Genomic DNA, 115,343 nt, shown 5'->3' with positions numbered 1-115,343 from the left:
AGCTCCGGCGAGAAGCCCTCGACGTGCTGGGCCTCGCGCTTGAGGTAGCTCTCTGGGATGAAGAGCGGGAAGTACGCGTTCTCCGCGCCGGCCGCCTTGATCCGGGCGTCCATCTCGGCCTGCATCCGCTCCCAGATGGCGTAGCCGGCCGGTCGGATCACCATGGTCCCCCGGACCGGGCCGTTGTCGGCCAGCTTCGCCTTGGCGATCAGGTCCTGGTACCAGCGGGGAAAGTCCTCCGCACGGGGAGTGAGCACGCGTGCCATGACCGCACATCCTATGCGCCGTCCGCCGGGGCGCCGCGATCGGGCGCGCCCGTGCCGCCGGGACCGCGCGGGGGCGCCCCCGCGCGGTACCGCCGCGGCGCTACCGGGACGGGGCGCACGGGGCAGCGGGCGGCACCCGCGCTGACCTAACATCTGCGGCCATGTCCCCGCTGCGCTCCCTGTTCGGCCGCGCCGCCGAGCCCGCACCGCTGCCCTACCCGCCGGCCTCCCCCGAGGGGCTGGCCGCCCGCTGGGTGCGCTGGGTGGCGGCACACGGCCCGACCAAGAACCCGGTCCGCGACACCACCGGCGAGCACGCCGGGCACCACCAGGGCGCCGACGTCTGGTTCCTGGGCGGCACGTACGGCGGCGCGGTGACCCGCCGCTGCGCGGTGCCCGCCGGCCGAGGGCTGTTCTTCCCGGCGTTCAACATGTGGCAGTTCCCGGCCCACCCGGGCGAGATGCCGGTGGTGTCCCGGGCGACCGGGCACGCCCAGCTCGACGGCGTCCCGCTGCCGCTGGCCACGGTCGGTACGCCCACCCCGTTCGAGGTGCGCGGCGCGCTCGGCAACGGGGTCACCTCGACGAGCCGCCCGACGCCGGTGACCGTGTGGGGGCTCTGGGCCAGCCTCCCGCCGTTGGCTCCCGGGGCGCACGAGCTGACCTTCGGCGGCAGCGACGGCGGCGGGTTCTGGGTGGAGGCGCAGTACCGCCTCGTGGTGAGCTGAGCCGGCCCGGGCGGCCGTAGACTTCCGGGCACCATGGACGAACCCCGGGACTCGGCCCGCCGGCGCCCGCGGGACGGCATCGTCGACGCCGCCCGCGCGCAGACCGTCGCCAGCGGCTGGGACGGCGTACGGATGGGTGGCGTGGCGAGCGCGGCCGGGGTGAGCCGGCAGACCGTCTACAACGAGTTCGGCAGCAAGGCCGGGCTGGCCGAGGCGCTGGCCCGGCGGGAGGTCGACCGGTTCGTCTCGGCGGTCCGCGCGGCCCTGCACGAGCACGGCGCCGACGTGCGCGCGGGTGCGTACGCGGCCATCGCGCACACCCTCACCGAGGCGGCCGGAAACCCGCTGATCAAGGCGATCCTGACCAGCGCCCGGGGCGGCTCGGACGAGCTGCTGCCCTACCTGACCACCCGCTCGGAGCTGGTGCTGGCCGAGGCCACCGGGGCGCTGCTGGAGTGGGCGCGGATCCACCTGCCGGCGGCCGACCCGGCGCGCCTGACGTTCGCCGCCGACACGATCGTCCGCCTGGTGGTGAGCCACATCGTGCTCCCTCAGGCCCCACCCGAGCAGACCGCCCGCGCCCTGGCCGACCTGGCCCTGCACCTCTTCCTGGAGGCGGGGCGGGTCAGCGGATGACGCGGCCGCGGAGGACGATGCGGGACGGGGTGCGCACGACGCGGAGGTTGCGGCGCGGGTCCTCCGGGTAGACGACCAGGTCGGCCAGGCCGCCCTCGACCAGGCCGGGGAAGCCGAGCCAGGCGCGGGCGCCCCAGGAGGCGGCGGCGAGGACGTCCAGCGTGGACATGCCGGCCCGCTCGTGCAGCAGCAGCATCTCCTCGGCGGCCAGCCCGTGGTCGATCCCGCCGCCGGCGTCGGTGCCGACGTAGATCGGCACGCCCGCCTCGTACGCGGCCCGGACCACCTCGGGGAAGCGGTCGCGCAGGGCGATCATGTGGTTGGCGTACCCGGGGAACCTGGCGCGCGCCTGCTCGGCGATGCCGCCGAAGGTGGCGATGTTGATCATCGTGGGGACCAGCGCGGTGCCCTGCCGGGCCATCAGGTCGATCAGGTCCAGGCTGAGCCCGGTGCCGTGCTCCACCGAGTCCACCCCGGCGCGCACCATGATCTCCACCGCCGACTCGGAGAAGGTGTGCACCGCGGCGCGTACCCCGGCGGCGTGCGCGGCCGCGACGGCCGCGGTCATGGTGTCCGCGTCCCAGGCCGGCGCGAGGTCGCCGACGCCCCGGTCGATCCAGTCCCCGACCAGCTTGACCCAGCCGTTGCCGGCGGCGGCCTGCTCGGCCACCGTCGCGGCCACCTCCGCCGCGCCGACCTCCACGCCGATGTCCCGCAGGTAGCGCTTCGGCGGCGCGACGTGCCGGCCGGCCCGGGCCAGCCGCGGCAGCTCCGGCTCGTCGTCCAGCTCCGGGTACGGGTACGGCGAGCCGGCGTCGCGGATGGCCAGCACGCCGGCGTCCCGGTCGGTGCGGGCCAGCTCGCGGGCCTGGTCGAGCGAGGTGATTGGGGCACCGCCCCGGGCGATGCCGATGTGGCAGTGCGCGTCGGTCAACCCCGGCAGCACGAAGCCGCCGTCGGCGATCGTCTCCGCCCCGGGGACCGGGTCGAAGGTGACCCGGTCGCCGTCCAGCCAGATGTCCCGGACCTCGTCGTCCGGCAGGAGCACACCGCGCACATGCAGAGCCATGTGCACAGTCCTACCGGATCACTCTCCGCCGCCCGCGAGCAGCCCGGCCCACCGGCTCCGGAGACGACGGCGGCCCGGCCACCGGGTGGCGGGTGGCGGGGACGCACGACGTCGGCGTGGGGTCAGCGGGGACGGTTGTCGCCCTTGCCGAGCTTGTTGAAGTCGATCTTCGGGAGCTTGAAGCCCGGCGGCAGGCCCTGGCCGCCGGCCAGGTCGCCCGGGTCGAGGCCCGGCGGGAGCTGCGGCATGCCGCCCGGGAAGCCGCCCGGCATGCCGGCACCCGCCCCGGTACGCGGCCGGCCGCCGCCCTTGGTGCCCTTGCGCTTGTTCTTCGGCGACTTGGTCGCCTTGCGCCGGCCGGCCCCGGGCAGGCCCATCATGCCGCCCATCTGCTTCATCATCTTCTGGGCGTCGGTGAAGCGGTTGAGCAGCTGGTTGACGTCCATCACGGCCACGCCCGAGCCGCTGGCGATGCGGGCCCGGCGGGAGCCGTTGATGATCTTCGGGTTGGTCCGCTCGCCCGGGGTCATCGACCGGATGATCGCGGTGACCCGGTCGAAGTGCTTGTCGTCCAGCTCGGCGAGCTGGTCCTTCATCTGCCCCATGCCCGGCATCATGGCCAGCACGTTGGCGATCGGGCCCATCCGGCGGACCGCGATGAGCTGGTCGAGGAAGTCCTCCAGGGTGAACTGCTCGCCGCCCATCAGCTTGGCGGTCATCTTCTCCTTCTGATCGGTGTCGAAGGCCTGCTCGGCCTGCTCGATCAGAGTGAGGACGTCGCCCATGCCGAGGATCCGGCTGGCCATCCGGTCCGGGTAGAAGATGTCGAAGTCTTCGAGCTTCTCACCGGTGGAGGCGAACAGGATCGGCTGCCCGGTGACCTCCCGGACCGACAGCGCGGCGCCACCGCGGGCGTCGCCGTCGAGCTTGGAGAGGACCACACCGGTGATGCCGACGCCGTCGCGGAACGCCTCGGCGGTGCGGACGGCGTCCTGGCCGACCATCGCGTCGATGACGAAGATGACCTCGTCGGGGTCGACGGCGTCGCGAATGTCGGCCGCCTGCTGCATCATCTCGGCGTCGATACCGAGCCGACCGGCGGTGTCGACGATGACGATGTCGCGGGCCGCCCGCCTGGCGTGCTCGATCGAGGCGCGCGCGACCTGAACCGGGTCGCCGACGCCGTTGCCGGGCTCCGGGGCGTACACCTCGACGCCGGCGCGGCCACCGAGGACCTGGAGCTGCCCGACGGCGTTGGGACGCTGGAGGTCGGCGGCGACCAGCAGCGGCTGGTGGCCCTGGGCCTTGAGCCACCGGGCCAGCTTGCCGGCGAGGGTGGTCTTACCGGAACCCTGGAGGCCGGCGAGCATGATCACCGTCGGCGGGTGCTTGGCGAACTGGAGCCGCCGCCCCTCGCCACCGAGGACGGTGATCAGCTCCTCGTTGACGATCTTGACGATCTGCTGTGCCGGGTTGAGCGCCTGGGAGACCTCGACGCCCCGCGCCCGCTCCTTGAGGTTCGCGATGAAGCCCTTGACCACCGGCAGGGCGACATCGGCCTCCAGCAGCGCCATGCGGATCTCGCGCGCGGTGGCGTCGATGTCGGCGTCGGTGAGCCGACCCTTGCCGCGGAGCTTGGTGAAGATTCCGGACAGGCGGTCACTCAAGGTGTCAAACACACGAACATCCCGTTTGTCAGTGTTCCGGCGGGCACAGGCGGCCGGGCGAACAGATCCGGCCATCGCTAGGGTAGCCCGCCGCCCACACCCCCGCTCCGGGCCGGCTCACGCCCGACGTGCGCCGGATCACGACACCAGGCCCGACTGGTACGCGAAGACCACCAGCTGGGCCCGGTCGCGGGCGGCGAGCTTCACCATCGCGCGGCTGACGTGGGTACGCGCGGTGGCCGGGCTGACCACCAGCCGCTCGGCGATCTCCACGTTGCTCAGCCCCTCGCCGACCAGCCCCACCACCTCCCGCTCCCGCTCGGTGAGCGCGCCGAGCCGCGGGTGCGGCCGGGGCACCCGGGCCGGCCGGGTGGCGAACTCCCGGACCACCCGCCGGGTCACCGACGGCGACAGCAGCGCCTCCCCGCCGGCCACCAGCCGGATCGCCCGCAGCAGCTCGGCCGGGCGGGTGTCCTTGGTGAGGAAGCCGCTGGCCCCGTGGCGGAGCGCGTCGAAGACGTACTCGTCCAGCTCGAAGGTGGTCAACACGATCACCCGGGTGTCCGCCAGCCCGGGATCGGCGACGATCCGCCGGGTCGCCTCGATGCCGTCGATCCCCGGCATCCGGACGTCCATCAGCACCACGTCCGGGCGGGCCCGCCGGGCCAGCTCGACGACGCTCAGGCCGTCGGCCGCCTCGCCCACCACCGCGAGGTCGTCCTCGCTCTCCACCAGCGCCCGCAGCCCGATCCGGACCAGGTCCTGGTCGTCGGCGAGCAACACGCTGATCATGCGGCCTCCTCCAGGGGCAGGGTGGCGGACACCCGGAAGCCGCCGCCGGGACCGACCCCGGCGGTGAACGACCCGCCGAGCGCGCCGACCCGCTCCCGCATCCCGGCCAGACCGTACCCGGGACCCGGCCGGCCGGCCCGCGACGCCGGGCCGCGCCCGGTGTCGGTGACCTCCACGGTGAGCTCGTCGGCCGCGTACCGGAGCCGGACGGTGGCGGTGGCCGGGCCGGCGTGCCGCAGCACGTTGGTCAACGACTCCTGCACCACCCGGTACGCCGCCAGGTCGACGGCGACCGGCAGGACCCGGGGTTCCCCGGTGACCGCCACGGTGACCGGCACCCCGGCGCCGGCCAGCCGGTCGCGCAGCTGCGGCAGCTGGGCCAACCCGGGGGCCGGGGCCCGCTCGTCGGCCGCCTCGTCCCGGCGGACCACGGTGAGGGTGACCCGCAGCTCGTCCAGCGCCTCCTTGCTCGTGCGGCTGATCGCGGTGAGCGCCGCCTCGGCCTGCTCGGGCTTGCGCGCCAGCAGGTGCAGGGCGATCTCCGCCTGCAGGTGGATCGCGGCGAGGCCGTGCCCGACCACGTCGTGCACCTCCCGGGCCACCCGTAGCCGCTCGGCGTCGGCCAGCCGGCGGGCCTCGTCCACCCGGCTGCGCGCGGTGCTCTCCCGGCCCAGCCGGACCGTGGTGCCCACCGCGAACGGAACCACCACCCAGGCGGCCGCCGGCATCGCGCCGAGCAACCCGGGCGGACGCACCCCGACCACCACGTGCACCAGCAGCGTGGCGAGGGCCACCCCGCCGGCCACCGCCGCGGTCCGCAGCGGCAGGTACGCGGCGACCGTGTAGACGGCGACCAGGAACGACAGCAGGATCGGCCCGTACGGGTAGCCGAGCACCAGGTACGCGGTGGTGGCCGCGGTGACCACGGCGAGGGTCGCCAGCGGCCAGCGCCGGCGCGCCGCCAGTGCCAGCGCGGCCACCGCGACCAGCGGGTAGGTGGCCCGACCGGTGCCGATCCCCTCGTTGACGCCGGCCGGCCCGGTGCCGAGCAGCCCCATCGCGAGCAGCACCAGCGCGACCACGGCGTCGAAGACCTGGTCGCCCCACCCGGTCCGGTTGCGGTCCACCCGTTCTCCCCCTCGCCCGGCCTAGCCGATGTCCCGGCGCTGCAGCAGCAGTCCGCCCAGGGCCGCGAAGGCGACCAGGTAGGCCGCGACGACCAGGGCCGCCTGCCCGCCGCCGACGCTCGCCGCCACGCCGGGAGTGTCGCCGGGCGCGCCGAGCGCCGCCTCCAGCGAACCGGCGTTCGGGCCGGGCAGCCCCTTCTGTACCTGGGCCACCCAGTCGAGCAGCGGCGCGGCGATCGCGGCGAGCAGGTTCTGCACGGCGAGCATCCACACCAGGCCCAGCCCGACGGGCAGGGCCACCGCGCGCAGCGCGACGGCGAGCACGGCACCGAGCATGGCCCACATCGTCGCGATGAGCCACCCCGCGCCGATCCCGGTGAGCAGGTCACCGGCATCCGGCCAGGTCATCGGCTGCGACTCGGCGGCGGCGATCAGCGCGGCGGCCACCGCGCCGAGGACGAAGACGGAGAGCACCACGACCAGCGCGGCGGCCGCCAGGGCGAGCAGCTTGCCGGCGTACACCTCCAGTCGGGAGGGGCCCTGGGACAGCACGGTCTTCCAGGTGCCCCAGCCGTACTCGCCGCCGACGGTGAGGACGCCGAGGATCAGCACGATGGCGCCGAGGAACACCGGCAGGCCGCCGAGCGAGTTCCCGACCAGGTGCTCCGGGAGCAGCATCGGCAGGGTCCGGTCGGTGTTCGGGCCGTCGGTCCCGCCGGCGATGCTCGCGTACGGGAAGAGATAGGTGAAGACCAGGGAGAGCACCAGCGTGATGGCCAGCAGCAGCCAGGACGCCGGCCGTCGGACGAGTTTGGCCAGTTCGGCCCGGTAGCTACCGGACATCGGTCGTTCCCTTCTCGATGAGGTCGAAGAACACCTGCTCCAGGTCGCGCTCCCGGCGCCGCAGCTCGCGGACCGCCACGCCGGCGCCGACCAGTTCGGCGTTGAGCCAGGCCGCCCGTTCCGGCTCCACCGCCAGCTCCAGCCCGCCGTCGACCACCCGGACCCGCTCCGGCCCGACCAGTTCCCCGGCCCGGGCGGCGGCCGCGTCCAGCGGGTCGGCCAGCACCCGAAGGCCGGCCGCCCCGCGCAGCTCGGCGACGCTCCCCTCGGCGATCAGCCGGCCCCGGGAGATCACCCCGACCCGGTCGCAGACCTGCTCGACCTCGCCGAGCAGGTGGCTGGAGACCAGCACGGTGCAGCCGCCGGCCCCGAGCCGCCGGATCAGCGTGCGCATGTCAGCCATGCCGGCCGGGTCGAGGCCGTTGGTCGGCTCGTCCAGGATCAGCAGGCGGGGGTCCTTGAGCAGGGCGGCGGCCACACCGAGCCGCTGCTTCATGCCCAACGAGTAGCCGGCGTACCGGTCGCCGGCCCGGTCGGTGAGGTCGACCAGGTCCAGCACCAGCGCCACCCGGTCGGGGCCGACGCCGGCGTAGCGGGCGAGCACCCGCAGGTTCTCCCGGCCGGACAGGTAGGGGTAGAAGGCCGGCCCCTCGATCAGCGCGCCGACCCCGCCGAGCCGGCCGGCGGCGGGGGGTCGGCCGAGCAGCTGGACCGTGCCGGCGGTGGGACGGACCAGCCCGAGCAGCATCCGCAGGGTGGTGGTCTTGCCGGCCCCGTTCGGGCCGAGGAAGCCGTAAATCTCGCCGGCCCGCACGGCCAGGTCGAGGTCCCGCACGGCGGTCAGCCCGCCGTACCGTTTGGTGAGCCCTTGGGTCCGCACTGGCAGGTTCATGCCCTGAGCGTGCCGGCCGGCGGCCCGGGAAACGTCGCCCCGGGGGCGGCACCCGGCCTACGCAGCCGGACGTAGGCCGGTGCGGGCGGCCGGCTCAGACGGCGGCGAGGACGGCGGCCTCCAGCCGGGCCCGCGCGGCGTCGTCCGGCCAGCCGCCGACCAGGTAGAACGCGTCCACCACGTCGGCGCCGAGGGTGGAGATGCGGGCGGCGCGGACCTGGACGCCGGCCTCGTCGAGCGCGCAGGTCACCCGGTACAGCAGGCCCGCCGCGTCGGCGGCCCGCAGTTCGAGCAGCACCGCGTCGGTGGCCGCATCCCGGTGCCAGACCACCCGGGGCGCCGCACCCTCGCCCCGCGCCGCCAGGGCCCGGCCGCGCAGCCGCTGGGTGACCGAGATGTCGCCGGTGACGGCGCGCCGCAGATCGGCGCTGAGCGCGATCGGGTCGGGGGCGAGACCGTAGCGGGGCTGCACCCGGCACTCGACCAGGGCCCGGCCATCGACCGTCGAGGCGTCCGCGGACAGCACCTCCAGCCGGTGCAGGGCCAGGCAGCCGGCGACCGTCGCGAGGAGGCCGCGCCGGTCCGCCGCGGCCACCGCCACCCGGTCCCCGGTCAGGTGTACGACCGGCAGCGGCCCCGCCACCAGCGCCGGATCGGGGGCCGGGGGCGCGGGCAGCACGCCGGTGTCCAGCGCGGTCCGCACCCGGGCCACGAGCTCGGCGACGAGCCGCCCCTTCCAGTCCGACCAGGCGGCCGGGCCGGTGGCGGCCGCGTCGGCGCGGACCAGGGCGTGCAGCAGGTCCAGGGTGCTGGTGTCGCCGACCTTCCCGGCGACCGCGGCGATGGTCTTCGGGTCGGCGAGGTCGCGGCGGGTGGCCACGTCGGGCAGCAGCAGGTGCAGCCGGACCAGCGTGCCGATCAGCGCCGCCTCGTGCTCCGGCAGCCCGATCCGGGCGGCCACCGCCTCGGCGAGGGGACCGCCGACGGTGCTGTGGTCACCCGGGAGCCCCTTGCCGATGTCGTGCAGGAACGCGCCGAGCAGCAGCAGGTCGGGGCGGTCCACCTCGCGGGTGTGCCGGCTCGCCTCGTACGCGGTCTGCACCAGGTGCCGGTCCAGGGTGAACCGGTGCACCGGGTTGTGCTGGGGCAGGCTGCGCAGCCGGGTCCACTCGGGCAGCCAGCCGTCGATGAGGCCGTACCGGTCGCAGGTCTCCCAGGCGGGCACCAGGCCGGGACCGGCGCCGAGCAGGGTGACCAGCGCGGCCCGGGCGGCCGGTGGCCACGGCGCCGGCAGCGGCGGGCAGTACGCGGCCAGCCACTCGCAGGTGGCCCGGGCGATGGGCAGCCGGGTGGCGGCCGCGGCGGCGGCGACCCGCAGCGACAGGCTGGGGTCGGGGCGGGCGCCGATGGCGGTGCGGGCGAGGACCAGTTCGCCGTCGTGTTCGACGACGTCCCGGGCGACGGGCCGGCGGACGGGCCGCCCGTCCACGCCCCGGCGGCGGCCCGAGCGGAGCCGGTCCGCGGCCCGCCAGGCGTCGTCGAGGGCGTGGCTGACGGTGCGGGCGTCGCCGGCGACCCGACGCAGCAGGGCGTCGCCGTCATCGAGGTCCAGCAGGCGGGCGACACCCTCGCGTTCCTGGGCGACGAGCCGGTCGACCCGGCGGGCGACCTGCTGGTGCAGGGCGTCGCGGGTGTCCAGCAGGCGCAGGTGAGCGGCGCGGACGGCCGGGCGCAGCGCGTCGGTGATGCCGGCGGTGGCGATGGCCCGCAGGATGCCGACGTCGCGCAGCCCGCCGGCGGCCTCCTTCAGGTCGCCCTCCAGCAGGAAGGCGAGCTCGCCGTGGGTGGCCCAGCGGGCGGTGGTGATCTCCTTCAGGCCGGGGAGCTGCCGGACGGCGGTACGCCGCCAGTGGTCGGTCGCGGTACGGATCAGCTGGTCGGCGAGCACCCGGTCGCCGGCGACGAAGCGGGCGTCGAGCAGGCCGAGGGCGACCTTGACGTCGTCCTGGGCCACCGACAGCGCCTCGGCCACGGTCCGCACCGAGTGGTCCAGCCGCAGCCCGGCGTCCCAGATCGGATACCACAGCGACGCGGCCAGCTCATCGGTCCCGGCCACCCCCGCGTGCAGCAGCACCAGGTCGAGATCCCCGTACGGCGCACACTGCCGCCGTCCCAGCCCACCGACGGCGATCAAGGCGATCCCGTCCCGCGCCGGCAGCAACGACGCCAACCACCGGTCGAACGCCTCCGCCCGCGCGACCCGGGCACCCTCCCCGATCCCCCCGGGAACGCCGACGACCTCGTTGATCAAGAGGTTTGCGTCGCCGTCGCCGGGGTGTCCTGACGCATTCTTCTTGATCAACGAGGTCATCGGGTGGACTCCTTACAGGGCGTCCAGGCCGCGTTCGCCGGTGCGGACGCGGACGACCTCCTCGACGCCGGTCACCCAGACCTTGCCGTCGCCGATCTTGCCCGTCCGGGCGGCCGCCACGATCGCGTCGACGATCTTGTCGACGTCCATCTCGTCGGTGAGCACCTCCACCCGGATCTTGGGCAGGAACTCGACCGTGTACTCGGCACCCCGGTAGACCTCGGTGTGCCCCTTCTGCCGGCCGTACCCCTGGACCTCGCTGACGGTCAGGCCGGCCACGCCGAGGGCGTGCAGGGCCTCCTTCACCGCGTCCAGCTGGTACGGCTTGATGACCGCGGTCACCAGCTTCATGTCCAACCCCTCCATCCCAGAAACGTTAACCGGCGACCTTTTCGCTGACCGGCTCGGCGGGCTCCGGGGCCGGCTTGGTCGCGCCGATCCCGGCCATGGCGAACGCGCCGCCCGCGCTGCTGCCCGTGGTGGGCGAGAGGTCGTACGCGCTCTCCGCGTGCTCGGCCACGTCGATGCCGGCGACCTCGTCCTCGGTGCCGGTCCGCAGCCCGATCAGCGCCTTGACCGCAAGCGCGATCAGCACGGCCACCCCGAAGGAGTAGACCGAGACGATCCCGCTGGCCAGCGCCTGCCGGCCGAGCTGGGTGACCCCGCCACCGTAGAACAGGCCCTCGCTCGCGCCCAGGCCCTCGATGGCGGAGTTGACCTGGAGGGTGGCGAAGAGGCCGATGAACAGCGACCCGATCCAGCCGGCGACGAAGTGCACGCCGACCACGTCGAGCGAGTCGTCGAAGCCGAACCGGTACTTCAGGCTCACCGCGACGGCGCAGACCGCGCCGGCGATCAGACCGAGCAGGACCGACGGGAGCGGGGCGATGAAGCCACAGGCCGGGGTGATCGCCACCAGGCCGGCGATGGCGCCGGAGGAGGCACCGACCAGGGTCGGCTTCTTGCTGCGCACCCACTCCACCAGGACCCAGCCGAGCACACCGGCGGCCGTGGCGACCTGGGTGTTGACGAAGGCCACCGCGGTGGTGCCGTCGACGGTCAGCTCCGAGCCGGCGTTGAAGCCGAACCAGCCGAACCAGAGCAGGCCGGCGCCGAGCGCCACGAACGGGATGTTGTGCGGCTTGAAGCTCTCCCGGGGCCAGCCCACCCGCTTGCCGAGCACCAGGACCAGGCCGAGCGCGGCGGCGCCGGCGTTGATGTGGACCGCGGTGCCACCGGCGAAGTCCAGTGCCTTGATCTTGGAGCCGATGAAGCCGCCGCCCCAGACCCAGTGCGCCACCGGCACGTAGACCAGGGTGAACCAGGCGAAGGCGAAGAGCAGCCAGCCGGAGAACTTCAACCGGTCGGAGACCGCGCCGGAGATCAGCGCCACCGTGATCACCGCGAACATCATCTGGAATACCATGAAGACGTACGTGGGGATGCCGGTGCCGGCGCCCAGGAAGAGCCACTCCTCGCCGATGAAGTTCGTCTGCGTACCGAAGTACTGGGTGAAGCTGCCGATCACGTTGTTGGCGCCGGCGCTGTCGTTGGTGCCGAACGCCAGGGTGAAGCCGTAGATGACCCAAAGTACGGAGATGAGCCCGATCGCGGAGAAGCTCATCATCATCATGTTGAGTACGCCCTTGGACCGGTTGAGGCCGCCGTAGAACAGGGCCAGACCGGGCGTCATGAGCAGCACGAGCGCAGACGACAAGAGCAACCAGGCGGTGTTGCCGGTGTTGATCTCCACGCTGCCTCCTCTCGGTGTGGAAGTCCTCCCTCCGACTGAGCCCTGGCAGCGTCGCCCGTCAGCCGGTTGCGCGGAAGCTTCGTCGCCGGCTGTTTCACTCAACGACCCCGGCCGATTTCCGGTCCGTGACGGCTTGTTTCGTACGTGTGAAGAAACCCGCACAACCACCGGGATGGACGGCGGTGGATCGACCGTCCGGCGGGCATCGATGGACGGCTGACCACCGGCCCGCGCGGCACGGCCGATCAGCGCAGCGCGTACTCCAAGGCGTGTCGCTCGTAGTCGAGCAGGCGCAGGTCGCGCATCGGGCGACGAAGGTGCCCCTTGTGCACGATCCGGACGAACGCCGGCTCCCCGGCCGCGGCCATCCGGCGGATGCCCTCGACGTGGTCGACGATCCGCTTGCGGATGGTCCGGATCAGCCGGTGCCGGTCGCGCGGGATCAGCCCGTACGCGTCGGCGAAGAGGCGCAGCCGGCGCGGCCGGTCGGGGTGCCGCCAGCCGAGGGTGATCGAGTCCCGGTCGGCGAAGATCGGCACCCAGGTCCAGGCCGCGTACGCCACGTCGTAGATCCGGGCGCCGGGCGAGGCCAGGTCGAAGTCGATCAGGCCGAGGGTGCCGTCGGGCCGCCAGATCACGTTGTGCGGGGCGGCGTCGTGGTGGCAGATCACCTCGGTGTCCGGCGGGGGCGGGCCGAACGAGCGCCAGACCGCCCCCGGCGGCGGGGTGAAGCCGTACTGGGCGTCGTGGAACATCCGCAGCATGGTGGCCACCGTCACCAGCGCCTCGTCGGTGACCCAGTGCGGGGCGAGCGGGTACTCCCCGCACTCCCCCTCCAGGTACGACAGGACCTCCCGGTTGCGCTCGTCCATGCCCAGGGCGCGGGGTGCGCCGGTGAACCCGACGTACTCCAGGTGGCGCAGCAGGGCGTGCACGGAGGGCGTCCAGGGCCCGGCGTTGCGCCGGACGGTGTCGCCCACCCGGACCACGGTGCTCACGTTCCCGCCGTGCAGCGGGATCTCCTGCGAAGTCACGTACGGTCTCCCGAGGCGCGGCGACGGGTGGCTGGGGTCGCGCCACCCCGCCCAGGCGCGATCGTCAGTCGTCACTCGAGGCTACGCGTCCCGGGCGAGCGGCTCGGTACCGAGCAGCGCGTCGACGAACTGCGCCGGGTCGAACGGGGCCAGGTCGTCCGGGCCCTCGCCGAGGCCGACCAGCTTGACCGGGATGCCGAGCTTGCGCTGCACGGCGATCACGATGCCGCCCTTGGCAGTCCCGTCGAGCTTGGTCAGCACCACGCCGGTCACGTTGACCACCTCGGTAAAAACCCGGGCCTGCTCCAGGCCGTTCTGGCCGGTGGTGGCGTCGAGCACCAGCAGGGTCTCGTCGATCGGGCCGTGCTTCTCCACCACCCGCTTGACCTTGCCCAGCTCGTCCATCAGGCCGACCTTGTTCTGCAGGCGGCCGGCAGTGTCGACCAGCACGGTGTCGACGCGGGTGTCGATGCCGCGCTTGACCGCGTCGAACGCGACGCTGGCCGGGTCGGCGGCCTCGGGCCCGCGGACGGTCTCCGCGCCGACCCGGCTGCCCCAGGTCTCCAGCTGGTCGGCGGCGGCCGCCCGGAAGGTGTCGGCGGCGCCGAGCAGCACGGTCCGGCCGTCGGCGATCAGCACCCGGGCGATCTTGCCGCAGGTGGTGGTCTTGCCCGCGCCGTTGACGCCGACCACCAGCAGCACCGCCGGGACGGCCTCCTTCGGGGCGGTCTTCAGCGACCGGTCCAGCGTCGGGTCGAGGGCGTTGACCAGCTCGGCGGCGAGCAGGGCACGCAGTTCGCCGGCCGAGCGGATGCCGAGCACCCGGGTCCGCTCGCGGAGCCGGTCGACGATCTCGCGGGTGGAGTCGATGCCGACGTCCGCGGTGATCAGGCTGTCCTCGATCTCCTCCCAGGTGTCCTCGTCGAGGTGGTCGCGGCTGAGCAGGCCGAGCAGGCTCTTGCCGAAGACGTTCTGCGAGCGGGACAGCCGGGAGCGCAGCCGGACCAGCCGGCCGGCGGTGGGCTCGGGGACCTCGATGGTGGGCAGCGGCGGCGCCTCGACCACCGGTGGCGGTTCGACCAGGACGCCGGTGGCGAGGTCGGACTCCGGCGCTTGGACCGGCGGACCGGCGAGGTCCTCCTCGGCCCGGGTGTCGACCTCCGTCTCCGGCAGCGGCGGCTCCGGCCGCCGACGCAGCCGAGGCACCACCAGCCCGAGGGCACCAAGGATCAGCACCCCGAGCAGGGCGAGCGCGATGAGGAGGTATTCCGTCATGCCGAAATCCTGTCAGATGCCGGCGACGGCGTCTCATCGACCGCACCCGGCCGTGGGTGTCGGCCGGCGGTAGGCTCGACGCCAGCCAGCAGTGGTGCGACCGCCGGCCGGGTTGTAAACATGAAGTCTGCTCACTTCGGAGGTCGACCATGCCCAGCGCGCGCCTGCTCATCGGTCCGTTGCTGCGGCGGGTCGTCGGCACGCGCGCCACCGTCTGGGTCGAGACCAGCGGGCCCGCGGTGGTCACCGTCCGCACCGCCGACGGCGCCACCGGCACCGCGCCGACCTTCTCCGCGTACGACCACCACTACGCGCTCGTGACGGTGGACGGGCTCGCCCCGGACAGCACCACCACCTACGAGGTGCTGGTCGACGACGAGGTCGCCTGGCCGGTGCCGGAAAGCGGCTTCCCGGCCAGCGTCATCCGGACCCGGGCGCTCGACGACCGGGACCAGCCGGTCACCCTGCTCTTCGGCTCGTGCCGGGAGACCACCCAGCACGCCACCGCCCGCCGGCTGCCCCCGGACGCGCTCGACGCGTACGCCCGGCGGCTGATGGCGGACCCGGACCCGGCGGCGTGGCCGGACCTGCTGGTGCTGCTCGGCGACCAGGTGTACGCCGACGAGACCTCGCCGACGGTGCGCCGGCTGCTCAAGCGGCGCCGGCGGCGGCCGAAGAAGGCCCCGGCGACCCAGGTGGTCAGCTTCGACGAGTACACCAAGCTCTACCTCGAGTCGTGGCGCGACCCGGAGATCCGCTGGCTGCTCTCCACGGTGCCGAGCGTGATGATCTTCGACGACCACGAGGTCATCGACGACTGGAACACCTCGGCCGCCTGGCGAGCGGACATGCGCCGGCAGCCCTGGTGGGCCGAGCGGATCCGCAGCGGGCTCGCCTCGTACTGGGTCTACCAGCACCTGGGCAACCTGGCGCCGGACGAGATCGCCGCCGACCCGCTCTACGCCAAGGTGATGGCCGCCGAGGACGCCACCAGCGTGCTGCGCGAGTTCGGCGAGCGGGTGGACACCGAGGCCGACGTCGCCCACGACACCGAGCGCTGGCGGGCCGTGCAGTACCAGTGGAGCTACGCGCTCGACCTGGGCCGTACCCGCCTGGTGATGCTCGACAACCGGTCCAGCCGGGTGCTCGAGTCGGGCAACCGGGCGATGCTGCCGCCGGGCGAGTGGTCCTGGTTCCTCGACCGGGCGCACGGCGTCTACGACCACCTGGTGGTCGGCGCCTCGCTGCCCTGGCTGCTGCCCCCGGGCATCCACCACGTCGAGGCCTGGAACGAGCGGCTCGCCGACTCCCGCCGGCCGTGGGTGGCCGGGCTCTCGGAGCGGATCCGGCGGGCCTGCGACCTGGAGCACTGGGCGTCGTTCCGGCGCTCCTTCGAGGCCCTCGGCGAACTCTTCGCCCGGCTCGGCAGCGGCCCACCGGGGCACCCCGGCGAACGGGTCGGCGCCGGGCCGGCGTACGCCCCGCCGGCGTCGATCAGCGTGCTCTCCGGCGACGTGCACCACTCGTACGTGGCCCGGGCCCGGTTCGCCGACCCGGCCGTCCGCACCCCGGTGCACCAGCTCACCTGCTCCCCGATCCACAACCAGGTACCGGCCGGGATGCGCCCGCTGATGAAGCTCGGCTGGTCGCCCGGCCCGGCGGCGGCCACCCGCGCGCTGGCCCGCTCGGCCGGGGTGCGCCGGCCGATGGTGCGGTGGCGGAAGCTGGCCGGGCCGTACTTCGGCAACGCGGTGGCCACGCTCACCCACCGGGGCCGCTCGGCCGAGGTGGTGATCGAGGGGACCACCAGCGACGGTCACCTCCGCGCCGTGGCGCAGCGGCGGCTCACCGACGCCGCCTGAGTACGCTGCACGCCGTGGAGGAGCACCTGCCGGAGACGCTGCGCGCGGTGGAGCACGAACTGACCGCGCTGCTGCGTCGCGGGCGGGCGCTGCCCTGGGAGATCGCCCGGGAGGTCCACCCCAACCTGGAGCCGAACGCCTACGGGCTGCTGCTCTGGCTGCGCCGGTCCGGCTCGACCCGGCTGACCGACCTGGCCGTCAAGCTCGGCATCGGCAAGGGGACGCTCAGTCGGCAGATCCAGGGCCTGGAGGGGCTCGGCCTGGTTCGCCGGGATCCCGATCCGGACGACCGGCGGGCCGCCCAGCTGAGCCTCACCGAGGAGGGCACCCGCCGGTTCGACGCGGCCCGCGCGACCCGGCTCGGGCAGATCCGCCGGACCATGGAGAGCTGGCCGCGGCGGGACGTCGAGGAGTTCGCCCGGCTGCTGCACCGGTTCAACGACACCTTCTGAGCCGTTCCGGCGGGAATAAGACCTGCGCCACGTCAGGTTGTTGCTTCAGGCAACCAACCCCTACGGTTGCCCAAGGCAACACTCTTCCCCGAATCGCTGCGGAGGCACTCCACGATGACCCAGGCGACAGCGCCCAGCCGGGCGACCGCCGTCGACATGACCCACCGGCAGATCCTGGAGGCCCTCTCCGGCCTGCTGCTGGGCATGTTCGTCGCGATCCTCTCCTCCACGGTCGTCTCGAACGCGCTGCCGCGGATCATCACCGAGCTGCACGGCGGCCAGTCCGCGTACACCTGGGTGGTCACCTCGACGCTGCTGGCCACCACCGCGACCACCCCGATCTGGGGCAAGCTCGCCGACCTGGCCAGCAAGAAGCTCCTGGTCCAGCTCGCCCTGACGGTCTTCGTACTGGGCTCGGTGCTCGCCGGGCTCGCCCAGTCCACCGGGCAGCTCATCGCCTGCCGGGTACTCCAGGGCGTCGGCGCCGGCGGCCTCACCGCGCTCGCCCAGGTGATCATGGCGACGATGATCACGCCCCGCGAGCGGGGCCGGTACAGCGGCTACCTCGGCGCCGTGATGGCCGTCGGCACCATCGGCGGCCCGCTGATCGGCGGCGTCATCGTCGACACCGACTGGCTCGGCTGGCGCTGGTGCTTCTACGTCGGCGTGCCGTTCGCCATCCTCGCCCTGATCGTGCTCCAGAAGACCCTGCACCTGCCGGTGGTCAAGCGCGCGGCGAAGATCGACTGGTGGGGTGCCACGCTGATCACCGCCGCCGTCTCGCTGCTGCTGATCTGGGTCACCCTCGCCGGCGACAAGTACGACTGGATCTCCTGGCAGACCGCCGTCATGGTGGCCGGCGCGCTGCTGCTCGGCGTGATCGCGGTCCGGGTCGAGAACCGGGCCAACGAGCCGATGATCCCCCCGCGCCTGTTCCGCAACCGCACCATCACCCTCGCCGTGGTGGCCAGCATCGCGGTCGGCGTCGGCATGTTCGGCGCCTCGGTCTTCCTCGGCCAGTACTTCCAGATCAGCCGCGGTGAGAGCCCGACCATGTCCGGCCTGATGACGCTGCCGATGATCGGCGGCCTGCTGGTCTCCTCCACGGTCGTCGGGCGGATCATCACCAACACCGGCCGCTGGAAGCGGTACCTGGTCGCCGGCTCGGCCCTGCTCACCGCCGGCTTCGCCCTGATGGGCACGCTCCGCTACGACACCCCGTACTGGCAGCTCAGCATCTACATGGCGCTGATCGGCATCGGGCTGGGCATGACCATGCAGAACCTCGTCCTCGCCGTACAGAACACCGTCGGCCCGCACGAGCTCGGCGCGGCCAGCTCGGTGGTCGCCTTCTTCCGCAGCCTCGGCGGCGCGGTCGGCGTCTCCGCGCTCGGCGCGATCCTCGGCCACAAGGTCAAGGACTACATCGCCGACGGGCTGGCCGGGCTCGGCATCAACGCCGCCGGCTCGGGCAGCGGTGGCACCCTGCCGAACGTGCACACCCTGCCGGCCCCGATCCGGACGGTGGTCGAGTCGGCCTACGGGCACGGCGCCGGGGACATCTTCCTCGCCGCCGCCCCGTTCGGGCTGATCGCGCTGATCGCGGTCTGCTTCATCAAGGAGATCCCGCTGCGCCGCAGCAACGGGGACCCGCTCGCCGCCGAGGTCGAGCGCGAGTCCACCGTCGCGGCCGGCGGCGGGGCCTCCGTGGTACGGACCGGCATCGGGGACTGATCCGATGAGCGCCCCGGTCGATCGTGAGGAGTACGGCCCGGAGGCCCGTCGGATGCCGTTCGAACGCGGCACCGACGGACCCCGGGTGGTCCTGGTCGGCGTCGACGGCACCCGGACCTCGCTGCGGGCCGCGTCGTACGCGGCGGGGCTGGCCCGCCGACAGGGCGCCGGGCTGGTGGTGGTGTTCGTCAGCTCCCCGGCCGCGTACACCGGGCTGATCTCCGGAGTGGTGGCCGGCGCGGTCCAGCAGACCCACGACGAGCTCGCCGCCGAGCTGCGCGAGGAGTGCCGGCGCGGGGCCGAGGAGCTGGGCCTGCCGGTCACCTTCCTGTGCCGGCGCGGCGACGCGTACGCCGAGCTGTGCAAGGCGGCCGACGAGCACCGCGCGGACCTGGTGGTGGTCGGGTCGTCCGAGCAGGCCGGCCACAAGCTGGTCGGCTCGGTCGCCACCCGGCTGGTCCGCACCGGCCGCTGGCCGGTCGTGGTGGTGCCCTGAAATCGGGTCGCGGCCGTCGTACCCAGGCCGGAGGATGGCCGGATGACCTGGAGAGCACCTGAGATCGACCGCAGCCACGAGCCCTACGTCGCCGACGAGCGCACCATGCTGGAAGGCTGGCTCGACTACCACCGCGACACCCTGCTGTACAAGTGCGCCGGCCTGACAGCCGAGCAGCTAAGGACGGCGAGCGTCGAGCCGTCCACCCTGACCCTGCTCGGGCTGGTCCGCCACATGGCCGACGTGGAGCGCTGGTGGTTCCGGATCCGCGCCGCCGGGGAGGACATCCCCGGCCTCTACCACGGCGACGAGGACCCGGACGCGGATTTGAACGCCGTCGCCGACGCCGACCCGGCGGAGACCTTCGCCACCTTCCGCGCCGAGGTCGAGGCGGCCCGGAAGGCCGCCACCGGCCTGTCGCTGGACCACACCTTCCGGCGCCTCCGCCGCGACAGCGGCGGCGACGAGATGAACGTCCGCTGGGTCTACGTGCACATGATCGAGGAGTACGCCCGGCACAACGGCCACGCCGACCTGATCCGCGAACGCATCGACGGCGTCACCGGCGACTGACGCGTCATCCACTCCAGGTCGCCGAGGTGGCGCTGACGTCCCGATCGGGCTGCCGCCACCTCGGCGAGACGGAGTCGCCTCAGTACGCCAGCGCCGCCCGCAGGTAGCGCAGGTCGTCCGGGCCACCCCAGCGAAGCGCGGAGAGCCCGGCGGCGCGGGCGCCGCGGACGGCCCGGTCCTCGTCGTCGGTGAAGAGCACCCGGGCCGGCGGGGTCTCCAGCGCCTCGCAGGCCGCCTCGAAGTACTCCTTGGCCGGCTTGTGCACGCCGATCACCGAGGAGTTGACGACCACGTCCAGCTCGTCGGCGAGGCCGAGCGCGGCGATGTCCGCGTCGAGCAGGTCGGTGGCGTTGGTGCCCAGCCCCACCCGTACGCCGGCCGCCCGAACCTCGCGGATGAACGCGAGCACGTCCTGGTCGACCTCGCCCCGGTAGCGCTGCCACTCCTCGACGGCCGCGCGGGCCCGCGCGGGGTCGCCCACCGAGGGGGTGAGCGCCTCGGCCACGCTGGTCATCCACTCGGCGTGGCTGACCTTGCCGGTGAGCACCGGCTGGAGCAGGCCCCAGGACATGGCGATCTCACCGAGGACGCCGTCGGGGAGCCCGTAGTCCCGCTCGACGCCGGCGGCCACCGCCGGGTCCCAGTGGCGCAGCACGCCATCGAAATCCACCAGGAGCGCCGTCGCGCGTTCCCGAGCCACTAGTCGTTCTCCTCGCCGCGGCCAGGCCGCTCGTCGTCCTCGGTCCGGTTGAGCCGTTGGCTGATCACCTGGGTGACCCCGCTGCGCATGGTCACCCCGTAGAGCGCGTCGGCGATCTCCATCGTCCGCTTCTGGTGCGTGATGACGATCAGCTGACTCTTCTCCCGCAACTGTGCCAGCAGCGTGATCAGGCGTCCCAGGTTCACGTCGTCGAGGGCCGCCTCCACCTCGTCCATGATGTAGAACGGGCTGGGCCGGGCCCGGAAGATCGCCACCAGCATCGCCACCGCGGTCAGCGACCGCTCGCCGCCGGAGAGCAGCGACAGCCGCTTGATCTTCTTGCCCGGCGGGCGGGCCTCGACCTCCACGCCGGTGGCGAGCAGGTCCTCCGGGTCGGTGAGGATCAACCGGCCCTCGCCACCGGGGAAGAGCACGGTGAAGACCTGCTCGAACTCCCGGGCGGTGTCGGCGAACGCGCTGGCGAAGACCTCCAGGATCCGGTCGTCCACGTCCTTGACCACCGTGAGCAGGTCCCGCCGGGTGGCCTTGAGGTCCTCCAGCTGCTCGGAGAGGAACTTGTAGCGCTCCTCCAGCGCGGCGAACTCCTCCAGCGCGAGCGGGTTGACCTTGCCCAGCAGGGCCAGCTCCCGTTCCGCCTTGGCGGCCCGCTTCTCCTGCACCGGCCGCTCGTAGCGAACCGGCTCGGGCACCGGCAGGCCGTCCCGCTCGGCCGCCGCGACGTCCACCTGGGTGGGCGGGACCAGCTGCATCGGGCCGTACTCGGCGACCAGGGTCTCCACGTCGAGGCCGAAGTCCTCGGCGGCCTTGGCCTCCAACTGCTCGATGCGCAGCCGCTGCTCGGCGCGGGCCACCTCGTCCCGATGCACCTGACCGGTGAGCCGCTCCAGCTCCGCGCCGAGGCGCTTGGCCGCGCCGCGTACCTCCTGGAGCTCGGCCTCCCGCGCGGCCCGCTCGCGGGCCACGGCGTCGCGGTGCTCCTCGGCCCGGGCGATGGACTCGGTGAGCCGGGCCAGCGCCTCGCGCGCGCCGCCGACCACGGCCCGGGCGATCGCCGCGCCGCGGGTCCGGGCCGCCCGCCGGGCCGCCGCACGTTCCCGCGCGGCCCGCTCGGCGGCGGCCTGCCGGGCCAGGGAGTCGGCCCGCCCGGCGATCGAGGAGACCCGCTCCTCGGCGGTACGCACCGCGAGCCGGACCTCCATCTCGTTCTGCCGGGCCTGCGGCACCATCGCGGCGAGCTGGTCGCGCTCCTCGGTGGACGGTTCGGCGTCGAGCGGCGTGTCCTCGGCCAGCCGCAGCCGCTCCTCCAGCTCGGCCAGGGCGAGCAGGTCCCGCTCCCGGGCCGCCTCGGCGCGGGCCCGGGACTCGCCCAGCCGGTCGGTCTCGGCCCTCGCCGAGCGGGCGGCGGCGCCCAGTTCGGCGAGCCGGCGGGCGGCCGCGTTGCGGTGGCTCTCCGCCTCCCGCTTGGCGGCGGCCGCGTGCTGCACGGCCTCCTTCGCGGCGGCCACCTCGGCGCGCGCGTCGATCAACTGCTCGCGCAGCTCGGCGCTGGTCCGCTCGGCGGCGAGCCGGTTGGTCCGGGCCTCCTCGACTGCGGCCTGCACCTCGATGTAACTGGTCGCCCTGGCCGACCCGCCGGCCGCCGCGTACGCCCCGACCACGTCGCCGTCCGGGGTGACCGCCCGCAGCTCCGGATTGCCGGCAACCAGGTCGGCCGCGGCGGCGAGGTCGTCGACGAGCACCACGTCGCGCAGCGCGCGGTGCACGGCCGGGAGCAGCTCGGCGGAGCATTCCACCAGGTCGGGCGCCCACCGGGCGTGCTCCGGCAGCTTCGGGCGCAGCGCGTCGGGTGAGCCGGTCATGCCGGGGCCGGCGGGGCTGCCGACCAGCAGTCCGGCCCGGCCGGCGTCGGAGATCTTGAGCAACCGCATCGCCTCGACGGCCTCGTCCACCCCGCTGACCGCCACCGCGTCGGCGAGCCCGCCGAGCGCGGCGGCCAGCGCCGCCTCGTGACCGGGGGTGACGGTGAGCAGCCCGGCCAGGCTGCCGAGCAGGCCGGGGACCTGGTCGGCGCGGGCCAGCAGCGCGCCCGCACCGTCCTTGCGGCGCAGGCCGAGGGCGAGGGCCTCCTCGCGGGCCTTCCAGGTCGCGGCGTCCTTCTCGGCGGCGCGTTCGGCGTCGGCGAGGGTCCGCAGGGTGGCCTGGGCCCGCTCGTGGGCGGCGACCGCCTCGGCGTGCCGGGCGTCCAGGTCGGCGTTGTCCCGGTCCGCCTCGGTGGAGACCTCCTCGACGGCGTCCAGCTCGGCCTGGGCCTTTTCCGCCCGGGCCAGGGCGTCGGTGTGCGCGGCGGCGAGCCTTTCGATCTCCTCGCCGGCGCTGGTGGTCCGCGCCCGGGCCGAGTTGACCTGGCCGGTCAGCCGGGCGAGCCCCTCCCGCCGGTCGGCGATGGCCTTGGCGGCGGCGACCAGCTCCCGTTCGGCGGCAGCGAGCTGGCGCTCCAGCTCCTGCCGGTGCTCGACCGCCTCGGCGAGCCGGATCTGGTCGTCGGTCAGCGCCGCGCGCAGCTCCTCCTCCTGTTCCCGGACCCGCTGGGACTCGGCCTCCAGCTGGTCCGGGTCGCGGCCGGGGCGCTCGTCGTCCCCGGTGGCGCTGAGGTGGCGCAGGCGCTCCCGGGCGAGCTGCTCGATGGAGCGGAACCGCTCGGCGAGGGCGGAGAGCTTGTACCAGGTGTCCTGGGCGGCGGCGAGCAGCGGCGCGTCCTCGGCGAGGGCGGCCTCCAGCTCGCCGAGTCGGGCCTGCACCTCGGTGTGCTCCGCCTCGATCTGCTCCCGCCGCTCGCGCACCGCCGTCTCGTCGGCGATCTCCCGGTCCAGGGTGGTGCGCAGGGTGGCGAGGTCGTCGGCGAGCAGCCGCAGCCGGGCGTCGCGCAGGTTGGCCTGGATGGCGGCGGCGCGGCGGGCCACCTCGGCCTGCCGGCCCAGCGGCTTGAGCTGGCGGCGCAGCTCGGCGGTGAGGTCGGTGAGCCGGTTGAGGTTGGTCTGCATCGCGTCGAGCTTCCGCAGCGCCTTCTCCTTGCGCTTGCGGTGCTTGAGGACGCCGGCCGCCTCCTCGATGAACGCCCGCCGGTCCTCCGGCTTGGCGTGCAGCATGCCGTCGAGCCGCCCCTGGCCGACGATGATGTGCATCTCCCGGCCGATGCCGGAGTCCGACAGCAGCTCCTGGATGTCCAGCAGCCGGCAGGAGTCGCCGTTGATCTCGTACTCGCTCTCGCCGGAGCGGAACATCCGGCGGGTGATGGAGACCTCGGTGTACTCGATCGGCAGCGCGCCGTCGGTGTTGTCGATGGTGAGGGTGACCTCGGCCCGCCCCAGCGGCGCCCGCCCGGCGGTGCCGGCGAAGATGACGTCCTCCATCTTGCCGCCGCGCAGCGCCTTGGCGCCCTGCTCGCCGAGCACCCAGGCGATGGCGTCGACGACGTTGGACTTGCCGGAGCCGTTCGGACCCACCACGCAGGTGATCCCGGGCTCCAGCTTCAGCGTCGTCGCGGAGGCGAAGGACTTGAAGCCCTTCACCGTCAGGCTCTTGAGATGCACCTTCTCGATCCTCGTCCGGTGGCCGCCGTACCGTCGCCGGCTGCGCGGACCTGGTGAACCCGCAGACTAACCCCATGCTCCGGGACCCCCGGTACGCGACCCACCCGCGCCGTCGCGTCCTGCTAGCCGAAGCGGTCGTCCAGGTGGCGAGAACAGCAAGATCGCTATTCGCGTTCCGGCCCGCCCATCGCGCATTCCTGGGCGATTTTCAAGATCGAAGAACGGGGGTGAAAATGGGTGCGGACAGAACTGCGCGCCGGCACTTGAGTGTCGGCGCGCGCTTTCGTGTGGTGCGATTCAGTTTTCCGACAACCGGAGATCAGGTCAGCGCGGGCTCGGCCAGCCGGAGGAGGTCGTCGGCCTCCGCCGCAGCCGCCGCAAGCCGATCATTCTCGGCGCGCAGACGCGTGATCTCGAACTCCAGTGCCTGAACCCTGGCACGCAGTCGGGTGACCTCGTCGAGCAGACGCCGGTCGGGCGCTGCACCTACGTGGCCGTAGAGGGCCTTCGCCATGCTGACTCCTTGATATGCGCTGCCGGAAAGGCCGGCCAACGCGCGCCCATGGTGTTCGCGGCTGTCATTCCAGCGATATGCGGGCATGACCGGGCGCGACTGGCGACACCTATATATTGAGCCGAAAACCCCTCCTTCGTCAAGTTCCCGCAGCCGTAGATCATCTCCACGTCTGCCTGTCCACTTGTCGGGGGGCTGCCACATGGCGCGGACACGCTCTGTCCGGACGACTTAACTGTACGCCCGGGATTCTGCGAACGCCTCCACCCGAGTGTCCGCTTCCCCTTAACTCTTTCTTAGCCACGTTGCCGCAGCTCGTGGCCCACCCGTACGGTCAGCCCGGCCCGCAACCGACCCCGTGGAGGCGACAGGCGTGTACCGCTGGACCGACCCGACCGACCCGGACGACGCCCACCGGCGTCCCGAGCCGCCGACCGACCACCCCCCGGCGTGGCTCACCGACCGGCCGGAGCCACGGTCGTCGTACCTCTTCGGTGACGATCCGGCGGAGCCCGGCGACGCCTGGCGGGAGCAACCCACCGAGCGGTGGCAGCCGGAGCACACCGGGGAACTCCCCTTCCCCGTGGCGCCGTTCGAACGGGTCGACGCCCACCGGGCCGACCGGACCGGCGAGCTGCCGTTCCCGGTGGCCCCGCACGCGTCCGCCGCCCCCGCGAGTGCGGCGCCAGCCGACCGGACCCCGTTCCGGGTGACCCAGCCCGGTGGCGCCCCCGGCCAGGGGCGCCACCGGCAGGCCCGGCGCTTCCCCCGTCCGCTGCTGATCGGTGGGGCCGCCGCCGCGGCGACCCTGGTGGTCAGCCTGGGCGTGGGTGCCCTGCTGCGGCCCGGCGGCGACCCGCAGACCGACCCGACGGCCGTCAACGACACCGTCGCCGCCGCACCCGCCGCGCCGGACACCGGCGCCCCCGGCGACGCGCTCGCCCCGGCCTCCCCCACCGCTCGGCCGAGCACCGCCCGACCGAGCCCGTCGGCCAGCCGGACCGTCGCGCCGAAGCCCAGCCGCACCACCGCCCCGTCCCGGCAGCTGGAGCGGACCGCCGCACCGAGCCCGAGCACCGCCACCGCCACCGCCACCGGCAAGATCACCGCCGAGCTCCAGAAGGTGGTCGACCTGGTCAACCAGGAGCGGGCCAAGGCCGGCTGCAAGGCGCTCAGCATCGACGACAAGCTGATGCGGGCGGCCCAGGCGCACAGCCAGGACCAGGCCGACCACAAGACCATGTCGCACGACGGCAGCGACGGCAGCGACGTCGGCGAGCGGCTCGACCGGGTCGGTTACGCGTGGCGCGGGTACGGCGAGAACGTCGCCTGGAACCAGCAGAGCCCGGCCGCCGTGATGGACGCCTGGATGAACAGCCCCGGCCACCGGGCCAACATCCTGAACTGCGCCTTCACCGAGATCGGCGTCGGCGTGGCGCGCAGCAACGGGCCGTACTGGACGCAGGACTTCGGCACCCCGCGCTGACCGCGAGTCGGGACCGGGTCCGCGCTCGTTTGACCGGGTGAGGTACGCCGGGGCCAGCTCGGCGTCCTGAGGTGCGCCGGGGCGAGCCCGGCGTACCGGCAGGGGCGGCGGGGTGCCGCCCGCGACCCGGGAGCTGCCGATGCGGATCCGGCCAGCCCGGCCCGCCCCGTGGGCCGGGCTCGCGCGCGCCCGGCGGCACGGACTGCGCCGGACCCTGCTGGCGCTCGTTCCGCTGCTCGTGCTCGGCCCGGTGCCCGGGTGCCACGACGAGCTGGTGCCACCCGGGGCGCCCACCCCCTGGCCGGCCGAGCTGGCCCACCGGTGGCAGTGGCAGTGGCAGCTCAGCGGCCCACTGGACGTCGCCGTCGAGGCGGACGTCTTCCTGCTCGACCCGGTGCGCACCACCTCGACCGAGACCACCGCGCTGCGCGCCCGGGACCGCCGGCTGGTGTGCCACGTCCGGATCGGCACGTACGCCGGCACGGACCCGGACGCCACCCGCTTCCCGACGGCCGTCCGCGGCGCCGCCGTGGCGGGCCGGCCGGGCAGCCGCTGGCTGGACGTACGGCAGTGGGACGCGCTGAGGCCGGTGCTGGCCGACCGGTTCCGACTGTGCCGGGGCAAGGGCTTCGGGGCGGTGGCGCTCGCCGACGCCGACGGCTACCTGCACCGGCCCGGCTTCCCGCTCGACTTCGACGACCAGTTGCTGTTCAACCGGCGGCTGGCCACCCTGGCCCGCTCCCTCGACCTCTCCCCCGGCCTGGTCAACGACGTGCCGCAGGTCGCCGCGCTGGCGCCCGACTTCGACTTCGCGGTCAACGAGGAGTGCGTCCGGCTGCGCCAGTGCGCCAAGCTGCTGCCCTTCGCCGACGCCGACAAGCCCGTCTTCCACGTCGAGTACGCCGGCAGCCCCGACCGGTTCTGCGTGACCACCGTCGGGTACGGGTTCGCCTCCATCCGCAAAGACCGCGATCTGGACGCCTGGCGGGAGAGCTGCCCGCTGCTGTGACGGCGCCCGGCTACCGGGCCCCGCTTGGCAGCAGCGTGGGAGGGCCGGGCCGCGCGGCGGTCCGGCCCTCCCACGGGGTGGGTCAGCGGGCGCCGACCAGCTCCGGCGCCGGGGTGGGCGGGTCGGCCGGCGGGGTCGCCGCCCGGGCCCGCAGGAAGCGGGGCGCCCACCAGTTGGCGTCGCCGAGCAGGGTCATCAGGGACGGCAGCACCACCGCCCGGATGATCGTGGCGTCCAACAGGATCGCCGCGGCCAGCCCGATGCCGAGCTGCTTCATGTCGATCGTGCTGAGCGAGGCGAAGATCGCGAAGACGCCGACCATCACGATCGCCGCGCTGGTCACCACCCCCGCCGACGAGGTGATCCCGTACGCCACCGCGTCGCGGTTGGTCATGCCGTTGCGGATGCCCTCGCGGATCCGGCTGACAACGAAGACGTGGTAGTCCATGGAGAGGCCGAAGAGCACCACGAAGAGGAAGAGCGGCAGCCAGGAGACGATCGCCCCCATCGAGGTGAAGCCGAGCACCCCCTCCGCCCAGTTGCCCTGGAAGACCAGGACCAGCAGCCCGTACGCCGCCCCGGCGGAGAGCAGGTTCAGGGCGATGGCGGTGAGCGCCACCACCACCGACCGGAAGGTCCAGGCCATCACCAGGAAGGTGAGCGCCAGCACGAAGCCCATCACCAGCGGCAGCTTGTCCTTGATGTGCGCGGCGTAGTCCTCGCTGTCGGCGACGCCGCCGCCGATCGCGTACTCCACACCCGGGATGCCCCGCAGCGCGGCCGGCGCCAGGTCGTCGCGGAGCTCGTGCAGCGACCGCGCCGCCTCGTCGGTGCGGCTGGCGTACGGGGTGGCCACCTCCAGCACCGACACCCGCCGGTCCGCCGACACCTCGATCTCCGGGCCGTCCCCCTCGGCCGGCGCGAAGAGCGGGTCGCCGGCGGCCCGGCCGGCCAGGTCGGTCAGCGCCGCCCGGACCCGGTCGGCCTGCTCGGCCGGCGCCCGCACCGCCACGGTGTGGCTGGTGCCGGTGCTCGGGAAGGCGGCGGTGAGCCGGTCGTACGCCTGCATGGCCGGCGTGGTCCGCGGCAGGTCCTCCATGCCGGGGAACTTCAGCTGCATGCCCAGCGCCGGGGCGGCCAGGGCCAGCAGCAGCCCCACCGAGACGACCAGGGTGGCCACCGGCGCGCGCAGCGCCGGACGCAGCACGGCCGGCCAGAGCCGCGGGGCCCGCTCACCGGGCCGCCCGGTACGCGGGGCGGTGAGCCGCCAGAGCAGCGGCACCCGGGGCCGGTCGACCCAGCGGCCCAGCTTGGCCAGGAGCGCCGGCAGCACGGTCAGCGAACCGGTCACCGCGACCGCGACGACCAGGATCGACCCGACGGCGAGGGAGGAGAAGACCGCGTCGTTGGCGAGCAGCAGCCCGGCCATCGAGATGATCACGGCGAAGCCGGAGACCACCACGGCGTGCCCGGAGGTCTCCGCCGCGATCTCGACCGCGTCCAGCGCGGAGCGGCCCTTGGCACGCTCCTCCCGTTCCCGCCGGACGTAGAACAGCGAGTAGTCGACGCCGACGGCCATGCCGATCAGCAGGATCACGCTGGACGTGGTGTCGGTGGCCGGCACCAGGTGCGAGGCGAGGGTGGAGAGCCCCATCGCCGCCGCCACCGAGGAGAGCGCCAGCAGCACCGGCACGCCGGCGGCGATCAGCGCCCCGAACGCGATGATCAGGATGGCCAGGGTGACCGGCAGGCTGAGCAGCTCGGCCCGCTTGAAGTCGCTGCCCAGGGTGTCGTCCAGCGCCTTGTTGATCGACGGCCCCCCGACCTGCTCGATCCGCAGCTGCGGGTGAGCCTGCTGCACCTTCGCGGTCGCGTCCCGCAGCGGCTGCACCCGGTCCGACGCGGTCCCCGGGTCGCCGGACATGGTGATCGGCACCAGCAGCGCGCCGCCGTCCCGGGACGGCATCGGCGTGCCCACCGAGGCGACGCCGGTGACCTGGCGCAGCCGCGCCGCCGCGTCGTCGGCGGCGGCCTTCGCCGCGGTCTGGTCGAGCACCCCGGCGCGGGGCGTGATCAGCACGTTCTCCACGGCCGGATCGGCGAACTGTCCGCCGTCGACGATCAGCTGGGCCCGTCCCGCCTCGCCGATCGCCATGTCCCGGTCGGTTGCCTCGTTCAGCCCGGCCGCATTGCCGCCGACGAAGCACACCGCCACGAACACCACCCACAGCGCGATGGCCCGCCACGGGTGCTCCGCACTCCACCGCGCCAACCGCACCGTCATCGGTCGCCTGCCCATACCCAGGTTCCCCCTCCACGCGTCGGTCCTGCACCGACGGTGCTGACGCTAGGCAGGACGGCGGGCCGGGGCATCGGGGAACCGCCCCGGCTCGTCCCCGATCCGGCAAGCACCGGCCGGCCGGGTCGGGGTGGGTCGGCCAACCGGACAGAAAGGGCCTTTCCGGGTACGAACCCGGGGGCGCGCCGGGACCACCGGTCGAGGCACACCGGCGCAACCCGGAGCCCGCCTCGGGGTCAACCCCTCAGGGCACCCCGGGGACGGGGCTGGCAGCGCGGGCAGCTGTACGACGATCGGTTCATGAACGCCTCCCGCCGGATCGGCGTTCCGCACCGCCGGCACGGCTCCCCCTCCCGGCCGTACGCGTTCAGCGACCGGTCGAAGTAGCCGCTCTCGCCGTTGACGTCCACGTAGAGCTCGTCGAAGCTGGTGCCGCCCTGCTTGATCGCCTCGCCGAGCACGTCCCGGACGTGACCGAGCAGGCGCAGCGCGGCCGGGCCGGTCAGCGCGTCCGTGGGGCGCGCGCCGTGCAGCTTCGCCCGCCACAGCGCCTCGTCGGCGTAGATGTTGCCCACCCCGGAGATCAGGGTCTGGTCGAGCAGCGCCCGCTTCACCTCGGTACGCCGTCGGCGCAGCGCCGCCACGAACCCGGCGTCGGAGAACTCCGGGTCCATCGGGTCCCGGGCGATGTGCGCGATCTCGTCGGGCAGCTCGGCGCCGCCCTCGCTGACCGAGAGCCCGCCGAAGGTCCGCTGGTCGACGAAACGCAGCTCGGGGCCGTCGTCGGCGAACCGGAACCGGACCCGCAGGTGCAGCTCGTCGGCCGCCCCGACGGGTTGCAGCAGCAGTTGGCCGGACATCCCGAGGTGGCCGATCAGCGCGTCGCCGCTGTCCAGCGGCAGCCAGAGGTACTTGCCCCGGCGCCGGACGTCGGTCACCGTCCGGCCGGCCAGCACGTCGGCGAAGTGCGCGCCGCCGGGGGCGTGCCGGCGTACCGCGCGCGGGTGGCGTACCTCCACCGAGGTGATCCGGCGGCCGGTGACCCACTGGGCCAGCCCCTGCCGGACCGTCTCCACCTCGGGCAGCTCAGGCACGGTGGGAGCCCGCCTCGGCGGTCTCGCTGCCCGCGTCACCCGCCGGGGCGTCGCCCGCCGGGTCCGCCTCGGCCTGCTCGGTGAGCATCCGCCAGGCCGACTCGGCGGCCCGCTGCTCGGCCTCCTTCTTGCTCCGGCCCTCGGCGCCGCCGTACCGGTTGCCGGCCACCACCACCCAGGCGGTGAAGGTCTTCAGGTGGTCCGGGCCGGTGCCCTCGATCCGGTACTCCGGGACGCCCAGCCCGAGCGCGGCGGTCAGCTCCTGGAGGCTGGTCTTCCAGTCCAGGGCCGCGCCCCGGCCGGCCGACTCGGCCATCAGCGGGTCGAACAGCCGGTGGATCACGAGCGCCGCGGTGTCCAGGCCGTACTGGAGGTAGATCGCGCCGAGCAGCGCCTCCAGGGTGTCCGCCAGGATGCTCGCCTTGTCCCGGCCGCCGGTGCTCTCCTCGCCCTTGCCGAGCAGCAGGTACGCGCCGAGCCCGGCCGGGCCGAGGCCCCGCGCCACGTCGGCGAGGGCGCGCATGTTCACCACGCTGGCCCGTAGCTTGGCCAGCTGCCCCTCCGGAAGGTCCGGGTGGTTGTGGAAGAGCGCCGTGGTGATCACCACCCCGAGCACTGAGTCGCCGAGGAACTCCAGCCGCTCGTTGGTGGGCAGGCCGCCGTTCTCGTACGCGTACGAGCGGTGGGTCAGCGCGCGCTCCAGCAGGTCCGGGTCGAGCGACACCCCGAAGGCCGCCTCCAGGTGACCGATCGGAGCACGCCGCTTGTCGTTGGTCATTGCACTACCTCGTTACCGTGTGCGGGATCCTGCGGAATGCCATCGAGCAGGCCGGAGATCAGGTCGGTGGCCCGGCGCCGCCACAGGTGGGCGGCGAGGGCGATGCCGGAGGCGACGTCGTCGGGGCGGGCCGCGCCGTGGCAGACGACGACCGTGCCGGCCACGCCGAGCAGGGCGGCGGCCCGCGGTGCGCCACCGCTGGCGGGGGGACCACCGGCCATCGCGTACGCGCCCTCGATCGCCTTGAGCAGCACGTTACCGGTGAAGCCGTCGGTGACCACCACGTCGGCGCGCGTGCCGCTGGCGACGTCGTACCCCTCGACCAGGCCGACGTAGCGGGCGCCGCACGGCAGCGGCACGGCGGCCAGCACCGGGTCGGTGGCCCGGCGCAGCCGGTCGCCCTTGCCCGCCTCGGTGCCCACGGAGAGCAGGCCGATCCGGGGCTCGGCGACGCCGTGCGCCACCGCGGCGTAGGCCGCGCCGAGAACGGCGTGCCGGGCGAGGGTGGCCGGGCCGGGCTCCAGGGAACCGCCGACGTCCAGCAGGACCACCGGCCCGCCGACCGCGGGCAGGGTGGCCACCAGGGCGGGCCGGCGGACGTGCGGCCAGCGCCCGAAGCCGAGTGCGGCGGCGGTGACGGTGGCGCCGGTCGAACCGGCGGAGACGAGCGCGTCGGCGAGCCCCTCGCGTACCGCGTGGACGGCGGCGCGGACGGTGCTGTGCGCCCGGCCGGCGGTGGGATGGTCGGCCATGCCGACGGCGGTGTGGACCGGCCGGACCTCGATCCGGGCGCGGTGCGCCGGATCGAGGGCGTCGATCAGCCCGCCGGCGACCTCGGTCGGACCGACGAGCAGCAGATGCAGGTCTGGGTCGGCGCGCACGGCCCGCAGAGCGCCGTCAACCACGACGGCGGGAGCGTCGTCCCCGCCGAGGAGGTCAACGGCGATCCGCGCGGTGCCCGGCTCCACCGGAACGCCGACCAGGAAACGGCCAGCGGTGGCGGGAGCCGGGGCACCGGGCGAGTGCCAGGGCGCGCGCGCCGCCCGACCCGCGGTCGGGGGCGTCACTCGGCGTCCAGGTCAGACCTCGAGAACCTGGCGGCCGTTGTACGTGCCGCAGACGGAGCACGCGGCGTGCGGCAGCTTCGGCGACTTGCACTGCGGGCAGGCCACGGTCGCGACCACGGCCGCCTTCCAGTTCGCCCGGCGGGACCGGGTGTTGCTGCGCGACATCTTGCGCTTCGGGACGGCCACGGTTCTTACTCCTCTTTACGGGTCAGTTGCGACAGGCCCGCCCAGCGCGGGTCGATCTGCTGATGGCTGTGATCGGCCGGCAGATCGTCCCAGTGCACCCCACATTCGGTGCACAGCCCTGGGCAGTCCTCCCGGCAGAGCGGGTTGGTCGGCAGTGTGAGCACCACCGCGTCCCGCAGCGCCGGCTCCAGGTCGATCAGATCGTCCTGCATCCGGCCCACCTCGTCCTCGTCGGTCGTGGTGTCCGTGGTGCTGTTCTCGTACGCGTACAGCTCCTGGACGTTCACGACCACCGAGTCGTTGATTTCGCGCAGGCAGCGGCCGCACTCGCCCTTGACGGGACCACTGATGGTCCCGGAGACGAGCACGCCCTCGGACACCGACTGCAACCTCAGGTCGAGGTCGAGGTCCGCGCCCTCCGGCACGCTGATCAACTCCACGCCGAGGTCCGCCGGTGCCGGCACGACCCGCTTGACCGTACGCAACGCACCGGGCCGACGCGGCAGGTCCCTCGTGTCGAGGACCAGCGGCGACCTGGGGTTGAGTGATGAAGGCGAGTGTTTGGGCATAGTTAGACTCCGGCCGGTGAGAGGCCGACAAAAAAGGTTACCTGGACGACCGCCGGACCGTCGAACCGGGGGCGACGTCCGTCCTGCCTGTCGGCTGGTGAAGTGCCGCTCAAAAGGGTAGCGGGCGATCCGCCTCGTCCCCAGCGAAGGTGCCGATCTCACGCAGCGCGTGCATCTTGTCCCGGCCGCGCTCTATCGAGGCCAGCGCCCGGGTGAGGAACTGCTCGAAGTTGGCCAGGGCGGTGTCGACGTAGTCGTCGACCTCGTCGCGAAGGCGCTGGGCCTCGGCGCGGGCCTCGGCGATGATCCGGGCGCCCTCGTGCTCGGCGGAGACCGTGATCTCGTTCACCGAGACCAGGCGGGCGTGTTCCGCCTCACCCTCGCTGATGATCCGGTCGGCCTCCCGCTTACCGGCCTCCATGATCTTGTCCCGCTCCTCGAGCAACGCGGCGGCCCGGCGCAGGTCGGCGGGGAGCTCGACGCGCAGCTCGTCGAGGGCGGCGATCATCTCACCCCGGTCGACCATGCAGTTGTTCCGCGACATCGGGACGGAGCGGGCCTGCTCCACCATGGCGATCAGTTCGTCGATGCGATCGAGCGGGTCCACCGGTACCTCACTCCTGTCGTTCTTCGGCCGACCTACATGATGCGGGCTACGGCCGGGTTCCCGCTCCACCAATCATGTCCTGCGCGGGCGACAGGTGGCCCATCCGCCCCGGCCCGGCGCGTCGCGATTCCGGGCAGGCGGGGCGGTCAGTCGGGCTGCCGCGGCGTCAGCCGGGCGCGCAACTGCTCGCCGACCACGTCCGGCACGTGTGACGAGATGTCCCCGCCCCACTTCGCCACGTCCTTGACCAGGCTGGAGGAGAGGAACGAGTAGAGCGGGTTGGTCGGCATGAAGAGCGTCTCCACCCCGGCCAGGCCGATGTTCATCTGGGCCATCTGCAGCTCGTAGTCGAAGTCGCTGACCGCCCGCAGGCCCTTGATCAGCACGCTTGCCCGCTGGGCGCGGCAGAAGTCCACCAGCAGCCCGCGGAACGACTCGACTCGCACGTTGTCGTACGAGGCCGTCACCTCGCGGAGCATGTCGATCCGCTCCTCGACGGTGAACAGACCACTCTTCGCCTGGTTCACCAGCACGCCGACGATCACCTCGTCGAACAGCCGACTGGCCCGGCCGATGATGTCGAGGTGTCCGTTGGTGACCGGATCGAACGAGCCGGGACAGACCGCACGTCTCATGATCGGCGACCGTACCAAAGGGTGGTCTCGCCGTAACGGCGACTGCGGTCGGCCGTGACGCCCTCCACCCAGGTGACCGGTCCGGTGCGGCTGGACCGCTCCACCACCACCATGGCGTCCGGGGCGAGCCAGCCGCCGTCGACCAGCGCGGCCAGCATCGCGGTGATCTCCTCGTCCGGTACGGCGTAGGGCGGGTCGGCGAAGACCACGTCGTACGGGTCACCGTCGGGGCCGGCCGCGAGCACGGTGGCCACCTTGCCGGTGACCAGCCGGGCGGCCGGGGCGGCGCGCAGGGCGGCCAGGTTCTCCCGGATCACCCGGGCGGCCCGCGCGTCGGACTCGACCAGCAGCACGTGCTCGGCGCCCCGGGACAGCGCCTCCAGCCCGACCGCGCCGGAGCCGGCGTAGAGGTCGGCGAACCGGGACCCGACCAGGTCCACCTCGGCCTGCACCGCGCTGAACAAGGCCTCCCGGACCCGGTCGGAGGTGGGCCGGGTGCCGGCGCCGGGCGGCGCGGCGATGCGTCGGCCGCCGAGCGCCCCGGCCACGATCCGGGTCACCGTCTGCTCCTGCACATGGTGCTGACGCTACGCGACGGTCGATCGGGGCGAACCACCGAACGATGACCGGCGGCGACGGGCGGTTGTCGTGACCCGTCCGACACAGAGAGTCCATCAACGATCTCAAATGGACAACATGATTGTTAATTGGCCCCAGGACCGTTCCGGGTTCACGACTCATCGATAAAGTCGCCCGGCGTGCCGCGCTCCGCAACCGGCACGCAGCGCCGGGAGGGCGCCGGAACAGGTCTCGCCGGACGGCAGGTGGTGATCGTTCCGCCTCCCGGGGCCACCCCCGACATCCCTCGTCAGGAGAAGGCGTGAACCGTCTCAAATCCCCGTACCGCCATGTCATGGCGGTGACCGCAAGCGCCCTGATCGGCATCGCCGGCGCCCTGACCCTGGCCAGCCCGGCCAGCGCGCACCACAGCGTGGTCAAGGTCACCGCAGAGTGCGACACCGCCGCCGGCGAGTGGGTCACGACCTGGACCGTCAACAGCTACGCCCCCGAAGGCGTGCACAACTACCGGTTCGCCAAGGTCGAGGCCATCAGCGTGGTGAACGGGACCGCCACCCCGTTCACCGTCGACGGCATCGCGGTGAGCGAGCCCGGTATCTACCCGCACCCGGTGTCGACTCCCGTGGTCCGCAAGGCCCGCCTCTCGGGCGACGCCACCGAGGCCTCGCTGACCGTGAAGGCGCAGTGGGACAACGAGTGGAACGAGAAGGACGACAGCAGCGCGTCCATCAAGTTCAGCGAGAGCTGCGACAAGGTGGTGACCCCGCCGCCGGCTGCCGCCAACCCGAAGGCCACGGTGACCGCGGACTGCGACGGCGACGTCGCGGTGAAGCTGGAGAACGGCGCCGAGGCCACCAGGGACGCCGCGTTCACCGTCACCGGCACCGACGGCTTCACGAAGACCGCGACCGTCGCGGCCGGCAAGGACACCACGATCAGCGTGCCGGCCCGCAACGCCGCCAAGATCACGGTAACCGAGGCCGGGCAGAAGGCGCCCGTCTTCGACGCCAAGCCCGCTGCGGCCAAGGACTGCGTCGCGCCGGGTGAGCCGACCGGCAGCATCAAGATGACCTGCGATGCGCTGATCTTCCAGGTCGAGAACCCGAAGGACGGCAAGACCGTCACGGTAACGCTCGCCCCGAACAAGGGCGACGCGCAGACGCTGGTCGTGAAGCCGGGCGAGACCAGGACCGCGACGTTCAAGGCCGTCGAGGGTCTGACCGTCACTCCCAGGGCCGACGGCCTGGACGACACCTCGCCGATCGCCTGGGAGAAGCCGGCGAAGTGCACCAGTCCCAGCCCGAGCGCGCCGCCCGCGGGCGGCGGCGCCGGTGGGCCGGCCCTGCCGAAGACCGGTGCGCCGGCCGGCCTGATCGCCGGTGGCGCGGCCGCGCTGCTGGCGGCTGGCGCGGTGCTCTTCGTAGTGGCACGACGTCGTCGGGTCCGCTTCACCGCCTGATCCACCGCAACTGACGGGGGCGCGTCGACCAGCCGGTCGGCGCGCCCTCGCGCTGTCCCCGTCCATGCGGCCGCCCGCCGCATTCGACCTGGCCACCGCACTCGCCGAGCCGGCGCTCAGCTCGTCGACCACGGCGGCGGTTCCCGGCACCCAGGTACGGTCCGCGTCCGCTACGAGGCTGATGTCGGCAACGAGCCGGGTGGACGGTGCGCCCTGAATCGTTGACGTCATCAGCTCCACAGGGAGCGCACCGCCCACATCGGCCGCAACGCACGCTGCGCGGCCCGCCGCCCGCTCGCGGGGCGGTCAGCCCTTCTCCAGGTACTCCGCGCGTTCCTCGTCGACCAGGGCGGCGACCGACGCGGCCAGCGCGGGATGGCGGTCCAGCTCCGGATCCTCCTCGACCAGGGCGATCGCCTCGGCCCGGGCGTCCCGGATCAGGTCGGCGTCCCGCAGCAGCGACAGCAGTCGCAGGTGGGAACGGCGACCGGACTGGGTGGCCCCCAGCACGTCGCCCTCCCGGCGCTGCTCCAGATCCAGCTCGGCCAGCTTGAAGCCGTCGGTGGTGGAAGCGACCGCGTCCAGCCGTTCCCGGGCCGGCGAGCCCTCCATCGCCTCGGTGACCAGCAGGCAGAGCCCGGCCGCGGACCCCCGGCCCACCCGGCCCCGCAGCTGGTGGAGCTGGGAGACACCGAACCGGTCCGCGTCCAGCACGATCATCACGGTGGCGTTGGGCACGTCGACGCCGACCTCGACCACGGTGGTGGCGACCAGCACGTCCAGGTCGCCGGCGGCGAAGGACCGCATCACCGCGTCCTTCTCGTCGGCGGGGAGCTTGCCGTGCAGCACCCCGATCCGCAGCCCGTGCAGCGGCCCCTCGGCCAGCAGCGGGGCGACCTCGGTGACCGCGAGCGGCGGCCGCCGCCCGTTGTCGTCCTCCCGCGGCGGCTCCTCCTCGCTCGCCGGCCCCTCGCCGATCCGCGGGCAGACCACGTACGCCTGGTGGCCGGCGGCGACCTCCTCGCGCACCCGGCGCCAGGCCCGGTCGAGGAAGGCCGGCTTCTCGGCGGCCGGCACCACGTGCGAGGCGATCGGCGACCGGCCCTGCGGAAGCTGGGAGAGGGTGGAGATCTCCAGGTCGCCGTAGACGGTCATGGCGACCGTGCGCGGGATCGGCGTGGCCGTCATCACCAGCACGTGCGGCGGCTGATCGGCCTTCGCGCGCAGCGCGTCCCGCTGCTCCACGCCGAAGCGGTGCTGCTCGTCGACGACCACCAGGCCGAGGTCGGCGAAGTCGACCCCCTCGTAGAGCAGCGCGTGGGTGCCGAGCACGATGCCGGCCCGGCCCTCGGCGACCTCGGCCAGCGCGCGCCGCCGGGCCGCCGCGCCGAGCGAGCCGGTGACCAGCTCCACCCGGGTCGCCCCATCGGCGGCCCCCAGCTCGCCGGCTTGGGCGAGCGGGCCGAGCAGGTCCAGCATGCCCCGGTGGTGCTGCGCGGCCAGCACCTCGGTCGGCGCGAGCAGCGCCGCCTGGCCACCGGCGTCGACCACCTGGAGCATGGCCCGCAGCGCCACCACCGTCTTGCCCGAGCCGACCTCGCCCTGCAGCAGCCGGTGCATCGGGTGCGCGGTGGCCAGGTCGGCGGCGATCTCCGCGCCCACCGTCCGCTGGCCCGGCGTCAGCTCGTACGGCAGCCGGGCGTCGAACGCGTCGAGCAGCCCGCCGGCCCGCGACTGCCGGGACTTCGCCGGCCAGTCCGCCGCCCGGTGCTTGCGCTGCACCAGGGTGAGCTGCACCGCGAACGCCTCGTCCCACTTGAGCCGCCGCCGGGCCCGGTACAGCTCCTCCTTGCTGGAGGGCCGGTGGATCTCGCGTAACGCCGTGTCGATGCCGACCAGGTTGCGGGCGGCGCGGACGGTGGCCGGCAGCGGATCCTCCGGCGGGGTGAAGGTGTCCAGCACCACCCGTACGCAGCGGGCGATCACCCAGGTGGGCACCGCGGCGGCGGCCGGGTAGACCGGGATCAGCGCCCCGGCGAACTCCTCGACCTCCTCGTTCGCCGCCGCCTCGCCGTCGCCGCCCTCGCCGAGCAGGACGTACTCCGGGCCGTTGAGCTGCCGCTTGCCCCGGAACTCGGTGACCTTGCCGGCGAACAGCCCCCACCGGCCGGGGCGCAGCTCCCGCTCCCGCCAGGCCTGATTGCCGAAGAACGTGAGGGTGAGCACCCCACCGGAGCCGTCCCCGACGGTCACCTCCAGCAGGTTGCCCCGCCGCTGCCGCATCGGCCGGACCGCGGTGCGCTGGACCTGGGCCAGCACGGTCACCTGCTCGCCCACGTCCAGTGAGCGGATGTCGGTGTGCTCGCCGCGCTCGTCGTACCGGCGGGGGAAGTGGTAGATCAGGTCCCCGGCGGTGTGCAGGTCGAGGTGGCTCGCCAGGGCCTTCGCGGTCTTCTCCCCGACCAGCTTCTTCAGCGGCGTGTCCACCGTGGACGGCTCGCTCGTCATTCGACCCCCACCACCAACGGATAGTGCGGCTGCCCGCCGTCGTACGCCTGCACCTCGACGAACGGCCAGGCCCGCTCGACGTGCGCGCGCACCAGGTCGGCCAGCCCGACCGGGGCGTCCGCCCCACAGAGCAGGGTCACCATCTCGCCGCCGCCGCCGAGCATCCGGTCCACCACCGCGGTGCAGGTGTCGACCAGGTCCGACCCGATCAGGTGCACCTCCCCCTCCACCAGCGCCAGCACGTCGCCCGGCCGGCACGGCCCGGCCACGGTCAGCGCCTCCCTGCTGGCGTGGCAGACCTCGGCGTACCGGCAGGCGCCGGCCGCCTCGGCCATCGCGATCACGTCGTCCTCGAACCGACGGCCCGGGTCGCGGACGGCGAGGGCGGCGAGCGCCTGCACCGGGGAGCGGGTGGGCACCACGCTGACCTTGACGCCGAGTCGGTGGGCCTCCTTGGCGGCGGCGCTCGCCACCGACTGGGTGTTGGGGTCGTTGGGCAGCACCACCACCCGGGCGGCGCCGGTGGCCCGGATCGCGTCGAGCAGCTCGCCGGTCGACGGGTTGCCCGGCACCACGGTGGCGCCCTCGGCGCCGAACAGCTCGGCGATGCCGGCGCCGGCCGCCACCACCACGGCCGCCCGGCCGTCCGGCCGCAGCATCAGCGGGGGCGGGGCCGGCGCCACCTGGTCGGCGAAGCGGGTCACCGAGATCCGGTGCGGCCGGCCCGCCACCACGCCCGCCTCGATCGCCGCACCCACGTCGTTGACGTGCACGTGCACGTTCCAGGTGGCACCGCCGTCGCCGACGACCACCAGCGAGTCGCCCAGCGCGTCCAGCTCGGCGCGCAACCGCGCCACCGCCTCCGCCGGGGCGTCCAGCAGGAACTGCACCTCGTACGCGTACGCCGGGGAGCCGGTCTCCCGGACGGCCGTGGCGGGCGGACGGACCGCCGCCGGTGCGGGCGCCGGCTGCTGCGGGCTCTCCCCGGTGATCACCTCGACCAGCGCGTCCAGCAGCACGCAGAGCCCCCGCCCACCGGCGTCCACCACGCCGGCCCGGGCCAGCTCCGGCAGCTGCTCGGGAGTCCGCGCCAGCGCCCGCGCCGCCCCGCCGGCCGCGGCCCGGGCCACCGCCCGCAGGTCGTCGCTGTCCGCCTGCTCGGCGGCGCGCGCGGCGGCGGCGACCACGCTGAGCAGGGTGCCCTCCACCGGGCGGGCCACCGCGCCGTACGCGGCGGTGGCGGCGTCGGCCAGCCCGGCGGCGAGCTGGCGGCCCCGGACCGCCGGCGCGGCGGCCAGCGCGTCGGCGAAGCCGCGCAGGATCTGCGACAGGATCACCCCCGAGTTGCCCCGGGCCCCGAGCAACGCGCCCCGGGCCATCAGCCGAAGCGCGTGCCCGTGCGCGGTGTGGCCGTCGTCGGGCAGGGTGCCGAGGTCCATCGCGAGGGCCTGCTGCGCGGAGGTGAGGGTGAGCACCAGGTTGGTGCCGGTGTCGCCGTCCGGGACCGGGTAGACGTTCAGCTCGTCGATCTCGCCCTGGTGCCGGCGCAGGGCGGCCAGCCCGCTCGCGCACCAGCGGCGTACCGCGGCGGCGTCGAGGGTGTCCAGCACGGCGAGAAGCCTACTGGCGCGCACCGACACGCGCCGGTGTCGGCCGGCGTGTCCCCCGCCCGGCCGTCGCTCGTCCACCCCGCCCGACCCGAGTACGCTGGTCGGGCCCGAGTCGCCGCCGACCGGGCCGGTTGGGCGTACCGGCGGAGCATCGGGTAACCTGGCCAGGTTGCCCGGGCAGCGCCTGGCGGCGACCTCATGAACGTTTCAATCCCAGGAGTATCCCGTGGCTAGCGTGTGCGACGTCTGTGGCAAGGGACCGGGCTTCGGCCACAACGTGTCCCACTCGCACCGGCGGACCAACCGCCGCTGGAACCCGAACATCCAGTCGGTGCGGACCCCGGCCGGTGGCGGCACCACCAAGAAGTTGCAGGTCTGCACCTCGTGCATCAAGGCCGGCAAGGTCACCCGCGCCTGACGCGGTAACGACCCACCCAGATCTCGCCGACACCGGCGGACCCGAGCGGTCCGCCGGTGTCGTCGTGTCCGGAACCTCCCCTGCCACGCCGGATCGGCGACGCTGCGGCTGTCGCGCGGCTTCCCGGAGCAGCTCCGCCGACCTCGCGGCGGGCCCCAGGGCCGCGGTGCGCGTGCGCTCCGGTCAGAGGGTGCGGCCGTAGGAAAGACAGCCGGCGGCGTCCTGGTAGAAGCCGAAGTTCGGGATCCGCTCGTAACCGGCCGAGACGTACATGGCGATCGCCTCGGGCTGCTTGTCGCCGCACTCCAGGATGATCCGCTTACGGCCCTGCTCCCGGGCCGACCGCTCGACCGCGGCCAGCACCGCGCGGGCCACCCCCCGGCCCCGGGCCACCGGCGCGGTGTACATCCGCTTCAGCTCCGCGGTCTTCCCGTCGTCGCCGTGGCTGCGCCAGCCCCCGCAGCCCACCGGCTCGCCGCCGAGGTAGGCCACCAGGAAGGCGCCGGCCGGCGGCGCGAACTCCGCCGCGTCCACCGGGGTCTCGTCGCCACTGCCGCCGTACCGCTGGCCGAGGTCGGCCAGCGCCGCCCGGATCAACGCCTGCGAGTCGGGCGCATCGAAGCGCTGCGCGCGGATCTCGATCTCACTCACGCCTGAAGGGTACGACCGCCGCCGGCCCCGCTCCGGGCCCGCCGGCCCGGTTCGGTCGCAGATCACTCCGCCCGGCGGAAGTGGTCCCAGCCGGCCGGCCCGACGTGGGCCGCGCCGTCCACGGTCACCCCCGCGCCCTCGGTCACCCGCCCGACCGGCCGCCACCGCTCCGGCAGCGCCACCCCGGGCGGGAAGGTCGCCGCCAGGGCGTGGTCGTCGCCACCGGCGAGGATCCAGGAGTACGGGTCGACGCCGAGCGCCTGCGCCGCGTCCCGCATCTGCCGGGGCACCTCGAAGGCCTCCCGGCGCAGGTCCACGGCGACCCCGCTGGCCTTCGCCACGTGCCCCAGGTCGGCCAGCAGCCCGTCCGACACGTCGATCATGGCGGTGGCGCCGAGTTCGGCGGCCTCCGGGCCGGCCGGGTAGGGCACCTCGGGCCGGCGGAACGCCTCCACCGGCAGCCGGGGCGTCCGGAAGCCGCGGGACAGCACGGTGTACCCGGCCGCCGCCCAGCCCGTCCGCCCGGCCAGGGCCACCACGTCGCCGGGCCGCGCCCCGGAGCGGACCACCGGTGGCCGCCCGGCCAGGTCGCCGAGCGCGGTGACCGCGATGGTCAGCGTCGGGCTGGCGGACATGTCGCCGCCCACCACGCTGGCGCCGACCAGGGCCGCCTCCGCGCCGAGCCCGTCGGTCAGCTCCTCCGCCCAGCCGGGGTCGAGCTCCGCCGGCATGCAGAGGGCGACCAGCAGGGCGGTCGGGGTGGCACCCATCGCCGCGATGTCCGCCAGGTTGGCCGCCGCCGCCCGGTGCCCCACGTCCCGGGCGGTGGACCAGTCGCGGCGGAAGTGCCGCCCCTCCACCAGCACGTCCGTCGAGGCCACCACCCGCCGGTCCGGCGCCGCCACCACCGCCGCATCGTCACCCGGGCCGAGCAGGCAGCTCTCCCCGTACGTCAACCGGGCGGTGACCCGATCGATCAGCCCGAACTCCCCGACACCCGCGACCGTCATCTTGTCCCCTCGCCGCGCTCATTCATGCTCGTCACCCCGCCACGGCACGCCCCGCCCGGCAGCCGCGTGTGCTCGCTCACCGCGTCCAACCAACGACCGATAGGGATCAGGCCTGCTCCGTAGGGTAGTTTCACCCTTCGGGCCGCCCCAGGGCGGCGACGGACGGAGGTCGAGTCGTGGTACAGGCGTACATCCTCATCCAGACCGAGGTCGGTCGGGCGCGTGACGTGGCCGGTCTGATCGCGGACCTTGCCGGCGTGGTGCGCGTCGACGCCGTCACCGGGCCGTACGACGTGGTCGTCCTCACCGAGGCGAACACCGTCGACGAGCTCGGCAAACTCATCGTCAGCAAGGTGCAGCTGGTGCCGGGGATCACCCGCACCCTCACGTGTTCGGTGGTGCGGCTGTAAGTGGACGAGATCACCGTCTCCCCCGCTCCCGGGGAGTCCCGCCCGGCGGACGAGTCGCCGCGCCCGGACCGGGGCACCCGACGTGCCGCGCTGGTCGCCACGCTGATCGCGCTGCCGGTGACCCTGGCGGTGGCCGGCTTCACCTTCGCGAAGCTCGCCCCGGACGAGCCGGCCGCCGCGCCGCGCCCGTCCGCGACCGCCGCGCGGGCGCAGTCCACCGCACCGGTCGAGCTGCCCGCCCCGACCCTCGCTGAGCGGCCCGCGACGGTCTGCCGGGCGCTGGTGTCGCAACTGCCCGACCGGGTGCGCGACCTGGCCCAGCGGCCGGTGACCGCCGGTCCCGAGCAGAACGCCGCGTACGGCGACCCGGCGCTGACTGTCGCCTGCGGCGGCACGCCGCCGATCGTCGCCCCCACGGACGAGGTGTGGTCGGTCAACAAGGTCTGCTGGCACGCCGTCCAGGAGGCCGACTCGACCGTGCTGACCACCGTCGACCGGGAGACCCCGGTCCGGGTGCGGGTGCCCCGGCAGTACGAGCAGCCCCTGCAGTGGGTCAGCCCGATCTCCGACACCATCGTCTCCGCCGTCCCGTCGGCAACGTCCGCCCCCGCCGGCTGCACCGCCTGACCCGCGCGCCCCTGGCTCCCCGCGGCATCCGCCCAGCTTTTCCGACGGCGCCGCCTCCCCGGCTCGGGGAGGCGGCGCCGTCGCCGATCTGGCGAGCCCTCGACCGCGCCGGTCAGCGGCCGGCGTTGCGGTGCAGGGCGGTACGGATCAGGCGGTTGACCAGCTTCGGGTACTCCAGGCCGCTGGCCGCCCACATCCGCGGGAACATCGACGTCGGGGTGAAGCCGGGCATCGTGTTGATCTCGTTGAGGTAGACGTCCAGCTCCGGGGTGACGAAGAAGTCGACCCGGGCCAGGCCGGAGCAGTCCAGCGCGGTGAAGGCGCGGGTGGCGTACTCCTGAACCTGCCGGGTGACCCGCTCGGGCAGGTTGGCCGGGACGTCGTACTCGCAGACCTCGTCGGCGTAGATGTACTTCGCCTCGAAGTCGTACCAGCCGTGGTCGCCCACCATCCGCACCTCGGCCAGCACGGACGCCTCGGGCGCGCCGCCGGCCTCGCCCTCCAGCACGCCGCACTCGATCTCCCGGCCGACGACGGCGGCCTCGACCAGCACCTTGGTGTCGATCTCGCGGGCCGTGGCGACCGCGGCGTCGAGCTGCGACCAGTCGTCGACCTTCGTGATGCCGAAGGACGAGCCGGCCCGGGAGGGCTTGACGAAGACCGGCAGCCCCAGCCGCTCCTTGTCCGCCTCGCTCAGGGTCATCCCGTTGCGCAGGACCACGTACGGGCCGACCGGGATGCCCTCGGCGGCGCAGAGCTTCTTGGTGAACTCCTTGTCCATGGCGGCGGCGGAGGCGAAGACGTTCGCGCCGACGTACGGGATGTCGGCCATCTCCAGCATTCCCTGGATGGTGCCGTCCTCGCCGTACGCCCCGTGCAGCACCGGGAAGACCACGTCCACGTCGGCGAGCGCCCGCGGGCCCTCGGTCGGGTCGAGCACCATCAGGCCGCCGGAGGTCGGCTCGGCACGGAGCACCACCTCGGCGCCGGAACCCGCGGTGATCTCCGGTAGCTTGCGCGCCTGGATCGACAGCTGGCCCGGGTCGCCGCTGGTCAGCACCCACTGGCCCTGCCGGGTGATGCCGACCGGCACCACCTCGAACTCGTCGGGGTCGAGGGCGCCCAGCACGCTGCCGGCGCTGACGCAGGAGATGCCGTGCTCGGGGCTGCGGCCGCCGAAGACGATCGCCACACGGGTCTTGCCTGGGGTGGTCACTCGGGTCACCTCTTCGCTCGCGACTGCGGCTGGCCGTGCTCGCCGGTGGCGCTCACCCGGTTGACCTTACTGTGCGTGGCGAGAACCCGAAGCCGATACCCATCAACGTCGGCCCGCACCGCGCAAGCGGTCAGCGAGCCCTATACGGGGAGTAATTTCGCTCCAGGGGTGAGCGGGGCCGGCCCCTCCCTCACTACGCTGCTCGTCCTATGAGCGCCGATCCCCTCATCGACAGCCTCCTGGCCGCCCTCGACACCCGCCCGGAGGACCTGCACCTGCGCCTGCACCTGGCCGGGCTGCTGCTGGATTCCGGCCGGGGCGCGGAGGCGATCGCGCAGATCGGGCAGGCGCTGGCCCGGGACCCGGGCAACGAACAGGCCCAGGCCCTGATGCAGCGGGCGCTGGGCGGGACCGCGCCGGCGGCGCCTGCCGGGCCGCCGGCGCCGCCCGCGGCCCCCGCCGGGCCGCCAAGGCCGGGAGACGACCCGTTGGCCGCGTACGAGCAGGAGCTGGCCGACATCGTGCCGCCGCGCTTCGCCCGGGCCGGCGACGAGCCGGAGCCGGTCGCCGGCGAGGCCGACCGGGTGTACGACGTGGAGACCTCCACGGTCCGGCTCGCCGACGTGGGTGGCATGACGGCCGTGAAGGAACGGTTGGAGCTGGCCTTCCTCGGCCCGCTGCGCAACCCTGAGCTGCGCCGGATGTACGGCAAGAGCCTGCGCGGCGGGCTGATGCTCTACGGCCCGCCCGGCTGCGGCAAGACCTTCCTGGCCCGCGCGGTGGCCGGCGAGATGGGCGCGAAGTTCCTCTCGCTGTCCATCGTCGACGTGCTCGACATGTGGATGGGCAACTCGGAGCGCAACCTGCACGAACTGTTCGAGGCGGCCCGGCGCAACGCCCCCTGCGTGCTCTTCCTCGACGAGGTCGACGCCCTGGGCCACAAGCGCTCGCAGGTCTCGTCGAGCTCGATGCGGACGCTGGGCAACCAGCTGCTGGCCGAGCTGGACGGCATGGAGGGCAGCAACGAGGGGGTCTTCGTGCTGGCCGCGACGAACACCCCGTGGGACGTGGACCCGGCGCTGCGCCGGCCGGGGCGACTGGACCGGGTGGTGCTGGTGCTGCCACCGGACGCCGAGGCCCGCGCCGCGATCCTGGAGTACCACCTGCGGCAGCGGCCGATCGCCAACATCGACCTGCGCAAGGTGGTCGCCGGGACCGAGGACTTCTCCGGCGCCGACCTGGCCCACCTCTGCGAGACGGCCGCCGAGTTCGCGATGGCCGACTCGGTCCGCACCGGGGAGGTCCGCATGATCGAGCAGCGGGACGTGGAGCGGGCGCTGAAGGAGGTCCGGCCGTCGACCCGGCCCTGGCTGTCCACCGCCCGCAACGTCGCGATGTTCGCCAACGAGGGTGGCGTCTACGACGACCTGGTGGCGTACCTGAAGCGCCGCAAGCTGCTCTGACGGCTCGGCCTGTCCCGACGGCTCAGCCGACGCTCTCCGGGACGGGCGGACGGCGGCCCACCGCGATCACCTTCACCCGCTGCCGGCCGGCGCGCACCATGCCCAGGGCCATGAAGGCGCCGGCGATCCGGTCGGCGGCCTCCCGGCTGTTCGCCCCGACCACCTGCCGGCGTCGTTCGGGGCTGGTCCGCTCGTTGCGGCCCAGCCCCTCAAGGGGCCGGACGTCGGTGAGCACCACGAGGAACCGGGTCACCGCGAACCACCCCGCGCCGGCCGGACAGGTCCGGGCACCCGAGGGCGGCGTCCGGTCAGCGTCATGCGTGTCCCTCCCGGTCAGTCATCGATGAGGGGGCACGCGGCGATCGGGCCGTGGGGGAGTGAAGACCCAACCGCCGCGCGCCCCTTCCCCTCCGGTCGCTCACCACCACCGTCGCCACGACAACCGGCGGTGAGGACGCCGTCACAGATTGACAGGTGGACACCCGTGAATGCAACTCTCATCGGCGTTCTCTCACGCGCAACCTCCCGTTGATGTGCGACCATCGATGCATGGCCCCGAAGACCGCCCGCGCCCGACGGCTCGGCATCGCCCTGCGTACCCACCGGGAGGCCGCCGGCCTGACCCTCGAGGCCGCGGCCGACGAGATCAACAGCACCCGGAGCACCCTGTCCCGCTACGAGAACGCGCAGACGCTGGTCAGCCCGGCCACCGTCCGCGCCCTGCTCACCCTCTACGGCGTCGGCGCCGACGAGGTGGCCGCGGCGGTGCAGCTCGCCAAGGACGCCCGGAAGCCCGGCTGGTGGGTCTCCTACTCGTACTTGCTGGACCGCCGGACCATCGACTTCATCGCGCTGGAGGCGGAGGCGACGGGGATCGCCAACTTCGAGCCCTCGGTGGTCCCCGGCCTGCTGCAGACCGCCGACTACATCCGCGGGGTGATGCGCGGCGGCCCGCACACCCTCAGCGACGAGCAGGTGGAGCAGCGGGTCCACCTGCGGCTCGACCGGCAGCAGCGGCTCACCGCCGACGCCCCGCCGATCCTCGACGCGATCATCGACGAGGGCGCGCTGCTGCGCCCGGTGGGCGACCGGGAGGTCATGGCGGGCCAGCTACGGCACCTGCTGAAGATGGCCGAGCTGCCGAACATCACCGTGCAGGTGATCCCGCTGTCGGCCGGCTACCACCGGGGCACCCGGGGATCGCTGCACATCCTGGAGTTCGCCGACCCCGAGGACCCGATCATCGCCTCGGTGGAGACGGTCGCCGGGCAGATGGTCCTCGACCGGCCGGGCGACCTGCGTACCTGCACCAAGATCATGGAACACCTCCGGACCGTGGCGCTGAGCCCGGCGGACAGCCGGGACCAGCTGGTCCAACTCCTGAAGGAAAGGTAGAGCCGATGCGTTCCACGAACAGCCCCCGCTGGCGCAAGAGCAGCCACAGCGGTGACGAGGGCGCCTGCGTCGAGATGGCCGTCCTGGCGACCGCCGTGGCGGTCCGCGACTCGAAGGACCCGACCGGCCCGACCCTGGTCTTCTCCCCCGCCGCCTGGGCCGCCTTCACCGGGGCGCCACCCCGCGACTGACACCCGCCACTCCGCGACTGACACCACCCGCCGGCCTCCGGCCGAGCCGGTCCGGCCGGCCCGGGCCGCTGGTCGCGCCGGGGCGCCGGGCGGTCAGCCGGCGACCACCGGGCCGACCGGCGACCCGGCGCGCAGGGTCTCCAGCGCCGCGATCGCCACCCCGCGCGCGCCGGCCATGTCCCGGTCCGGCACCAGGGCGAAGGTGGCCACGGCGGCCTGCTCCTCGCGAAGCACGGTGTGCTCGGCGACCGTGGCGAGGAACCAGTCGCGAAACTCCGGGGCCGCCTCCACCACCCCACCGCCGACGAAGTACGCGTGCGGGTCGGTGAAGTTCGCCGCGATGGTGAAGAGCCGGCCCAACGCCATCGCCTGCTGGGTGAAGACCTGCCGGGCCAGTGCGTCACCGCGCTCGCCGTACCCGCGGACGAGCTTCGCCGCCCGGCCCGGTTCCACGGCCGCCAGCGGGTGCCCCGGGTAGCGGCCCAGCCAGTACGGCAGCAGGTTCCGCTCGATCGCGGTCAGCGAGGCGACGCTCTCCGCGTCCCCGACGAAGCCGCAGGCGCAGACCGGGACCGGCTGACCGGGCGCGACGAGCCCGTCCAGCGGGATGTGCACGTGCCCGAACTCACCCGCCATCCCGGCCGCGCCGGCGACCACCCGCCCGCTCTCCACCACCCCACCGCCGAGCCCGGTGCCGACGATGGCGGCGACCGAGGAGCGGCGCAGCGCGTCCGCGCCGAAGTGCACGTGGTGGGCGTAGAGGGCGGCCGCGTTGCCGTCGTTGTGGTAGATCACCGGGAGGCCGAGCCGGCGCTCCAGCGCGCCGCGCACGTCGTACCCACGCCAGGCCGGCTGGGAGAAGTTCGTCGACCCGCGCGAGGAGATCACCCCGGTGGCGCTCGCCGGGCCCGGAGTGTCCAGCCCGACCGCGCTGACCAGCTCGCGGGGGACGCCGGTCAACGCCAGCACCCCGTCCAGCGCCCGGGCCAGCGCCTCGATCGCGGCCTCGGGCCCCGCCCGCACCTCGCTCGGTATCTCCACCAGCCCGTCCACCAGGAACCGGCCGTCGACGGTCAGGACGGTCGCGTTGTTGCTGGTCCCGCCGTTGTCGAGACCCACCACCACCGGCACACCCGCGCTGCCCACCCGCCACCGCCTCCCGCCGAGCCTGAGCTGAGGCTAGTTGCACGTTCACGGTCCCGCCATGCCGCGGCCACCCACCCGCCGCATTCAGCCGGCCCGGCGCGGCTCAGCTCGGCCCGGCTTCCGTGGGTCGGTGGCGCCGGCGAACTCCAGCTGGAGCGATATGCCTGAGAGTCATATTTATGCCTCTCAGGCATATCGCTCTTCATCCCTCTCACTTCCCGCCGCGCCGGCGCCGTCGGGACGGCCGCTCCCCGCAGAGCAGCCGGCGCCGCACGACGGCGACGGACAGCCGGCACCGCACGACGGCGGCGAGGCGGCCTGTACCGCAGGGCGACGAGGCCGCGGCTTCAGGTGGGGCGGCGGGCGGTGACGGCGGTGGCGTCGAGGTCCTCGTCGTGCACCACGGTCGGCTCCAGGCCGAGGCCGCTGAACGCCGCGCAGAGCGTCTCCGCCTGACCGGCGCTGACCTCCACCGCCAGGTGCCCGCCCGGGGCGAGCCACTCGACCGCGCCGGCGGCCACCCGGCGCAGCACGGCCAGCCCGTCCGGGCCGCCGTCGAGTGCCACCGGGGCCTCGTGCAACCGGGCCTCCGCCGGCATCAGCGCCACCGCGCCGCTCGGCACGTACGGGGCGTTCGCCACCACCAGGTCGAGCCGGCCGCGCCAGGGCGGCGGCACCGGCGCGAACAGGTCGCCCTGGAACACCGGCACGCCCAGCGGGGCGAGATTGCGCCGCGCGCAGGCGACCGCCGCGGGGTCGACGTCGGCGGCGGCCAGCCAGCGGGGCGTCAGCCGGCCGTGCAGCACCAGCGCGGCGGCGCCGGAACCGCAGCAGAGGTCGAGTACGGCGGGCGCGGGACCGGCCACCGCCGCGGCGGCGGCGACCAGCAGGGCGGTGCGACCCCGGGGGACGAAGACGCCGGGATCGACAGCCACCCGCAGGCCGCAGAACTCGGCCCAGCCGAGCAGATGCTCCAGCGGCAGGCCGGCGACCCGGCGGTCGATCAGGTCGGCCAGCGCCGCGGCCGAGTCGGCCGCCTCGATGAGCAGTTCCGCCTCGTCCTCGGCGTAGACGCAGCCGGCGGCGCGCAGCCGCCGCACGAGGGCGGGACGGTCGGGGAAGAACGGGGATGGTGCCATGAGAAGCCTCCGGGAACGCTCGGTGGCGCTCCCGGCGTCGCCTACGGTCGCGGCGACGCGGACGCGGAGGGGAGCGCCGGTCCTGTCTGGTGGATCGGTCTCACCTCCTCCGGTCGGGGCCCGGACGAGCCGGAACGGCTCAGGGCCGGGCTCACGATAGCTCAGCCGGTGCCCCGGCGCCGCCCGGCATGGCCGGGCCTTCCCCGGCGCTCGCGTCCAGGGCGGTGCCGACGTCGGCCACCAGATCGGCGGTGTCCTCCACCCCGCAGGAGAGCCGGACGAAGCCGGGCCCGGTGTCGTCGCCCCACTGGGCCCGCCGGTCGGCGGTGGTGTGCAGCCCGCCGAACGACGTGGCGGCGGCGACCAGCCGGGCCGCGTCGAGGAACCGGGCCACCCGGTCGGCGTCGCCCAGGTCGAACGAGAGCACCCCGGGCATCCGTCGCATCTGGACCGAGGCGATCGGGTACGCCGGGTCGTCCGGCAGCCCGGGCCAGCGCAGGCCGGTCACGTCGGCGCGCCCGGCGAGCAGCCGGGCGAGGGCCGCCGCGTTGGCGGTCTGCCGGGCCAGGCGCAGGTCCACGGTCGCCAGGGAGCGGTGGGCCAGCCAGGCGTCGAACGCCCCGGGCACGCCGCCGGTGGTGGTCCGCCAGGTGGTCACCGGCTCCAGCAGCTCGGCCGAGCGGGTGGCCACGTACCCGAGCAGCAGGTCGGAATGCCCGGTCAGCGCCTTGGTACCGGAGGCGACCACGACGTCCGCGCCGAGGTCCAGCGGCCGCTGCCCGAGCGGGGTGGCGGTGGTGTTGTCCACCGCCAGCAGTGCGCCCGCGGCGCGTGCCCGCTCGGCCAGCGCCGCCACGTCGGCCACGTCCAGGCCCGGATTCGCCGGGGTTTCCAGCAGCACCAGCCGCACGCCGGTGAAGGACGGGTACGGGCCGGCGGTCGGCACGAAGCTGACGCGGACGCCGATGCCCTCCAGCGTGCTGGTGGCGAAGGCACGCACCGGGAAGTAGCCGTCGGCGGGCAGCAGCACGGTGTCACCCGGACGCAGCAGCGCCAGCAGCAGCCCAGTGATGGCCGCCTGTCCGCTGGCGAAGACCCGGCAGTCGCCGCCCTCCAGCTCCCCGATCGCCGCCTCCAGCAGCCGGCGGGTCGGATTGTCCGGCCGGCCGTACCCGTTGGGCGTCGCCGCCGGCCCCTGCCACGGATCGAGGTGGTACGGCGCGGCGAAGACCGGCCCGGGCAGGAACGGCTGCCCCGGCGTCGGCGCCGGCAGGCCGGCGTGCACGCTGCGGGTGCCGTCACCCCACTCGTTCATCCGTGCCTCACTCGTACGACTCGGGCTTGGCGGTCCGGCTCATCAGGGCGTCCACCGCGAGCCGGGGATCCATCCCCTCGTGACAGATCCGCTCGATCTGCTCGGTGATCGGCATCTCCACCCCGTGCGCCCGGGCCAGGTCCCGGATGGCCAGACAGCTCTTCACGCCCTCGGCGGTCTGCCGGGTGGCCGCCTGGGCCTGCTCCAGCGTCTCGCCCCGGCCCAGGTGCTCGCCGAAGGTGCGGTTGCGGGCCAGCGGCGACGAGCAGGAGGCGACCAGGTCGCCCATCCCGGCCAGGCCGGCGAAGGTGATCGGGTCGGCCCCGAGCGCCACGCCCAGCCGGGCGGTCTCGGCCAGCCCCCGGGTCATCAGCATCGCCCGGGTGTTGTCGCCGAAGCCCATCGCGGTGGCGATGCCGTACGCCAGGGCGATCACGTTCTTGACCGCACCGCCCAGTTCGCAGCCGATCACGTCGTCGTTGGTGTACGGCCGGAAGTAGGGCGTCCGGATCGACGACTGGACCAGCGCGGTACGGCGGGCGTCGGTGCCGGCGACCACGGTGGCGGCGGGCTGCTCGGCGGCGATCTCCGGGGCCAGGTTGGGGCCCGAGACCACCACCACCCGGTCGGCGGGCACCCCGGCGGTCTCCGTGATGACCTGGCTCATCCGCTTGGTGGTGCCCAGCTCGATCCCCTTCATCAGGGAGACCAGGGTGGCGTCCGGGTCGAGGTGGCCGGTCCACTCGGCGAGGTTGCCGCGCAGCGTCTGCGACGGTACGGAGAGCACCACCACCTCGGCCCCGGCGATGGCCTCCTCGGCGTCCCCGGTCGCGGTGACCCGGTCGGGCAGCCGCACGTCCGGCAGGTAGTCCGGGTTGTGCCGGCGGGACCGGATCGCCTCGGCCACCACCGGCCGCCGGGCCAGGAGCGTCACGTCCCGGCCGGCGTCGGCAAGGATCTTGGCGAACGCCGTCCCCCAGGACCCCGCCCCCAGCACCGCCACGTGTCCACCCATGCTCATTCGGTCACCTCGGGAGTACGCGGACGGTTAGGACGTTCCCACAGCGGCGGCGGTGTGCCGCCACGGATCTCCGCGACCAGGTCGCGCAGCCGCAGCATGATGGCGTCGGTCATCTCCTCCAGGACCGCCCGGGTCGGCGTGGCGCCCGCCCAGGGCGTCAGGTCGACCGGCGGGCCGGCGACGACGGTCACCGGGATCCGGGGGCGCAGGCCGAACCGGGTGGTCCGCGGGTCGAACAGCTGCTCCGGCCCCCACATCGCCAGCGGGATCACCGGCGCGCCGGTGGCCAGCGCCAGCCGGGCGGCGCCGGTCTTCCCCTTCATCGGCCACAGCTCGGGCTCGCGGGTGGTCGTCCCCTCCGGGTAGATCACCACTGCGCCGCCCTCGGCCAGGGCGGCGACCAGCTTGTCCAGCGACTTGACCGCGTCGACGGTGCCGCGCTCCACCGGGATCTGCCTGCACCGGTGCAGGATCCAGCCGATCACCGGGACCCGGAACACGCTGGCCTTGCCGAGGTACTGCGGCCATCGCCCGGCGTCGTAGATGAAGTGCGCCGAGACCAGCGGGTCGGCGTGCGAGATGTGGTTGGGCACGATGATGATCCCGCCCTCGCGGCGCAGCTGCTCCGCTCCCCGCCAGGTGCGCCGGGTCCAGACGGTCATCACCGGCTTGACCAGCGCCACGGCGAACCGTTGCCAGAAACCCAGCTTTCGCCGTGCCACCCTGCCTCCTCGTCCTGCCCCGACCCGCGCCCGCGTCCCGCGACGAAATCATGCCTGCTCGGCCCGGGTCCGGCCAGTGAGGGTACCGCCGCCCGACTGGCAGGATTGTCACGTGGCTGAGCCGACCTGGACCGTGGTGGTGCCGGTGAAGCGTCTCCCGGCGGCGAAGAGCCGCCTGCGGGGGGCGCTGCCGGTCGTACCGCATGAGGAGCTGGCGCTGGCCCTGGCGGCCGACACGGTCCGCGCGGTGCTGGCCTGCGCGGCGGTGGCCGAGGTCCTGGTGGTGACCGACGACGCCCGGGCGGCCGCCGAGCTGGCCGCCGCCGGCGCCCGGATCGTCCCGGACGCGCCGGATGCCGGGCTGAACGCCGCGTTCCGGCACGGCGCCGCGCTGGCTGGCCGCCGCGCGCGGGTGGCGGGCCTCACCGCCGACCTCCCGGCGCTGCGGCCGGCCGAGCTGGCGGCGGCGCTCGCCGCCGTGCCGGCCGGGCCCTCGGGGGTACGCCGGTTCGTGGCCGACGCCCCCGGGGGCGGCACGGTGCTGCTCGCGGCACCGGCGGGCGTGCCGCTGGAGCCCCGCTTCGGGGTGGGCTCGGCGGCCGCGCACGCGGCCAGCGGCGCGCTGCCGCTGACCGGAGACTGGCCCAGCCTGCGCCGGGACGTCGACACGGCGGACGACCTGGCCGCGGCCGCCCGGCTGGGTCTCGGGCCGCGCACCGCGGCGCTGGTCGGGGCGGCCGCGACCGCGACCCCGGGCTGACCCGCCGGTGTACGGTGCTGGCATGCAGGGCACGGTGGCCACCTACGACGCGTCGACCCGCAGCGGCGTGCTGCTCCTCGACGACGGCACCGAGCTGGCCTTTCCCGCCCGCGCCTTCGACGCCTCCGGGCTGCGGCTGCTCCGACTCGGCCAGCGGGTACGCATCGACGTCGATGCGACCGGCGAGGTGGTCCGGGTGACATTGCCGACCATGAGCTGACCACCCGGGCCAAGTTCATTTTGCGTTAACCGGAATCGGGTGATTATGAGCAGGTGAGCACCCCTCGCGAGCACCCCGCCCGTCCGCCGCACGCCACCGACCCGGCCGAACCCCGTAACGGCGCCCGCACCCGGGACGCCGACGGCCGCTTCCGCACCGTCCGCGCCCCGGAGGAGACCCCGTCCCGGACGCCCGGCTCCGCCGGTAGCGGCGGGGCGGCCGCCTCGGCCGGCCTCGAGGAGGTGCTCGACCCGGCCACCGGGCCCGCCGGCCGCGCACCCGCCGCCCTCGACGGGGAGCCGCCGACGGCGCCGCCGCTGCCCGAGGACCGCTTCCTCAACCGGGAGCTCTCCTGGCTGGACTTCAACGCCCGGGTGCTGGCGCTGGCCGAGGACCCGCGGACCCCGCTGCTGGAGCGGGCCAAGTTCCTGGCCATCTTCGCCAGCAACCTGGACGAGTTCTACATGGTGCGGGTCGCCGGGCTGAAGCGCCGCCTCTCCGCCGGCCTGCCGGTGCGCGGCGGGGACCGGTTGCCGCTGCGCACCCAGCTGGAGCTGATCGCCGAGCGGACCGCCGACCTGGCGGCCCGGCACGCCGCCTGCTTCGTCGACGACGTGCTGCCGAAGCTGGCCGCCGAGGACATCCGCATCCTGCGCTGGAGCGAACTGGACGATTCGGAGCGGGAGCGGCTGCGCACCTGGTTCCGGGAGCACATCTTCCCGGTGCTCACCCCGCTCGCCGTCGACCCGGCGCACCCGTTCCCGTACATCTCGGGACGGTCGCTGAACCTCGCCGTGTCGGTCCGCGACCCGGACGGCGGGTCCCAGCTCTTCGCCCGGGTCAAGGTGCCCAACAACGTGCCCCGGTTCGTCCGGGTGGCGCGGAACCAGCCGGGGGTGCGGTTCCTGCCGGTGGAGGACCTCATCTCGGTGCACCTCGGGCAGCTCTTCTCCGGCATGCAGGTGGTGGAGTGCCACCTGTTCCGGGTCACCCGCAACGCCGAGGTCGAGGTCGACGAGGACCGCGACGAGGACCTGCTCCAGGCGCTGGAGCGGGAGCTGGCCCGGCGCCGGTTCGGCCCGCCGGTGCGACTGGAGGTCGCCGCCTCGATCTCCGACCACATGCTGGAACTGCTCGTTCGCGAGCTGGACATGGACGACCACGACGTGCTGCGGGTCCGCGGCCTGCTCGACCTCTCGGCGCTCTGGCAGGCGTACGGCGAGGCGGACCGTCCCGACCTGAAGGACCCGCCGTTCGTGCCGGCCACCCATCCCCGGCTGGCCGAGGGCGAGGTGCCGCGCAGCGTCTTCGCCACCCTGCGCGACGGCGACGTGCTGGTGCACCACCCGTACCACTCGTTCGCGACCAGCGTGCAGCGCTTCATCGAGCAGGCCGCCGCGGACCCGAACGTGCTGGCCATCAAGCAGACCCTCTACCGCACCAGCGGTGACTCCCCGATCGTCGACGCGCTGGTCGACGCGGCCGCCGCCGGCAAGCAGGTGGTGGTGCTGGTCGAGGTGAAGGCGCGCTTCGACGAGGTGGCCAACATCGGCTGGGCGCGCACCCTGGAACGCGCCGGCTGCCACGTCGTGTACGGCCTGGTCGGCCTCAAGACGCACTGCAAGACGGCCCTGGTGGTACGCCAGGAGGGCAACCAGATCCGCCGCTACTGCCACATCGGCACCGGCAACTACCACCCGAAGACCGCCCGGCTCTACGAGGACTTCGGCATGCTGACCGCCGACCCGGAGATCGGCGCCGACCTGACCGACCTGTTCAACGTGCTGACCGGGTACAGCCGGCAGACCGCCTACCGGCGGCTGCTGGTGGCACCGCAGGGCATCCGCAGCGGGCTGATCGAGCGGATCGAGCGGGAGATCGACCACGTCCGGCTCGGCGTGCCAGGGCTGGTGCAGTTCAAGGTGAACTCGCTGGTCGACGAGGAGATCACCGACGCGCTGTACCGGGCGTCCCGCGCGGGTGTCCACGTCGACCTGCTGATCCGGGGCATGTGCACGCTGCGGCCCGGGGTCCCGGGGCTGTCGGAGAACATCCGGGTCCGCTCGATCCTGGGCCGGTTCCTGGAGCACTCGCGGATCTTCCGGTTCGGCAACAACGGCGACGCCGAGTTCTGGATGGGCTCGGCCGACCTGATGCACCGCAACCTGGACCGCCGGGTGGAGGCGCTGGTGCAGGTGAGTGACCCGGTGGCCCGGGCCGAGCTGGACCACGTCATGGGCGCCGCGATGAGCCCGGAGGTGGACGCGTTCGAGCTGGCCGGGGACGGCGCCTGGACCCGGCGTACCGGTTCCGGCGAGGCGCCGCTGACGCACCTGCAGGAGCTGTTGCTGCGGCGGGTCGGCGGGACGGCCGGCTGAGCGGGCCACGGCGGTCATTCGCCGGGCTTACGGTGGGCGGATGACGGACGAGGAGCCGGTGGGCATCCGGGCCGCGGGCGGAGTGGCCTGGCGCCGGGCGGCCCGAGGCGTCGAGGTCTGCCTCGTGCACCGGCCCCGGTACGGCGACTGGTCACTGCCCAAGGGCAAGCTGGAACCCGGCGAGCACCCGCTGCGGGCGGCCGTCCGCGAGGTGGCCGAGGAGAGCGACGTACGGGCCGTGCCGCAGGTGCGCCTACCCACGGTGCGCTACCGCAGCGAGGGCCGGTCCAAGCTGGTCGACTACTGGTCGATGCGGGCCGCCGCCGTCGGCGGTTTCCAGCCGGACACCGAGGTCGACGGGGTGCGCTGGCTCCCGGTCGATGAGGCGGCGCGCCTGGTCAGCTACCCGCACGACGCGGAGGTGCTCGGCGCGTTCGCGGCGCTGCCACCGGTGACCGGCACGGTGCTGCTGGTCCGGCACGCGCACGCCGGCAAGCGGGGCACCTGGTCCGGGCCGGACACCGGCCGGCCGCTGGACGCCACCGGGTGGGCCCAGGCGCAGGCGCTGGCCGAGCTGGTGGCCCTGGTCCGCCCGGCACGGCTGCTCTCCGCCTCGGCCCGCCGGTGCGTGCAGACCCTGGACCCGGCCGCCGCCCTGCTGGACCTGCCGATCGAGGTGGCCGGCGACTTCGACGAGCCGAAACCCGGTCAGCAGCAGGACGAGTGCGCGCTGGCCGCCGCCGCCCGGTTGACGGCGCTGGCCGCCGAGGGCTCGGTGGCGGTGTGCAGCCAGGGCAAGGTGCTGCCGGGGGCCCTGGAGCGGCTGACCGGACGGGCCGACGACTTCACCACCCCGAAGGGCGGGGGCTGGCTGCTCGCCTTCGCCGGCGACCGCCTGCTCGCCGCCGACCGGCTGTAGCCGGGCCGCACGGCGGCGGCGCGGGTCAGGGCAGGGTCAGGGTGACCGCGACCGGCAGGTGGTCGCTGGCGGTGGTCCGCGGCGCCGCCACCCCGGCCGTGCGGACGCCCGGCGAGACGAAGACGTGGTCGATCTGCTCGCGGGGGTCGTCTGCCGGACTGGTCGGCAGGGGTCGGGCCGGGGCGAGCGCGTCGGCCAGGCCGGCCCCGGTGAACTCGGCGAACGCCGGGTCGCCCGGCTGGGTGTTCAGGTCGCCGGCGAGCACCAGTGGACGGCCGGCGGCGTACCGGGTGGCGAAGGCGGCCACCGCCCGGGCCTGGGTCACCGGGCCCTGACCGGGCGGGGGTTGCAGGTGGGTGGCGACGACGACGAGCGGGACGCCGCCGCCGAGGTCGAGCGTCACCCCGAGGGCCTGCGCCCCGGTCGGCGCGCCGACGGCCGGCAGCGGCCAGGACTCGGCGGCCCGCGGCGGGAAGCGGCTGAGCACCGCGTCGCCCCACACGGGGTCGGCGGCGGGCGCGAAGACGTACGGCAGGTGCAGCCGCCGGGCCAGCAGGGCGAGGGTGTCGTGGCCGCCGTTGAGCAGCCAGCCCCGGTCCACCTCGCTGAGCACCACCACGTCCGGCCGGCTGCCCTCGATCGCCCGGGTCAGTCCGGCGAGGTCGAGCCGCCCGTCCAGCCCGAAGCCCATCCGGATGTTGTACGCCACCAGGCGAACGTCGCCCGGCGCCACGTCCCGGCGCTCGGTCGCCCGCACCGGGCGGTGGATCCCGCCGGCCAGCGCGGTGAGCAGCATCAGCCCGATCGTCGTCCACGCCAGTGCGGCGCCACGGAGAGCGGGCGCGGCGGCGGGGGGTCCGGCCACGGCGACCACGCCGACGAGCAGCGCCAAGCCCACCGGCACCGCGCCGTTCGGGTAGCCGAGGTCGTAGGCCGCGTAGTAGGCGACCGAGGCGACGGCGAAGGCGAGCATCCCGCCGACCGCGGCGTAACCGCGCCGCCCGGCGCCCGGCGACCGGTCCCCCGCGCCGGTCCCGCCATCGGCGGCGCCGACGTCAGCGCGGCTGGCGGCACCGGTTTCCGGGACCGCGTCGGCGAGGGCGAGGCAGCCGCCGAGACCGGCCGCGGTGAGCAGGATCGCCGGCGCCAACCAGCCCGCCCGGTCGGCGGCGAACAGCGCCGCCCCGGCCACGAGCGCGGCCGGCCACAGCCACCGGGCCAGCCACCTCGGCGGCCGGGTGAACGTCGCCACCAGGAACAGCCCGACCGCGAGCTCCGGCAGGGCCGGAACGTGCTGCGGCGGCAGACCCAGCCCGGGGAAGTCGGGTGACCCGTGGCGGTAGGAGGTGGCGGCGGTCCACAGCGCCGGGGAGAGCGCCAGCTGCCCGGCGATCAGCACCGCCGGACCCACCAGCAACCAGGCCGGCGCACCGCCGGAGCGCCCCGCCGCCCCGGCCGCCGAACGGCCCTGCCCGGCGAGCCAGGCCCCCGCTGCCGCCCTGGCCTGCGCCGGCGCAGAAGTCCCGGCTGCCAGCCCGGCCTGCGTGGCCAGGAAAGCCCCGGCCAGCAGGACGCTGAGCGTCCACCCGGGCCAGCCGCCGCGCCAGACCAGGTCCTCGGTGCCGAGCAGGGCGTGACCGACGGCGTTGGCGGCCAGGCCGAGCGCCAGCCCCGGTACCGGCCGGGTCACCGCGGCGGCGGTCGCCGCGAGCCAGACCAGACCGGCGAGCAGACCGGCGCAGGCCAGCCAGAGTTGGAGCCGACCGCCCGGTGCGGCGGTCAGGGCGAGCCGCGCGCCGGCCAGTGCGCCGGCGGCGAACAGGCCGACCGGGCGGGCGCCGAGCCGGCGTACCAGGGCGGGGGCGGCGAGGGCGAGGACGAACCAGCCGACGGCGAAGGCCCCGAGCAGTTCGGCGGGGGTCGTGGCGGCCTGCCCGAAGATGGTGATGATCGACGGCAGCCAGACGCGCAGCACGTCCAGCAGGAGCACGACGCCGAGGGCGAACGCGGCGGTGGTGCGGTGACGGTGGCGCACCGGCGCCTCTCTTCGTGACCGACGGGGGTGTTCGGCACGGCGATTGTGCGTGCGATCCGGGCCGCCGGTCAACGGCGGTGGCGGTGGCGGTGGCGGTGGCGGTGTGGTCGTATGCGAAAAGGGCGCCCACCACGACGGTGGGCGCCCTTTCGGGTGGGCCGGTCAGCGCTTGGCGGCCGCCTTCTTGGCCGGAGCCTTCTTCGCGGGCGCCTTCTTGGCCGCCGTGCTCTTGCTGGCGGCGGTGGTCTTCTTGGCCGGCGCGGCCTTCTTCGTCGCCGCGGTCTTCTTGGCCGCGGCGGTCTTGGTCGGCGCGGCGGCCTTCTTCGCCGGGGCGGCCTTCTTGGTGGCCGCGGTCGTCTTGGCGGCCTTCGCCGCGGTGGTCTTCGTGGCCGCGGTCTTCTTCGCCGCGGCGGTCTTCTTCGCGGTCGCCCTGGCGCCGGCGGTCTTGGCGGCGGCCGCCTTGGCCCCGGTCGCCCTGGCGCCGGTGGTCTTGGCGGCGGCCGTGGTGGTCTTCTTGGCGGCGGCGCCCACGGCCTTCGGCGCCTTGCCGCTGGCCACCATCTCCTTGAAGCCGGCGCCGGGGCGGAAGGTCGGGACGGAGGTCTTCTTGACCTTCACCGCCTCGCCGGTCCGCGGGTTGCGCGCTGTTCGGGCACCCCGGATGCGCTTTTCGAACGCTCCGAATCCGGTGATCGCCACTTTTTCGCCCTTGGTGACCGCCGCCTGGACCTCAGTGAGGACCGCGTCGAGCGCGGCCGTCGCCGTCTTCCGGTCCCCCAGGCGAACGGCGAGCGCCTCGATGAGCTCGGCCTTGTTCACGACTTCCTCCCGATTGTGCAACTGACTCGACGCGAGCCATTCTGCGCGCACGGTATGCCCTGTGCTGCCGGGACACAAACATTCGGTGGAAAAAAGCCCTTGTGTCGTAACGGATTCGCCCCCACCGGCCGGGCCGGTGGGGGCGAAAACCGATGTGGGATCCGGCGTACGGCTATGCCACCGACGGGAGGAACGACGGACGGGACGCCTCGAAGGCACTGATCTCAGCCTCGTGGCGGAGGGTGAGTCCAATGTCATCCAAGCCCTCCATCAGCCGCCAACGACTGTGGTCGTCCATCGGGAAGGCCCAGGTGGCATCCCCGGCGCGCACCTGGCGGGCGGCGAGGTCGACCGTGACCGGGGTGGTCGGGTCGGATTCCACCAGATCCCAGAGCGCCTCGACGGCTTTCAATTCCAGCTCCACCGGAAGGAGGCCTTCCTTCAGCGCGTTGCCCCGGAAGATGTCACCGAAGCGGGGCGAGATCACGGCCCGGAAGCCCCAGTCCCGCAGCGCCCAGACCGCGTGTTCCCGGGAGGAGCCGGTGCCGAACTCCGGGCCGGCGATCAGAATCGACGCCCCGGAATGGACGGGATCGTTGAGCACGAATGCCGAGTCCTCCCGCCACGCGTTGAAGAGCCCGTCCGCGAAGCCGGTCCGGGTCACCCGCTTGAGGTACACGGCGGGGATGATCTGGTCGGTGTCCACGTTGGAACGGCGCAGCGGTACGGCGGTGCCGGTGTGGGTGGTGAACTTGTCCATCGCGAGCAGCTGCCCTTCTACAGGTCGGCGGGGGCGGCCAGCCGGCCGACCACGGCGGTGGCGGCGGCGACCGGCGGGGACACCAGGTGGGTACGCCCGCCCCGGCCCTGGCGGCCCTCGAAGTTGCGGTTCGAGGTGGAGGCCGAGCGCTGGCCCGGGGAGAGGGTGTCGGGATTCATGCCGAGGCACATCGAGCAGCCCGCGAAGCGCCACTCGGCACCGGCGTCGGTGAAGACCTTGTCCAGCCCCTCCGCCTCGGCCGCCTCGCGCACCGCGGCGGAGCCGGGCACCACCAGCATCCGTACGCCGCCGGCCACCTTGTGCCCGCGCAGCACGTCGGCGGCGGCCCGCAGGTCCTCCAGCCGACCGTTGGTGCAGGAGCCGACGAAGACCACATCCACCGCCAGGTCGCGCAGCGGCGTGCCCGGCGCCAGGCCCATGTACACCAGGGCCCGGCGGGCGGCGGCCCGCTCCGACTCGGCGACGAACTCCTCCGGGTCCGGCACCGCGGCGCCCAGCGGCGCGCCCTGGCCGGGGTTGGTGCCCCAGGTGACGAACGGGGTGATCCGGCTCGCGTCCAGGGTCACCTCGGCGTCGAAGGCGGCGCCCTCGTCGGTGGGCAGCGTCCGCCAGTACTCGACCGCCGCGTCCCAGTCCGCGCCCTGCGGCGCGTTCGGCCGGCCCTTCAGGTACGCGAAGGTGGTCTCGTCCGGCGCGATCATGCCGGCCTTGGCACCCCACTCGATGGACATGTTGGCGATGGTCATCCGCCCCTCCATGGAGAGGTCCCGGATCGCCTCGCCCCGGTACTCCACGATGTGGCCGCGCCCCCCGCCGGTGCCCACCTGCGCGATCAGCGCGAGCACCAGGTCCTTCGCGGTGACCCCGGGGCCGAGCTCGCCGGTAACGGTCACCGCCATGGTCTTCGGCCGGGCCTGCGGCAGCGTCTGGGTGGCCAGCACGTGCTCCACCTCGCTGGTGCCGATGCCGAAGGCGAGCGCGCCGAACGCGCCGTGGGTGGCGGTGTGCGAATCGCCACAGACGATCGTCATGCCGGGCTGGGTGAGGCCGAGCTGCGGGCCGATGACGTGCACGATGCCCTGGTTCTCGTCGCCCAGCGGGTGCAGCCGGACGCCGAACTCGGCGCAGTTGCGGCGCAGCGTCTCGATCTGCGTGCGCGAGGTGGGGTCGGCGATGGTGAGCAGGTCGCCGCGCCGGGAGCGGAACGCCGGGTCGGCGTATCCGGTCGGCGTGTTGTGGTCCTCGGTCGCGATCGTCAGATCGGTACGGCGGACCGGGCGGCCGGCCAGCCGCAGCCCGTCGAAGGCCTGCGGGCTGGTGACCTCGTGGAGGAGGTGCAGGTCGATGAAGAGCAGATCCGGCTCGCCGGCGGCGGATCGTACGACGTGCGCGTCCCAGACCTTCTCGGCCAGGGTCCTCGGCTCAGGAGTGACTCCCACCATCTGGACATCCTAAATTCTGGGAGGTAAGTTTCGGCTTGTGGGACACAGTATGAGCGGTGTCGGCGTTCTCGACAAGGCGGTGGTCATCCTGGCCGCCTGCGTCGACGGCGCCAGCCTGGCCGAACTCGTTGAACGCACCAAGCTGCCCCGGGCCACCGCGCACCGACTCGCGCAGGCGCTGGAGATCCACCGGATGCTGGTCCGGGACACCCAGGGGCGTTGGCGCCCGGGCCCCCGGCTCGGCGAGCTGGCCAACGCCGCGCCGGACGTCCTGCTGACCGCGGCCGAGCCACTGCTCGCCGCGCTGCGTGACGCCACCGGCGAGAGCGCCCAGCTCTACCTGCGCCGGGCCGACGAGCGGATCTGCGTGGCCGCCGCCGAGCGGGCCAGCGGCCTGCGGGACACCGTGCCGGTGGGCTCGGTGCTGCCGATGACGGCGGGCTCGGCCGCGCAGATCCTGCTCGCCTGGGAACCGCCGGAGGCGGTCATGCCACTGCTGCCCCGCTCCAAGTTCACCGGCCGCACCCTCGCCGAGGTACGCCGGCGCGGCTGGGCGCAGAGCGTCGCCGAGCGGGAGGCCGGGGTGGCGAGCGTCTCGGCGCCGATCCGCGACCGGACCGGTCGGGTGATCGCCGCGATCAGCATCTCCGGCCCCATCGAACGGCTGGGCCGCCGCCCCGGCGAACGCCACGCCATGGCCGTCGTCAGAGCCGGCCAACGCCTCTCCGGCCTCTGACCCCTCCTCTTGGACGCAGAACGGCCCGCCTCGCGGGGCGAGGCGGGCCGTTTCCGTGGTAGCCCCGACCGGATTCGAACCGGCGCTACCGCCTTGAGAGGGCGGCGTCCTGGGCCACTAGACGACGGGGCCAGGCACTTTTTCCTGCTTCACCGCCCTGACGAGCGGTGCGGCAGTAGTCTAGCGGCACCGACTGGCGGCGACGAAGACGGGGTGGGCAGCAGGATCACGGAAAACCGGCGGCCCGGACATGAAGAAGCCCGCCCCACCGAGGTGGGACGGGCTGTCAGCGCTGTAGCCCCGACCGGATTCGAACCGGCGCTACCGCCTTGAGAGGGCGGCGTCCTGGGCCACTAGACGACGGGGCCAGAACTTCGTGCTTCCCCGCTCTGGAAGCGAGGAAGCTGCACTCTATCAGAGTCCAGCGACCGGGATTCTCGCGAATCCGCGGCTGCGCTGGGGTACCAGGACTCGAACCTAGACTAACTGAACCAGAATCAGTCGGGCTGCCAATTACCCCATACCCCATTGGCCCCTTGCGGTGCCGGGAATGAACTTTACCCTCCCGGTGCCGACGGGCCAAATCCAACCCCCCGAACCGCCCGTGACCTGCGGAAACGAGGCGCCGGTGCGATCAGGCGACCGGCACCACCGGGTTGGTGAGCTCGCCGATCCCCTCGATCCGCACGGTCACCGTATCCCCCTCGGTGAGCGGGCTAACCCCCGCCGGGGTGCCGGTCAGCACCACGTCGCCGGGAAGCAGCGTCATCACGTGCGAGATGTACGACACCAGGGCCGGCACGTCGAAGACCATGTCCTTGGTCCGGCCGAGCTGGCGTACCTCCATCTCGTCGGGGTTGCGACCGACCTCACACCGGATCTCCAGGTCGGAGACGTCCAGGTCGGTGGTGATCCACGGCCCGATCGGGCAGAACGAGTCGAAGCCCTTGGCCCGGGTCCACTGCCCGTCGGCGCGCTGGAGGTCCCGCGCGGTGACGTCGTTGGCGCAGGTGTAGCCGAAGATGGCCCGCTCGGCGGCGGCCCGGTCGGCGCGGCGGGCGCCCGGAGCGCCGATCACCACGGCCAGCTCCGCCTCGTGTTCGACCTGCTTGGAGAAGATCGGCAGCCGGATCGCGTCGCGCGGCCCGATCACCGACGTGGACGGCTTCAGGAACAACAGCGGCTCCTTGGGCACCTCGCTGCCGTGCTCGGCGGCGTGCTCGGCGTAGTTGCGGCCGACACAGACCACCTTGCTGGGCAGGATCGGCGAGAGCAGCCGGACGTCGGAGAGCGCCCAACGGGCACCGGAGAACTTGACCTGGCCGAACGGGTGCCCCTCGATCTCGGCGATGGTCAGGCCCTGCGGCCCGGCCTCCGGCTCGCCCTCGACGGCACCGAACGACATTCCCTTGGCATGAGCAAAACGAGCGATACGCACCCCGCCAATCTAGCCCCGACCGCGGCCAGGGCACGCCACGTGCGACCAGCGGCACGTCGCCGGAGCGGACGGCACCGGGGGCAGGGTACGCGGCCGGCGGGCCGGCGGGGCGGGAATGGCGACTTCGCACCCGGCCAGCGGGCCCTTACCCATAGCTTCGGGTCCGGAGGTTCGTTCGTATGCCTGCATCGAGACGACACCACAGAGCCCTCGCAGTGATCGTGAACTGCCTCGGCCTCCTCGCCGCCGTACCGGCGCTGCCCGCGACGGCGCCCCGGGCGGCCGCCGCGCCCGCCGCACCGCCGCCGGGACCGGCGCAAGCCGCACCGGCCGCCAGCGGGATGCCGGCGGCGCCACCCGCGGTGCCGCCGACCTCGGCGGCGCCGGTCCGGCAGTCGGCGCCACCGGTCACCGTCCAGGTCGCACCGGCGGGCACGCCGGCGCCGGCCTACCGGATCGACGTGCGCAACGCCGGGAACAGCATGATCGAGACCACCGTGCGGCAGGAACTGCCGGCCGGCATGTCCGCGACCACCGTCACCGCCGGTGGGCGGGCCAGCCGCCCGATCGGGGCGTCCGCCGCGGGCGAGGTGACCTGGCGGCTGCGGCTGCCGGCGCGGAGCACCACCACGTTGAACACCGCGCTCGCCATGACCGCGCCGGGCCGCCCGGTGACGGCGCCGGCCTGCGCGTACGGCACGGACGGGACCCGGCCGTACGACTGCGCCACCGCCACCTGGACGGCGAGCACCGTACCGACGGCGAAGGTGACCGCCGCGCCCGTGTGGCGCCGACCGCCGGTGCTGCTGGCGGCGCTGGCCGCCCTCCTGGTGGTCACCGGCGGCGCGCTCTGGTGGTGGTGGCAACGCCGCCGCCGGCGCCCGGGGGTGGCGCCGGGCGGACCGGCGCCGGCCCGGACCGGTGGCCCGGCGGCGACCGGTCGCCCGGCGGGGCCGGGGACGATCTACCCGCGCGCGGCGCTGCCCGCGCCGGCCGGGGCCCGGCGCCGCACCCCGCCGATCTGGCTGATGGTGGGGGTGGCGGCGGCGGTGCTGGCCGGCGTGGTCGGCGCGGCGGCCTGGACGGCCACCCAGCGGGTTGCCGCGATCGACACGACCAAGCAGCCGACCAGCGGCGCCTGGACGGGCCGCAGCGTCACCGGCGCGGTGGGCGTGCCGCTGCGCGAGTCGGCGTTCGAGTTCACCGTCTACCGGGTCGCCTGCGCGACCGCCGCCGAGGTGGTGGCCGGGGCGTCCGGCGGGCGCCAGTGCCAGGCCACCGTCGGGGTGCGCAACCTCACCCCGGAGGAGCAGACCTGGCACGGGCAGCTGCAACGGGCGTACCTGCCGGGCGGCAACTGGGTCAGCACCGACGAGAACGCCACCCGGGTGGCCAACCTCGGGCGGGACGTCTTCGCCCACCCGGTGGCGGCGGGCAGCCGGGTGGTGCTGCCGCTGGTCTTCACGGTGCAGGGCAGCCAGCCGCCGAAGCAGTTGGAGCTGCGCAGCGGGGTCTTCTCCGCCGGGGTCCGGGTGGACGTGCCCTGACCGGCGCTCGGGCGGCGGTCGTACCCTGGGGTCCGTGACCGCCGCCCTCGCCCCCGCCGCCACGCTCGACGTGGCCGATTGGCGGGCCCGCCGGCGGGCGCACGAGGATCGGGTGGACGCCTGGCTCGCGCCCCACCTGGCCCGCCGACGCGGCGGCGTGAAGCACCCGGTGGAGGACTTCCTCTTCACCTACTACTCGCACCGCCCCGCCCAGCTGCGCCGCTGGCATCCGGGCGCCGGGGTGGTGCTGCGCGACGCGGACCCGGCCGAGTTCGGCCGCGACTACCACGCCACCGCCGCCGGACTCACCCTCGACACCGAGGCGGTCCGCGCGCGCCGCGCCGAGTCGGTGGACTGGATCCGGTCGCTGCTGGCGGCGACCGCGAGCCGCCCGGCCCACCTCGGCTGCTTCGGCATGCACGAGTGGGCGATGGTCTACCGGCAGACCCAGGACGAGGTGCGCCACAACGCCTGGCCGCTGCGCCTGAGCCCGGCCGCGACCGCCGCCGTCGTCGAGGAACGGGGTGTGCGGTGCAGCCACTTCGACGCGTTCCGGTTCTTCACGGCGCCGGCCCGGCCGCTGAACCTGCTCACCCCGAACCGGGAGAGCCAGCACGCCCTGGAGCAACCGGGCTGCCTGCACGCCAACATGGACCTGTACAAGTGGTCGTACAAGCTTTCCCCGCTGGTGCCGAGCGAGTTGGTGGCCGACTGCTTCGCGCTGGCCCGGGAGATCCGCACGCTGGACATGCGGGCCAGCCCGTACGACCTGGCCGACCTGGGGTACCCGGCGGTGCGGGTGGAGACCCCGGAGGGCCGCGCCGAGTACGCCGCCGCGCAGCGCGGTTTCGCCGAGCGGGCCGCCGTGCTGCGGGCCCGGCTGCTGGCCGCGCTCGACTGAGCGGCGGGCGGCTCGGCGCGTTCCGAGCCCGCAGCGGTCAGCCCTGCGGGTGACCGCGGTGGAGCGCCCACTCGGGGGCGAGGATCGACATCACGGTGGCGTCGACCCAGTCGTCCCCGTCGCGCAGCACCTGCCGCAGCGTCCCCTCGGCGACGAAACCGACCTTCTCGTAGACCCGGCGGGCGCGCGGGTTGACGGCGAACACCTCCAGCGAGATCCGGTGCAGACCGAGCCGGTCGAAGCCGTACCCGACGACCAGCCGGACGGCCTCCGTGCCGAGCCCGCGGTCGCGCCCGGCCGGGCCGATCAGGGTCCGGAAGTTGCAGCTGCGGTTGTGGCCGTCCCACTCGTTGAGGACCACCTCGCCGACGCAGGCCCCGGTGGCCCGGTCGACCACCGCCAGGTCGAGCCGGTCGGGCTGCGCGTTGCGGGTGCCGTACCAGGCCCGCAGCCGCCCCGGGTCGACGCCCTCGACCGCCGGACTGCCGGTGAGCCGGACCACCTCCGGGTCGGCCAGCGCGGCCTGGAAGGCGGCCACGTCGCGGTCGACGAAGGGGCGCAGCAGCACCCGGTCGCCGGTGAGGGTGGGCTTGACGGAGAAATCGGCGCTCACGCGGCGAATTGTCGGCGGCGGCGGGACCGCCCTCAACCGGTTTCTCCGGTCAGTCGCCGTCGACCCGGCGGTCGCGCTTGCGCTGGGACTGCCGCTTCTTCTCCGCCAGGCGGCGTTCCTTCGCCCCCCGCGACGGGCGGGTCGGGCGGCGCGGCTTCGGTGGCGGGGCGATCGCCTCCCGCAGCAGGGCGACCATCCGCTCCCGGGCCGCCTCCCGGTTCGCCAGCTGCGCCCGGTGCTCGCTGGCCGCGACGGTGAGCACCCCGTCGACCAGCCGGCCGGCCAGCCGTTCCAGCGCCCGGCCCCGCAGCGACTCGGGGAGGCTGGGCGAGGCGGCCAGGTCGAAACTGAGCTCCACCCGCGAGTCCGTGGTGTTCACGCCCTGACCGCCGGGGCCGGAGGAACGGGAGAACCGCTCCCGCAGCTCGGCGCTGGGGACCACCAGCCGGTCGGTCACCCGCAGTCCGTCGTCCACCCCCCGAGGCTAGCGCCCGGCGGTACGGGTCGGGGCGGGGGTCACGGTTGGCGTGGGCCCTGGGCTGGCCCGCTCACGGTCGGCGGTGGTGGCCGCGTACGCCGCGGCGCCGACGAGCAGCAGCGCGATCACGCCGACCTTGATGACCACCGCACGCACCGCCAGCCAGGCGGTACGGCGGGCGCCCGGCACCGAGTTCTTGATGGTGCGGTAGTCCGTCCAGCCGCGCTTCGCGCGGGCATACGTCGCGCCGACTCCGCACCCGATCAGCAGGCCCACCAGCAGGAGGGCCGCGATGACAGCTTGCTCCACCCACGCCAGTATCCATACTCAGCGTAATATTTCCATGCCCCGATGGTCCCAGGCCGGATATCCGACAGTTCTCCGATCCGGACCACCGGCGGGCGTCGCCGCAGCTCGGGCCGCGGGCGCGTCAGCCGCCCTTGCCGATGATGGTGTCCGCGGTCTGCTGGACCTGGTCGATCGGGATGGCGAACCCGATGCCGATCGAGCCGTTGCCGTCGATGGTGGCGATGGCCGTGTTCACCCCGACCACCTCACCGCGGGCGTTGACCAACGGACCGCCGGAGTTGCCCGGGTTGATCGACGCGTCGGTCTGCACCGCGGTGTGCCGGCCGGGGCCGATCCGCACCTGCCGGTTCAGCGCGCTGACGATGCCCGCGGTGACCGTGCCGGCCAGCCCCAGCGGGGAGCCCACCGCGAGCACCGGCTCGCCCACCCGCACGGAGTTCGGCTTCGCCAGCGGCAGCGGCGCCAGCCCCGCCGACGCGGGCACCTTGAGCACCGCCAGGTCGCTGCGCGGCTCCCGCCCGATCACCTCGGCGGTGAACCGCCGGCCGTCCGGCAGCTCCACCGTCACCGGTCCCCCACCCCGGGCCAGGATGTGGTCGTTGGTGACGATGTGCTGTTGATCGTCGATGGCGAAGCCGGAGCCGGTGGCGGACGACCCGGCGGCGCCGCCGGCCATCACCGAAACCACCCCAGGCACGGTCTTCTGGGCCGCGGTGACCAGCTCCGCCGGGACCGGGGCCGCCGAGGCGGCGGCGGGTCCGGGGACGTCCCGGCCGGCCACCCACCCGCCGGCCGCCGCGCCGGAGACGGTGGAGAGAGCCACCACCGCCAGCGCGGTCAGCCACCGGCCGGGCCGGCGCTGTCGCCCCGGATCCAGGTGCGATCCCGGTACGTCCCAGCGTCCGCGCCCGTCCGGATCTAGGTCCGGCGAGATGAACCAGGGACCGCGTGGCTCCCCCAGTCCGGTCTGCACTGCCATCCGTGCGCTCCTCACGTGTCGTACGGCGGGTCAGCAGGTGTCCGTGCCGCGATCAGGGCAGGCGGGAGAACCACCGCAGCGATCCGGCCGCGGCGCCCATGGCGAAGACCAGTCCGAGGCCGATGAAGCGGGCGGAGATGTCCTGCCGCTCCGTGCGGTAGCCGACCGAGGTGCCGATGTCCTCGTAGACGGCCCGCAGCTCGGCGCTGGTGGACGCCTCGTGGAAACCGCCGCCGGTCTGCTCGGCGACCGCCTTCAGGCTCTGCCCGTCCACCGGCACCTGGATCGCGCGGCCGCCCCGGTCGACCGAACCGGTCGGCGTGCCGAACGAGATGGTGTGCACCGGCACCTTCGCCGCGACCGCCTGCGCGGCGGCCTCCAGCGGGTCCGTGCCGGAGGTGTTCGCCCCGTCGGAGAGCAGGATGATCCGGGCCGGCGGCGGGTTCTTCGCCGCATTGCTGTCCAGGCTCTTCACCGCGCCCAGCGAGGTGCTGATCGCCTCCCCGATCGCGGTGCCCTGGACCCCGGTGATCCCCTCGTTCAGCCGATCGACGCCCTCGTGCAGCGCCGCCCGGTCGGTGCTCGGCGGCACCAGCACCGCCGCGCTGCCGGCGAAGGCGACGAGACCCACGTTGAACTCGTCCGGCAGGCCGTCGACGAAGCGCCGGGCGGCCTCCTTCGCCGCGCTCAGCCGGTCCGGGTCCACGTCGTTGGCGAGCATCGACGTGGAGACGTCCACGGCGACCATCACCGTGGCCCGTTCCCGGGGCACCCGTACCTCGGCGCTGGGCCGGGCGAAACCGACCACCAGCAGCGCGAGCATGGCGAGGAAGAGGCCCGCCGGCACGTGCCGGCGCCAGGCCGGCCGCTGCGGCGCGACCCGGTCCAGCAGGCGCAGGTTGGTGAAGCGGACCGCGTACCGGCTCTGCCGGCGCTGCATCATCAGGTAGCCGACGACGAGCGCGGCCACGCCGAGCAGCAGCCAGAGCCGGGCGGGTGACTGCCAGGTCACGCGGCACCTCCCCGGGCCGCGGCCGGGGCGGCGGCCAGCCGGCGCTGGGCGTGCACGTGGCGCACGATGTCGGCGCTCCAGTCCCGGTCGGTCCGCAGCGCCAGGTGGGTCGCCCCGGACCGGCGCAGCGCCTGCCGGACCTGGTCCCGCTGGGCGGCGGCGGCCTCCGCGTACCGCTCGCGCAGGGCCCGGTCGCCGGTCCACACCTCGCGGCGCCGCCCGGTCTCCGGGTCGACCAGCGTGATCAGGCCGACGTCCGGCAGCTCCAGCTCGCGCGGGTCGGTCACCTCGACGGCGAGCACCTGGTGCCGGACGGAAAGCCGGCGCAGGGTGGCCTCCCAGTGCGGGGCGCCGTCCGGGTGGTCGGGCAGCCCGTCGAGGAAGTCGGAGACCACCACCACCAGGCCACGCCGGTGCGCCACCCGCTGCACGCCGTCCAGCCCGTCGGCCAGCGTCGCCGGCACCACGACGGCGCCAGGTCGCGGCGCGGCGTCAGACGCGCCGAGCGGGAGTTGTCGCCCCGGGGCGGTCTCCTCGTCGTACCCGCCGATGCGCGGGGCGGCCAGCAGGGCGCGCAGCAGCCCCAGCAGGTGGATCCGCCCGCTGCGGGGCGGGAAGCGGCGCAGGCCGTCCGGGGTGAGCACCTGCGCGCCGAGGCGGTTGCCGACGCCGGCGGTGAGGAAGCCGACCGCGGCGACGGCGGCCACCGCGAGTTCCCGCTTGTCCAGCGTGGCGGTGCCGTACTCCATGCTCGGGCTGGCGTCCACCAGCAGCCAGGTGGTCAGCTCGCGGTCGGCGTCGACCTCGCGGACGTGCGGGACGGTGGTCCGGGCGGTGACCGCCCAGTCCATCCGGCGGACCTCGTCCTCGCCGGGGCGGTACTCCCGACTCCCCGCGATCTCGCTGCCGGGACCGGGCAGCAGGCCCCGGTGCTGCCCGTGCAGCAGCCCGTCGAGGCGGCGGGTGACGGTCAGTTCCAGGCGGCGCAGCCGCTGGTCGGGGGCGAGGTCGGCCAGGCCGGGTTCGGCCGGTCGGGGCGGCGCGGGGCGGCGTCTCATGCCGCCGCCAGGTCGGGCGCCGCCTCGGGGTGACCGGTGGCGATCCGGGGCGGCGGCACGGCCTCCACCAGCCGGCGCACCACCGTCTCGGCCGACACCCCGTCGGCGACCGCGTCGAAGGAGAGCACCAGCCGGTGGGCGAGCACGTCCACCGCCAGCTCCCGGACGTCCTCCGGGAGCACGTACTCCCGGCCGTGGAGCAGGGCCTGGGCCCGGGCGGCGGCGACCAGGCCGAGGGTGGCCCGCGGGCTCGCCCCGTACGCCAGCAGCGGCGCGATCTCGGGCAGCCCGAAGCGGCCGGGATCCCGGGTGGCGAGGATGAGCCGGACGACGTACTCGGCAATGGCATGGTGCACGAAGACGTGCTCGGCGCGCCGCTGCAACTCGCTCAGCCGGGCCGGGTCGAGCACCTGCCGGGGGCTCGGCCGGTCGGTGCTCATCCGGTAGAGGATGGCCAGCTCGTCGGCGTCGCTCGGGTAGTCGACGACGATCTTCATCAGGAACCGGTCGCGCTGCGCCTCGGGGAGCTGGTAGACGCCCTCCGACTCGATCGGGTTCTGGGTGGCCAGCACCAGGAACGGATCGGGGACGGGCCAGCTCCGCCCGCCGATGGAGACCTGCCGCTCGGCCATCGCCTCCAGCAGGGCGGACTGCACCTTGGCCGGCGCCCGGTTGATCTCGTCGGCGAGGACCATGTTGGCCATGATCGGTCCGAGCTCGACGTCGAAGTTCTCGGTCGAGGCGCGGTAGATCCGGGTGCCGACGATGTCGGAGGGGACCAGGTCGGGGGTGAACTGGATCCGGGAGAAGGTGCCGCCGACGACCCGGGCCAGGGTCTGCACGGCGAGCGTCTTCGCCACCCCGGGCACGCCCTCCAGCAGGCAGTGGCCGTCGGCGATCAGGGCGGTGAGCAGGCGGTCGACGAGCCGATCCTGCCCGACGATCACGCGTTTGACCTCGAAGAGGGTCTGGTCCAGCTCGACGCCGCTCGCGTCGGCATCGACCGGGCTGGGCACGCTGGCCAGGGTGTCCGAGATGTCCGTCACGGTGCTTGCTTCCCGTGCCGACGCCCGGGCAAACGTCGGATTATCGGCCCCTCCCGAACCTTTTGTCACCCGGATCGGCACGACTCCCCCGGCCGGTCCGCAACCACGCGAGCGGTACAGCTGGCGCAGGGCGGCACAGACGGCACTGGCCCCCGCCCGGGGGCGAGGGCCAGCACGGCGGTGCGGGGTTCAGTTGGCGATGAGGAGGTGGAACGGCCGGTCCGACGGGGTGCCGGACGAGTTGCGGGTCTGGACGAAGACGGCGTTGGGCGTCAGGGTCCGCGGGGCGACCGAGATCTCGCCACCGGGCGGGACGTTGAGCGGATCGTTGGTGCCGATGGTCGCCGAGAAGGCCTTCAGGTGGACGTCGTAGTCGAGCGTCACCTGGTACTGGCCCCGATACTCGCCGGGGGCGCAGCAGGGGAACCGGAACGAACCGGTGACGTTGCCCGAGTGCTGCAGCAGCACGCCGTCGGACCGTACGCCGGCCCAGGCGACCGTGCCCGGGGCGGGCGGGGCGAGGGTCGCCCGCATCGCCGCCTTGGCCGCGCGGGCCTGGGCGGCGGTGACCGGCGGCTGGGTGCCGGGCTGCCGGGCACCGGGCTGGGCGACCGCGGCCGGGGCCTTCGCCGCGGGCTGGGCGGCCGCGGCGATGCCCCCGCCGGCCAGGGTGAGGGTCAGGACGCCGAGCGCTACCGCCGCCGCCCTACGTCTGAGAAATGTGGCCATGACAGGTCTCCCTTTTGTGACCGTGGTGATACGGCCGACCCGCTTTCCACGGGCCGGTGGTTGACGCACGAGAGCCGGGCGCAGCAAAGAGCAGTTCATCGGGGGAAACCGCTTGTTCGCGCACCGTCTGTGTTGAAACTCAACACCTTGCACCCAGCTTGAGCTGGTCTTACTACGGAGAGTTGTGGCGCCTCAACCGGATGGAAGGTAGCACCGGAAAAAGTGGTCGGTCAATAGCTTGCTGCCGGTGTCGGACAATTTCCATGGGCTCCGGAAATTGTGAAATGTGAAGTCCCGACGATTCACTAAATTGTCGTGGGGGCACCACCGTGGGGCCGCGACCGCTACCGTGGGTGGGTGATCATCGGACTGCTCCGGCGGCCCGTCGACGGTCGGCGCCGGCGGATGGCCACCGCCGCCTGTTGGCTCGCCGTGGCGCCCGCGGCGGCCTGGGCGTTGCTCCGGTTGGCCGGGCTCGAACGGGGGCCGCTGGTGCAGGCGGTGGCCTTCACCCCGTACGTCGCGGTGGGGGCGCTGGCGCCGCTGCTGCTGGCGCTCGCCCTGCGGCGCCGCTGGCCGTCGGTCGTCGCGGCCGTCACGACGCTGGCGCTGATCGGGGTGGTGGCGCCCCGCGCGCTCGCCTCCGGGCAGCCCACGGTCGGCGGTCCCACCCTCCGGCTGCTCACCGCCAACCTGCTCATGGGCCGCGCGGACCCGGCCACCCTGGTCGACCTGGTCCGCACCCGCCGGGTGGACGTGCTGACCGTGCAGGAGTTCACCCCGCTCGCGGCCGCCGAGCTGGACCGGCTGGGGCTGGCCGAGCTGCTGCCCTACCGGCAGCTCCACCCGGAGGCGGGCGCCACCGGCTCCGGGCTGTACAGCCGGTTCCCCCTCACCGACGTGGGGACTCGCCGCAACCAGGGCTTCTTCTTCGCCCAGGCGTACGGCAGCCTCACGGTGCCGGGCGCACCGCCGCTGCGGGTCGAGTCGGCGCACCCGGCTGCCCCGTACGCCGTCGCGGTGGTCCCGGACTGGCGGACCGACCTGCGGGCGCAGCCACCGGCCACCCCGGACGGCCGGCTGAGCATCCTGGCCGGCGACTTCAACGCCACCCTCGACCACGCCCCACTGCGCGCCCTGCTGGCCACCGGGTACGCCGACGCCGCCGACCGGGCGGGCGCCGGGTTGGCCGGCACCTGGGGGCCGTACGACGGCGACCGGATCCCTCCGGTCACCATCGACCACGTCCTGGTCGACCGGCGCATCGCCGTCCGGTCGGTCACCGTGCACCGGCTGCCCGGCAGCGACCACCGCGCCGTCCTCGCCGAGCTCCGGCTGCCCGGCGGCTGAGCGGCGTCACACCCGGGCGCGGTCCAGCCCGTAGGTGAGGGCGTCGACCAGGGCGTGCCAGGACGCCTCGACCACGTTGGGGTGCACGCCGACGGTGGTCCAGTCGCGCCCGGCCCCGGCGGTCTCCACCAGCACCCGGGTCACCGCGCCGGTGCCGTGGCTGCCCTCCAGGATGCGGACCTTGTAGTCGGCCAGCTCGAACTCGCGCAGCTCCGGATAGTGCCGGGCCAGTCCGACGCGCAACGCCTCGTCCAGGGCGTTGACCGGGCCGTTGCCCTCGGCGGTGGCGATCACCCGCTCGCCGCGTACCCGGATCTTGACGGTGGCCTCGGAGACCACCGCACCGTCCTCCCGGTGCTCGACCAGCACCCGGTACGACTCGAGGGCGAACGGTCGGGGCACGGCCCGGTCCGGCAGCTCGGAGCGGACCAGCAGCTCGAACGAGGCGTCGGCGGCCTCGAACGACCACCCGCCCGCCTCCAGCTCCTTGACCCGGTTGGTGACCTTCGACAGGGCCTCCGGATGGCCGGCCAGGTCCAGACCGAGCTCGCGGCTCTTGAGCTCGATGCTGGCCCGGCCGGCCATCTCGGTCACCAGGATCCGCATGTCGTTGCCCACCACCGACGGGTCCACGTGGTTGTAGAGCAACGGGTCGACCTTGATCGCGCTCGCGTGCAGCCCCGCCTTGTGGGCGAAGGCGGCGGCCCCGACGTACGCCTGGTGGGTGTCGGGGGCGATGTTGGCGATCTCGGCGATGGCGTGCGAGACCCGCACCATCTGTGCCAGGCAGCCGTCCGGGAGGACGGGCAGCCCGAGCTTGAGCTGGAGGTTGGCGACGACCGCGAAGAGGTCGGCGTTGCCGGGACGCTCGCCGTACCCGTTGGCGGTGCCCTGGAAGTGCCGCACCCCGGCCTCGACTGCGGCGATGGTGTTGGCCACCGCGCAGGCGGTGTCGTTCTGGCAGTGGATGCCGAGCAGCTCCGGGGCGACCCCGGTGCGCGCGGTGAGGTCGGCGATGGCGGCCGTGATCTGGGACGGGAGCATCCCGCCGTTGGTGTCGCAGAGCACGAACCGCTCCGCGCCGGCGGCGAGGGCCGCCTCCACCACCGCGGCGGTGTACGCGGGGTCGTGCCGGTAGCCGTCGAAGAAGTGCTCCCCGTCGACGAAGACCCGGCGCCCCTCGGCCACCAGGTGGGTGACCGTGTCGTGGATCATCGCCAGGTTCTCCTTGGCGGTGGTGCGCAGCGCCCGCTCGACGTGCCGCAGGTCGGCCTTGGCGACCAGGGCGACCGCCGGGGTCTGCGCGTCGAGCAGGCCGCGCACCTGCGGGTCGGCGTCGACGGCCACGCCGGCCTTGCGGGTGGCGCCGAAGGCAACCAGGATCGCGTGCCGCAGTTCCAGCTCGGTGCGGGCCCGGCGGAAGAACTCGGTGTCCTTCGGCACCGCGCCCGGCCAGCCGCCCTCGATGAAGCCGACGCCGAGGTCGTCGAGCAGGCGGGCCACCGCGAGCTTGTCGACCACCGAGTAGCTGAGCCCCTCGCGCTGGGCGCCGTCGCGCAGCGTCGTGTCGTACACCTGGAAGGTCATGGAAGTCCTCTTCTCGAACCACGGCGGGGAGCAACAAAAAGACCCCCCGCGGGATGCGGGAGGTCTGCGCGCTCGGCGAGAGGGAAGCCGGCGCGCTAGCTGCCAATAATCTGGACGGAGCTGGTCACGATCGGTACTTTGCCACCCCGGACCCGGTTTTGGGAGGCACAATCCACATGTCGGGACGGTGACGCAGGGTGGCCATATCTGATCGGCGCCCGGACCCGGGCGGAACCCGCCGCTGGTGATCGACTTCACAAGTCAGCCGGCCGCCACCAGGCGAAAACTTCGCTGCGGCAGTATCTGGAACCGATCCAGTTACCGGCCTCGTGCCGCTGACATGCCGCTGCCAAGGAGGACCCGTGCTCACTGTCGGTGACCGCTTCCCTGAGTACGAACTCACCGCCTGCGTGTCGCTCGACGCCGACAAGGCGTTCGAGACGATCAACCACAAGTCCCACGAGGGCAAGTGGCGGGTGGTCTTCTTCTGGCCGAAGGACTTCACCTTCATCTGCCCGACGGAGATCGCCGAGTTCGGCCGCCTCAACGGCGAGTTCGCCGACCGGGACGCCCAGGTGCTCGGTGTCTCGGTGGACAACGAGTTCGTCCACTACGCCTGGCGCAAGGACCACCCGGACCTGCGCGAGCTGCCCTTCCCGATGCTCAGCGACATCAAGCGCGAGCTGACCGCCGCGTGCGGCGTGCTCGGCGAGGACGGCGTCGCCCAGCGGGCCACCTTCATCGTCGACCCGGACAACGAGATCCAGTTCGCCATGGTGACCGCCGGCTCGGTCGGCCGGAACGTCTCCGAGGTGCTGCGGGTGCTCGACGCGCTGCAGACCGACGAGCTGTGCCCGTGCAACTGGAACAAGGGCGGGGCCACCCTCGACGCCAACGCGCTGCTCGCCGGCGCCGGGGCCTGACATGGGTCTGGACGCGATCAAGGCGGCCCTGCCCGAGTACGCCAAGGACATCAAGCTCAACCTCGGCTCGACCATCGCCACCTCGACGCTCAAGCCCGAGCAGGCCTGGGGTACCGCCCTGGCCTGCGCGGTCGCCGCGCGCAACCCGACGGTGCTGAAGGAGATCGCCGCCGAGGCGGCCGGCCACCTCACCCCGGAGGCGGTCGAGGCGGCCAAGGGCGCCGCCACGATCATGGCGATGAACAACGTCTTCTACCGGGCCAAGCACCTGATCGGCGACGAGCAGTACGCCTCGATGCCGGCCCGGCTGCGGATGCAGATCATCGCCCGGCCGGGCGTGGAGAAGGCCGACTTCGAGCTCTGGTGCCTCGCCGTCTCGGCGATCACCGGCTGCGGGGTCTGCCTGGAGTCGCACGAGAAGACCCTGCGCGGCGCCGGGTTCAGCCGGGACCAGGTGCACGAGGGACTGCGGATCGCCAGCGTCGTGCACGCCGCCGCGGTCGCCCTCGATGCCGAGGCCGCACTGAGCTGAATCAGGATTGGTGTGTAGGGATCACGCGGCGGGGTAGGAAACCACCTGACAGGGCAACATCCCCCGAGAAAGTCGAGAAGAGGAGTGAAAGCCATGGAACGGCTCGACCCTCGAACGACCCACGGGACGCCGGACCCGCTCACCCACGGTGGCGAGGGCGCCTTCGCGGGCGGCGCGCCCGCGGGACGCTTCGATCCGTGGAGCTACCGGGACGAGGCCGGCGTAACCGGAGTCGACCTGGTCGGCTACAGGGTGGAGGCGAGCGACGGCGGCATCGGCAAGGTGGACCGGGCCAGCCACGAGGTGAATTCAAGCTACCTCGTGGTCGACACCGGGCCGTGGATCTTCGGTAAGAAGGTCATGATCCCTGCCGGAACCGTCAACCACGTCGACCACGACGAGCGGAAGGTCTACGTCGACCGGAGCAAGGACCAGATCAAGGCCGCGCCCGAGTTCGACGAGACCACCGTCGCGGATCCGGTGTACCGGGACAAGCTCGGCGGGTACTACGACGACACGTACTCGTCGATCCCGCCGGGTACCGCCCGGTAACGGAGAAACCTGCGCCAACGGCCGGTGGGACATCGTCCCACCGGCCGTTACCGTGTCAGGGTGGACGCCACCGAGACCAACCGGAGCCCGTTCCCCGCCCTCTTCAACTTCCGCGACGTCGGCGGGAACGCCGGCCACGACGGGCGTACCGTCCGTCGCGGCCGGCTCTACCGTTCCGACTCCCTGCACCGCATCGACGAGGCTGACCGGGAGGCGTTCACCGCCCTCGGCATCCGCACCGTCATCGACCTGCGCCGTCCGACCGAAGTGGAGCGGGACGGTCGGGTGCCCGCGTACGCCGGGCTCACCTACCGGCACATCCACCCCGAACACCGGGACTGGGCCGAGGTCCGGTACGACCCGGCGCAGAGCCTGGCCCGCTACCTCGCCGACCGGTACGCCGACCTGGCGCAGACCGGCACCGCCGGGCTGGCCGAGGCGGTCGGCCTGATCGCCGACAGCAGCAACGCGCCGGTCGTGGTGCACTGCGTCGCCGGCAAGGACCGGACCGGCATCGTCTGCGCGCTCACCCTCGCCGTGCTCGGGGTCGCCGACGCCGACATCGCCGCCGACTACGCGTTGAGCACCGAGGCGTCAGCGCGGTTCAGCGCCTGGGCCGCCGCGATCACCCCGGCGGCCGAGCAACTGCCCCCACCGTTTCTCGCCTCACCGGCGGAGGCGATGACGCTCTTCCTCGCCGAGCTGCGCGAGGGGTACGGCTCGGTGGAGGGCTACCTGCGCCACGCCGGAGTGACCGACGCACAGCTCGCCGCCCTCCGCGACCACCTGCTCGACTGACCGACCCGCGGGGGCGGAGGGACCACGGCGGCGACGCCGGATGGTCCGCGCCGGCCCTGTGGAGCTGATGTCGCAGACGATTCAGCAGGCGGCACCGACGTTGGCCGGCCGCGCGGCGGCGGGTGTCGGGAAGCCGAACGGCCGGCACCGTCGGGGACGGTGCCGGCCGTAGCGGGACGGACGCAAGGCGTACGGGTCAGAGCACCTGCCGCACCCAGCCGTGCCGGTCCTCGGCCCGGCCGCGCTGGATGTCGACCAGTTGCTGCCGCAACGCCATGGTGGACCGGCCGGGCTCGCCACCCCCGACCAGGAACTCGCCATCGGGGAACTTGACCCGGCCGATCGGGGTGATCACCGCTGCGGTGCCGCAGGCGAAGACCTCGCGGAGCCGGCCGCTGGCCGCGTCGGCCTGCCAGTCGGCGAAGCTGATCGGCCGCTCCTCGACCCGGTGCCCGGCCTCGGCGGCCAGCGTGAGGATCGCGTCCCGGGTGATGCCGGGCAGGATGGTGCCGGTCAGCGGCGGGGTGACCAGGGTGTTGTCGTCGTAGACGAAGAAGACGTTCATGCCGCCCAGCTCGTCGACGAAGCGGCGCTCCACCGCGTCCAGGAAGACCACCTGGTCGCAGCCGGCCTCGATCGCCTCGGCCTGCGCGGCGAGGGAGGCGGCGTAGTTGCCGCCGCACTTCGCCGCGCCGGTGCCGCCCGGAGCGGCCCGGGTGTAGTCCGGGGAGACCCAAACCGTGACCGGCTTGACCCCGCCGGCGAAGTACGCCCCGGCCGGCGAGGCGATGACACAGTAGAGGTATTCGTTGGCGGGGCGAACGCCGAGGAAGACCTCACTGGCGAACATGAACGGCCGCAGGTAGAGGCTGGCGTCCGGGCCGTCGGGGATCCAGTCCCGGTCGATCTCGACCAGCCGGTGCAGCGACTCGACGAAGGTCTCCGCCGGCAGCTCGGGCATCGCCAGGCGCTGGGCGGAGGCGATGAACCGGGCGGCGTTCGCCTCCGGCCGGAACATGGTCACCGCTCCGTCCCCGGTGCGGTACGCCTTGAGCCCCTCGAAGATCTCCTGCGCGTAGTGCAGGACGGCGGCGGCCGGATCCATCGGAATCGGCGCGCGCGCCTCGACCCGGGCGTCGTACCAGCCCTTGCCCTCGGCGTACCGGATGGTCACCATGTGGTCGGTGAAGACCCGGCCGAAACCCGGGTTGGCCAGCAGGGCGGCCCGATCCGCGGCGGATACCGGCGCGGGATTCGGACGGATCTCGAAATCGAGCTTGTCACCACCGCTCATCGCGCTGACCTCCCTGCGGGGTTACGACATGCGGGACCGCACGCCGGATCTGGTGCCAGAAACTTACCCCGAACGGTCGTTCAGCGGATAGCTCCGCCCGGCACATCGAGCGCGCCGGATGGCGGGCGCGATCGTGGTCGCTCCGCCACGGACGACGTCGTGGGGTGGGGCCCGGAGCCGGTCTGGCGGCCCGGATCCGGGCCGGCGAATGGCCCGGTCAGGCTACGGCGAACCCGGCCAGCCGGTCGCCGACCTCGGCGGTGCGCAGCGGTACGCCCGGGGTCCGGCCGGCCAGCTCGGCGCCGACCGCGGCGGTGACCCGGGCGGCGGCGTCGGCGTGGCCGAGCTGGTCGAGCAGGAGCGCGGCGGAGAGCACCGCGGCAACCGGGTCGGCCACGCCCTTGCCGGCGATGTCCGGCGCGGACCCGTGCACCGGCTCGAACATCGACGGGCACGCCCCGGTGGGGTTGATGCAGCCGCTGGCCGCCAGCCCGATGCCACCGGTGACGGCGGCGGCGATGTCGGTGAGGATGTCGCCGAAGAGGTTGTCGGTGACCACCACGTCGTACCGCTGCGGCTGGGTGACCAGGAACATCGCGGCCGCATCGACGTGCTGGTACTCCGTGCTGACATCGGGGTGTTCGGCGGCGACCGCCGCGAAGGCGCGGGCCCACAGCGAGCCGGCGTGGGTGAGCACGTTGGTCTTGTGCACCAGGGTGACCTTGCGCCGCTCGCGCCGCCGGGCCCGGGCGAACGCGTCCCGGATGACCCGCTCCACCCCGTGCCGGGTGTTGAGGCTCTCCTCGGTGGCCACCTCGGCCGGGGTGTCCCGGTGCAGCGAGCCGCCGGCGCCCGCGTAGAGGCCCTCGGTGCCCTCGCGGACCACCACCAGGTCGACCTCGCCGGGCTTGACGCTGGCCAGCGGGCCGGACACGCCGGGCCAGAGCCGGGACGGGCGCAGGTTCACGTACTGGTCGAAGGCGAACCGGAGCTTGAGCAGCAGGCCCCGCTCCAGCACCCCCGGCGGGACGGTCGGGTCGCCGACCGCGCCGAGCAGGATGGCGTCGTGCCCGGCCAGCTCGGTCAGCACCGAGTCGGGCAGCACCTCCCCGGTGCGGTGGTAACGGGCGGCGCCGAGGTCGTACTCGGTGGCCTCCACGCCCGGTAGCACGGCATCGATGACCTTGCGGGCCTCCGCGACCACCTCGGGTCCGATCCCGTCCCCGGCCACCACCGCGATCCGTGCCACTGGCGCTCCTCACCTCGTCGTCTCCGTGAACGGTACGTCGCCGTCCCGGCCCCCGGTACGCGCCTTCCAGAATGCGGGAAATCCTGATGCTCAGCAGGCTCCCAGGTGGCATTCATGGTGCGGTCAACTCCACTGCCTATGGTCGGTGGAGCGTCACGGGAGCTGGTGACCGGCTTCGCCGCGGCGCTGCAGCGTCGTCAGCAAAGGAGCAGGTGCGATGCGGATCGACCAGCAGCCTCGGGCCCGATGGCTCGACGAGCAGCCCCGGACCCGGTGGGTCGACCAGAGCGGGTTCCGCAGCCGCCGGCCCGACCTGCGGCTCGGCAGCCGCAGCCACCGGCTCGACCGGGCCGGCGGGGCGGCCGCCGACCGGATCACCGCCCAGCACACCGTCCGCACCTCCACCGCCGAGTACTCGCTCCTGCTCAACGCGCCGGAATGGCTCGGCCGCCGGGCCGTCGGCGAGGCGCTGCGCGACGCGGTGGCCGAGTTGCGCGCCATCGACCTCACGTACGGGCCGATCCGGCCGGACAGCCTGGTCTCCCGGCTCCGCCGCGGCGAGATCAGCCCCGAGTCGTACCCGCCGCTGGCCGACCTGGTGGACCGCTGCGCGGCGATGCGGGCGGCCACCGACGGTTGGTTCGACGCGTGGGCGGTGCCCGGCGGCTTCGACCCGGGCGGCCTGCTCGGCGGCTGGGCGGTGGAGCGCGCGGCGGCCCGGCTGCGCGCCGCCGGCGTGCACGACTACGCCGTGCTCAGCGGCGCCGACCTGGTGGTCCGCGGTCACGCCGCGCACGGCGGCCCGTGGCGCGTGGCGGTGCACCACCCGACCGACGCCCACCGGTCCCCGCTGGTGCTGGAGATGACCGCCGGGGCGGTGGGCACCTCCGGGGTCAGCGGTCGCCGGGGCCACGTGGTGGATCCGCACACCGGCGCGCCGGCCGATCAGCTGGTTGCCGCCACCGTCGTCGGCCCGGACCTCGCCGTGGCGGACGGTTACGCCACCGCGCTCTACGCCGCCGGCCCGGCCGGGCTGGCCTGGTTCCGCAACGGCTCGGACTACCGGGCGCTGTTCGCCCACCGCCGCCGCTGACCGGCCCCGCCCGGCCGTGCTCGCCTCGCGGCCGCGCGAGGTGTGGAGGTGGGGCGGATCGGCGCCGGGATCGCCTGCCGCGCCGCGATCGGCCCCCACGGTCTCGGCAACGACCGTGGGGGCCGGTCAGCGACGAGTGCGCGTGGCTCGCGCAATCGAGGGGTGCGGACCGGTGGGCCGGACGTCCGACCACGCCACCCGAAGACGGGCCGACGCCGCGACTCCGCCAGCGACCGCACCGGTACGCTAGCGAATCGACGCAACTCGACGCAAGAGCCTCCACAGCGGACCGTCACCGCCCCCGGATCGGCAATCCGCCACTGGCCTGCCGCGGGGCAGGGGTGACGGCGCGGACGCGGGATGGCACGCTGTCCGCCGTGAGTTTCGATCTGAGCGTGTGGGCCCTTGCGGACGGGGCCACGCCCGCCGAGGTGCGGGCAGCGGTACAGCGGTGCCGCGAGGGGCGGCACGCCGACCGCCACCCCGACCCCAGAGTGGTCCGCTTCTACCGGGCGATCACCGCCGCGTATCCCGACCGCCACGCCGGGCCGGGCAGCCCCTGGGAGGTCACCCCGCTGCACGCGGCGTCCGACCACGTGGAGCTGAACCTCTTCCCGACCTGCGAGGACCAGGTACTGCTCGACATCGAGCGGCTGGCCGGCGAGCACGGCCTGATGCTCTTCGACGCCCAGGACGGCTCGGTCTACCCGCCCCCGGCCCGCGTCACCCCCTGAGCCGCGGGCACGGCACGACGAGGGGCCCGGCCATGCCGGCCGGGCCCCCGATGTGTCGCGGGTGGACTACTCGTCGCGCAGGTCGGCGGCGCTGGCCGCGACCGCCCCGATCGAGTCGGCCGCCGAGCTGAGCAGATCCGCCCCGAGGGCCTGGTCGACGGTGAGCGTCATCAGCGTCTCGCCGCCGGCCTCCCGGCGGGCCACCTGCATCGCGGCGATGTTGACCCCGGCCTCGCCGAGCAGGGTGCCGACGGTGCCGACCACGCCCGGCCGGTCGACGTAGCGCAGGAAGACCAGGATGCCCTCCGCGCCGATCTCCACGTCGAAGCCGTCCACCTCGGTCAGCTTGATGATGTCCCGGGTGCCGGTGCTGGTCACCGTGCCGGAGACGCTCACCGTCCGGCCGTCCGGCAGCGCGCCGCGTACGGTCACCAGGTTGGCGTGGTCGACCGTCTCGGCCTGGGTCGTCAGGGTCACCTCGACGCCCCGCTCCGCCGCCAGGTGCGGCGCGTTGACGTAGGTGACCTGCTCCTCCACCACCGAGCTGAACAGGCCCTTGGTGGCGGCGAGCTTGAGCACCGAGACGTCGTGGTTGACGATCTCGCCGCGTACCTCCACCGTCACGCTGGCGGCGACCCCGCCGGCCACCGCGGTGAAGGCCCGGCCCAGCTTCTCGGCCAGCGGCAGCAACGGGCGGACGTCCTCGGCGACCACGCCGCCGGCCTGCACGTTCACCGCGTCCGGCACGAACTCGCCCTGCAACGCCAGCTTGACGCTCTTGGCGACGGCCAGGCCGGCCTTGTCCTGCGCCTCATGGGTGGAGGCGCCCAGGTGCGGGGTGGCCACCACGTTGTCGAAGGCGAACAGCGGCGAGGAGGTGCAGGGCTCCTTGGCGTACACGTCGACGCCGGCGCCGGCGACCCGGCCCTCGGCGATCGCGTCGGCCAGGGCCTGCTCGTCCACCAGACCGCCGCGGGCGGCGTTGACGATCCGCACGCCCGGCTTGACGATCGACAGCTCCTTCTCGCCGATCAGGCCCACCGTCTCCGGGGTCTTCGGCAGGTGGATGGAGATGAAGTCGGCCTCCCGCAGCAGCTCCTCCAGCCCGACCAGGCGGACGCCGAGCTGGGCGGCGCGGGCCGGCTGGATGTAGGGGTCGTACGCGATCAGCCGGGTGCCGAAGGCGGCGATCCGCTGCGCGAAGAGCACGCCGATGCGGCCGAGACCGACCACGCCGACGGTCTTGCCCTGGAGCTCGACGCCGGTGTACTTGGACCGCTTCCACTCCCCCGCCTTGAGCGCGGCGCTGGCCGCGGCGGTGTTGCGGGCGACGGCGAGCAGCAGCGCGACGGCCTGCTCGGCGGCGGAGACGATGTTGGAGGTGGGGGCGTTGACGACCATGACGCCCCGCGCGGTGGCGGCCGGCACCTCGACGTTGTCCAGCCCGACGCCGGCCCGGGCGACCACCTTCAGGCGCGGCGCGGCGGCGATCGCCTCGGCGTCGATCTGGGTGGCGCTGCGCACGATCACCGCGTCGGCCTCGGCGAGCGCGGAGAGCAGGGCCGCGCGGTCGGTGCCGTCGACGTGGCGTACGTCGAAGTCGTGCGCGAGCACCTCGATGGCGGCGGGAGCGAGTTCTTCGGCGATCAGTACGACAGGATTCATTGGTCCTCGTAGACGTCGTATGCGGTCGGCCTGGGGCGTCGGGACGCCGCGCTGCGCCCTGCGCTGATCCGTGCCATGGCCGTCAGGTGCCGGCTACGCACCTAACAGGGATGGTAGGTGGCCCACCCGCCGGCGTGTCCCGGACCGTGGGGTGAGTGCCCTCACAACGGCTTTTCGCACGTCGGACCTCCCCCGTTCACCCGGTTCAGGAGTTGCAGGCGCTCCGGTACAACGAAGACCAGCGTCCGCACGGGGAGGGAGCGTCGGGTGTCACTCGCCGTCCGCATCGCGCTGCTACGCCCACTCGCCCGGCACGACCCCCTCCGGTACGGCCCACGGCTGGCCGAGGCGTTGGTCACCCGGTCCCATCAGGTGAGCGGACTGCCCGGCTCGACCGCGCGGCGCACGGCGTCGGCGGAGGAAGCGGTGGCCCTCTACCGCCGGCTTGAGCGGGACCAGCCGGGCCGACACCTCGCCGGGCTCGCCCGGGCCCTGGTTGCGCAGGCTACCGTCCCCGATGGCCACACCGTAGCCTCCGCGATGGCGCAGGGACGCGAGGCGATCGGCTACGTCCAGGACGCCGGCGACCGGGAGGCGCTGCTCGTCCTCGCGGAGGCCCGAAGGCTCGTGGCAACGTCGCTGCACGCCACCGGCGCAGTACGCGAGGCCCTGCGGCTGGCGCTCAGCGCCCAGGCCACCTGGCGGAGGTGCGCACCGGTCCGAGCCGCGGAGCGGATGGGACTGGCCCGGACGCTGATCGCGATCGGGGACTGCCAGGGAGCGCTCGGCCGGCCGGAGGAGGCACTGGCCGCCCACCAGGCGGCGATGAACCTCTACCGAGAACTTTCCATGCACAAGCAGTCCCGCTGGAGGCTTACCGGTCAGGTTGCGGCGGCCGGGCTGGCGGAGAGCCTGACCGCAGTGGGTCGTTGGGAGGACGCGCTCGCCCTCGCCGAGGAGTTCCGCGGCGACCTCGAAACCTGGTTCTGGCTGCGCCTTCAGTCGCTGCAGGCCCGGTCGATGCTCGGCCGGCTACTGCGCACCGTGGCGTACTGCCGGGAGGCGCTCGGCGAGCCGGACGCGGCCCTCCGGGCGGCGGAAGAGGCGGTCGATCACCAGCGCTGGCTGGTCGAGAATGGTTTGGCCGGTAGCCGAAGCGATCTGGCCGCCGCGCTGCGCACGTACGGCGGGCTGCTGCTGCGGTCCGGCGAGCCGGAGGCCGGGGCCGACCGCGTCGCTGAGGCGGTCGAAACCGCCCGGGGCGCCAGTGACGCGGAGCTGGCCTGGGCCCTGATCGCACTCGCCGTCGCCCGGATGTCGGCCGGCCAGTGGGACGAGGTCGAGCCGCTGCTGGACGAACTCGTCCCGGTCTGCCGGCGGCGGGCCGACGAACTGCCTGAGGTGTTCCAGCCGCTGCTGGTACGCGGGCTGGCCATGGTCGTGGCGATGACCGCGTTCGACCTGCCCGCCGTGGACGGGCGGCCCGCCGCCCCCCTGCTGGACCGCGTGGCGGGGCTGGACGGCGTGACCGCCGGGCGGGAGGCGGTAGCGCTGGCCCGGCAGCTGGCCGAAGCGGATCCCCGGCACCGCGAGCTGCTGGGGCACGCGCTGTTCGGGCTGGAGCGGGCCGTCAACCGGACGGGCGACGTACGGGAGGCAGCCGAGCTGCTGCGCGAGTGCGTGGCCCTCCGCCGCGAGCTGTTCGCGGAGGACCCGGCGGCACACCGGTCGGACCTGGCTCAGGCGCTGGGGAACCTGGGTAACCGGCTGCACGCCCTGGGCCGGCTGGCCGAGGCGCTGCCTGCGCACGAGGAGAGCGTCGCGCTTATCCGGGCGGCGGACTCCGGCCTGCCGCCCGCGGAGGCCGTGGCGCCGCTGCGCAACCTGGCCCGCACCCTCGCGGCGCTGGGCCGCCCCGAGGAGGCGGAGCGGATCGCCGCCAAGGCGGAGACCCCGGCGGAAACGTGACGGCAGCCCGGGCCCGACGCCGGGGAGAGGGTCGGGCCGCGGGCCGCCTCGGAGCAACCTGATCGAGGTCAGGCGGTCTCGGTGATGGGTCGGTCGACCCAGCTCATCATGGCGCGCAGCTTCTGGCCGGTCTCCTCGATCGGGTGCGCCGCGCCCTCGGCCCGCCACTTGGCGAAGTTCGGCCGGCCGGCCTCGTCCTCGGCCACCCACTCGCGGGCGAACTCACCGGACTGGATCTCGCCGAGGATCTTGCGCATCTCGTCCTTGACCCGGGAGTCGATGACCCGCGGGCCGCGGGAGAGGTCGCCGTACTCGGCGGTGTCGGAGACGCTGTAGCGCATCCGGGCGATGCCGCCTTCGTACATCAGGTCGACGATCAGCTTCAGCTCGTGCAGGCACTCGAAGTAGGCCACCTCGGGGGCGTAGCCGGCCTCGGTGAGCACCTCGAAGCCGGTCTGCACCAGCGCCGCCGCACCACCGCAGAGCACCGCCTGCTCGCCGAAGAGGTCGGTCTCCGTCTCCTCGGTGAAGGTGGTCCGGATGGCGCCGGCCCGGGTGCCGCCGATCGCCTTGCAGTACGACAGGGCCAGCGCGAACGCGCTGCCGCTGGCGTCCTGCTCGACGGCGACCAGGCAGGGCACGCCCTTGCCGTCGACGTACTGGCGGCGGACCAGGTGGCCGGGGCCCTTCGGGGCGACCATCGCCACGTCCACGTCGGCCGGCGGCTTGATCAGGTCGTACCGGATGTTGAAGCCGTGGCCGAAGAGGAGCGCCTTGCCCGGGGCCAGGTTCGGGGCGATCGCGTCGGCGTAGAGCCCGCGCTGCGCGGTGTCCGGCGCCAGGATCATGATGACGTCGGCCTCGGCCGCCGCCTCGGCCGGCGTCAGCACCCGCAGGCCCTGCTCCTCGGCCTTCGGCCGGCTCTTCGAGCCGGTGGGCAGGCCGATCACCACGTCGACGCCCGAGTCGCGCAGCGACAGCGCGTGCGCGTGGCCCTGGCTGCCGTACCCGATCACGGCGACCTTGCGGCCCTGGATCAGGCCCAGGTCGGCGTCGTCGTCGTAGAACACCTCAACGCTCATTGACTTCCCTTTCATACGGCGGTCCGGACGGCCGTCGTGGACTTGTGCGGTGGTTTCAGGCGGCGCGCAGCGCGGGGCCGGCGGTGATGGAGCGCGAGCCGCGCCCGATCGCCACCGTGCCGGACTGGACCATCTCCTTGATGCCGAACGGCTCCAGGTCGCGCAGCAGCGCGTCGAGCTTGTCGGGGGTGCCGGTGGCCTCGATGGTCAGCGTGTCCGGCGCGACGTCGACCACCCGGGCGCGGAACAGGTTGACCGTCTCCAGCACCTGCGCGCGGGCGGTGCGGTCCGCGCGGACCTTGACCAGCAGCAACTCCCGGGCGACCGAGACCTGCGAGTCCAGCTCCACGATCTTGAGTACGTTGACCAGCTTGTTGAGCTGTTTGGTGACCTGCTCCAGCGGGGACGACTCGGCGTTGACCACGATGGTGATCCGGGAGACGTCCGGGTTCTCGGTCTCGCCCACGGCGAGGCTGTCGATGTTGAAGCCGCGCCGGGAGAACAGGCCGGAGACCCGGGCCAGCACACCCGGCTTGTTCTCCACCAGGACGGACAGGGTGTGCAGAGTCATCAGATCTCGTCCTCGTCGAAGGCGGGGCGGACGCCCCGGGCGAACATGATCTCGTCGTTGCCGGTGCCGGCGGCGACCATCGGCCAGACCATGGCGTCCTTGCCGACCACGAAGTCGATGACCACCGGGGCGTCGTTGATCGCCATGGCCGCCTCGATGGTCTTGTCCACGTCGGCGGCGTTCTCGCAGCGCAGCCCGACGCAGCCGAGCGCCTCGGCGAGCTTGACGAAGTCCGGGATGCGGTGCTTGTGGGTGCCCAGCTCGGTGTTGGAGTAGCGCTCGCCGTAGAAGAGGGTCTGCCACTGCCGGACCATGCCCAGGTTGCCGTTGTTGATCACGGCGATCTTGACCGGGATGCCCTCCAGCGCGCAGGTGGCCAGCTCCTGGTTGGTCATCTGGAAGCAGCCGTCGCCGTCCACCGCCCAGACCACCGTGTCCGGCTTGCCGACCTTGGCGCCCATCGCGGCGGGCACCGCGTACCCCATGGTGCCGAGGCCGCCGGAGTTGAGCCAGGTGTACGGCTTCTCGTACGAGATGAACTGGCTGGCCCACATCTGGTGCTGCCCGACGCCGGCCACGAAGATGGTGTCCGGGCCCGCGATCTCGCCCAGCCGCTTGATCACGTACTGCGGGGAGAGGGTGCCGTCGGCCGGCTCCTCGTACCCGAGCGGGTAACGCTTGCGCAGGTCGTCGAGCTGGGTCCACCAGTCACCGAGGTCGATGGCCGGGTGGGCGGACTTCTCCGTGGTGACCGCCGTGATCAGCTCGTCGATCACGTGCCGGGCGTCGCCGACGATCGGCACGTCCGCGTGCCGGTTCTTGCCGATCTCGGCGGGGTCGATGTCGGCGTGCACCACGGTCGCGTCCGGCGCGAACGAGTCCAGCTTGCCGGTGACCCGGTCGTCGAAGCGGGCCCCGAGCGCCACGATCAGGTCGGCCTTCTGCAGGCCGTAGACCGCGGCGACGGTGCCGTGCATGCCCGGCATGCCGAGGTGCTGCGGGTGCGAGTCGGGGAACGCGCCGAGCGCCATCAGCGTGGTGACCACCGGGATGCCGGTCAGCTCCGCCAGCCGGCGCAGCCCCTCGGTGGCACCGGCCTTGAGCACGCCGCCACCGACGTAGAGCACTGGGCGGCGGGCGCCGGTCATCAGCCGGGCCGCCTCCCGGATCTGCTTGCCGTGCGGGTGCAGGGTCGGCCGGTAGCCGGGCAGGTCCAGCGTCGGCGGCCAGGCGAAGGTGGTCGGCGCCTGGAGGACGTCCTTGGGGATGTCCACCAGCACCGGGCCGGGGCGGCCGGTCGAGGCCAGGTGGAACGCCTCGGCCAGCACCTGCGGGATCTCCTCGGCGGTCTGCACCAGGAAGTTGTGCTTGGTGATCGGCAGGGTGATGCCCTGGATGTCCGCCTCCTGGAAGGCGTCCGTGCCGATCGACGGCCGCGCGACCTGGCCGGTGATCGCCACCAGCGCCACCGAGTCCATGTACGCGTCCGCGATCGGCGTGACCAGGTTGGTCGCGCCCGGTCCGGAGGTGGCGATGCAGACGCCGACCTTGCCGGTGGCCTGGGCGTAGCCGGTGGCGGCGTGGCCGGCGCCCTGCTCGTGCCGGACCAGGATGTGCCGGACGGTGGAGTCGTAGAGCGGGTCGTACGCCGGCAGGATCGCGCCGCCCGGGATGCCGAAGACCACGTCGACGCCGAGCGCCTCGAGCGACCGCACCAGCGATCCGGCGCCGGAGACCTGCGCCGGGGCGGGCTGCCGTACCGCCGGCGCGGCGGGGGCGGCCCCGTTACGGGGGGCGGGGGCGTGCTCGGCGTCGGCCGCCGGCTCGGTGGCCGGGCGGGCGCGTCGGACGGAGTGGGCGAGGGTCTCTGGCGTGGGTCTCGTCATGGCGGTTCAGGCCTTCGGCTGGAGTGGGTGAGGCTGTTTCACAGAGTGCAACGCGGGCGGGGCCCGCCCCGATGGGTCCGACGGCAATAAAAACGGCCCACGTGCAGGATGCACGGGGCCAGCGCACTCTCGGTGAGGGAGAGTGCGCTCAGGTAAGTACTCGCAGCGACCGGTTCGACGACATGCGGCTAAGCCTGACGCATCTCACGCGATGAGTCAACTGATCCCACATTTTGGTTCACGGACGTGGGCGTGTCGTACCCGGACGTGGCCTCGACGGCCCTTCCCACCTGCGGGAAACCCTCCTGCGGGGCGCGCTGCCCGGGCACCTGCGGCGTCGGCGCCGGCGGGTTCGACCGCAGGCGCGGCAGCAGTGGCGACGGGGTCCGGCGGACCGGGGCGGCCGGTGGTGCCGGCGGTGCCGAGGCGGGCCGTGCTCCCGGGGAGGTGGCTGCCTCCAGCATCGCCTCCAGGTGCTCGGCCGGCACCCCCCAGCCGAACAGCGCCCCCTGCCCGAACCGGCAGCCGGCCGCGACCACCGCGGCCAGCTCGGTCGGGTTGGTGACGCCCTCGGCGATCACCTCCAGGCCGAGCTGGTGACCGAGGCGCATGACGATGTCGACCATCGGCGCGAACGCCGGCCCGTCCCGGCCGACCGGACGCACCGGCTCGTGCTCGGCGACCAGGCTGTGGTCGATCTTGAGGATGTCGATCGGCAGCCGGCGCAGCTGCCCCAGCGAGGAGTAGCCCGCACCGAAGTCGTCCAGCGCGATCCGGACCCCGGTGAGGCGCAGCGCGGTCAGCCGGCGGATCAGCTCGTCCAGGTCGGTGGCCACGGCGTGCTCGGTCACCTCCAGCACCAGCCGCTGCGGCGGCACGTGGTGGGCGCGCAGCGCGTCGGCGACCTGGACGACGTACTCCGGGGCGTGCAGCTCGCGGGGCGAGACGTTCACCGAGACCCAGACGTCGTGCCCGTCGGCCAGCCAGCGGGAGAGCTGGTAGCAGGCCTGGTGCAGCACCCAGGCGCCCAGCTTGGCGATCATCCCGCACTCCTCGGCGAGGGGGATGAACTCGTCCGGCCGGACGTTGCCCAGCTCCGGGTGGTGCCAGCGGAGCAGCGCCTCGGCGCCGACCGGGCGCACCGAGGGCAGCGAGGCCACCGGCTGGAACGCCAGCCGCAGCTCGTCGCGCTCGATGGCCCCGCGCAGCTCGTGCTCGAGCATGGTGCGCCGGCGCAGCAGCTGGTCGTACGCGGCGTCGTACCGCTCGATCCGGTTCTTGCCGCGCTGCTTGGCGTAGCGCAGGGCCAGGTCGGCGTTGCGCAGCAGCAGCTCCACATCGGGCTCGCCACAGTTCCCGGCCACCCCGATGCTGACCGAGAGGAAGACCGGCCCCTCCGGCTGCTCGTACGGGCGGCCCAGCACCCCGAGCAGCCGCTCGGCGACCCGGTCGGCGTCGGTCGAACCGTGCATCAGCACCGCGAACTCGTCGCCGCCGAGCCGGGCCGCCAGGTCACCCGGGCGCAGGTTGCCGCGCAGCCGCCGGCCCACCTCGGCGAGCACCACGTCGCCGACGTCGTGGCCGCGCATGTCGTTGACGTTCTTGAAGCCGTCCAGGTCGAGGCCGAGCAGCACGCACGGGACGCCGGCCTCCACGCAGCGGTGCATCGCCCGCAGCAGCCCCCGGCGGTTGGCCAGGCCGGTCAGCGGGTCGGTGTGCGCCAGCTCGCGGAAGTGCGCCTCCCGCTCGGCCAGCCGGCCGGCGTAGCCGCGTACGTCGTGCAGGGCGAGGTACTGCCGGGCCACCAGCGCGAAGCCCTCCACGCTCCCGGCGACGATGCCGAACGCGTCGAACCGGCCGCCCTGGAGGACGTGGTACATCGCCGAGGCCGCCATGGCGAACATCGGCACGAAGGCGTACTCGCCGTCCCGGCGGATCAGGTCGACGTCTACCTGGCCGGGCGGGTCGACCCGGTGCACGGCGAGGGCGGTGGCCAGCAGGCCGGCGGCCTGCACCGCCGCGCCGGTCAGCGCCATTTCCGGCCCGGCCTGGCAGAGCCCGGCGGCGAGGCCGAGCCCGCCGCAGCTCACCGCGGTGACGCCCGCGCCCAGGAGAGCGAGCCGGCGCCGGGGCGCGGCGGCCCGCAGCACCATGATCATGGTCAGCCCGGCGGTGAACGCGGCGGTCACCGTGGCCAGCACGATCGGCAGGCAGGCCGCCGGCGTGGCCGCACCGAGCAAGCGGGTCGGTTCGGCGTAGGCCACCCAGCCGACGAACCACAGGGCGCTCGCCATGATCAGGCCGTCGAGGAGCAGCCGGGCGGTGGCGGGACCGGCCGCGGCGGTGCCGGGCAGCCGGAGCAGGGCGCCGCCGAGGGCGAGCCCGCACAGCGCCGTACCGACCGAGATCAGGGTCGCGAAGCCGGTGCGCTGTCCCTGCTGGTGGGCCCAGTGCTCGCCGGCAGCGAACGTGGCGGTGACCCCGACGAGGAGGGTGATCAGCGCGAGGCCGGCCGCGGCCGCGAGCAGCGCGTGAGCCGGGCGGTGCGGCCCGGCCCGGCGGCGCGCCGAGGCGGTCAGCAGCGCGGTGGCGCCGGCGGCGACGAGCCCGCTCAGCACCGCGGCGGCGACCATGCCCGGGGGGAAGTGCACGACCTCAACTGTGCCGGATCCGCGCACCGCGTGGGGCACCGGGTGTGCAACTGTTGGGACACGGCGCGCGGGGCCGGGGGTCGCCACGGCGGCGGTGCCACACTGGTACGCATGCCTGAGCTGCGGTCGAGGACCTCCACCCACGGTCGGACGATGGCCGGTGCCCGGGCCCTGTGGCGGGCCACCGGGATGACCGACGACGACTTCGGCAAGCCCATCGTCGCCATCGCCAACAGTTTCACCCAGTTCGTACCCGGTCACGTGCACCTCAAGGACCTCGGCGGCCTGGTCGCCGACGCGGTGGCCGAGGCGGGTGGGGTGGGCCGGGAGTTCAACACCATCGCCGTGGACGACGGCATCGCGATGGGCCACGGCGGCATGCTCTACTCGCTGCCCAGCCGGGAGCTCATCGCCGACGCGGTGGAGTACATGGTCAACGCGCACTGCGCGGACGCCCTGGTCTGCATCTCCAACTGCGACAAGATCACCCCGGGCATGCTGCTGGCCGCGCTGCGGCTGAACATCCCCACCGTCTTCGTCTCCGGCGGCCCGATGGAGGCCGGCAAGACGGTGGCGATCGAGGGGATCGTGCACTCCAAGATCGACCTGATCGACGCGATGATCGCCTCGTCGAACGAGGCGGTCACCGACGACCAGCTCGGCGAGATCGAGCGCTCCGCCTGCCCGACCTGTGGCTCCTGCTCCGGCATGTTCACCGCCAACTCGATGAACTGCCTCACCGAGGCGATCGGCCTGGCGCTGCCCGGCAACGGCTCGACGCTCGCCACCCACGCCGCGCGCCGGTCGCTCTTCGTCGAGGCCGGCCGGACCGTCGTGAAGATCGCCAAGCGGTGGTACGACGGCGACGACGCCTCGGTGCTGCCCCGCGCCATCGCCAGCCGCAGCGCCTTCGAGAACGCGGTCGCCCTGGACGTGGCGATGGGCGGGTCGACCAACACGATCCTGCACCTGCTCGCCGCCGCCCGGGAGGCCGAGCTGGACTTCAACGTGGCGGACATCGACGCCATCTCCCGCCGGGTGCCCTGCCTGGCCAAGGTCGCGCCGAACTCGCCGCAGTACCACATGGAGGACGTGCACCGGGCCGGCGGCATCCCGGCCATCCTCGGCGAGCTGGACCGCGCCGGCCAGCTCAAGCGGGACGTGCAGGCGGTGCACTCCCCCTCGCTGGCGCAGTGGCTCACGGACTGGGACGTCCGGGGCGGGTCGCCGAAGCCGGAGGCGGTCGAGCTGTTCCACGCCGCCCCGGGCGGGGTGCGTACCACCGAGCCGTTCTCCACCGCCAACCGCTGGTCGTCGCTGGACACCGACGCGGCCGGCGGCTGCGTACGGGACCAGGAGCACGCGTACTCGGCCGACGGCGGGCTGGCCATCCTGCACGGCAACCTGGCGCCGGACGGCTGCGTGGTGAAGACCGCGGGCGTGCCCGAGGAGTGCCTGACGTTCCGCGGGCCGGCGAAGGTCTACGAATCGCAGGACGACGCGGTCTCGGCGATCCTGGCCAGGCAGGTGATCGCCGGCGACGTGGTGGTGATCCGGTACGAGGGGCCGAAGGGCGGCCCGGGCATGCAGGAGATGCTCTACCCCACCTCGTTCCTGAAGGGCCGAGGGCTGGGCCGGTCCTGCGCGCTGCTCACCGACGGCCGCTTCTCCGGCGGCACCTCGGGCCTGTCCATCGGGCACGTCTCACCGGAGGCGGCCTCGGGCGGCCTGATCGCCCTCGTGCGCGACGGCGACGAGATCGTCATCGACATCCCGGGCCGATCGATCGAGCTCAACGTGCCGGACGACGTGCTCCAGGCCCGCCGGGTCGCCGAGGAGAAGCGGGACCGCCCGTACACCCCGACCGACCGGCAGCGGCCGGTGTCGGCGGCGCTGCGCGCGTACGCCTCGATGGCCACCTCGGCCAGCGACGGCGCCTACCGCCGCGTCCCGGAGTGACCGGTCGCGACCCGCTCCACCGGCGACCGGGCGGCGGGCCGCACCAGACAGGTGCCCGGTGAGCGATATACCTGAGAGTCATATTTATGCCTCTCAGGTATATCGCTCGCGGATGCCCTCACCCGACGACGGTCCCGGCCCACCGCCGGGCCGCTCGCCAGGGGCAGTCGCCACCGCCGGCCGGGCCGCGCGGATCACCCGGGGTCGGTAGGGTCCGGCGTCGGGGAGGCGTCTTCGCGCAGCGGGCGACCGCCAGGCGCTGACCGACGGGCCGGCCCGCCAGGCGATCGAGGCCGAGACCGACCGCCGCGACGAGCCGGCCTACGCGGTGCTCTCCGCCGACGAACGGTGGGAGCTCCTCGCCGGCCTGGGAGCCCTGCCGAGCTGACGATCCGCTGCCGTCCGGATCCCGGCGGGACAACTGCCGGCCGGCGGCGTTCGCGACCGGGAGGGACCGGCCGGGGGTCAGGCGGTGGCGGCCGTCGCGGGGGCGTCGGCTCCGGCCAGCGCGACGGTCCGGGCGTGGCGGATCGCGGCCGGGGTGTCCGGGAAGACCAGCCCCTCCCGGCGCAGCTCGTCAGCGACCCCGAGGGTGCTGAGCACCTGGTCGTGGCCGGGGGTGATGCCGGAGAGCAGGACGGTGATGCCGCGCCCCCGCAGCCGGCGGATCGCGTCGCCGAGGACGTGCGCACCGGTGGCGTCCATCGTCGTCACCCGGGACATCCGCAGGATGACCACCCGGACGTCGGCGACCTCGGAGAGCTCCAGCAGGAAGCTGTGCGCGGCGGCGAAGAAGAGCGGCCCGTCCAGCCGGTACGCCACGATGTGCTCGGTTAGCAGCGCGTGCTCCTCGGCGCGGTGCTCGCCGGGGTCGAGGGGGACCTGCTCCAGCCGGGCGCTGCGGGCGACCGCGCGCAGCGCGAGGACGACGGCGACGGCGAGGCCGACGGCCACCGCGGTCACCAGGTCCCAGATCACGGTGACGGCGAAGGTGAGCACCAGCACGAGCGCGTCGCCCCGGGTGGCCCGGGCGAGCGCCCAGAGCGAGCCGGCCTCGACCATGCGCACAGTGGTGGCCAGCAGCACGCCGGCCAGCGCGGCAAGGGGGATCCGGCCGACCAGCGGCGCGGCGGCCAGCACGATCGCCGCGAGGGCGACGGCGTGGGTGAGGGCGGCCAGTTTGGAGCCCGCCCCGGCCCGGACGTTCACCGCCGTGCGGGCGATGGCGGCGGTCGCCGGAATGCCGCCGAAGAGCGGGGAGGCGAGGTTGGCCAGGCCCTGGCCGAAGAGTTCCCGGTCCGGGTCGTGCCGCTCGCCGACGGTCATCCCGTCGGCGACGGTCGCCGACAGCAGGCTCTCCAGCGCGGCGAGGGCCGCGACCGCGAGCGCGCTGGGCAGCAGCACACCGACCGCGCCGGGGTCGAGGAAGCCCAGCGACGGCGCGGGCAGCCCCTGCGGCAACGCGCCGATGCGGACCAGGTCGACCGGGGCGAGCTCCGCGAGGACCGTCGCGGCGGCCACCCCGAGCAGCGAGAACGGCAGCCCGGGACGCCACCGGGCGCCGAGCAGCATCAGCGCCGCGACGGCGAGGGCCACCGCGAGGGCCGCCGGTTTCGGATGTACGACGAACCGGGCGACCGCGTCAGCGGCCACCGCCCAGACCTTGTCGCCGTGTGCTCCGGTCACGCCCAGCGCGGCGGGCACCTGTTGCAGGGCGATCACCACCGCGATGCCGGCGGTGAAGCCCTCGATCACCGGGGTGGGCAGGTAGCGGACGTACCGGCCGAGGCGGGCCAGGGCGAGGGCGATCAGCACCAGCCCGGCCATCGCCCCGACCATGAGGACACCGGTGGGGCCGAAGCGCTGCACCACCGGCACCAGCACCACGGTCATCGCCCCGGTCGGTCCGGAGACCTGCAGGTTGGAGCCGCCGAAGACGGCCGCCACGGCGCCGGCGACCACAGCGGTGACCAACCCGGCCTGGGCGCCCAGCCCGGAGGTGACGCCGAAGGCCAGCGCCAGCGGCAGGGCCACCACCGCCACGGTCAGCCCGGCCAGCAGGTCCCGTCGGGGTGAACGGCGGGCCGCCGCCCAGTCGGCCCGGCCGGGCAGCAGCCCGAACGCCCGCTCCCGCACGACGTCCGCGACGGGCCGCCACCCGGTGGCCTGCCGCGTGCGGTGGCCCACCATGGGTTCGCTCACCGGTCGGTCCCGGCGCGTAGCTCGTCGAGGAGGCCGTCCCGGTCGGTGAGGACCGCGCCGAGGATGCGCCGCCCGGCGGCCAGCAGGTCGGCCACGTCGGGGGTGCTGAGCGCGTACATGACCAGGGGGCCGTCGCGGTGCGAGGTGACCATCCCGGCGCGGCGCAGCACGGCGAGCTGCTGGGAGAGGTTGGACGCCTCGACGTCGATGGCCGCGAGCAGGTCCCGGACCGGCTTCGGGCCGTCCTGAAGCAGCTCGAGGACCCGGATCCGGACCGGGTGCCCGAGCGTGCGGAACAGCTCGGCCTTGGCCTGGTACAGCGGCACCGACATGAACATCCTCCCCGTCGCCCTGAAGACTTTAGCACTTGAAGAATTCTTCAATTGCCGAGCGCGGGCGGCGTTGCGACGAGGGGCGCCGCCTCATGCCTCGCCTGCGGTGATGTCGTTGACGCAGCGCAGCACCGGGCGGGCGGTCAGCGCCGCCGGGTCCAGCGGCGCGTCGGCGCGCACGGTGAAGGTCGCCGACTCCCCCGGCAGCAGGGTGACCAGCGCCCGGTCCACCTGCGCGGACGGGTGCAGCCGGTCCGGGAAGAGAGTCAGGTCGCGCAGCACGGTCCGGGCGGTCACCCGGACCCGCTGGCCGTCGCGGGTCGGCTCGACCACCGCGTCCCACTCGGCCGCCGGCCACTGGACCTCCCGGTCCTCGGCGAAGAACCAGAGTGCCCGCTCCGCCCGGTCGCCGGCCTCGGCGACCACCAGCTCGCGCCGGGCCTCGTCCGGCCGCGCCAGCTCCGCCGGCAGCGCCAGCACCGCCGAGCCGTACGCCGGGACGTCGAGGTCGACCGAGGTCTTCGCCCTCGGCTCCCCGGTCAGGGTGACCCGGGTGACCGTGGCCGGCGCGCGCCACGCCTCGCCGGTCTCGTTCACCGCGACCAGGGCCAGCCCGCCGTCTCGCGGCTGCACGGTGAGCAGCCGGTCGGCGTACGCCCGGCGCAGCGCGTACCACAGCGGCTTGCGCCGGCCGTCGCCGTCGACCACCGCCCACGAGGTGACCGGCCAGCAGTCGTTGAGCTGCCAGACGATGGTGCCCATGCAGACCGGCCGGTGCGACCGGAAGTGCTCCACCCCGAGCTGGATGGCCCGGGCCTGGTTGAGCTGGGTCAGGTAGTGCCAGTCGTCGAAGTCGGTGGGCACCGGCAGGTGCGCGTCGAGCCCGCGCTGGAGCTTCCGGTCCCCGTCGAGCGCCTTCTGGTGGTGCGCCATGCCCGGCGAGTCGTGCGCCAGGGGCTCGTCGGAGAGGGCCCGGCGCAGCGTCGCGTACGCCGGCGGCGCCTGGTAGCCGAACTCGGCGACGAAGCGCGGCACGTACTCCCGGTACTTCGGGTAGTCGTCGGTGTTCCAGACGTCCCAGATGTGCATGGTGCCGTGCGCCGGATCGTTCGGGTGCACGTCGTCGCTGCCGGACCACGGGCTGCCCGGCCAGTACGGCCGGGTCGGGTCCAGCTCGTCGACGATCCGGGGCAGCAGCTCCAGGTAGTAGCCGCGCCCCCAGGTGCGGCCGGCCAGCGGCTCCTGCCAGTCCCAGTCGTGCCAGCCCCAGATGTTCTCGTTGTTGCCGGTCCAGAGCACCAGCGACGGGTGGGCGGCCAGCCGGGTCACCTGCTCGACCGCCTCGGCCTCGACCTCGGTGCGGAACGGCTCCTCCTCCGGGTACGCGGCGCAGGCGAAGAGGAAGTCCTGCTGCACCAGCAGGCCGAGTTCGTCGGCCAGCTCGTAGAAGTCCGCCGACTCGTACCGGCCGCCGCCCCAGACCCGGAGCAGGTTGATGTTCGCCCCGACCGCCTGGTCGAAGCGTTCGGCCAGCCGCTGCCGGGTGACCCGGTTGCCGAACGCGTCGTCGGGGATCCAGTTGACCCCGCGGACGAAGACCGGCACGTCGTTGACGAGCAGGGCGAACGCGGAGCCGTGCGCGTCGGGGGCGGTGTCGAGGCGTACCGAGCGGAACCCGATCCGGCGGGACCAGGTGTCCAGCGCCGGGCCGTCCTCGGCGCAGAGGGTCACCGCCAGGTCGTACAGCGGCTGCTCGCCGTACCCCCGGGGCCACCACCGCTCGGGGTCGCGGACCGTGAGGGTCAGCATGGCCGTGCGCTCCCCCGCCGGGATCGTCACCTCGCCGGCCGCGCCGGCGACCGTCGCGCGGACGGTGACCGGCGCGTCCGCGGCCCGCTCGACCTCGACGTGCAGCTCCACCCGGCCGGTGGCGCCGGAGACGGTGACCAGCGGCCGGACGGTGCCGAGCCGGGCGGTGGACCAGGCGTGCAGCCCGATCTCCTGCCAGATGCCGGCGGTCACCACGGTGGGACCCCAGTCCCAGCCGAAGTTGCAGGCCATCTTGCGGATGAAGTGGAACGGCTCGGGATAGGCGTTGGGCCGGTCGCCCAGCCGGTCCCGGTGCGCCTCCGCGTAGCGGTACGCCGAGTCGAAGCGGACGGTCAGCGTGTTCACACCCGGTCGCAGCAGCGACCGGACGTCGAACCGGTACCCGCGGTGCATGTTCTGGGTCCGGCCGACCTCGGTGCCGTTGAGGCTCACCGTGGCGACCGTGTCCAGGCCGGCGCAGACCAGGTCCACCCGGTCGTCGTCGCCGGGCTGCCAGGTGAAGGTCGTCTCGTAGACCCAGTCGGTGCGCCCGATCCAGGCCAGCCGCGTCTCGTTGTCGTCGAGGTACGGGTCCGGGATGAGGCCGGCGGCCAGCAGATCGGTGTGCACGCAGCCGGGCACGGTGGCCGGCACCGCCTGGTCGGCGACCTCGGGCGGCACCTGCGGGCCCGCCACGGCCCGCAGCACCCAGCCCTCGTGCAGTGCTTGACGGCTCACGACTTCACCGCGCCTTCCCTGATTCCGCGGACGATCTGACGTCCATTTCATGTCATCCTCCGCGGCGTCGACGGAAACTCCTCGAACCATGCCTCAACCCGCTCGGCGGTGGCCGGCCGGGCCAGCGCGTAGCCCTGCCCGTACCGGCAGCCGGCCCGGCATGCCCCGTCCACCTGGTCCGCGGACTCCAGCCCCTCGACCACCACCTCCACCCCCAGCCGGTCGCCGAGGCTGAGCACCACCTCGATCAGCGGGCACTGCCCGTCGCCGGCCGCCCCGACCAGGTGCGGGCCGACCTTGAGCAGGTCGATCGGGAGCCGGCGGAGCTGCGCCAGGGACGCGTGCTCGGCGCGGAAGTCGTCCAGCGCCGTGCGCACGCCCAGCGACCGGAGGCCGGCCAGCCGGGCCACCACCGTGGACAGCTCGGCGGTGATACCCGGCTCCGCCACCTCGACGACCAGCCGGTCCGGCGGCACGCCGTACGCGGCCAGGGCGGTGGCGGCCCGGCGCACGAAGTCCGGCGCGGCCAGCTCCCGGGGCCCGACGTTCACCGACATCCACAGCTCCCGACCGCCCTCGGACCACTCGGCGAGCTGCCGGCAGGCGCGATCGAGCACCCACCGGCCCACCTCACCGACGAGGCCAAGGTCCTCCGCCACCGGCAGCAGCTCGGCGGGGAGCACGGTGCCCAGCACCGGGCTGCGCCAGCGCAGCAGGGCCTCGGTGCCCACCGCCAGCCGGTCCGGGAGGCCCAGCACCGGCTGGTAGACCAGGTCCAGCTCACCCCGGGCCACCGCGCCGGGCAGCTCGCGTTCCAGGTCCAGCCGGCGGACGAGCTGCTCCTCCAGGTAGGCGTCGTACCACTCGACCCGGTCCCGGCCGAGCTGCACCGCTCGACGGCGGGCCAGGTCCGCCTGGCGCAGCACGTCCTCCGGGTCCCCGCCGGCGGTCTCGGCCAGCCCGACGCTGGCCCGCAGGCGCGCCGTTCCGCCGGGCAGCGGGTACGGCTCGGTCAGCGCGGCGAGCAGCCGGGTGCCCAGCGCGTACGCCAGCACCGGCCCGATGTCGGTGAGCACCGCGAACTCGTCGCCGGTCAGCCGGGCCACCAGGTCGCCGGGCTGACAGCCGGCCCGGAGGCGGCCGGCCATTTCGACCAGCACCTCGTCGCCCACCGGGCGGCCGGACCCGTCGTTGACCACGCCGACGCCGTGCAACTCGATGACGAGCAGCGCCCCCGGCGCCGCGCCCGGCTCGCGGCGGGCGAGCTCGTGCAGCACCTCCCGGCGGTCGGCCAGCCCGGTGAGCTGATCGGTGGGGGTGAGCCGGCGGACCGTCCGGGGCGGCTGGTCCCGCTCCTCGAGGTCGCCGACGAACTCGCGCAGCCGCGCCTCCTGAACGGTGAGCCGCTCGGCGTGCCGGCGGTGCTCGGCGGCGGTCAGCAGCTCCTGGAGCACCACCGGGGGGATCACCGCCAGCCCGAGCGCCACCGCGGGCGCGGTGAACTCCCCCACCGCCCAGAGGTGCAGCCCGGCGGCGAGCGCGGCGATGCCGGCCGGGGCGGTCACCCGGGGCCAGGTCGCGGGCAGCACGTCCGCGCGGAGCCGCCGCCCGGTGGCCGCGAGCCGGGCTCCCGCCGCGGTGAGCAGCGCGCCCGCCACCACCGGCGGCACCACGGCGAGGTGGACGCGCTCCGGCGCCCTGTACGCCAGCAGCACCACCAGCCCGGCCAGCCCGGCCAGGGTGGCCGCCGCGCCGGCCAGGCAGAGCGCCGCGCCGGGACGGCGCCGCCGCTCGGCCAGCGCGGCGACGGACAGCGCCGCCACCCCCGCCGCGCCGGCGACGGTCACCGTCCGGGCCACCGGCGGAACCGCACCCGGCGGCAGCAGCACCCAGGTCGCGAAGACCAGGCTGACGCCGAGGCCGACCACGTCCACGGCGCGCCGGAGCCGTTCCGGGCGGGCCAGCCGGGCACGGCCGGGCAGGCGGAGCAGGCCCACGGTGGACAGCGCGGTGACGACGGCGAGCCCGACCAGCACGATCGACGGCCGGCGGGCCCGGTCGGTCAACGGCAGCACGGCGACGGTGAGCCCGGCGGCCAGCACGGCCGCGTCGAGCAGCGCCACCGCCCGGCGGGACCAGGCAACCCGGCGGGCCCGGGTGGTGGGTGCGACGCCAGCCAGCCACGAGAGCCGGACGCCGGCCAGGGCGGAGCCGGCGGCGACGGCGAGTGCCAGCGCCGCGGGCGGCGGGACGAGGCCGCCGACGCCGGCCAGGACGAGCAGCGTGCCGACCGCCAGCACGACCAGGTCGGGCGGCGACGGGCGGCGACGGTGATCGCCGGAGGGGTACGCGACGGGCACGGCGGTCGCCTTCGTGAGGGGGCACGGGGCGGTGCGTTGCGGAGCGACGTACGGGTCGGTCGGGGGTCGGGGGTGGCGACAGTGGGCGGCCGCCCCGAGACCCGGCGCGGCCACGCGAACAAACGACTTCGACGTCGACCAGTTACGGCCGGGCCGCAGTGACACCGGTCACAGCAGTCTCGCCACCCATCGGGTTCCCGCCCGGCCGGAGCCGCTCCCGGGCGAGGTGCGATCATCGGAGGGTGAGCCGCGCCGACACCGTCCGTTTCCGCCACAGCCAGGCGATCCTGGTCGCCGCGATCGTCGCGTTCATCGGCGCCCTGCCGTTGGCCAACGCCCGCTGGTGGCTGCTGTGGGTACTGCTGATCCCGCTGGCCGTGGCGGTGTGGGCCTGGCGGTCCGGCACCGATGCCGACCCGCGCGAGCTGCGGCTGCGGGCGCTGACCGGGCAGCGGCGGATCGCCTGGGACCGGGTCGCCGAGCTGACCGCCGACGGGCGCGGCCGGGCGGTCGTCCGACTCGACGACGGCGAGCAGCTGGTGCTGCCCGCCGTCCGGGCCACCGAGCTGCCCCGGCTGATCGCCGCCACCGGACAGCAACTGCCCGACAGCACCCGCTGAGCCGGCCCGGTCAGTAGCCGTCCACCACCCGGTTGATCAGCGGCTGCCCGGCCACGAACCGGCGCAGCTGCTCCCCCACCAGCCGGTACGCCCGCGGCAGCAGACCGCGTACAGACCCGGCGACGTGCGGGGTGAGCAGGACGTTCGGCAGCTCCCACAGAGGATGGTCGGCGGGCAGCGGCTCGGGATCGGTGACGTCCAGCGCGGCCCGGAGCCGACCGCTGGTCAGCTCGGCCACCAGCGCCGGCGTCCGCGCCACCGGGCCCCGGGCCGCGTTGACCAGCAACGCGCCGTCCGGCATCGCGGCGAGGAACTTCTCGTCGACCAGCCCCCGGGTCTGCTCGGTCAGCGGTACCAGCAGCACCACCACGTCGGCGTCCGGAAGCAGGTCGGGCAGCTCGTCCACCCCGTGCACCCCGTCGGCGGGCCGGGCGGTGCGGGCGACCAGGGTGAAGGCGACCTCGAACGGGGCGAGGCGGGCGCGGACCGCGGCGCCGATCGAGCCGGCGCCGACGATCAGCACCCGCTTGCCGGCCAGCTCGTCGGTGGGGGCCACCTCGTCGTACGCCCACTCGCGGCGACCCTGCGCCCGGGCCAGCGGAGCGAACCCGCGCAGCTGGGACAGGACGGCGGCGACCACCCACTCGGCAGTGGCCGAGTCGTGCACCCCCCGGGCGTCGCAGAGGGTGACCCGCTCGGGCGTCCGGCCCACCCAGGCGTCCGCCCCGGCGGAGAGCAGCTGCACCACCTCGAGGTCGGGCAGCTCGGCCAGCAGCGCGCCGGCAGCGGGCCCGGCGAGGAACGGCGGTACCCAGAACCGCACGTCCTGCGGGGACGACGGGAGCTGGGCCGGGTCCTCCAGCACCTCCACGGCGACCCCGGAGGGCACCTCGCCGAGGAGGGCATGACCGGCGGGGTGCGGAATCCATACCTTCACGACCGCCGACGATAGCCGTCGCGCCGGCGGGCGGCCGCGCGGTGCCGGGAACTGCGGGTCATAGCCGGCGATCCGGGCGTGGTGGCCGGCGACGTGACCATGACGACTCCGGCGGGGCAGAGATGCCGGACCGCCCCGCCGGGTATAACCGATGGCGGAGCGCCGCCCGGCGTTCCACGCCCGCAGACAGGTGGCCGATGACCGACCAAACCGCCGACCGTTCGGCCGCGCCAATCCCGGCGCTCACCGATCCGGACCGGCTGCGGGCGCTCGCCGAGACCCAGCTGGAGGCCGTGCCCGACGAGGCCTTCGACCGGTTCGCCCGGCTGGTCAGCGACCTGCTCGACGTACCGGTCGCGCTGGTCTCCCTGGTCTCGCCGGAGCGGCAGTTCTTCCCCGGGGCGGTCGGCCTGCCCGAGCCGTGGGCCACCCGGCGACAGACCCCGCTGACCCACTCGTTCTGCCAGCACGTGGTCGACATCGAGGTGCCGATGGTGCTGCCCGACGCCCGGCTCTACCCGCGCGTCCGCGACAACCTGGCCATCGAGGACCTGGGCGTGATCGCCTACGCCGGCATCCCACTGACCGACCTGGACGGCCGGGTCCTCGGCTCGCTCTGCGCGATCGACAGCAAGCCCCGGGCCTGGACCGCCGAGCAGCTGCGCACCCTCGCCGACCTGGCCGCCGCCTGCTCCTCGGAGCTACGGCTGCGGATCGCGCTGGGCGGCGCCGAGGAGGCCCGCCGCCGGGCCGAGGAGGCGCACAACCGGCTGGCCATGCTGGCCCGGATGAGCGAGACGCTCGCCGGCACGCTGGACATCAGCACCACGGTCAGCCGGCTCGGCCACGCGATGGTGCCGCTGCTGGCCGACTGGTGCCTGATCACGCTGGTCGATCCGGACGGGACGCCGCGTACCGTCTCGGCGGTGCACCGCGACCCGGCACGCGCCGCCGACGTGGCCCGCTTCGCCGCGCTGATCACGACCGGCCTGGCCGCCGAGTCGATCATCCGGTCGGTGCTGCGGACCGGCCGGCCGGTCCTCGGCGGCGCGGCCGGCGTGGCCGACGTGGAGCGCGGCACCACCCACCCGGAGCTGCCCTCGCTGGCGACCCGGCTGGGCATCACGTCGCACCTCAGCGTGCCGGTCACCGTGCCCGGTCGGGCCGACACGGTCGGCTGCATCACCCTGGTCAGCGGGGCCGGGCGGCGCGCGTTCGACGACGGCGACCTGCACACCGTGCTGGACATCGGCCGGCGCGCCGGCCAGGCACTGGGCAACAGCTGGCGGTACGGCGAGCAGCGGCACGTCGCCGAGGTGCTGCAGCACAGCATGCTGCCGCACCTGCCGGTGGTGCCCGACATCGAGCTGGCCGCCCGCTACCTCGCCGCCGCCGACCAGGTGGAGGTCGGCGGCGACTGGTACGACGCCTTCGTCCAGCCCGACGGCGACCTGATCGCCGCCATCGGGGACGTCGCCGGCCACGACATCGAGGCGGCGGCGACCATGGGTCAACTGCGCAACCTGGTGCGGGGCAACGCGTACGGCCGCACGGACGCGGTCGGCGACCTGATGCACCACCTGGACGGCGCGATCCGCGGGTTGCGCATTCCCACGGTGGCCACCGCCATCCTCGCCCGGGTACGCCGGGCCGGGCCCGACGGGTTCGCGGTGACCTGGTGCAACGCGGGGCATCCGGCCCCCCTGCTGATCCGCGCCGACGGCCGGGTGGAGGTGCTCGACGAGCCCCGGGAGCCGCTGCTCGGCCTGGCCCGGCCGACCAGCCGGACCAGCCGGGAGCTGGCGCTCGCGCCGGGCGACACGCTGCTGCTGTACACCGACGGCCTGATCGAACGGCGGGACCGCACGATCGACGAGGGGCTGGCCGAACTGGTCGACCGGCTCGCCGGGGCGGCCACGCTCCCCCTCGGCGACCTCTGCGACCGGTTGCTCGCCGGGGCACACCGCCGGGAGGACGACATCGCCCTGCTCGCGCTCCGGATCGGCTGAGCCGGACCGACGGCCGCCGCCACGCGGAACCCGTGGCATCCGTCGTACCCGGACGGTCGGCCGGCCGGGCTAGGCTGGGCCGGGTGAGCGCCCGTCCCCCGTACCCCCGCACCGGCCGCCTCCGGGCGGCGCTCGCGGCGTCCTGCGCGGCGCTGCTGCTGGGCACCGCCGGCTGTGCCTTCGGCGAACCCGAGCCCGACCCGGCCGGGGAGCCGCCGAACCTCCCGACACCGTCGGCCACCGCCGCCGAGGGCGGGGCCGGGCAGCAGGTGGTGGCCACGGTGCTGGCGAAGGGGCTGCGGGTGCCGTGGGGCATCGCCTACCTCCCCGACGGCGCCGCGCTGGTCACCGAGCGGGACAGCGGCCGGATCCTCAAGGTCGGTCCCGGGTCGGCGCCGGCGGGCATGACCGTCACCGTCGCGCAGGCCGTGCCGGACGTGGCGCACGGCGGCGAGGGCGGGCTGCTCGGCATCGCCGTCTCGCCGTCCTACGCCAGGGACCGCACGGTCTTCGTCTACTACACGACCGAACGGGACAACCGGATCGCCCGGTTGCAGCTCGGCGGGCAACCCACCCCGATCCTCACCGGCATCCCGGCCGCCGGGAACCACAACGGCGGCGGGCTCGGCTTCGGACCGGACGGCTTCCTGTACGCCAGCACCGGCGACGCCGGCCGGCGGGCGAACGCGCAGGACCGGGCGAGCCTCGGCGGCAAGATCCTCCGGCTCACCCCGGACGGCAAGCCGGCTCCCGGCAACCCGTTCCCCGGCTCCCCGGTCTGGTCGCTGGGACACCGCAACGTCCAGGGTTTCGCCTGGGACGCCGCGAAGCGGATGTACGCCGTGGAGTTCGGCCAGAACACCTGGGACGAGGTCAACCAGATCACCCGGGGCGGCAACTACGGCTGGCCGCAGGTCGAGGGCCGTGCCGGCGACAAGCGGTACGCCGATCCGATCGTGCAGTGGCGCACCGCCGAGGCCTCCTGCTCCGGGCTGGCCGCGGCCGGCCGACTGCTGGTCACCGCCTGCCTGCGCGGCGAGCGGCTCTGGCTGGTCGAGCTGACCGACACCGGCGGCGTGCTCGGCCAGCCCCGGGAGCTGCTGACCGGGAAGTACGGCCGGCTCCGGGCGGTGGTGAAGGCCCCGGACGGGTCGCTCTGGGTCAGCACCTCGAACCACGACGGCCGGGGCGAGCCGGCGCCGGAGGACGACCGCCTGCTGCGGCTGGTCTTCGCCGACGGTGGGGCCGGGCGGAGCTGACCGGTCCGCGCCGGCTCCCCCGGGCGGTCCCGACACGCGGGCCGGACAGGTGAGAACGCGCCGGCTTCCCCGGGTTTGCCAAGATCCTCCAACGGGCAGGTCAGAATCTCAGCATGGACGGCCAGGAGAACGAGCGGCGGGACACCGGGGACGAGGGCGCCCCGGCGACCGGGCCTGCCCGGCGCTGGGCGATCTGGCCGCGGCGTACCGGGCGGCCGGAGCGGCACAGCTGGCTGCGGCGGCTCGGGGTGGCGCTGGCCATCGTGGCGGTCGCCCTGGCCGGGGTGGTCGCCGGCACGTACGCCGGTGGGCACGTCGGCACCGACATCGGGCCCTTCCGGGCCCAGCTCAACCTCAGCCCGGCGCTGCGGGGCGGCACCACCGTCGACATTCCGCCGCTGGGCGCGCTGCTGCTGGACAGCCACGACGGGCCGACCTATCTCACCGTGGAGCTGGGCGCGCTGGACCAGCGACGCACCCAGGCGCTGATCGACGACCCGGCCAGCATCAGCCGGGCCAGCCAGTCCGCCGTCGCCGACGTCCGCGCGGGAGTGATGCGGCTGGGCCTGCAGACGCTGGGTTGGGCGGTGCTGGCCACGCTGGTGCTGGCCGCGCTGGTGTTCCGGGACACCCGGCGGACCGCCTGGGCGGGCGGGGTGGCCCTGGCGGTCACCGCCGGCAGCCTCGGGCTGGCCGCGGCGACCATCCGCCCCCAGGCGATCGAGGAGCCCCGGTACGAGGGCCTGCTGGTCAACGCCCCGGCGATCGTCGGTGACGCCCGCCGGATCGCCAACGACTACACCAAGTACGCCGAGCAGCTCCAGCGGCTGGTGGGCAACGTCAGCCAGCTCTACACCACCGTCTCGGCGCTGCCCGTGTACGAGCCGGCGCCCGGCACCACCCGGGTGCTGCACGTTTCCGACATGCACCTGAACCCGACCGGGTGGCAGCTGATCCGGACGGTGGTGGAGCAGTTCGGCATCGACGCGGTGATCGACACCGGCGACATCACCGACTGGGGCAGCGAGCCGGAGGCCTCCTTCGTCGGCTCGATCGGCCTGCTCAAGAAGCCGTACGTCTACATCCGGGGCAACCACGACTCGGCCAGGACGGCCGCGGCGGTGGCCCAGCAGCCGAACGCGATCGTGCTGAACAACTCGACGACCACGGTGGCCGGGCTGACCGTCGCCGGGATCGCCGACCCCCGGTTCACCCCGGACAAGAACACCTCACCGGCCGGCAGCGGCCTCACCAAGCAGGTGGCCGACCAGGTGATCGGCGCCGGCGAGCAGCTCGCCGCGACCGTCAACGGCTCGCCGCGGCCGGTGAACATCGCCCTGGTGCACGACCCCGCCTCGGCCGGGCCGCTCTCCGGCACCTGCCCGCTGGTGCTGGCCGGGCACACCCACGCCCGGCAGGTGTCCAAGCTGCCGCAGGTGCCGGACAAGCAGCCGACCCAGCTGATGGTGGAGGGCTCCACCGGCGGCGCCGGGCTGCGCGGCCTGGAGGGCGAGAAGCCCACTCCGCTGTCGATGTCGGTGCTCTACTTCGACCAGCAGAAGCTGCTCCAGGCGTACGACGACATCACGGTGGGCGGCACCGGACAGGCGCAGGTCAACCTGGAGCGGCACGTGATCAGGGACCCGGCGCAGGGCGCGCAGGTGCCGGTCACCCCGACCCCGACCCGGGGCGGCCCCGAGTCGGCCAGCCCCAGCCCGACCCGCTGAACCATCCCCACCTCGCGGCTTCCTGCTCCGGCTCCGGCTACGACGCCCCGGGTCAGCGCAGCGCGAGGGCGGCCAGGGCGGCGTTGACGATGCTGCCGGGCAGCAGGTCGTGCAGCTCGTACAGCTCCTGGACGGTGCCGGACTGGCCGAACTCGTCCACCCCGAGCGGCACCGCCGGGGCGCCGAGCGCCGAGCCGAGCCAGGCCATCGCGTGCGAGGCGGCGTCGTGCACGGTGACCACCGGCACCCGGTCGGCGAACGCCGACCGCAGCGCGCCGGGCACGCTCGGCACGGTCGCCGTCCGCACGCCCTGGCGCAGGGTCCGCTGCCAGGCCCGGTAGAGCCGGTCCAACGAGGTGACGTCCACGACGTGCGCGGCCACGCCCTCCTCCGCCAGCTCCGCGGCGGCGGCGAGCACCTCGGGCAGCACCGCGCCGGAGGCGGCGAGCTGCACCACCGGGGCGTCCGCCAGGTGCGGGTACGCCTCGTGCGCGTCCACCAGGCGGTACGCCCCGGCGACCACCTGCCGGCGCAGCACCGCGTCGCCGATCCGGGCCCGGGCCGCCTCGAACGGCGCCTGGTCGATCGGGCGGGTGCTGAGCCGGAAGTAGTACGCCCCGTCCTCGGCCGGCGCGGCGGTGGCGGCCGGCGCGGCTCCCCCGGCGATCTGGCCCAGCGCGTCGCAGAGCAGCCAGTCCAGGCTGCCCGCGTACGCCGGTTCGAGGAAGGTCACGCCGGGCAGTTCCAGGCCCACCGAGGCGGTGATGGTGGACTGGTGGGCGCCGCCCTCGGGGGCCAGGGTGATGCCGGACGGGGTGCCCGCCACCACGAACCGGGAGCCGGAGTAGGTGCCGTAGAGGAACGCGTCGAGGCCGCGCAGCACGAACGGGTCGTAGACCGTGCCGACCGGCAGCAGCGGCTGCCCCGACAGGTCCCACGACAGGCCGAGCTGGCCCAGCAGCAGGAACAGGTTCATCTCCGAGATGCCCAGCTCGATGTGCTGGCCCGACGGGCTCTCCGTCCAGCGCAGCATCCGGTCCTCGGTCCAGGAGCGCTGCTCGGTGGGGGCGAAGACGCCGGTCTTGTTGATGAACCCGGCGAGGTTGGTGGAGGTGGCCACGTCCGGCGCGGTGGTGACCAGGTAGGGCGCGACGGCGGGGTCGCGGGCCAGGTCGACCAGCACCCGGCCGAAGACCTCCTGGGTGGAGACCGGCTTGTTGGCGCGTACCTTCGTGGTTTCCGGGACGGTGACCCCGAGCGCCCGCTCGCGGGGCGCGCGGGACAGCGCCTCCCGGCGCTCGCCGGCCTTGATACCGGCCGGGGAGGCCGGGTCGAGGCGGTCCCACTCGGTCTCCGGCGTCAGGCCCTGCGCGGCGCGCAGCACGTCGACCTGCTCGGTGGTGAGCAGCGCCGAGTGGTTGCGCGGGTTGCCGGCGATCGGCAGCCCCCAGCCCTTGACCGTGTACGCGAAGACCACGCTGGGCCGGTCGGTGACCGCGTCGCACTGGGCGTACGCGTCGAGCATCGCCTCCAGGTCGTGCCCGCCCAGGTCGGTGACCAGCGGGCCCAGCTCGTCGTCCGCGACATCCGCCACGAAGGCGCCCACCTCGGCCGGCGCGCCGTCGAGGAACTGCTTGCGCAGCGCCGGCCCGGCCAGCCCGAACAGCGACTGGTACTGCTCGTTCGGCATCCGGTCGATCCAGTCGCGCAGCGCGTCGCCGCCCGGCCGCGCATACGCCTCGGCGAGCTTGCGGCCGTACTTGACCTCCACGACGTGCCAGCCGGCGGCCTCGAACTGCCCCCGCCACTGGTTGATCCGGATGCCGGGGACGACCCGGTCGAGGGACTGCCGGTTGAAGTCGACCAGCCACATCACGTTGCCCAGGCCGGTGGTGGCCGGGTCGGCGACGGCCTCCCAGATGTTCCCCTCGTCCAGCTCGGCGTCGCCGATCAGCGCCACGAACCGGGAGTGCGGCCGGGCGCCGAAGTGCGCGTCGACGTAGCGGCGGGTGACCGCGGCGAACAGCGGTGCGGCTGCGCCGAGACCCACCGAACCGGTGGAGAAGTCCACCTCGTCGGGGTCCTTGGTGCGCGACGGGTACGACTGGAGCCCGCCCCGGGCCCGCAGCTTCGGCAGGTACGACCGGTCCAGGTTGCCGAGCAGGTACTGGATGGCGTGGAACACCGGCGAGGCGTGCGGCTTGACCGCGACCCGGTCCTCGGCGTCCAGGTGGGCGAACCAGAGCGCGGTCATCGCGGTGACCAGCGAGGCGCTGGACGCCTGGTGGCCGCCGACCTTCACCCCGTCGCCGGTCTTCCGGTCGTGGTTGGCGGCGTCCACGATCCGGGTGGCGAGCCAGAGCACCCGGCGCTGGATCTCGTCGAGGACGTCGAGGTCGTGCTCGTTCACGGTGACTCCATCCGGGCGTCGCCGTTGACGCCCTCGCGAGGGGATGCGGGGTGGCCGCGTACTCGAAAAAAGCGGGAAGGCCGCCGCCGGTCGGACGGCGGCCTTCCCGGCGGGCTCAGCCCTGGGCGCCGAGGCGCTCCAGGATCAGCTCGCGGACGGTCTTGGCGTCGGCCTGGCCGCGGGTGGTCTTCATGACCGCGCCGACCAGGGCGCCGGCCGCCGCGACCTTGCCGCTGCGGATCTTGTCCGCGACGTCGGGGTTCGCGGCGATCGCCTCGTCCACGGCGGCGGTCAGCGCGCCGGTGTCGGAGACGACCTCCAGGTTGCGGTTGGTCATGACCTCGGTCGGCGAGCCCTCGCCGGCGACCACGCCCTCCAGCACCGTCCGGGCCAGCTTGTCGTTGAGCTTGCCGGCGTCGACCAGGCCCTGCAGCTCGGCGACCTGCTCCGGGGTGGCCCCGACGTCGGCCAGCTCCACGCCGGTCTCGTTGGCCCGCCGGGACAGCTCCCCCAGCCACCACTTGCGGGCGGCGGCCGGGGTGGCGCCGGCGGCGACCGTGGCCTCGATCAGCTCGACGGCGCCGGCGTTGAGCACCGACTGCATGTCCAGGTCGGACAGGCCCCACTGCTCCTGGAGCCGGCGGCGGTGCAGCCGCGGCAGCTCCGGCAGGGCGGCCTTCAGCTCGGCCACCCAGGCGGGGTCCGGCGCGAGCGGCACCAGGTCCGGCTCCGGGAAGTACCGGTAGTCGGTGGCGGTCTCCTTGGACCGGCCCGGCGTGGTGTCGCCGGTGTCCTCGTGGAAGTGCCGGGTCTCCTGGGTGATCTTCCCGCCGGCGTCCAGCACCGACGCCTGGCGCAGCATCTCCGACCGGACCGCGCGCTCGACCGACCGCAGCGAGTTGACGTTCTTGGTCTCGGTGCGCGTGCCCCACTCCTCGCCCGGGAGGTTCAGCGAGGTGTTGACGTCGCAGCGCAGCGAGCCCTCCTCCATCCGGACGTCGGAGACACCCAGCGTGCGGAGCACGTCCCGCAACTCGGTCACGTACGCCCGGGCCACCTCCGGCGCCAGCGCGCCGGTGCCGGGAACCGGCTTGGTGACGATCTCCACCAGCGGGATGCCGGCCCGGTTGTAGTCGACCAGCGACTCGGTCGCGCCGTGGATGCGGCCGGTGGCGCCACCGACGTGCAGCGTCTTGCCGGTGTCCTCCTCCAGGTGCACCCGCTCGATGCCGATCCGCACCAGCTCGCCGCCGACCTCGACGTCCAGGTAGCCGTCGAAGCACAGCGGCTCGTCGTACTGGCTGATCTGGAAGTCCTTCGGCATGTCCGGGTAGAAGTAGTTCTTCCGGGCGAACCGGCACCACTCGGCAATCGAGCAGTTCAGCGCCAGGCCGATCCGGATCGTCGCCTCGATGGCCGCCTTGTTGGCCACCGGCAGCGAGCCGGGCAGGCCCAGGCAGACCGGGCAGACCCGGGTGTTCGGTTCGCCGCCGAAGTCCGTCGGGCAGCCGCAGAACATCTTGGTGTTCGTGCCCAGCTCGACGTGGGTCTCCAGGCCGATCACCGGTTCGTAGCGCGCGACGACCTCGTCGTACGCGGGCAGTGTCGTGGTCATCTGAGCTCCTGCCTCACAGCGCCGGTGGGGTGAACGTGCCGACCACGGACTCCAGCGCGGCGGCGACCCGGTACATCCGGTCGTCGGCCATCGTCGGGGCCATCACCTGCAGGCCGACGGGGAGCCCGTCGGAGAGGCCGCAGGGCACCGAGATGCCCGGGCCGCCGTACAGGTTGGTCGGGATGGTGAAGAGGTCCGCCAGGTACATCTGGTACGGGTCGGCGGTGCGCGCCCCGATCGGGAACGCCACGAACGGGGTGGTCGGCGAGATCAGCGCGTCGACCTGCTCGAAGGCGGCGGTGAAGTCCCGGGTGATCAGGGTGCGGACCTTCTGCGCCTGCCCGTAGTAGGCGTCGTAGTAGCCCGAGGAGAGCGCGTACGTGCCGATCATGATGCGCCGCTTGACCTCGGCGCCGAAGCCGGCCTCCCGGGTCAGCGACATGACCTCCTCCAGCGACCGGTTGCCGTCGTCGCCGACCCGCAGGCCGAACCGCACGCCGTCGAACCGGGCCAGGTTGGAGGAGCACTCGCTCGGCGCGATCAGGTAGTACGCCGGCAGCGCGTAGCGGAAGTGCGGGCAGGACACCTCGACGATCTCGGCGCCCAGCTTGGCCAGCGCGTCCACCGACTCGCGGAACGCGGCCAGCACGCCCGGCTCGGCGCCCTCGCCGGTGAACTCGGTGACCACACCGAGCTTCACCCCGGTCAGGTCGCCGGTCGCGCCGAGCTTCGCCGCGCCCACCACGTCCGGCACCGGCTGCGGGATGGAGGTGGAATCGCGCGGGTCGTGCCCGCCGATCACCTGGTGCAGCAGCGCGGCGTCGAGCACCGTACGCGCGCACGGGCCCGGGGTGTCCAGCGACGAGGAGAACGCCACCAGGCCGTACCGGGAGGTGCCGCCGTAGGTGGGCTTGGCGCCGACGGTGCCGGTGACCGCGCCGGGCTGGCGGATCGAGCCGCCGGTGTCCGAGCCGATCGACAGCGGGGCCTCGTACGCGGCGAGCGCGGCGGCGCTGCCGCCACCGGAGCCGCCCGGGATCCGGTCCAGGTCCCACGGGTTGTGGGTCGGCCCGTACGCGGAGTATTCGGTGGAGGAGCCCATCGCGAACTCGTCCATGTTCGTCTTGCCGAGCATCACCGTGCCGGCGTCGCGCAGCCGCTGCACGATCGTCGAGTCGTACGGCGGGCGCCAGCCCTCCAGGATCTTCGACCCGACGGTGGTCGGCACGCCCTTGGTGGTGAGGACGTCCTTGACCGCGACCGGCACGCCGGCCAGCGGGCCCAACTCCTCGCCGGCGGCCCGGCGCTCGTCCACCCGGCGGGCCGCGGCCAGCGCGCCCTCGGTGTCGACGTGCAGGAACGCGTGCACCCGGTCGTCGACGGCGGCGATCCGGTCCAGGTGGGCCTGCGTCACCTCGACCGCGGAGGTCTCGCCCTTCGCCACCAGCCCGGCGATCTCGGTCGCGGTGAGCTTGATCAACTCGCTCATGAAGCCACATCCTCGTCCAGGATCCGCGGAACGCGGAACCGCTGCTGGTCGACGTCGGGCGCGCCGGACAGCGCCTCCTCCGGGGTCAGGCACGGCGTCACCACGTCCTCGCGGAGCACGTTGGTCAGCGGCACCGAGTGGGAGGTCGGCGGGATGTCCGCCGCGGCGACCTCGCCGACCTGGGCGACCGACTGGAGGATCACGTCGAGCTGGCCGGCGAAGGTGTCCAGCTCCTCCTCGGTGACGGCGAGCCGCGACAGTCGCGCCAGGTGCGCGACCTCCTCGCGGGAGATGGCGGCCATCAATGCCCCCTTCGTGGCTGTCCTGCTGGGTCTGCGTGCCGGCCGCGCGGCCGGGTGGTGCGATGACGCGCGGTGACCGGACGAGTCTATTGTCCTGCGCTCCCGCCGACGCCTCCGACTCCCCCTCCCCCTCCGCCCGTCCCGCCGACGGGGACGGTCACCGGGTCGGCCGGCGCGGCACCTCCGCGTCCCCGCTCGACGCCGGGCGCACCGGCCGGTACCGGGCGAGCCAGGTGACCAGCTCCTCCGCCGGCATGGGCCGGGCGTGGAACCAGCCCTGCGCCACGTCGCAGCCGGCCGCGTGCAGCAACCGCCAGGTCCGCTCGTCCTCGACGCCCTCGGCCACCACCCGCAGCCCGAGCGCCCCGGCCAGCTCGATCATCGACCGGACGATCGCCGCGTCGTCGGGATCGTCGGCCATGCCCAGCACGAACG

General features: G+C 74.0%; 102 protein-coding genes and 3 tRNA genes (2 of these 105 cut by a window edge). 36 read left to right on the top strand and 69 right to left on the bottom strand.

The genetic code is table 11. From position 1 onward, the window contains the following. Positions 1-266 carry the 5' end (the start) of a proline--tRNA ligase gene (gene proS / locus I8N68_RS19420; protein ID WP_200211942.1) on the bottom strand. Its footprint begins 1,141 nt before the window's first position, so the window shows 266 of its 1,407 coding nt (coding positions 1-266); its start codon is at positions 264-266; the stop codon falls past the left edge of the window. 161 nt (positions 267-427) lie between these two features. Here proS and I8N68_RS19415 point away from each other — a divergent pair, with 161 nt between their 5' ends. Both I8N68_RS19415 and I8N68_RS19410 read left to right on the top strand, forming a co-directional pair. Then, positions 428-994, top strand: a complete 567-nt coding sequence (locus tag I8N68_RS19415) for a hypothetical protein (RefSeq protein WP_200211940.1) — start codon at positions 428-430, stop codon at positions 992-994. 33 nt (positions 995-1,027) lie between these two features. Beyond that, the gene (locus I8N68_RS19410) at positions 1,028-1,630 is read left to right on the top strand and encodes a TetR/AcrR family transcriptional regulator (RefSeq protein ID WP_200211938.1); all 603 of its coding nucleotides are present in this window, start codon (positions 1,028-1,030) and stop codon (positions 1,628-1,630) included. On the opposite strand, the gene I8N68_RS19405 is transcribed toward I8N68_RS19410, so the two are convergent. From I8N68_RS19405 to ftsY, 11 genes are all read right to left on the bottom strand, one after another. After that, positions 1,620-2,699, bottom strand: a complete 1,080-nt coding sequence (locus I8N68_RS19405) for an amidohydrolase family protein (protein ID WP_200211936.1) — start codon at positions 2,697-2,699, stop codon at positions 1,620-1,622. The genes I8N68_RS19410 and I8N68_RS19405 overlap by 11 nt on opposite strands. Before the next feature lie 122 nt (positions 2,700-2,821). After that, entirely contained in the window at positions 2,822-4,378 is a 1,557-nt protein-coding gene (ffh, locus tag I8N68_RS19400; RefSeq protein WP_200211933.1) for a signal recognition particle protein, read from the bottom strand. A 126-nt stretch (positions 4,379-4,504) separates the two neighbouring features. Then, the gene (locus tag I8N68_RS19395; protein WP_200211932.1) at positions 4,505-5,158 is read right to left on the bottom strand and encodes a response regulator transcription factor; all 654 of its coding nucleotides are present in this window, start codon (positions 5,156-5,158) and stop codon (positions 4,505-4,507) included. Next, on the bottom strand, positions 5,155-6,285 hold the full coding sequence (locus I8N68_RS19390) for a sensor histidine kinase (protein ID WP_307812884.1): 1,131 nt from the start codon (positions 6,283-6,285) through the stop codon (positions 5,155-5,157). The genes I8N68_RS19395 and I8N68_RS19390 overlap by 4 nt, the downstream gene beginning before the upstream one ends. A gap of 21 nt (positions 6,286-6,306) precedes the next feature. After that, a complete protein-coding gene (locus tag I8N68_RS19385) occupies positions 6,307-7,128 on the bottom strand; it encodes an ABC transporter permease (RefSeq protein WP_200211929.1) in 822 nt (273 codons plus the stop codon). Beyond that, complete coding sequence (locus I8N68_RS19380; protein WP_200211927.1) at positions 7,118-8,020, bottom strand: ABC transporter ATP-binding protein; 903 nt, start codon at positions 8,018-8,020, stop codon at positions 7,118-7,120. Before I8N68_RS19380 ends, I8N68_RS19385 begins: the two co-directional genes overlap by 11 nt. Before the next feature lie 94 nt (positions 8,021-8,114). Continuing rightward, positions 8,115-10,391, bottom strand: a complete 2,277-nt coding sequence (locus tag I8N68_RS19375; RefSeq protein ID WP_200211925.1) for a [protein-PII] uridylyltransferase — start codon at positions 10,389-10,391, stop codon at positions 8,115-8,117. Positions 10,392-10,403: 12 nt separating this feature from the next. Next, entirely contained in the window at positions 10,404-10,742 is a 339-nt protein-coding gene (locus I8N68_RS19370; RefSeq protein ID WP_170285500.1) for a P-II family nitrogen regulator, read from the bottom strand. Positions 10,743-10,767: 25 nt separating this feature from the next. Then, positions 10,768-12,144 carry an ammonium transporter gene (locus I8N68_RS19365; protein ID WP_200211923.1) on the bottom strand — a complete coding sequence of 459 codons (1,377 nt, stop codon included), beginning with the start codon at positions 12,142-12,144 and terminating at the stop codon, positions 10,768-10,770. Between the two features lie 245 nt (positions 12,145-12,389). Continuing rightward, a complete protein-coding gene (locus tag I8N68_RS19360; RefSeq protein WP_200211921.1) occupies positions 12,390-13,253 on the bottom strand; it encodes a phosphotransferase in 864 nt (287 codons plus the stop codon). Positions 13,254-13,259: 6 nt separating this feature from the next. Further along, the gene (gene ftsY / locus I8N68_RS19355) at positions 13,260-14,453 is read right to left on the bottom strand and encodes a signal recognition particle-docking protein FtsY (RefSeq protein WP_200211919.1); all 1,194 of its coding nucleotides are present in this window, start codon (positions 14,451-14,453) and stop codon (positions 13,260-13,262) included. Positions 14,454-14,602: 149 nt separating this feature from the next. Between ftsY and I8N68_RS19350 the strand changes: the two genes are divergently transcribed. From I8N68_RS19350 to I8N68_RS19330, 5 genes are all read left to right on the top strand, one after another. Next, a complete protein-coding gene (locus I8N68_RS19350) occupies positions 14,603-16,315 on the top strand; it encodes an alkaline phosphatase D family protein (RefSeq protein WP_200211918.1) in 1,713 nt (570 codons plus the stop codon). Between the two features lie 14 nt (positions 16,316-16,329). Continuing rightward, on the top strand, positions 16,330-16,767 hold the full coding sequence (locus tag I8N68_RS19345) for a MarR family winged helix-turn-helix transcriptional regulator (RefSeq protein ID WP_307812883.1): 438 nt from the start codon (positions 16,330-16,332) through the stop codon (positions 16,765-16,767). A gap of 114 nt (positions 16,768-16,881) precedes the next feature. Further along, positions 16,882-18,501 carry an MDR family MFS transporter gene (locus I8N68_RS19340; RefSeq protein ID WP_200211916.1) on the top strand — a complete coding sequence of 540 codons (1,620 nt, stop codon included), beginning with the start codon at positions 16,882-16,884 and terminating at the stop codon, positions 18,499-18,501. Between the two features lie 4 nt (positions 18,502-18,505). Beyond that, positions 18,506-18,997, top strand: coding sequence for a universal stress protein (locus I8N68_RS19335; RefSeq protein WP_200211914.1), 492 nt, complete (start codon positions 18,506-18,508; stop codon positions 18,995-18,997). 42 nt (positions 18,998-19,039) lie between these two features. Then, the gene (locus I8N68_RS19330; protein WP_200211912.1) at positions 19,040-19,570 is read left to right on the top strand and encodes a DinB family protein; all 531 of its coding nucleotides are present in this window, start codon (positions 19,040-19,042) and stop codon (positions 19,568-19,570) included. A 79-nt stretch (positions 19,571-19,649) separates the two neighbouring features. Here I8N68_RS19330 and I8N68_RS19325 read toward each other — a convergent pair whose 3' ends face one another. From I8N68_RS19325 to I8N68_RS19315, 3 genes are all read right to left on the bottom strand, one after another. After that, positions 19,650-20,270 carry an HAD family hydrolase gene (locus I8N68_RS19325; protein ID WP_200211906.1) on the bottom strand — a complete coding sequence of 207 codons (621 nt, stop codon included), beginning with the start codon at positions 20,268-20,270 and terminating at the stop codon, positions 19,650-19,652. Further along, positions 20,270-23,881, bottom strand: coding sequence for a chromosome segregation protein SMC (gene smc / locus I8N68_RS19320; RefSeq protein ID WP_200211899.1), 3,612 nt, complete (start codon positions 23,879-23,881; stop codon positions 20,270-20,272). Before smc ends, I8N68_RS19325 begins: the two co-directional genes overlap by 1 nt. Before the next feature lie 319 nt (positions 23,882-24,200). Then, positions 24,201-24,395: a hypothetical protein gene (locus I8N68_RS19315; protein ID WP_089010688.1), complete on the bottom strand. Its 195-nt coding sequence runs from the start codon at positions 24,393-24,395 to the stop codon at positions 24,201-24,203. Positions 24,396-24,768: 373 nt separating this feature from the next. Between I8N68_RS19315 and I8N68_RS19310 the strand changes: the two genes are divergently transcribed. Together I8N68_RS19310 and I8N68_RS19305 are read left to right on the top strand one after the other, a co-directional pair. Further along, positions 24,769-25,881 (top strand): CAP domain-containing protein, encoded by a 1,113-nt coding sequence (locus I8N68_RS19310; protein ID WP_200211896.1) that lies wholly within the window; start codon positions 24,769-24,771, stop codon positions 25,879-25,881. A gap of 139 nt (positions 25,882-26,020) precedes the next feature. Then, a complete protein-coding gene (locus I8N68_RS19305) occupies positions 26,021-26,890 on the top strand; it encodes an endo alpha-1,4 polygalactosaminidase (RefSeq protein ID WP_200211894.1) in 870 nt (289 codons plus the stop codon). Positions 26,891-26,972: 82 nt separating this feature from the next. Here the strand turns inward: I8N68_RS19305 and I8N68_RS19300 are convergent, their stop codons facing one another. From I8N68_RS19300 to rsmD, 9 genes are all read right to left on the bottom strand, one after another. Further along, entirely contained in the window at positions 26,973-29,189 is a 2,217-nt protein-coding gene (locus tag I8N68_RS19300; RefSeq protein WP_200211891.1) for an MMPL family transporter, read from the bottom strand. Between the two features lie 236 nt (positions 29,190-29,425). Further along, positions 29,426-30,283, bottom strand: coding sequence for a bifunctional DNA-formamidopyrimidine glycosylase/DNA-(apurinic or apyrimidinic site) lyase (gene mutM / locus I8N68_RS19295; protein WP_200211889.1), 858 nt, complete (start codon positions 30,281-30,283; stop codon positions 29,426-29,428). Further along, positions 30,276-31,061: a ribonuclease III gene (gene rnc / locus I8N68_RS19290; RefSeq protein ID WP_200211887.1), complete on the bottom strand. Its 786-nt coding sequence runs from the start codon at positions 31,059-31,061 to the stop codon at positions 30,276-30,278. Before rnc ends, mutM begins: the two co-directional genes overlap by 8 nt. Continuing rightward, entirely contained in the window at positions 31,058-32,029 is a 972-nt protein-coding gene (locus tag I8N68_RS19285) for a phosphate acyltransferase PlsX (RefSeq protein ID WP_200211999.1), read from the bottom strand. The genes rnc and I8N68_RS19285 overlap by 4 nt, the downstream gene beginning before the upstream one ends. A 111-nt stretch (positions 32,030-32,140) precedes the next feature. Continuing rightward, the gene (rpmF, locus tag I8N68_RS19280; protein ID WP_088646032.1) at positions 32,141-32,314 is read right to left on the bottom strand and encodes a 50S ribosomal protein L32; all 174 of its coding nucleotides are present in this window, start codon (positions 32,312-32,314) and stop codon (positions 32,141-32,143) included. Positions 32,315-32,319: 5 nt separating this feature from the next. After that, the gene (locus I8N68_RS19275; RefSeq protein ID WP_200211876.1) at positions 32,320-32,883 is read right to left on the bottom strand and encodes a YceD family protein; all 564 of its coding nucleotides are present in this window, start codon (positions 32,881-32,883) and stop codon (positions 32,320-32,322) included. A gap of 109 nt (positions 32,884-32,992) precedes the next feature. After that, the gene (locus I8N68_RS19270; RefSeq protein ID WP_091269033.1) at positions 32,993-33,490 is read right to left on the bottom strand and encodes an SPFH domain-containing protein; all 498 of its coding nucleotides are present in this window, start codon (positions 33,488-33,490) and stop codon (positions 32,993-32,995) included. A gap of 146 nt (positions 33,491-33,636) precedes the next feature. Beyond that, positions 33,637-34,125: a pantetheine-phosphate adenylyltransferase gene (gene coaD / locus I8N68_RS19265; RefSeq protein WP_200211863.1), complete on the bottom strand. Its 489-nt coding sequence runs from the start codon at positions 34,123-34,125 to the stop codon at positions 33,637-33,639. After that, complete coding sequence (gene rsmD, locus I8N68_RS19260; RefSeq protein ID WP_200211997.1) at positions 34,122-34,685, bottom strand: 16S rRNA (guanine(966)-N(2))-methyltransferase RsmD; 564 nt, start codon at positions 34,683-34,685, stop codon at positions 34,122-34,124. The genes coaD and rsmD overlap by 4 nt, the downstream gene beginning before the upstream one ends. A 353-nt stretch (positions 34,686-35,038) precedes the next feature. Here rsmD and I8N68_RS19255 point away from each other — a divergent pair, with 353 nt between their 5' ends. Further along, positions 35,039-36,163, top strand: a complete 1,125-nt coding sequence (locus I8N68_RS19255) for an LPXTG cell wall anchor domain-containing protein (RefSeq protein ID WP_234040111.1) — start codon at positions 35,039-35,041, stop codon at positions 36,161-36,163. A 306-nt stretch (positions 36,164-36,469) separates the two neighbouring features. Here the strand turns inward: I8N68_RS19255 and recG are convergent, their stop codons facing one another. Then, on the bottom strand, positions 36,470-38,671 hold the full coding sequence (gene recG, locus I8N68_RS19250) for an ATP-dependent DNA helicase RecG (protein ID WP_200211847.1): 2,202 nt from the start codon (positions 38,669-38,671) through the stop codon (positions 36,470-36,472). Next, entirely contained in the window at positions 38,668-40,281 is a 1,614-nt protein-coding gene (locus tag I8N68_RS19245; RefSeq protein WP_200211844.1) for a DAK2 domain-containing protein, read from the bottom strand. The genes recG and I8N68_RS19245 overlap by 4 nt, the downstream gene beginning before the upstream one ends. Positions 40,282-40,507: 226 nt before the next feature. Between I8N68_RS19245 and rpmB the strand changes: the two genes are divergently transcribed. After that, complete coding sequence (rpmB, locus tag I8N68_RS19240; protein ID WP_013284551.1) at positions 40,508-40,699, top strand: 50S ribosomal protein L28; 192 nt, start codon at positions 40,508-40,510, stop codon at positions 40,697-40,699. Positions 40,700-40,882: 183 nt separating this feature from the next. Here the strand turns inward: rpmB and I8N68_RS19235 are convergent, their stop codons facing one another. Both I8N68_RS19235 and I8N68_RS19230 read right to left on the bottom strand, forming a co-directional pair. Beyond that, positions 40,883-41,350: a GNAT family N-acetyltransferase gene (locus tag I8N68_RS19235; RefSeq protein ID WP_200211842.1), complete on the bottom strand. Its 468-nt coding sequence runs from the start codon at positions 41,348-41,350 to the stop codon at positions 40,883-40,885. Positions 41,351-41,412: 62 nt separating this feature from the next. Continuing rightward, positions 41,413-42,360, bottom strand: a complete 948-nt coding sequence (locus I8N68_RS19230) for a thiamine-phosphate kinase (protein ID WP_200211840.1) — start codon at positions 42,358-42,360, stop codon at positions 41,413-41,415. 176 nt (positions 42,361-42,536) lie between these two features. Between I8N68_RS19230 and I8N68_RS19225 the strand changes: the two genes are divergently transcribed. Beyond that, positions 42,537-42,770: an Lrp/AsnC ligand binding domain-containing protein gene (locus tag I8N68_RS19225; RefSeq protein WP_132184827.1), complete on the top strand. Its 234-nt coding sequence runs from the start codon at positions 42,537-42,539 to the stop codon at positions 42,768-42,770. A gap of 9 nt (positions 42,771-42,779) precedes the next feature. Then, the gene (locus I8N68_RS19220) at positions 42,780-43,397 is read left to right on the top strand and encodes a DUF3515 family protein (protein WP_307812885.1); all 618 of its coding nucleotides are present in this window, start codon (positions 42,780-42,782) and stop codon (positions 43,395-43,397) included. Positions 43,398-43,509: 112 nt separating this feature from the next. Here the strand turns inward: I8N68_RS19220 and I8N68_RS19215 are convergent, their stop codons facing one another. Continuing rightward, positions 43,510-44,613 (bottom strand): D-alanine--D-alanine ligase family protein, encoded by a 1,104-nt coding sequence (locus I8N68_RS19215; protein WP_200211836.1) that lies wholly within the window; start codon positions 44,611-44,613, stop codon positions 43,510-43,512. Between the two features lie 209 nt (positions 44,614-44,822). Here I8N68_RS19215 and I8N68_RS19210 point away from each other — a divergent pair, with 209 nt between their 5' ends. Further along, on the top strand, positions 44,823-46,076 hold the full coding sequence (locus I8N68_RS19210) for an ATP-binding protein (protein WP_200211834.1): 1,254 nt from the start codon (positions 44,823-44,825) through the stop codon (positions 46,074-46,076). Between the two features lie 22 nt (positions 46,077-46,098). Here the strand turns inward: I8N68_RS19210 and I8N68_RS19205 are convergent, their stop codons facing one another. Beyond that, positions 46,099-46,329, bottom strand: coding sequence for a hypothetical protein (locus I8N68_RS19205; protein ID WP_200211832.1), 231 nt, complete (start codon positions 46,327-46,329; stop codon positions 46,099-46,101). Between the two features lie 296 nt (positions 46,330-46,625). Between I8N68_RS19205 and I8N68_RS19200 the strand changes: the two genes are divergently transcribed. Both I8N68_RS19200 and I8N68_RS19195 read left to right on the top strand, forming a co-directional pair. Further along, entirely contained in the window at positions 46,626-47,471 is an 846-nt protein-coding gene (locus I8N68_RS19200; protein ID WP_200211830.1) for a helix-turn-helix domain-containing protein, read from the top strand. Positions 47,472-47,476: 5 nt separating this feature from the next. Further along, positions 47,477-47,662, top strand: coding sequence for a DUF397 domain-containing protein (locus I8N68_RS19195; protein WP_200211828.1), 186 nt, complete (start codon positions 47,477-47,479; stop codon positions 47,660-47,662). Positions 47,663-47,755: 93 nt separating this feature from the next. Here the strand turns inward: I8N68_RS19195 and I8N68_RS19190 are convergent, their stop codons facing one another. The 5 genes from I8N68_RS19190 to I8N68_RS19170 all read right to left on the bottom strand — a co-directional run bounded on the left by I8N68_RS19190 (position 47,756) and on the right by I8N68_RS19170 (position 53,005). Beyond that, complete coding sequence (locus tag I8N68_RS19190) at positions 47,756-48,808, bottom strand: ROK family protein (protein WP_200211826.1); 1,053 nt, start codon at positions 48,806-48,808, stop codon at positions 47,756-47,758. Between the two features lie 347 nt (positions 48,809-49,155). Beyond that, a complete protein-coding gene (locus tag I8N68_RS19185) occupies positions 49,156-49,947 on the bottom strand; it encodes a putative protein N(5)-glutamine methyltransferase (protein ID WP_200211824.1) in 792 nt (263 codons plus the stop codon). Positions 49,948-50,098: 151 nt separating this feature from the next. Beyond that, on the bottom strand, positions 50,099-51,262 hold the full coding sequence (locus I8N68_RS19180; protein ID WP_200211822.1) for a cystathionine gamma-lyase: 1,164 nt from the start codon (positions 51,260-51,262) through the stop codon (positions 50,099-50,101). A 7-nt stretch (positions 51,263-51,269) separates the two neighbouring features. After that, positions 51,270-52,277 (bottom strand): NAD(P)H-dependent glycerol-3-phosphate dehydrogenase, encoded by a 1,008-nt coding sequence (locus I8N68_RS19175; RefSeq protein ID WP_200211983.1) that lies wholly within the window; start codon positions 52,275-52,277, stop codon positions 51,270-51,272. 2 nt (positions 52,278-52,279) lie between these two features. Continuing rightward, positions 52,280-53,005: a lysophospholipid acyltransferase family protein gene (locus tag I8N68_RS19170; RefSeq protein WP_200211820.1), complete on the bottom strand. Its 726-nt coding sequence runs from the start codon at positions 53,003-53,005 to the stop codon at positions 52,280-52,282. 112 nt (positions 53,006-53,117) lie between these two features. Between I8N68_RS19170 and cofC the strand changes: the two genes are divergently transcribed. The 4 genes from cofC to I8N68_RS19150 are packed head-to-tail and all read left to right on the top strand — an operon-like array spanning position 53,118 to position 57,282. Continuing rightward, positions 53,118-53,765: a 2-phospho-L-lactate guanylyltransferase gene (gene cofC / locus I8N68_RS19165; RefSeq protein ID WP_200211818.1), complete on the top strand. Its 648-nt coding sequence runs from the start codon at positions 53,118-53,120 to the stop codon at positions 53,763-53,765. A gap of 22 nt (positions 53,766-53,787) precedes the next feature. Then, the gene (locus tag I8N68_RS19160) at positions 53,788-53,985 is read left to right on the top strand and encodes a cold-shock protein (RefSeq protein WP_200211814.1); all 198 of its coding nucleotides are present in this window, start codon (positions 53,788-53,790) and stop codon (positions 53,983-53,985) included. 53 nt (positions 53,986-54,038) lie between these two features. Continuing rightward, positions 54,039-56,363, top strand: a complete 2,325-nt coding sequence (locus tag I8N68_RS19155; RefSeq protein ID WP_200211813.1) for an RNA degradosome polyphosphate kinase — start codon at positions 54,039-54,041, stop codon at positions 56,361-56,363. A gap of 40 nt (positions 56,364-56,403) precedes the next feature. After that, positions 56,404-57,282: an NUDIX hydrolase gene (locus I8N68_RS19150; RefSeq protein ID WP_200211810.1), complete on the top strand. Its 879-nt coding sequence runs from the start codon at positions 56,404-56,406 to the stop codon at positions 57,280-57,282. Between the two features lie 25 nt (positions 57,283-57,307). Here I8N68_RS19150 and I8N68_RS19145 read toward each other — a convergent pair whose 3' ends face one another. From I8N68_RS19145 to leuC, 4 genes are all read right to left on the bottom strand, one after another. Then, the gene (locus I8N68_RS19145; protein WP_200211808.1) at positions 57,308-59,317 is read right to left on the bottom strand and encodes an endonuclease/exonuclease/phosphatase family protein; all 2,010 of its coding nucleotides are present in this window, start codon (positions 59,315-59,317) and stop codon (positions 57,308-57,310) included. Positions 59,318-59,479: 162 nt separating this feature from the next. Next, positions 59,480-60,136, bottom strand: coding sequence for an HU family DNA-binding protein (locus tag I8N68_RS19140; RefSeq protein WP_200211794.1), 657 nt, complete (start codon positions 60,134-60,136; stop codon positions 59,480-59,482). 172 nt (positions 60,137-60,308) lie between these two features. After that, positions 60,309-60,896 carry a 3-isopropylmalate dehydratase small subunit gene (gene leuD / locus I8N68_RS19135; RefSeq protein ID WP_200211787.1) on the bottom strand — a complete coding sequence of 196 codons (588 nt, stop codon included), beginning with the start codon at positions 60,894-60,896 and terminating at the stop codon, positions 60,309-60,311. Between the two features lie 17 nt (positions 60,897-60,913). Then, positions 60,914-62,359 (bottom strand): 3-isopropylmalate dehydratase large subunit, encoded by a 1,446-nt coding sequence (leuC, locus tag I8N68_RS19130; RefSeq protein WP_200211781.1) that lies wholly within the window; start codon positions 62,357-62,359, stop codon positions 60,914-60,916. 49 nt (positions 62,360-62,408) lie between these two features. Here leuC and I8N68_RS19125 point away from each other — a divergent pair, with 49 nt between their 5' ends. Further along, positions 62,409-63,095, top strand: a complete 687-nt coding sequence (locus I8N68_RS19125; RefSeq protein ID WP_013284529.1) for an IclR family transcriptional regulator — start codon at positions 62,409-62,411, stop codon at positions 63,093-63,095. Between the two features lie 56 nt (positions 63,096-63,151). Here the strand turns inward: I8N68_RS19125 and I8N68_RS19120 are convergent. The 4 genes from I8N68_RS19120 to I8N68_RS19105 all read right to left on the bottom strand — a co-directional run bounded on the left by I8N68_RS19120 (position 63,152) and on the right by I8N68_RS19105 (position 64,533). Next, positions 63,152-63,227: transfer RNA gene (locus I8N68_RS19120), tRNA-Glu, on the bottom strand. A 163-nt stretch (positions 63,228-63,390) separates the two neighbouring features. Beyond that, positions 63,391-63,463 (bottom strand) — tRNA-Glu (locus I8N68_RS19115). 88 nt (positions 63,464-63,551) lie between these two features. Next, positions 63,552-63,623: transfer RNA gene (locus tag I8N68_RS19110), tRNA-Gln, on the bottom strand. Between the two features lie 106 nt (positions 63,624-63,729). After that, complete coding sequence (locus I8N68_RS19105) at positions 63,730-64,533, bottom strand: fumarylacetoacetate hydrolase family protein (RefSeq protein WP_200211775.1); 804 nt, start codon at positions 64,531-64,533, stop codon at positions 63,730-63,732. Positions 64,534-64,712: 179 nt separating this feature from the next. On the opposite strand from I8N68_RS19105, the gene I8N68_RS19100 reads away from it, so the two are divergent. Both I8N68_RS19100 and I8N68_RS19095 read left to right on the top strand, forming a co-directional pair. Further along, positions 64,713-66,080, top strand: coding sequence for a hypothetical protein (locus I8N68_RS19100; RefSeq protein ID WP_200211769.1), 1,368 nt, complete (start codon positions 64,713-64,715; stop codon positions 66,078-66,080). Positions 66,081-66,114: 34 nt separating this feature from the next. Beyond that, on the top strand, positions 66,115-66,981 hold the full coding sequence (locus I8N68_RS19095; RefSeq protein WP_200211768.1) for a 3-methyladenine DNA glycosylase: 867 nt from the start codon (positions 66,115-66,117) through the stop codon (positions 66,979-66,981). A gap of 37 nt (positions 66,982-67,018) precedes the next feature. Here I8N68_RS19095 and I8N68_RS19090 read toward each other — a convergent pair whose 3' ends face one another. From I8N68_RS19090 to I8N68_RS19055, 8 genes are all read right to left on the bottom strand, one after another. Continuing rightward, positions 67,019-67,594, bottom strand: a complete 576-nt coding sequence (locus I8N68_RS19090; protein ID WP_200211762.1) for a GNAT family N-acetyltransferase — start codon at positions 67,592-67,594, stop codon at positions 67,019-67,021. A 49-nt stretch (positions 67,595-67,643) separates the two neighbouring features. Then, complete coding sequence (arfB, locus tag I8N68_RS19085) at positions 67,644-68,069, bottom strand: alternative ribosome rescue aminoacyl-tRNA hydrolase ArfB (protein WP_200211755.1); 426 nt, start codon at positions 68,067-68,069, stop codon at positions 67,644-67,646. Between the two features lie 9 nt (positions 68,070-68,078). Then, complete coding sequence (locus tag I8N68_RS19080; protein ID WP_200211749.1) at positions 68,079-68,381, bottom strand: hypothetical protein; 303 nt, start codon at positions 68,379-68,381, stop codon at positions 68,079-68,081. Positions 68,382-68,502: 121 nt separating this feature from the next. Continuing rightward, a complete protein-coding gene (locus I8N68_RS19075) occupies positions 68,503-69,360 on the bottom strand; it encodes a S1C family serine protease (protein WP_200211746.1) in 858 nt (285 codons plus the stop codon). A gap of 52 nt (positions 69,361-69,412) precedes the next feature. Next, positions 69,413-70,372 (bottom strand): VWA domain-containing protein, encoded by a 960-nt coding sequence (locus tag I8N68_RS19070; RefSeq protein ID WP_200211740.1) that lies wholly within the window; start codon positions 70,370-70,372, stop codon positions 69,413-69,415. Beyond that, a complete protein-coding gene (locus I8N68_RS19065) occupies positions 70,369-71,430 on the bottom strand; it encodes a DUF58 domain-containing protein (protein ID WP_200211728.1) in 1,062 nt (353 codons plus the stop codon). The genes I8N68_RS19070 and I8N68_RS19065 overlap by 4 nt, the downstream gene beginning before the upstream one ends. Next, positions 71,427-72,476 carry an AAA family ATPase gene (locus tag I8N68_RS19060; RefSeq protein ID WP_200211722.1) on the bottom strand — a complete coding sequence of 350 codons (1,050 nt, stop codon included), beginning with the start codon at positions 72,474-72,476 and terminating at the stop codon, positions 71,427-71,429. Before I8N68_RS19060 ends, I8N68_RS19065 begins: the two co-directional genes overlap by 4 nt. Positions 72,477-72,665: 189 nt before the next feature. Then, on the bottom strand, positions 72,666-73,205 hold the full coding sequence (locus tag I8N68_RS19055) for a hypothetical protein (RefSeq protein WP_200211719.1): 540 nt from the start codon (positions 73,203-73,205) through the stop codon (positions 72,666-72,668). 405 nt (positions 73,206-73,610) lie between these two features. On the opposite strand from I8N68_RS19055, the gene I8N68_RS19050 reads away from it, so the two are divergent. Continuing rightward, the gene (locus I8N68_RS19050; RefSeq protein ID WP_200211981.1) at positions 73,611-74,555 is read left to right on the top strand and encodes an endonuclease/exonuclease/phosphatase family protein; all 945 of its coding nucleotides are present in this window, start codon (positions 73,611-73,613) and stop codon (positions 74,553-74,555) included. Between the two features lie 6 nt (positions 74,556-74,561). On the opposite strand, the gene cimA is transcribed toward I8N68_RS19050, so the two are convergent. Then, positions 74,562-76,142: a citramalate synthase gene (gene cimA / locus I8N68_RS19045; protein WP_200211718.1), complete on the bottom strand. Its 1,581-nt coding sequence runs from the start codon at positions 76,140-76,142 to the stop codon at positions 74,562-74,564. Positions 76,143-76,504: 362 nt separating this feature from the next. Between cimA and I8N68_RS19040 the strand changes: the two genes are divergently transcribed. The 4 genes from I8N68_RS19040 (at position 76,505) to I8N68_RS19025 (ending at position 78,947) form a co-directional block, all read left to right on the top strand. Beyond that, positions 76,505-77,065 carry a peroxiredoxin gene (locus I8N68_RS19040; RefSeq protein ID WP_200211716.1) on the top strand — a complete coding sequence of 187 codons (561 nt, stop codon included), beginning with the start codon at positions 76,505-76,507 and terminating at the stop codon, positions 77,063-77,065. A gap of 1 nt (position 77,066) precedes the next feature. After that, a complete protein-coding gene (gene ahpD / locus I8N68_RS19035) occupies positions 77,067-77,597 on the top strand; it encodes an alkylhydroperoxidase, AhpD family (RefSeq protein ID WP_200211714.1) in 531 nt (176 codons plus the stop codon). 93 nt (positions 77,598-77,690) lie between these two features. Beyond that, complete coding sequence (locus I8N68_RS19030) at positions 77,691-78,149, top strand: PRC-barrel domain-containing protein (RefSeq protein ID WP_200211706.1); 459 nt, start codon at positions 77,691-77,693, stop codon at positions 78,147-78,149. 24 nt (positions 78,150-78,173) lie between these two features. Beyond that, positions 78,174-78,947, top strand: coding sequence for a tyrosine-protein phosphatase (locus tag I8N68_RS19025; RefSeq protein ID WP_200211705.1), 774 nt, complete (start codon positions 78,174-78,176; stop codon positions 78,945-78,947). A gap of 196 nt (positions 78,948-79,143) precedes the next feature. Here the strand turns inward: I8N68_RS19025 and I8N68_RS19020 are convergent, their stop codons facing one another. Both I8N68_RS19020 and I8N68_RS19015 read right to left on the bottom strand, forming a co-directional pair. Next, on the bottom strand, positions 79,144-80,241 hold the full coding sequence (locus I8N68_RS19020) for a branched-chain amino acid aminotransferase (protein ID WP_200211704.1): 1,098 nt from the start codon (positions 80,239-80,241) through the stop codon (positions 79,144-79,146). A gap of 217 nt (positions 80,242-80,458) precedes the next feature. Then, positions 80,459-81,490, bottom strand: a complete 1,032-nt coding sequence (locus I8N68_RS19015; protein WP_200211703.1) for a 3-isopropylmalate dehydrogenase — start codon at positions 81,488-81,490, stop codon at positions 80,459-80,461. 217 nt (positions 81,491-81,707) lie between these two features. Between I8N68_RS19015 and I8N68_RS19010 the strand changes: the two genes are divergently transcribed. Both I8N68_RS19010 and I8N68_RS19005 read left to right on the top strand, forming a co-directional pair. After that, entirely contained in the window at positions 81,708-82,583 is an 876-nt protein-coding gene (locus I8N68_RS19010; RefSeq protein ID WP_200211696.1) for an FAD:protein FMN transferase, read from the top strand. Positions 82,584-82,960: 377 nt separating this feature from the next. Next, entirely contained in the window at positions 82,961-83,317 is a 357-nt protein-coding gene (locus I8N68_RS19005) for a hypothetical protein (RefSeq protein ID WP_200211692.1), read from the top strand. A 66-nt stretch (positions 83,318-83,383) separates the two neighbouring features. On the opposite strand, the gene serA is transcribed toward I8N68_RS19005, so the two are convergent. Next, positions 83,384-84,982, bottom strand: coding sequence for a phosphoglycerate dehydrogenase (serA, locus tag I8N68_RS19000; RefSeq protein WP_200211690.1), 1,599 nt, complete (start codon positions 84,980-84,982; stop codon positions 83,384-83,386). Positions 84,983-85,249: 267 nt separating this feature from the next. Between serA and I8N68_RS33955 the strand changes: the two genes are divergently transcribed. Continuing rightward, on the top strand, positions 85,250-86,950 hold the full coding sequence (locus I8N68_RS33955; protein ID WP_200211684.1) for a tetratricopeptide repeat protein: 1,701 nt from the start codon (positions 85,250-85,252) through the stop codon (positions 86,948-86,950). A 68-nt stretch (positions 86,951-87,018) separates the two neighbouring features. Here I8N68_RS33955 and ilvC read toward each other — a convergent pair whose 3' ends face one another. The 4 genes from ilvC to I8N68_RS18975 form a co-directional block, all read right to left on the bottom strand. After that, positions 87,019-88,032 carry a ketol-acid reductoisomerase gene (gene ilvC, locus I8N68_RS18990; RefSeq protein ID WP_200211682.1) on the bottom strand — a complete coding sequence of 338 codons (1,014 nt, stop codon included), beginning with the start codon at positions 88,030-88,032 and terminating at the stop codon, positions 87,019-87,021. A gap of 55 nt (positions 88,033-88,087) precedes the next feature. Then, a complete protein-coding gene (gene ilvN, locus I8N68_RS18985; RefSeq protein WP_200211679.1) occupies positions 88,088-88,603 on the bottom strand; it encodes an acetolactate synthase small subunit in 516 nt (171 codons plus the stop codon). After that, complete coding sequence (locus I8N68_RS18980; protein ID WP_200211668.1) at positions 88,603-90,489, bottom strand: acetolactate synthase large subunit; 1,887 nt, start codon at positions 90,487-90,489, stop codon at positions 88,603-88,605. The genes ilvN and I8N68_RS18980 overlap by 1 nt, the downstream gene beginning before the upstream one ends. 188 nt (positions 90,490-90,677) lie before the next feature. After that, positions 90,678-93,122, bottom strand: coding sequence for a putative bifunctional diguanylate cyclase/phosphodiesterase (locus I8N68_RS18975; protein ID WP_234040134.1), 2,445 nt, complete (start codon positions 93,120-93,122; stop codon positions 90,678-90,680). Positions 93,123-93,251: 129 nt separating this feature from the next. Here I8N68_RS18975 and ilvD point away from each other — a divergent pair, with 129 nt between their 5' ends. Further along, entirely contained in the window at positions 93,252-95,099 is a 1,848-nt protein-coding gene (ilvD, locus tag I8N68_RS18970) for a dihydroxy-acid dehydratase (protein ID WP_200211662.1), read from the top strand. A gap of 465 nt (positions 95,100-95,564) precedes the next feature. Here ilvD and I8N68_RS18965 read toward each other — a convergent pair whose 3' ends face one another. The 4 genes from I8N68_RS18965 to I8N68_RS33660 all read right to left on the bottom strand — a co-directional run bounded on the left by I8N68_RS18965 (position 95,565) and on the right by I8N68_RS33660 (position 102,540). Next, positions 95,565-97,289 (bottom strand): SulP family inorganic anion transporter, encoded by a 1,725-nt coding sequence (locus I8N68_RS18965; RefSeq protein WP_234040133.1) that lies wholly within the window; start codon positions 97,287-97,289, stop codon positions 95,565-95,567. 8 nt (positions 97,290-97,297) lie between these two features. Continuing rightward, positions 97,298-97,633, bottom strand: a complete 336-nt coding sequence (locus tag I8N68_RS18960) for an ArsR/SmtB family transcription factor (protein ID WP_200211661.1) — start codon at positions 97,631-97,633, stop codon at positions 97,298-97,300. Between the two features lie 90 nt (positions 97,634-97,723). After that, a complete protein-coding gene (locus tag I8N68_RS18955) occupies positions 97,724-100,231 on the bottom strand; it encodes a glycoside hydrolase family 2 protein (RefSeq protein WP_200211658.1) in 2,508 nt (835 codons plus the stop codon). Then, positions 100,228-102,540 (bottom strand): putative bifunctional diguanylate cyclase/phosphodiesterase, encoded by a 2,313-nt coding sequence (locus I8N68_RS33660; RefSeq protein ID WP_307812880.1) that lies wholly within the window; start codon positions 102,538-102,540, stop codon positions 100,228-100,230. Before I8N68_RS33660 ends, I8N68_RS18955 begins: the two co-directional genes overlap by 4 nt. 242 nt (positions 102,541-102,782) lie before the next feature. Here I8N68_RS33660 and I8N68_RS18945 point away from each other — a divergent pair, with 242 nt between their 5' ends. After that, positions 102,783-103,160 (top strand): PH domain-containing protein, encoded by a 378-nt coding sequence (locus I8N68_RS18945; RefSeq protein WP_200211650.1) that lies wholly within the window; start codon positions 102,783-102,785, stop codon positions 103,158-103,160. 10 nt (positions 103,161-103,170) lie between these two features. Here the strand turns inward: I8N68_RS18945 and I8N68_RS18940 are convergent, their stop codons facing one another. Further along, positions 103,171-104,097 (bottom strand): 2-hydroxyacid dehydrogenase, encoded by a 927-nt coding sequence (locus I8N68_RS18940; RefSeq protein WP_200211643.1) that lies wholly within the window; start codon positions 104,095-104,097, stop codon positions 103,171-103,173. Between the two features lie 197 nt (positions 104,098-104,294). Between I8N68_RS18940 and I8N68_RS18935 the strand changes: the two genes are divergently transcribed. From I8N68_RS18935 to I8N68_RS18925, 3 genes are all read left to right on the top strand, one after another. Next, the gene (locus tag I8N68_RS18935; protein WP_200211641.1) at positions 104,295-106,106 is read left to right on the top strand and encodes a SpoIIE family protein phosphatase; all 1,812 of its coding nucleotides are present in this window, start codon (positions 104,295-104,297) and stop codon (positions 106,104-106,106) included. A gap of 83 nt (positions 106,107-106,189) precedes the next feature. Then, the gene (locus tag I8N68_RS18930) at positions 106,190-107,365 is read left to right on the top strand and encodes a PQQ-dependent sugar dehydrogenase (protein WP_200211638.1); all 1,176 of its coding nucleotides are present in this window, start codon (positions 106,190-106,192) and stop codon (positions 107,363-107,365) included. A 113-nt stretch (positions 107,366-107,478) separates the two neighbouring features. Beyond that, positions 107,479-109,092, top strand: coding sequence for a metallophosphoesterase (locus I8N68_RS18925; protein WP_200211636.1), 1,614 nt, complete (start codon positions 107,479-107,481; stop codon positions 109,090-109,092). Positions 109,093-109,144: 52 nt separating this feature from the next. Here the strand turns inward: I8N68_RS18925 and I8N68_RS18920 are convergent, their stop codons facing one another. From I8N68_RS18920 to I8N68_RS18900, 5 genes are all read right to left on the bottom strand, one after another. Continuing rightward, on the bottom strand, positions 109,145-111,502 hold the full coding sequence (locus I8N68_RS18920; protein ID WP_200211634.1) for a thiamine pyrophosphate-binding protein: 2,358 nt from the start codon (positions 111,500-111,502) through the stop codon (positions 109,145-109,147). Between the two features lie 115 nt (positions 111,503-111,617). Next, entirely contained in the window at positions 111,618-113,117 is a 1,500-nt protein-coding gene (gene gatB, locus I8N68_RS18915; protein WP_200211632.1) for an Asp-tRNA(Asn)/Glu-tRNA(Gln) amidotransferase subunit GatB, read from the bottom strand. A gap of 13 nt (positions 113,118-113,130) precedes the next feature. Next, positions 113,131-114,606 (bottom strand): Asp-tRNA(Asn)/Glu-tRNA(Gln) amidotransferase subunit GatA, encoded by a 1,476-nt coding sequence (gatA, locus tag I8N68_RS18910; RefSeq protein ID WP_200211630.1) that lies wholly within the window; start codon positions 114,604-114,606, stop codon positions 113,131-113,133. Then, the gene (gene gatC / locus I8N68_RS18905) at positions 114,603-114,908 is read right to left on the bottom strand and encodes an Asp-tRNA(Asn)/Glu-tRNA(Gln) amidotransferase subunit GatC (protein WP_109800464.1); all 306 of its coding nucleotides are present in this window, start codon (positions 114,906-114,908) and stop codon (positions 114,603-114,605) included. Before gatC ends, gatA begins: the two co-directional genes overlap by 4 nt. 157 nt (positions 114,909-115,065) lie before the next feature. Beyond that, positions 115,066-115,343: the end of a putative bifunctional diguanylate cyclase/phosphodiesterase gene (locus tag I8N68_RS18900; protein WP_200211628.1), read on the bottom strand. It continues 2,206 nt past the right edge of the window; the window shows 278 of its 2,484 coding nt (coding positions 2,207-2,484); the start codon falls outside the window, past its right edge; it ends in the stop codon at positions 115,066-115,068.

This window comes from Micromonospora coerulea (genome assembly GCF_016598485.1).
Taxonomy (GTDB): domain Bacteria; phylum Actinomycetota; class Actinomycetes; order Mycobacteriales; family Micromonosporaceae; genus Micromonospora; species Micromonospora coerulea.
Note: the sequence above shows the minus strand (reverse complement) of the source record. Positions and strands in the feature narration are given on the sequence as shown.

Coding starts and splice junctions, on each gene's coding strand:
- I8N68_RS19415 (WP_200211940.1), top strand. CDS start 428: ATGTCCCCGCTGCGCTCCCTGTTCGGCCGCGCCGCCGAGCCCGCACCG.
- I8N68_RS19410 (WP_200211938.1), top strand. CDS start 1,028: ATGGACGAACCCCGGGACTCGGCCCGCCGGCGCCCGCGGGACGGCATC.
- I8N68_RS19405 (WP_200211936.1), bottom strand. CDS start 2,699: ATGGCTCTGCATGTGCGCGGTGTGCTCCTGCCGGACGACGAGGTCCGG.
- I8N68_RS19395 (WP_200211932.1), bottom strand. CDS start 5,158: ATGATCAGCGTGTTGCTCGCCGACGACCAGGACCTGGTCCGGATCGGG.
- I8N68_RS19385 (WP_200211929.1), bottom strand. CDS start 7,128: ATGTCCGGTAGCTACCGGGCCGAACTGGCCAAACTCGTCCGACGGCCG.
- I8N68_RS19380 (WP_200211927.1), bottom strand. CDS start 8,020: ATGAACCTGCCAGTGCGGACCCAAGGGCTCACCAAACGGTACGGCGGG.
- I8N68_RS19375 (WP_200211925.1), bottom strand. CDS start 10,391: ATGACCTCGTTGATCAAGAAGAATGCGTCAGGACACCCCGGCGACGGC.
- I8N68_RS19370 (WP_170285500.1), bottom strand. CDS start 10,742: ATGAAGCTGGTGACCGCGGTCATCAAGCCGTACCAGCTGGACGCGGTG.
- ftsY (WP_200211919.1), bottom strand. CDS start 14,453: ATGACGGAATACCTCCTCATCGCGCTCGCCCTGCTCGGGGTGCTGATC.
- I8N68_RS19350 (WP_200211918.1), top strand. CDS start 14,603: ATGCCCAGCGCGCGCCTGCTCATCGGTCCGTTGCTGCGGCGGGTCGTC.
- I8N68_RS19340 (WP_200211916.1), top strand. CDS start 16,882: ATGACCCAGGCGACAGCGCCCAGCCGGGCGACCGCCGTCGACATGACC.
- I8N68_RS19335 (WP_200211914.1), top strand. CDS start 18,506: ATGAGCGCCCCGGTCGATCGTGAGGAGTACGGCCCGGAGGCCCGTCGG.
- I8N68_RS19330 (WP_200211912.1), top strand. CDS start 19,040: ATGACCTGGAGAGCACCTGAGATCGACCGCAGCCACGAGCCCTACGTC.
- I8N68_RS19315 (WP_089010688.1), bottom strand. CDS start 24,395: ATGGCGAAGGCCCTCTACGGCCACGTAGGTGCAGCGCCCGACCGGCGT.
- I8N68_RS19305 (WP_200211894.1), top strand. CDS start 26,021: ATGCGGATCCGGCCAGCCCGGCCCGCCCCGTGGGCCGGGCTCGCGCGC.
- I8N68_RS19300 (WP_200211891.1), bottom strand. CDS start 29,189: ATGGGCAGGCGACCGATGACGGTGCGGTTGGCGCGGTGGAGTGCGGAG.
- rnc (WP_200211887.1), bottom strand. CDS start 31,061: ATGACCAACGACAAGCGGCGTGCTCCGATCGGTCACCTGGAGGCGGCC.
- I8N68_RS19275 (WP_200211876.1), bottom strand. CDS start 32,883: ATGCCCAAACACTCGCCTTCATCACTCAACCCCAGGTCGCCGCTGGTC.
- coaD (WP_200211863.1), bottom strand. CDS start 34,125: ATGAGACGTGCGGTCTGTCCCGGCTCGTTCGATCCGGTCACCAACGGA.
- I8N68_RS19255 (WP_234040111.1), top strand. CDS start 35,039: ATGGCGGTGACCGCAAGCGCCCTGATCGGCATCGCCGGCGCCCTGACC.
- recG (WP_200211847.1), bottom strand. CDS start 38,671: ATGACGAGCGAGCCGTCCACGGTGGACACGCCGCTGAAGAAGCTGGTC.
- I8N68_RS19230 (WP_200211840.1), bottom strand. CDS start 42,360: ATGACGGTCGCGGGTGTCGGGGAGTTCGGGCTGATCGATCGGGTCACC.
- I8N68_RS19210 (WP_200211834.1), top strand. CDS start 44,823: ATGAGCGCCGATCCCCTCATCGACAGCCTCCTGGCCGCCCTCGACACC.
- I8N68_RS19200 (WP_200211830.1), top strand. CDS start 46,626: ATGGCCCCGAAGACCGCCCGCGCCCGACGGCTCGGCATCGCCCTGCGT.
- I8N68_RS19195 (WP_200211828.1), top strand. CDS start 47,477: ATGCGTTCCACGAACAGCCCCCGCTGGCGCAAGAGCAGCCACAGCGGT.
- I8N68_RS19185 (WP_200211824.1), bottom strand. CDS start 49,947: ATGGCACCATCCCCGTTCTTCCCCGACCGTCCCGCCCTCGTGCGGCGG.
- I8N68_RS19180 (WP_200211822.1), bottom strand. CDS start 51,262: ATGAACGAGTGGGGTGACGGCACCCGCAGCGTGCACGCCGGCCTGCCG.
- I8N68_RS19175 (WP_200211983.1), bottom strand. CDS start 52,277: ATGGGTGGACACGTGGCGGTGCTGGGGGCGGGGTCCTGGGGGACGGCG.
- I8N68_RS19160 (WP_200211814.1), top strand. CDS start 53,788: ATGCAGGGCACGGTGGCCACCTACGACGCGTCGACCCGCAGCGGCGTG.
- I8N68_RS19150 (WP_200211810.1), top strand. CDS start 56,404: ATGACGGACGAGGAGCCGGTGGGCATCCGGGCCGCGGGCGGAGTGGCC.
- leuD (WP_200211787.1), bottom strand. CDS start 60,896: ATGGACAAGTTCACCACCCACACCGGCACCGCCGTACCGCTGCGCCGT.
- leuC (WP_200211781.1), bottom strand. CDS start 62,359: ATGGTGGGAGTCACTCCTGAGCCGAGGACCCTGGCCGAGAAGGTCTGG.
- I8N68_RS19125 (WP_013284529.1), top strand. CDS start 62,409: ATGAGCGGTGTCGGCGTTCTCGACAAGGCGGTGGTCATCCTGGCCGCC.
- I8N68_RS19100 (WP_200211769.1), top strand. CDS start 64,713: ATGCCTGCATCGAGACGACACCACAGAGCCCTCGCAGTGATCGTGAAC.
- I8N68_RS19075 (WP_200211746.1), bottom strand. CDS start 69,360: ATGGCAGTGCAGACCGGACTGGGGGAGCCACGCGGTCCCTGGTTCATC.
- I8N68_RS19065 (WP_200211728.1), bottom strand. CDS start 71,430: ATGAGACGCCGCCCCGCGCCGCCCCGACCGGCCGAACCCGGCCTGGCC.
- I8N68_RS19055 (WP_200211719.1), bottom strand. CDS start 73,205: ATGGCCACATTTCTCAGACGTAGGGCGGCGGCGGTAGCGCTCGGCGTC.
- I8N68_RS19050 (WP_200211981.1), top strand. CDS start 73,611: ATGGCCACCGCCGCCTGTTGGCTCGCCGTGGCGCCCGCGGCGGCCTGG.
- cimA (WP_200211718.1), bottom strand. CDS start 76,142: ATGACCTTCCAGGTGTACGACACGACGCTGCGCGACGGCGCCCAGCGC.
- ahpD (WP_200211714.1), top strand. CDS start 77,067: ATGGGTCTGGACGCGATCAAGGCGGCCCTGCCCGAGTACGCCAAGGAC.
- I8N68_RS19030 (WP_200211706.1), top strand. CDS start 77,691: ATGGAACGGCTCGACCCTCGAACGACCCACGGGACGCCGGACCCGCTC.
- I8N68_RS19020 (WP_200211704.1), bottom strand. CDS start 80,241: ATGAGCGGTGGTGACAAGCTCGATTTCGAGATCCGTCCGAATCCCGCG.
- I8N68_RS19010 (WP_200211696.1), top strand. CDS start 81,708: ATGCGGATCGACCAGCAGCCTCGGGCCCGATGGCTCGACGAGCAGCCC.
- serA (WP_200211690.1), bottom strand. CDS start 84,982: ATGAATCCTGTCGTACTGATCGCCGAAGAACTCGCTCCCGCCGCCATC.
- ilvC (WP_200211682.1), bottom strand. CDS start 88,032: ATGAGCGTTGAGGTGTTCTACGACGACGACGCCGACCTGGGCCTGATC.
- ilvN (WP_200211679.1), bottom strand. CDS start 88,603: ATGACTCTGCACACCCTGTCCGTCCTGGTGGAGAACAAGCCGGGTGTG.
- I8N68_RS18980 (WP_200211668.1), bottom strand. CDS start 90,489: ATGACGAGACCCACGCCAGAGACCCTCGCCCACTCCGTCCGACGCGCC.
- I8N68_RS18975 (WP_234040134.1), bottom strand. CDS start 93,122: ATGGTCGCCGCCGCGGTGCTGAGCGGGCTCGTCGCCGCCGGCGCCACC.
- ilvD (WP_200211662.1), top strand. CDS start 93,252: ATGCCTGAGCTGCGGTCGAGGACCTCCACCCACGGTCGGACGATGGCC.
- I8N68_RS18965 (WP_234040133.1), bottom strand. CDS start 97,289: ATGGTGGGCCACCGCACGCGGCAGGCCACCGGGTGGCGGCCCGTCGCG.
- I8N68_RS18960 (WP_200211661.1), bottom strand. CDS start 97,633: ATGTCGGTGCCGCTGTACCAGGCCAAGGCCGAGCTGTTCCGCACGCTC.
- I8N68_RS18955 (WP_200211658.1), bottom strand. CDS start 100,231: ATGAAATGGACGTCAGATCGTCCGCGGAATCAGGGAAGGCGCGGTGAA.
- I8N68_RS18935 (WP_200211641.1), top strand. CDS start 104,295: ATGACCGACCAAACCGCCGACCGTTCGGCCGCGCCAATCCCGGCGCTC.
- I8N68_RS18925 (WP_200211636.1), top strand. CDS start 107,479: ATGGACGGCCAGGAGAACGAGCGGCGGGACACCGGGGACGAGGGCGCC.
- gatB (WP_200211632.1), bottom strand. CDS start 113,117: ATGACCACGACACTGCCCGCGTACGACGAGGTCGTCGCGCGCTACGAA.
- gatA (WP_200211630.1), bottom strand. CDS start 114,606: ATGAGCGAGTTGATCAAGCTCACCGCGACCGAGATCGCCGGGCTGGTG.
- gatC (WP_109800464.1), bottom strand. CDS start 114,908: ATGGCCGCCATCTCCCGCGAGGAGGTCGCGCACCTGGCGCGACTGTCG.